Source organism: Paenibacillus sp. FSL H7-0714 (assembly GCF_038003765.1).
GTDB lineage: Bacteria > Bacillota > Bacilli > Paenibacillales > Paenibacillaceae > Paenibacillus_AQ.
The window spans coordinates 6,918,726-7,034,068 of the sequence record NZ_JBBOPT010000001.1 but is presented as its reverse complement, the minus strand read 5'-3'; the positions used below and the strand labels follow the sequence as shown (position 1 = coordinate 7,034,068).

Annotated in this window: 100 protein-coding genes, 3 pseudogenes and 1 riboswitch (2 of these 104 cut by a window edge); of the genes and pseudogenes, 67 read left to right on the top strand and 36 right to left on the bottom strand. The window is 43.1% G+C overall.

Annotation, left to right across the window (positions count from 1 at the left end; translation table 11 throughout):
- The 10 genes from NST34_RS31640 to NST34_RS31595 form a co-directional block, all read left to right on the top strand.
- Positions 1-234: the 3' end of a helix-turn-helix transcriptional regulator gene (locus NST34_RS31640; protein WP_341129475.1), read on the top strand. The gene continues 2,037 nt to the left of window position 1, outside the view; 234 of the gene's 2,271 nt are visible here — the last part of the coding sequence; its start codon lies off the left edge, out of view; the stop codon is at positions 232-234.
- A gap of 144 nt (positions 235-378) precedes the next feature.
- Positions 379-3,141: a glycoside hydrolase family 3 N-terminal domain-containing protein gene (locus NST34_RS31635; protein ID WP_076298084.1), complete on the top strand. Its 2,763-nt coding sequence runs from the start codon at positions 379-381 to the stop codon at positions 3,139-3,141.
- Positions 3,142-3,192: 51 nt separating this feature from the next.
- Positions 3,193-5,505 carry a beta-glucosidase gene (locus NST34_RS31630; RefSeq protein WP_341129474.1) on the top strand — a complete coding sequence of 771 codons (2,313 nt, stop codon included), beginning with the start codon at positions 3,193-3,195 and terminating at the stop codon, positions 5,503-5,505.
- Between the two features lie 74 nt (positions 5,506-5,579).
- Positions 5,580-6,197 (top strand): hypothetical protein, encoded by a 618-nt coding sequence (locus tag NST34_RS31625; protein ID WP_042193008.1) that lies wholly within the window; start codon positions 5,580-5,582, stop codon positions 6,195-6,197.
- Positions 6,198-6,389: 192 nt separating this feature from the next.
- The gene (locus NST34_RS31620; RefSeq protein WP_341129473.1) at positions 6,390-7,430 is read left to right on the top strand and encodes a zinc-dependent alcohol dehydrogenase; all 1,041 of its coding nucleotides are present in this window, start codon (positions 6,390-6,392) and stop codon (positions 7,428-7,430) included.
- Positions 7,431-7,465: 35 nt separating this feature from the next.
- Positions 7,466-9,406 (top strand): alpha-amylase, encoded by a 1,941-nt coding sequence (locus NST34_RS31615; RefSeq protein ID WP_341129472.1) that lies wholly within the window; start codon positions 7,466-7,468, stop codon positions 9,404-9,406.
- A gap of 15 nt (positions 9,407-9,421) precedes the next feature.
- The gene (locus NST34_RS31610) at positions 9,422-10,558 is read left to right on the top strand and encodes a sugar ABC transporter substrate-binding protein (RefSeq protein ID WP_341129471.1); all 1,137 of its coding nucleotides are present in this window, start codon (positions 9,422-9,424) and stop codon (positions 10,556-10,558) included.
- Positions 10,559-10,579: 21 nt separating this feature from the next.
- Entirely contained in the window at positions 10,580-11,239 is a 660-nt protein-coding gene (locus NST34_RS31605; RefSeq protein WP_076285029.1) for a dihydrofolate reductase family protein, read from the top strand.
- Between the two features lie 74 nt (positions 11,240-11,313).
- Entirely contained in the window at positions 11,314-12,678 is a 1,365-nt protein-coding gene (locus NST34_RS31600; protein WP_076298081.1) for an MATE family efflux transporter, read from the top strand.
- A 125-nt stretch (positions 12,679-12,803) separates the two neighbouring features.
- Positions 12,804-13,412 (top strand): hypothetical protein, encoded by a 609-nt coding sequence (locus tag NST34_RS31595; RefSeq protein WP_076285027.1) that lies wholly within the window; start codon positions 12,804-12,806, stop codon positions 13,410-13,412.
- A gap of 12 nt (positions 13,413-13,424) precedes the next feature.
- Here the strand turns inward: NST34_RS31595 and NST34_RS31590 are convergent, their stop codons facing one another.
- The 4 genes and pseudogenes from NST34_RS31590 to NST34_RS32215 all read right to left on the bottom strand — a co-directional run.
- Positions 13,425-14,849, bottom strand: coding sequence for a HAMP domain-containing sensor histidine kinase (locus NST34_RS31590; protein WP_341059135.1), 1,425 nt, complete (start codon positions 14,847-14,849; stop codon positions 13,425-13,427).
- Positions 14,846-15,148 (bottom strand): winged helix-turn-helix domain-containing protein, encoded by a 303-nt coding sequence (locus NST34_RS32225; protein WP_445667704.1) that lies wholly within the window; start codon positions 15,146-15,148, stop codon positions 14,846-14,848. Before NST34_RS32225 ends, NST34_RS31590 begins: the two co-directional genes overlap by 4 nt.
- A 29-nt stretch (positions 15,149-15,177) precedes the next feature.
- A pseudogene (locus NST34_RS32220) lies at positions 15,178-15,277 on the bottom strand (DNA-binding response regulator); the annotation flags it as partial.
- Positions 15,254-15,535, bottom strand: a pseudogene (locus NST34_RS32215) (response regulator); the annotation flags it as partial. The pseudogenes NST34_RS32215 and NST34_RS32220, both read right to left, overlap by 24 nt.
- Before the next feature lie 199 nt (positions 15,536-15,734).
- On the opposite strand from NST34_RS32215, the gene NST34_RS31580 reads away from it, so the two are divergent.
- Positions 15,735-16,937: a macrolide family glycosyltransferase gene (locus tag NST34_RS31580; RefSeq protein WP_341129469.1), complete on the top strand. Its 1,203-nt coding sequence runs from the start codon at positions 15,735-15,737 to the stop codon at positions 16,935-16,937.
- 55 nt (positions 16,938-16,992) lie between these two features.
- On the opposite strand, the gene NST34_RS31575 is transcribed toward NST34_RS31580, so the two are convergent.
- Entirely contained in the window at positions 16,993-17,751 is a 759-nt protein-coding gene (locus NST34_RS31575; RefSeq protein ID WP_076298076.1) for an SDR family NAD(P)-dependent oxidoreductase, read from the bottom strand.
- A gap of 138 nt (positions 17,752-17,889) precedes the next feature.
- Here NST34_RS31575 and NST34_RS31570 point away from each other — a divergent pair, with 138 nt between their 5' ends.
- Positions 17,890-18,276 carry a MerR family transcriptional regulator gene (locus NST34_RS31570; protein ID WP_341129468.1) on the top strand — a complete coding sequence of 129 codons (387 nt, stop codon included), beginning with the start codon at positions 17,890-17,892 and terminating at the stop codon, positions 18,274-18,276.
- A gap of 103 nt (positions 18,277-18,379) precedes the next feature.
- Here the strand turns inward: NST34_RS31570 and NST34_RS31565 are convergent, their stop codons facing one another.
- The 3 genes from NST34_RS31565 to NST34_RS31555 are packed head-to-tail and all read right to left on the bottom strand — an operon-like array spanning position 18,380 to position 20,998.
- Positions 18,380-19,285, bottom strand: coding sequence for a DUF5643 domain-containing protein (locus NST34_RS31565; protein WP_076285021.1), 906 nt, complete (start codon positions 19,283-19,285; stop codon positions 18,380-18,382).
- A gap of 20 nt (positions 19,286-19,305) precedes the next feature.
- On the bottom strand, positions 19,306-20,463 hold the full coding sequence (locus NST34_RS31560; RefSeq protein WP_076285020.1) for a DUF4179 domain-containing protein: 1,158 nt from the start codon (positions 20,461-20,463) through the stop codon (positions 19,306-19,308).
- Entirely contained in the window at positions 20,456-20,998 is a 543-nt protein-coding gene (locus NST34_RS31555) for a sigma-70 family RNA polymerase sigma factor (RefSeq protein ID WP_231573368.1), read from the bottom strand. The genes NST34_RS31560 and NST34_RS31555 overlap by 8 nt, the downstream gene beginning before the upstream one ends.
- 352 nt (positions 20,999-21,350) lie before the next feature.
- Between NST34_RS31555 and NST34_RS31550 the strand changes: the two genes are divergently transcribed.
- Together NST34_RS31550 and helD are read left to right on the top strand one after the other, a co-directional pair.
- Positions 21,351-25,409: a glycosyl hydrolase 53 family protein gene (locus NST34_RS31550; protein WP_341129623.1), complete on the top strand. Its 4,059-nt coding sequence runs from the start codon at positions 21,351-21,353 to the stop codon at positions 25,407-25,409.
- Between the two features lie 308 nt (positions 25,410-25,717).
- A complete protein-coding gene (helD, locus tag NST34_RS31545; RefSeq protein WP_341129622.1) occupies positions 25,718-28,141 on the top strand; it encodes an RNA polymerase recycling motor HelD in 2,424 nt (807 codons plus the stop codon).
- Here the strand turns inward: helD and NST34_RS31540 are convergent.
- A complete protein-coding gene (locus NST34_RS31540) occupies positions 28,105-28,587 on the bottom strand; it encodes a VOC family protein (RefSeq protein ID WP_076298072.1) in 483 nt (160 codons plus the stop codon). The genes helD and NST34_RS31540 overlap by 37 nt on opposite strands.
- A 158-nt stretch (positions 28,588-28,745) precedes the next feature.
- Here NST34_RS31540 and NST34_RS31535 point away from each other — a divergent pair, with 158 nt between their 5' ends.
- The 7 genes from NST34_RS31535 (at position 28,746) to NST34_RS31505 (ending at position 37,086) form a co-directional block, all read left to right on the top strand.
- Positions 28,746-29,180 (top strand): Lrp/AsnC family transcriptional regulator, encoded by a 435-nt coding sequence (locus NST34_RS31535; protein ID WP_076285015.1) that lies wholly within the window; start codon positions 28,746-28,748, stop codon positions 29,178-29,180.
- A gap of 100 nt (positions 29,181-29,280) precedes the next feature.
- Positions 29,281-31,017 (top strand): sensor histidine kinase, encoded by a 1,737-nt coding sequence (locus tag NST34_RS31530; RefSeq protein ID WP_149645521.1) that lies wholly within the window; start codon positions 29,281-29,283, stop codon positions 31,015-31,017.
- Positions 31,018-31,022: 5 nt separating this feature from the next.
- Complete coding sequence (locus NST34_RS31525) at positions 31,023-32,603, top strand: response regulator (protein WP_341129467.1); 1,581 nt, start codon at positions 31,023-31,025, stop codon at positions 32,601-32,603.
- Between the two features lie 169 nt (positions 32,604-32,772).
- Positions 32,773-33,693, top strand: a complete 921-nt coding sequence (locus tag NST34_RS31520; protein ID WP_042192982.1) for an ABC transporter permease — start codon at positions 32,773-32,775, stop codon at positions 33,691-33,693.
- Between the two features lie 39 nt (positions 33,694-33,732).
- Positions 33,733-34,614 carry a carbohydrate ABC transporter permease gene (locus tag NST34_RS31515; RefSeq protein WP_076285013.1) on the top strand — a complete coding sequence of 294 codons (882 nt, stop codon included), beginning with the start codon at positions 33,733-33,735 and terminating at the stop codon, positions 34,612-34,614.
- 53 nt (positions 34,615-34,667) lie between these two features.
- Entirely contained in the window at positions 34,668-36,263 is a 1,596-nt protein-coding gene (locus NST34_RS31510) for an ABC transporter substrate-binding protein (RefSeq protein ID WP_341129466.1), read from the top strand.
- A 238-nt stretch (positions 36,264-36,501) separates the two neighbouring features.
- Positions 36,502-37,086, top strand: a complete 585-nt coding sequence (locus NST34_RS31505) for a Crp/Fnr family transcriptional regulator (RefSeq protein ID WP_042192976.1) — start codon at positions 36,502-36,504, stop codon at positions 37,084-37,086.
- A gap of 8 nt (positions 37,087-37,094) precedes the next feature.
- On the opposite strand, the gene NST34_RS31500 is transcribed toward NST34_RS31505, so the two are convergent.
- The 3 genes from NST34_RS31500 to NST34_RS31490 form a co-directional block, all read right to left on the bottom strand.
- Positions 37,095-37,814, bottom strand: a complete 720-nt coding sequence (locus tag NST34_RS31500) for a DUF4386 domain-containing protein (RefSeq protein WP_341129465.1) — start codon at positions 37,812-37,814, stop codon at positions 37,095-37,097.
- Between the two features lie 106 nt (positions 37,815-37,920).
- Positions 37,921-38,883 (bottom strand): GDP-mannose pyrophosphatase NudK, encoded by a 963-nt coding sequence (gene nudK, locus NST34_RS31495; RefSeq protein WP_341129464.1) that lies wholly within the window; start codon positions 38,881-38,883, stop codon positions 37,921-37,923.
- Position 38,884: 1 nt separating this feature from the next.
- Positions 38,885-40,150, bottom strand: a complete 1,266-nt coding sequence (locus NST34_RS31490; RefSeq protein ID WP_341129463.1) for a MerR family transcriptional regulator — start codon at positions 40,148-40,150, stop codon at positions 38,885-38,887.
- Positions 40,151-40,295: 145 nt separating this feature from the next.
- Between NST34_RS31490 and NST34_RS31485 the strand changes: the two genes are divergently transcribed.
- The 4 genes and pseudogenes from NST34_RS31485 to NST34_RS31470 all read left to right on the top strand — a co-directional run bounded on the left by NST34_RS31485 (position 40,296) and on the right by NST34_RS31470 (position 41,863).
- Positions 40,296-40,580 carry an alpha/beta-type small acid-soluble spore protein gene (locus NST34_RS31485; protein WP_076285007.1) on the top strand — a complete coding sequence of 95 codons (285 nt, stop codon included), beginning with the start codon at positions 40,296-40,298 and terminating at the stop codon, positions 40,578-40,580.
- Positions 40,581-40,771: 191 nt separating this feature from the next.
- Positions 40,772-40,954: pseudogene (locus tag NST34_RS31480) on the top strand (YiaA/YiaB family inner membrane protein); the annotation flags it as partial.
- Between the two features lie 57 nt (positions 40,955-41,011).
- Positions 41,012-41,248 (top strand): YiaA/YiaB family inner membrane protein, encoded by a 237-nt coding sequence (locus NST34_RS31475; RefSeq protein ID WP_305953467.1) that lies wholly within the window; start codon positions 41,012-41,014, stop codon positions 41,246-41,248.
- Between the two features lie 27 nt (positions 41,249-41,275).
- Positions 41,276-41,863 carry a DUF1349 domain-containing protein gene (locus NST34_RS31470; RefSeq protein ID WP_076298065.1) on the top strand — a complete coding sequence of 196 codons (588 nt, stop codon included), beginning with the start codon at positions 41,276-41,278 and terminating at the stop codon, positions 41,861-41,863.
- A gap of 98 nt (positions 41,864-41,961) precedes the next feature.
- Here the strand turns inward: NST34_RS31470 and NST34_RS31465 are convergent, their stop codons facing one another.
- Positions 41,962-42,570 carry a TetR/AcrR family transcriptional regulator gene (locus NST34_RS31465; protein ID WP_341129462.1) on the bottom strand — a complete coding sequence of 203 codons (609 nt, stop codon included), beginning with the start codon at positions 42,568-42,570 and terminating at the stop codon, positions 41,962-41,964.
- Positions 42,571-42,699: 129 nt separating this feature from the next.
- Between NST34_RS31465 and NST34_RS31460 the strand changes: the two genes are divergently transcribed.
- The 3 genes from NST34_RS31460 (at position 42,700) to NST34_RS31450 (ending at position 46,133) form a co-directional block, all read left to right on the top strand.
- The gene (locus NST34_RS31460) at positions 42,700-43,962 is read left to right on the top strand and encodes an MFS transporter (RefSeq protein WP_341129461.1); all 1,263 of its coding nucleotides are present in this window, start codon (positions 42,700-42,702) and stop codon (positions 43,960-43,962) included.
- 130 nt (positions 43,963-44,092) lie between these two features.
- On the top strand, positions 44,093-44,680 hold the full coding sequence (locus tag NST34_RS31455) for a spore coat protein (RefSeq protein WP_341129621.1): 588 nt from the start codon (positions 44,093-44,095) through the stop codon (positions 44,678-44,680).
- A 142-nt stretch (positions 44,681-44,822) separates the two neighbouring features.
- Positions 44,823-46,133, top strand: coding sequence for an amino acid permease (locus tag NST34_RS31450; RefSeq protein WP_341129460.1), 1,311 nt, complete (start codon positions 44,823-44,825; stop codon positions 46,131-46,133).
- Positions 46,134-46,137: 4 nt separating this feature from the next.
- On the opposite strand, the gene NST34_RS31445 is transcribed toward NST34_RS31450, so the two are convergent.
- The 5 genes from NST34_RS31445 to NST34_RS31425 form a co-directional block, all read right to left on the bottom strand.
- Entirely contained in the window at positions 46,138-46,911 is a 774-nt protein-coding gene (locus NST34_RS31445; RefSeq protein WP_341129459.1) for a YqcI/YcgG family protein, read from the bottom strand.
- A gap of 92 nt (positions 46,912-47,003) precedes the next feature.
- Positions 47,004-47,630: a LysE family transporter gene (locus tag NST34_RS31440; protein ID WP_076285001.1), complete on the bottom strand. Its 627-nt coding sequence runs from the start codon at positions 47,628-47,630 to the stop codon at positions 47,004-47,006.
- A gap of 106 nt (positions 47,631-47,736) precedes the next feature.
- Positions 47,737-48,327, bottom strand: a complete 591-nt coding sequence (locus NST34_RS31435; RefSeq protein ID WP_076298061.1) for a DUF1989 domain-containing protein — start codon at positions 48,325-48,327, stop codon at positions 47,737-47,739.
- Between the two features lie 148 nt (positions 48,328-48,475).
- Positions 48,476-49,864 carry a sensor histidine kinase gene (locus NST34_RS31430; protein ID WP_341129458.1) on the bottom strand — a complete coding sequence of 463 codons (1,389 nt, stop codon included), beginning with the start codon at positions 49,862-49,864 and terminating at the stop codon, positions 48,476-48,478.
- Position 49,865: 1 nt separating this feature from the next.
- Entirely contained in the window at positions 49,866-50,576 is a 711-nt protein-coding gene (locus tag NST34_RS31425; RefSeq protein ID WP_076284998.1) for a response regulator transcription factor, read from the bottom strand.
- A 146-nt stretch (positions 50,577-50,722) separates the two neighbouring features.
- On the opposite strand from NST34_RS31425, the gene NST34_RS31420 reads away from it, so the two are divergent.
- From NST34_RS31420 to NST34_RS31395, 6 genes are all read left to right on the top strand, one after another.
- A complete protein-coding gene (locus NST34_RS31420; protein WP_445667682.1) occupies positions 50,723-51,619 on the top strand; it encodes a carbohydrate ABC transporter permease in 897 nt (298 codons plus the stop codon).
- Between the two features lie 14 nt (positions 51,620-51,633).
- On the top strand, positions 51,634-52,491 hold the full coding sequence (locus tag NST34_RS31415; RefSeq protein WP_042192943.1) for a carbohydrate ABC transporter permease: 858 nt from the start codon (positions 51,634-51,636) through the stop codon (positions 52,489-52,491).
- A 10-nt stretch (positions 52,492-52,501) separates the two neighbouring features.
- Positions 52,502-53,611, top strand: coding sequence for an efflux RND transporter periplasmic adaptor subunit (locus tag NST34_RS31410; RefSeq protein WP_341129456.1), 1,110 nt, complete (start codon positions 52,502-52,504; stop codon positions 53,609-53,611).
- Positions 53,612-53,626: 15 nt separating this feature from the next.
- Positions 53,627-54,985, top strand: coding sequence for an ABC transporter substrate-binding protein (locus NST34_RS31405; RefSeq protein ID WP_339267934.1), 1,359 nt, complete (start codon positions 53,627-53,629; stop codon positions 54,983-54,985).
- A 147-nt stretch (positions 54,986-55,132) separates the two neighbouring features.
- Entirely contained in the window at positions 55,133-56,044 is a 912-nt protein-coding gene (hprK, locus tag NST34_RS31400) for an HPr(Ser) kinase/phosphatase (protein WP_076298055.1), read from the top strand.
- A gap of 164 nt (positions 56,045-56,208) precedes the next feature.
- The gene (locus NST34_RS31395; protein WP_341129620.1) at positions 56,209-57,090 is read left to right on the top strand and encodes an SMI1/KNR4 family protein; all 882 of its coding nucleotides are present in this window, start codon (positions 56,209-56,211) and stop codon (positions 57,088-57,090) included.
- A 114-nt stretch (positions 57,091-57,204) separates the two neighbouring features.
- Here NST34_RS31395 and NST34_RS31390 read toward each other — a convergent pair whose 3' ends face one another.
- Positions 57,205-57,642, bottom strand: a complete 438-nt coding sequence (locus NST34_RS31390; protein WP_042192933.1) for a MarR family winged helix-turn-helix transcriptional regulator — start codon at positions 57,640-57,642, stop codon at positions 57,205-57,207.
- 121 nt (positions 57,643-57,763) lie between these two features.
- Between NST34_RS31390 and NST34_RS31385 the strand changes: the two genes are divergently transcribed.
- Complete coding sequence (locus NST34_RS31385; protein ID WP_149645498.1) at positions 57,764-58,351, top strand: NAD(P)H-dependent oxidoreductase; 588 nt, start codon at positions 57,764-57,766, stop codon at positions 58,349-58,351.
- Between the two features lie 25 nt (positions 58,352-58,376).
- On the opposite strand, the gene NST34_RS31380 is transcribed toward NST34_RS31385, so the two are convergent.
- From NST34_RS31380 to NST34_RS31365, 4 genes are all read right to left on the bottom strand, one after another.
- Positions 58,377-58,889 (bottom strand): DinB family protein, encoded by a 513-nt coding sequence (locus NST34_RS31380; protein WP_341129455.1) that lies wholly within the window; start codon positions 58,887-58,889, stop codon positions 58,377-58,379.
- Between the two features lie 164 nt (positions 58,890-59,053).
- Positions 59,054-60,160, bottom strand: a complete 1,107-nt coding sequence (locus NST34_RS31375; protein ID WP_341129454.1) for an undecaprenyldiphospho-muramoylpentapeptide beta-N-acetylglucosaminyltransferase — start codon at positions 60,158-60,160, stop codon at positions 59,054-59,056.
- Positions 60,157-61,143 (bottom strand): SDR family NAD(P)-dependent oxidoreductase, encoded by a 987-nt coding sequence (locus NST34_RS31370; protein ID WP_042192925.1) that lies wholly within the window; start codon positions 61,141-61,143, stop codon positions 60,157-60,159. Before NST34_RS31370 ends, NST34_RS31375 begins: the two co-directional genes overlap by 4 nt.
- 140 nt (positions 61,144-61,283) lie before the next feature.
- Positions 61,284-62,849, bottom strand: a complete 1,566-nt coding sequence (locus tag NST34_RS31365) for a catalase (protein ID WP_341129453.1) — start codon at positions 62,847-62,849, stop codon at positions 61,284-61,286.
- 199 nt (positions 62,850-63,048) lie between these two features.
- On the opposite strand from NST34_RS31365, the gene NST34_RS31360 reads away from it, so the two are divergent.
- Entirely contained in the window at positions 63,049-64,461 is a 1,413-nt protein-coding gene (locus NST34_RS31360; RefSeq protein WP_076284987.1) for an alanine/glycine:cation symporter family protein, read from the top strand.
- Between the two features lie 126 nt (positions 64,462-64,587).
- On the opposite strand, the gene NST34_RS31355 is transcribed toward NST34_RS31360, so the two are convergent.
- Complete coding sequence (locus NST34_RS31355; protein ID WP_076298049.1) at positions 64,588-64,989, bottom strand: RidA family protein; 402 nt, start codon at positions 64,987-64,989, stop codon at positions 64,588-64,590.
- Between the two features lie 413 nt (positions 64,990-65,402).
- On the opposite strand from NST34_RS31355, the gene NST34_RS31350 reads away from it, so the two are divergent.
- The 3 genes from NST34_RS31350 (at position 65,403) to NST34_RS31340 (ending at position 67,923) form a co-directional block, all read left to right on the top strand.
- A complete protein-coding gene (locus NST34_RS31350; RefSeq protein ID WP_076284985.1) occupies positions 65,403-65,969 on the top strand; it encodes a TetR/AcrR family transcriptional regulator in 567 nt (188 codons plus the stop codon).
- The gene (locus NST34_RS31345; RefSeq protein ID WP_076284984.1) at positions 65,966-66,502 is read left to right on the top strand and encodes a DUF2798 domain-containing protein; all 537 of its coding nucleotides are present in this window, start codon (positions 65,966-65,968) and stop codon (positions 66,500-66,502) included. Before NST34_RS31350 ends, NST34_RS31345 begins: the two co-directional genes overlap by 4 nt.
- 239 nt (positions 66,503-66,741) lie before the next feature.
- Entirely contained in the window at positions 66,742-67,923 is a 1,182-nt protein-coding gene (locus tag NST34_RS31340; protein ID WP_341129452.1) for a multidrug effflux MFS transporter, read from the top strand.
- Positions 67,924-68,025: 102 nt separating this feature from the next.
- Here NST34_RS31340 and NST34_RS31335 read toward each other — a convergent pair whose 3' ends face one another.
- The 3 genes from NST34_RS31335 to NST34_RS31325 all read right to left on the bottom strand — a co-directional run bounded on the left by NST34_RS31335 (position 68,026) and on the right by NST34_RS31325 (position 70,894).
- Positions 68,026-68,916, bottom strand: a complete 891-nt coding sequence (locus NST34_RS31335; RefSeq protein ID WP_076120369.1) for a diacylglycerol/lipid kinase family protein — start codon at positions 68,914-68,916, stop codon at positions 68,026-68,028.
- Positions 68,917-69,051: 135 nt separating this feature from the next.
- Entirely contained in the window at positions 69,052-70,035 is a 984-nt protein-coding gene (gene guaC / locus NST34_RS31330) for a GMP reductase (protein ID WP_042192907.1), read from the bottom strand.
- 244 nt (positions 70,036-70,279) lie between these two features.
- Complete coding sequence (locus NST34_RS31325; protein WP_341129451.1) at positions 70,280-70,894, bottom strand: LysE/ArgO family amino acid transporter; 615 nt, start codon at positions 70,892-70,894, stop codon at positions 70,280-70,282.
- A gap of 320 nt (positions 70,895-71,214) precedes the next feature.
- Here NST34_RS31325 and NST34_RS31320 point away from each other — a divergent pair, with 320 nt between their 5' ends.
- From NST34_RS31320 to NST34_RS31285, 8 genes are all read left to right on the top strand, one after another.
- On the top strand, positions 71,215-72,393 hold the full coding sequence (locus NST34_RS31320) for a hypothetical protein (protein ID WP_341129450.1): 1,179 nt from the start codon (positions 71,215-71,217) through the stop codon (positions 72,391-72,393).
- 187 nt (positions 72,394-72,580) lie between these two features.
- Positions 72,581-74,368 carry a hybrid sensor histidine kinase/response regulator transcription factor gene (locus NST34_RS31315; RefSeq protein WP_341129449.1) on the top strand — a complete coding sequence of 596 codons (1,788 nt, stop codon included), beginning with the start codon at positions 72,581-72,583 and terminating at the stop codon, positions 74,366-74,368.
- Between the two features lie 196 nt (positions 74,369-74,564).
- Entirely contained in the window at positions 74,565-75,161 is a 597-nt protein-coding gene (locus tag NST34_RS31310; RefSeq protein ID WP_076284978.1) for a sensor domain-containing protein, read from the top strand.
- A 26-nt stretch (positions 75,162-75,187) separates the two neighbouring features.
- Positions 75,188-75,790 (top strand): YkoP family protein, encoded by a 603-nt coding sequence (locus NST34_RS31305; protein WP_042192898.1) that lies wholly within the window; start codon positions 75,188-75,190, stop codon positions 75,788-75,790.
- The gene (locus tag NST34_RS31300; RefSeq protein ID WP_341129448.1) at positions 75,790-76,554 is read left to right on the top strand and encodes a polysaccharide deacetylase family protein; all 765 of its coding nucleotides are present in this window, start codon (positions 75,790-75,792) and stop codon (positions 76,552-76,554) included. The genes NST34_RS31305 and NST34_RS31300 overlap by 1 nt, the downstream gene beginning before the upstream one ends.
- Positions 76,555-76,598: 44 nt before the next feature.
- Complete coding sequence (locus tag NST34_RS31295; RefSeq protein ID WP_341129447.1) at positions 76,599-78,236, top strand: methyl-accepting chemotaxis protein; 1,638 nt, start codon at positions 76,599-76,601, stop codon at positions 78,234-78,236.
- A gap of 110 nt (positions 78,237-78,346) precedes the next feature.
- A complete protein-coding gene (locus NST34_RS31290) occupies positions 78,347-79,570 on the top strand; it encodes an amidohydrolase (protein ID WP_341129619.1) in 1,224 nt (407 codons plus the stop codon).
- Between the two features lie 20 nt (positions 79,571-79,590).
- Positions 79,591-80,337, top strand: coding sequence for a uracil-DNA glycosylase family protein (locus tag NST34_RS31285; RefSeq protein ID WP_341129618.1), 747 nt, complete (start codon positions 79,591-79,593; stop codon positions 80,335-80,337).
- Between the two features lie 117 nt (positions 80,338-80,454).
- Here the strand turns inward: NST34_RS31285 and NST34_RS31280 are convergent, their stop codons facing one another.
- The gene (locus tag NST34_RS31280) at positions 80,455-81,369 is read right to left on the bottom strand and encodes a phosphatidate cytidylyltransferase (RefSeq protein WP_341129617.1); all 915 of its coding nucleotides are present in this window, start codon (positions 81,367-81,369) and stop codon (positions 80,455-80,457) included.
- 95 nt (positions 81,370-81,464) lie between these two features.
- Here NST34_RS31280 and NST34_RS31275 point away from each other — a divergent pair, with 95 nt between their 5' ends.
- Positions 81,465-82,007, top strand: a complete 543-nt coding sequence (locus tag NST34_RS31275; RefSeq protein WP_341129446.1) for a hypothetical protein — start codon at positions 81,465-81,467, stop codon at positions 82,005-82,007.
- 14 nt (positions 82,008-82,021) lie between these two features.
- The gene (locus tag NST34_RS31270; RefSeq protein WP_076298036.1) at positions 82,022-82,777 is read left to right on the top strand and encodes a class I SAM-dependent methyltransferase; all 756 of its coding nucleotides are present in this window, start codon (positions 82,022-82,024) and stop codon (positions 82,775-82,777) included.
- 208 nt (positions 82,778-82,985) lie between these two features.
- On the opposite strand, the gene NST34_RS31265 is transcribed toward NST34_RS31270, so the two are convergent.
- Complete coding sequence (locus NST34_RS31265; RefSeq protein ID WP_341129445.1) at positions 82,986-83,552, bottom strand: TetR/AcrR family transcriptional regulator; 567 nt, start codon at positions 83,550-83,552, stop codon at positions 82,986-82,988.
- 266 nt (positions 83,553-83,818) lie between these two features.
- Between NST34_RS31265 and NST34_RS31260 the strand changes: the two genes are divergently transcribed.
- The 3 genes from NST34_RS31260 (at position 83,819) to NST34_RS31250 (ending at position 86,525) form a co-directional block, all read left to right on the top strand.
- Positions 83,819-84,580: an SDR family oxidoreductase gene (locus NST34_RS31260; protein ID WP_042131593.1), complete on the top strand. Its 762-nt coding sequence runs from the start codon at positions 83,819-83,821 to the stop codon at positions 84,578-84,580.
- Positions 84,581-84,700: 120 nt separating this feature from the next.
- Entirely contained in the window at positions 84,701-85,495 is a 795-nt protein-coding gene (locus tag NST34_RS31255) for an alpha/beta fold hydrolase (protein ID WP_341051146.1), read from the top strand.
- Positions 85,496-85,535: 40 nt separating this feature from the next.
- Positions 85,536-86,525 (top strand): sensor domain-containing diguanylate cyclase, encoded by a 990-nt coding sequence (locus NST34_RS31250; protein ID WP_341129444.1) that lies wholly within the window; start codon positions 85,536-85,538, stop codon positions 86,523-86,525.
- Positions 86,526-86,540: 15 nt separating this feature from the next.
- On the opposite strand, the gene NST34_RS31245 is transcribed toward NST34_RS31250, so the two are convergent.
- On the bottom strand, positions 86,541-87,239 hold the full coding sequence (locus NST34_RS31245; protein ID WP_341129443.1) for a leucine-rich repeat domain-containing protein: 699 nt from the start codon (positions 87,237-87,239) through the stop codon (positions 86,541-86,543).
- A complete protein-coding gene (locus tag NST34_RS31240; RefSeq protein WP_341129442.1) occupies positions 87,229-87,390 on the bottom strand; it encodes a hypothetical protein in 162 nt (53 codons plus the stop codon). The genes NST34_RS31245 and NST34_RS31240 overlap by 11 nt, the downstream gene beginning before the upstream one ends.
- Positions 87,391-87,525: 135 nt before the next feature.
- Between NST34_RS31240 and NST34_RS31235 the strand changes: the two genes are divergently transcribed.
- From NST34_RS31235 to NST34_RS31210, 6 genes are all read left to right on the top strand, one after another.
- The gene (locus tag NST34_RS31235; protein ID WP_341129441.1) at positions 87,526-88,209 is read left to right on the top strand and encodes a Crp/Fnr family transcriptional regulator; all 684 of its coding nucleotides are present in this window, start codon (positions 87,526-87,528) and stop codon (positions 88,207-88,209) included.
- Positions 88,210-88,258: 49 nt separating this feature from the next.
- Positions 88,259-89,248 carry an EAL domain-containing protein gene (locus tag NST34_RS31230; protein ID WP_341129440.1) on the top strand — a complete coding sequence of 330 codons (990 nt, stop codon included), beginning with the start codon at positions 88,259-88,261 and terminating at the stop codon, positions 89,246-89,248.
- Positions 89,249-89,357: 109 nt separating this feature from the next.
- Entirely contained in the window at positions 89,358-89,930 is a 573-nt protein-coding gene (locus NST34_RS31225; protein WP_341051154.1) for a hypothetical protein, read from the top strand.
- Between the two features lie 157 nt (positions 89,931-90,087).
- Positions 90,088-90,174: riboswitch (cyclic di-GMP riboswitch) on the top strand.
- Positions 90,175-90,328: 154 nt separating this feature from the next.
- On the top strand, positions 90,329-96,142 hold the full coding sequence (locus tag NST34_RS31220) for an NPCBM/NEW2 domain-containing protein (RefSeq protein WP_341129439.1): 5,814 nt from the start codon (positions 90,329-90,331) through the stop codon (positions 96,140-96,142).
- Between the two features lie 215 nt (positions 96,143-96,357).
- Complete coding sequence (locus tag NST34_RS31215; RefSeq protein ID WP_341129438.1) at positions 96,358-96,639, top strand: LemA family protein; 282 nt, start codon at positions 96,358-96,360, stop codon at positions 96,637-96,639.
- Between the two features lie 55 nt (positions 96,640-96,694).
- Positions 96,695-97,330, top strand: coding sequence for a response regulator transcription factor (locus tag NST34_RS31210; RefSeq protein WP_341129437.1), 636 nt, complete (start codon positions 96,695-96,697; stop codon positions 97,328-97,330).
- 98 nt (positions 97,331-97,428) lie between these two features.
- Here NST34_RS31210 and NST34_RS31205 read toward each other — a convergent pair whose 3' ends face one another.
- Entirely contained in the window at positions 97,429-99,261 is a 1,833-nt protein-coding gene (locus NST34_RS31205; protein ID WP_341129436.1) for a patatin-like phospholipase family protein, read from the bottom strand.
- A gap of 230 nt (positions 99,262-99,491) precedes the next feature.
- On the opposite strand from NST34_RS31205, the gene NST34_RS31200 reads away from it, so the two are divergent.
- The gene (locus NST34_RS31200) at positions 99,492-104,570 is read left to right on the top strand and encodes an AAA family ATPase (RefSeq protein WP_341129435.1); all 5,079 of its coding nucleotides are present in this window, start codon (positions 99,492-99,494) and stop codon (positions 104,568-104,570) included.
- Positions 104,567-105,220, top strand: a complete 654-nt coding sequence (locus NST34_RS31195) for a response regulator (protein WP_042192856.1) — start codon at positions 104,567-104,569, stop codon at positions 105,218-105,220. Before NST34_RS31200 ends, NST34_RS31195 begins: the two co-directional genes overlap by 4 nt.
- Positions 105,221-105,232: 12 nt before the next feature.
- On the opposite strand, the gene NST34_RS31190 is transcribed toward NST34_RS31195, so the two are convergent.
- Both NST34_RS31190 and NST34_RS31185 read right to left on the bottom strand, forming a co-directional pair.
- The gene (locus NST34_RS31190; RefSeq protein WP_256716193.1) at positions 105,233-105,538 is read right to left on the bottom strand and encodes a DUF2752 domain-containing protein; all 306 of its coding nucleotides are present in this window, start codon (positions 105,536-105,538) and stop codon (positions 105,233-105,235) included.
- Between the two features lie 85 nt (positions 105,539-105,623).
- The gene (locus tag NST34_RS31185; protein ID WP_052404459.1) at positions 105,624-105,962 is read right to left on the bottom strand and encodes a DUF4234 domain-containing protein; all 339 of its coding nucleotides are present in this window, start codon (positions 105,960-105,962) and stop codon (positions 105,624-105,626) included.
- Positions 105,963-106,181: 219 nt separating this feature from the next.
- Between NST34_RS31185 and NST34_RS31180 the strand changes: the two genes are divergently transcribed.
- Positions 106,182-106,523, top strand: coding sequence for a zinc ribbon domain-containing protein YjdM (locus tag NST34_RS31180; RefSeq protein ID WP_042131582.1), 342 nt, complete (start codon positions 106,182-106,184; stop codon positions 106,521-106,523).
- Between the two features lie 73 nt (positions 106,524-106,596).
- On the opposite strand, the gene NST34_RS31175 is transcribed toward NST34_RS31180, so the two are convergent.
- On the bottom strand, positions 106,597-108,252 hold the full coding sequence (locus NST34_RS31175) for a histidine kinase N-terminal 7TM domain-containing diguanylate cyclase (RefSeq protein ID WP_081382695.1): 1,656 nt from the start codon (positions 108,250-108,252) through the stop codon (positions 106,597-106,599).
- A gap of 48 nt (positions 108,253-108,300) precedes the next feature.
- A complete protein-coding gene (locus tag NST34_RS31170; RefSeq protein WP_339267860.1) occupies positions 108,301-109,728 on the bottom strand; it encodes a putative bifunctional diguanylate cyclase/phosphodiesterase in 1,428 nt (475 codons plus the stop codon).
- A 522-nt stretch (positions 109,729-110,250) separates the two neighbouring features.
- Between NST34_RS31170 and NST34_RS31165 the strand changes: the two genes are divergently transcribed.
- The 6 genes from NST34_RS31165 to NST34_RS31140 form a co-directional block, all read left to right on the top strand.
- Entirely contained in the window at positions 110,251-111,309 is a 1,059-nt protein-coding gene (locus NST34_RS31165) for an LLM class flavin-dependent oxidoreductase (RefSeq protein WP_076298026.1), read from the top strand.
- A gap of 76 nt (positions 111,310-111,385) precedes the next feature.
- Entirely contained in the window at positions 111,386-111,841 is a 456-nt protein-coding gene (locus NST34_RS31160) for a RidA family protein (RefSeq protein ID WP_256716184.1), read from the top strand.
- A gap of 153 nt (positions 111,842-111,994) precedes the next feature.
- On the top strand, positions 111,995-113,029 hold the full coding sequence (locus NST34_RS31155; RefSeq protein ID WP_076298025.1) for a C40 family peptidase: 1,035 nt from the start codon (positions 111,995-111,997) through the stop codon (positions 113,027-113,029).
- A gap of 67 nt (positions 113,030-113,096) precedes the next feature.
- Positions 113,097-113,777, top strand: a complete 681-nt coding sequence (locus NST34_RS31150; protein ID WP_341129616.1) for a YdeI/OmpD-associated family protein — start codon at positions 113,097-113,099, stop codon at positions 113,775-113,777.
- Positions 113,778-113,878: 101 nt separating this feature from the next.
- Positions 113,879-114,886 (top strand): sigma-70 family RNA polymerase sigma factor, encoded by a 1,008-nt coding sequence (locus NST34_RS31145; protein ID WP_341129434.1) that lies wholly within the window; start codon positions 113,879-113,881, stop codon positions 114,884-114,886.
- A gap of 126 nt (positions 114,887-115,012) precedes the next feature.
- Positions 115,013-115,343: the 5' end (the start) of a response regulator transcription factor gene (locus NST34_RS31140; protein ID WP_042192843.1), read on the top strand. The gene runs 365 nt beyond the window's last position; 331 of the gene's 696 nt are visible here — the first part of the coding sequence; the start codon lies at positions 115,013-115,015; its stop codon lies beyond the right edge, outside the window.

Here is a 115,343-nt window from a genome sequence, read left to right as displayed (position 1 = left end):
ACATACCGATTGATCAAGCAACGATTAACAACTGAGCAGATAGATCAGCGATTAGACCTTGCTGATTTAAGAAAATGTAAAAAGTTGTCCTTCGAAGATATTGCGTATTGGAATGCGATTAATCGACCTTCGAGAAGCGTAGAGCAACTGAAAATAAAGGGAAATCATACACTTGAGTTCGAAGTCCCGATATTCGGAATCTTTATGATCGACCTAGAAAAGACTAATGATTAATGCTAAATATTGCTCACTCGATTTCTTGATAAATCGAATGAACGCAATATTTAGCTTTTTTTTCGACAAGATCCTCATAGTTAAAATGTAAGCGCTATATTATGATTGTGAAAAAGAAAGACGATACCGGAGGGGGTCGCCGTGGTGGACAATTTTAATACTAAACGCGTTAAAAAAAGTGAAATCGTGCAAAAGGTGAAGGAAGATAAAGCTAAGCTGCGAGCGCGAAAGCAAGAAATTAAAGCGCTACCGGAAGCAGAACGAACAGCAGCGATTGAACAGGACAAACAATTAAGAAAAGAGCAAAAGCAACAAACAAAAATGGAGTTGAAAGCTCTAAGTCGCAAAGATCGTAGAGCGATGAAAAAAGAAGCGAAACGCTACAAGAAAATTAAAAATAGACCAAGACGTTTCACCGGCTGGTCGATCGTAGCGCTTGTTGTCATATTGTTGTTCGTACAATTCGGTGCAACCGCTTCTAGCATCATCGATGCGCTGACAGGAAAACACATTACAGCCGTAACCGATTCCCCTGAGGCGCTTGCAGCACGTGAACAAGGTGGAAAAATAGCTGAAGAAATTGCGAATGAAGGCATTGTTCTATTGAAGAATGATGATAAACAGCTACCTTTGAAAGATAAAAAGGTTAACGTCTTCGGATTAGCTGCATTAGAGCTACGTTATGGCGGCGGAGGATCGGGTGCGGGGGATACTTCCCGTGCGGTTAATTTATTTAAAGGTCTAGAAAATGCAGGTATTTCATACAATACCGAGCTTCATGACTTGTATCAAGAGGTTGGTGCAAAAGCAGGAGTGGGCAGCAAGGCGAGTACCGGAGTCATTCAAGTTGTAAAAGGCATGTTAGGCGGAAACTCTAGCGATGAACCTAAAATCGATTATTTATCGGACGAAGCCATAGCACAAGCGAAATCCTATTCGGAAAATGCAATTATTGTCATTGCTAGTGAGAGTACAGAAGCTAGTGATGCGACCGCTGAACAGTTGAAATTGACAGCAAATAAACGCGCTTTGATTGAAAAGGTTGCACAGTCATTTGAAAATGTCACAATCGTTGTAAATGCGGGGAATGCCTTAGAGCTTGGTTTCGTAAATGAATTTAAATCCATTAAATCTGTCTTGTGGATAGGAACACCTGGCCCTTACGGTGCCAACGCATTAGGAAATATTCTTGCAGGAAATATCAACCCATCAGGCCGTATCACGGATACGTACGTGTATGACAATTCATCGGCTCCAGCAAGTGAGAACTTTGGAGACTACAAATACGATAATTTGAAGTATTCATTCCTCAATTATCAAGAAGGGATCTATGTCGGCTACCGTTTCTATGAAACCTTCTTTTTAAATGATGAAGCAGGCTATCGAGATACCGTGTTATATCCTTACGGACATGGATTAAGCTACACCGATTTCGAGTGGAAGGTTCTGAATCAGTCATTGTCGGAAGACAAGATTGAACTACAAGTCGAAGTGAAAAATGTTGGCGACAGAGCCGGAAAAGATGTTGTTCAAGTATATTATTCAGCTCCGTATATTGCAGGCGGCATTGAAAAATCGGCGATCGAACTGGCCACTTATGCAAAGACGTCTCTGCTGGAAGCAGGTCAATCCGAGGTGCTTACCCTTTCGTTTGCTACCGAAGAGATGTCTTCTTATGATATGAACGTAGAAGAAGCGTATGTACTAGACCAGGGCACCTATTCAATTAAAGTGGCTCGCAATGTCCATGATATCGTGGCAAGCTATGACCTTGAGTTGGCTGACAAGAAGGTTTTCAAACAAGATAAGGATACCGGAACACCTTACGAGAATCGCTTTGAATTAGCAAAAGGTGAAGTTACGTATTTGTCCCGGAATGATTGGGAGAAGACTTACCCTTCAGATGAAAATATTAGTCATAAAGCACCGCAAAATGTGGTCGACGCATTCTCAAAAGAGCCGGAAGCTTCAACGATGGAAATGCCAACGGTTGGCGCTAATAATGGCTTAGTACTGGAGGATTTGAAAGGTTTAGCCTTTGATGATCCGAAATGGAATGAATTCATGGATCAGTTTACATTGGACGAAATGATTGATTATGTAGCAAACGGCGCCTATAGAACGATGGCAGTAGAGCGTTTGGGTGTTCCTAAAACGTTGTTGATGGACGGACCGGCTGGATTTAGTTACTTCTTTAAGCCAATCGAAGCAGCGTCATATCCGTCTGAAATCGTCATTGCAGCAACATGGAATAATGATCTAGCCTATCAAATGGGAGAAGCGGTTGGTAAAGAAGCGCGTGCGTATGGCATTCAAGGCTGGTATGCACCGGGGATGAATATTCACCGTACAGCACAAGGCGGCCGTAACTTCGAATACTTCTCAGAAGATCCTGTGCTTTCAGGAAAAATGGCGGCATCTATGATAAACGGCGCAGAAGACCAAGGCATTATTGCCTTTATGAAGCACTTCGCGTTAAACGATCAAGAAACCAATGCTCGTTCAGGAAATCTGATCTGGGCCAACGAGCAAGCGATTCGCGAAATCTACTTGAAGCCGTTTGAGATTACGGTTAAAGAAAGCAGCCCTCTAGGCGCAATGTCTAGCTTTTCGATCATCGGGACAAAGTGGGCAGGAGCGAATTCCGTCTTGTTAAATGATGTTCTGCGTAAGGAATGGGGCTTTGATGGATTTGTTTCCAGCGATGCAGTCTTTGGGTTTATGAAAGCGCCGGATGCGGTTGTAGCTGGCAATGACCTCATGCTTGATATTATGACACCAAGTAAAAACGAGAAATTATTAAAACAAGCATACAAGAAGGATCCTGCAGGAATCACAAACGGGGTTCGCACAAGTGTTCAGCATGTGTTGTACACGATCCTGCAAACCTACTTATTCGAAAAATAGGCGTAAGCATGCGGGGTGAAGAGATTGAAGTATAGAGCATTAATCGAAAGTATGACCGTAGAAGAAAAGGCATCTTTAATGTCTGGCGCAAACTTTTGGAATACAAAAGCAATCGACCGGGTGAAGATTCCCAGCATTATGCTGACAGATGGACCGCATGGATTGAGGAAGCAAGGCGGAAAGGCAGACCACTTAGGCTTAAATAAAAGTCTGCCTGCCACTTGTTTTCCGACGGCGGCAACCTTGGCTAATAGCTGGGACAGACAATTGATCTATGAGGTTGGACAAACGATTGGAAAAGAAGCAGCTAGCGAAAAAGTGAGTGTGTTGCTTGGTCCTGGATTGAACATCAAGCGGAATCCGTTATGCGGACGAAATTTTGAGTATTTTTCCGAGGACCCTTATTTAACGGGAGAATTAGCGAGTGAGATGGTCAAAGGCATTCAGGTGAACGGCATCTCTGCATGTCCTAAACACTTTGCGGTCAATAGCCAAGAACATATGCGAATGACGATTGACGAAGTCGTGGATGAACGCTCGTTAAGAGAATTGTATTTAGAAGGATTTAGACGTGTAGTTGAGAAGGGTCAACCGAAAACCATCATGACCTCTTACAACAAAGTCAACGGCACGTTCGCCAATGAAAATAACGATTTGTTACAGGATATTCTGTACGGTGAATGGGATTTTAATGGCGTAGTCGTTACGGATTGGGGCGGTAATAATGACCGTGTTGCAGGGTTGAAAGCAGGCAATCAATTGGAAATGCCTTCAACCAATGGAATTACGGATCAAGAAATCGTGCAAGCCATTAAAAACAATGAGCTAGACGAAGAAGTGCTGGATGACGCCGTCGATCGTCTGCTCGGATTAGTCTTTACTACCCAGCTCCATGATCAAGATACATCGCGTATCGATTATGAGGAGCACCACAATAAAGCGATAGAAGCTGCCAAACGTTCGATTGTGTTATTGAAAAATGACGATAAGATATTACCGCTTAAACACGGCAATAAAGTTGCGATTATTGGTGATTTCGCCAGTAATCCTCGCTACCAGGGTGCTGGAAGTTCGCTTATTAATCCTGCCAAGCTATCCAATGCCTGCGATGTGCTCGGTCAATCTGGCTTATCGATTGTGGGATATGCGAAAGGCTTCAAGCGAATGGGTGGAAAAAATGACCGTCTGTTAAAGGAAGCTGTTACGTTAGCTCAGAAAGCAGATACCATTTTGCTGTTTTTGGGGCTGGACGAAGGCAGCGAAGCCGAAGGTGTTGACCGCGTAAACCTTAGCTTACGTGATAACCAGCTCGAACTGCTTCGTTCATTAACAGAAGTCAATTCCAATATTGTGGTGATTCTCGCTGGCGGTGGTGCCATTGAAATGCCGTTTATAAAGAATGTCAAAGCTATCGTTCATACCTATTTATCTGGACAAGGAAGCGCTGAAGCGTTAAAGAGTGTTTTACTTGGAGAGTACAACCCAAGTGGTAAGCTCAGCGAGACATTCCCGATTAAGTATAGTGATGTCTCTTCTGCTCCTTATTATCCAGGTAAGGAGGCAACCGCAGAGCATATCGAAGGCATTTTTATCGGTTACCGTTATTTTGATACCGTGAATAAACCTGTGTTATTTCCGTTTGGTTATGGGCTGTCCTATACAACCTTTGCATATACGGATTTAACGGTTAATCAGCATCAGGTTTCATTTACCATCACCAATACAGGGGCAGTCGCAGGGGAAGAGGTTGCGCAGCTCTACATCCAGAAACAAGATTCATCGATATTTAGAGCCAAACGAGAATTAAAAGGTTTTGAAAAGGTGAGCTTAGAGCCGGGTGAAAGCAAACGTGTCACAATGATTCTGGAGGAACGTGATTTTTCGTATTATAATCCGACGATTCACGATTGGGCGGTCGAGCCTGGCGCTTACGACATTCAAATCGGAAGTTCAATCCAGTCTATTCTTTTGAAGGAACATGTTATGCTTACGGGCGATTCGGTTTCTTGTGAATATACAAAGGATCAATTCCCACATTATTTTAGCGGACATGTTCATGAAGTAACGGCAGCGGAATATAAGGGGCTCTTGGGTTATGAACCTCCTTCTCCTTATTGGGATCCAAAGCAGGACTTGGGGTTAAACGACACCATTGCTCAAGCTAAATATAAGAACGCACTTGGAAAAACAATCTATCATATTGTCCTTTTCTTTAACAAGTTTTTTGAAGCAGTCAATAAACCTCTGCTAGCGAATAATGTCTACTTTGTTCTGAATATGCCTTTTCGTCAAATCGACCGTTTTACTGGCGGGAAAATTAGTCGAAAGCAAATCTTGAAGGTGTTGAAATGGATAAATCGATAGGAAAATAGCAAGCGAGGAAAAGGGGATACTACGGTATCTCCTTTTTCTAGGCTTCAAAGGAGAAATAGAAGAGTATGAGCGAAGTAAATATCGAGAAAAATACAGGAATGATGGGTGTTTGGAATAAATTCAAGGGACAACATCCGAATATTGCACAATTCATAGTATTTTTTATACTGAGTGCTGGAATGACGGTATTACAACTTGTTCTAATGCCTTTATTTAAACTCATATTTGCACAGACATCATTACTATCTACAAGCTTTCAAGTTTTTCAGTTAGGACATAACTTTGATGGAAGTGCTTATTATATATTCGATTATGCGGCTGGTTCGCTTACATCAGGAGGTGGAGGAGGACTTGGCTATTTTCTTGCCGTTCAAATTACGCTCGGCATTGCACAGATCATTAACTTTTTCGCACAGAGAAGTATTACATTTAAATCAAACAGTAACGTTTGGAAGGCTGCTTTCTGGTATGTATTAGCGTATATTCTTATAACCGTTGGTGCTGCCGCGGCGCAAGGATTTTACAAGGCTCCTATCTATAACTTATTAATTAACACATGGGGAATGGGTTCAATGGGGGAGACAACAGCGGATATTATTACAATGATTATCAATAGTACAATTTCGTTCTTGATATTCTACCCTATCTTTAAAATCATTTTTAAACAGGAGCCTGCAAAATAGGCTTAGTAAAGGTACACCTTTCCTGATTTATGGGGGAGGTGGTTTTTTTATTTAAAGCGTTTATTTATCTGAGAGCTTTATAAAAATGTAAACAATAACATTTTACGACAATATTCACCTTACTTTTACATGGGAGGTATGATATATTCTGGTGGAATATGGATAATAGGAAAAACGAAAGGGAGAATGCGTATGGAAGCGCTGGTGTGGACATCCAATGATAAGCTAGAGCTCTGCGAATGGGAAGAGCCACAGATTGTAACCCAGGATGAAGTTAAGATTCGGATTGAGATGACAGGCATTTGTGGAACAGATCTAGCGGTCATAACCGGTAAAGAGGAAGGAGTTCCAGGAATCATTCGTGGTCATGAGGCTGTGGGGACCGTAATTGAAATTGGCAGTAATGTTGACCGTGTTAAGGTGGGGGACCGAGTAGTTATCGATCCGAATCAAAGCTGCAATGAATGTTATTTTTGCTTGAAAGAACAGCCGCACTTATGTATAGGCTCCGATGGAAATGGGATGCCTATTGCTGGTTTGAATCGAAATGGGACATTCACTTTTTTTTTCTCAACTGTACAAACGTTTGCGCACCTTTTACCTGATCATATGAGCTGGGAGACGGGGGTATTAATTGAGCCGCTTGCCTGTGTGCTGCACAATTTCAAAGAAGCTAATGTCACGGCTGACGATAAGGTGCTCATTCTTGGATCGGGTCCAATGGGGCTGTTAAGTCAAATGGTGAGTAAATCAAAAGCTGCGCTCACGGTAGCGACGGAAATTAATCCTTATCGGTTGGCATTTGCCAGAGAAATCTCGGATTTTGCTCTAACACCATCCCAATTAAATCAAGCTACCGTAGATGAAATCTGCGCGGGACATAAGTTTGATGTGATTATCGATACGGTGGGCACTCAGCTCGAAGTAGCGGATGAATGGATTGAGCGAGGAGGGCGCATTGTTCCTTTTGGAATTAATGCAAAGTATCGGTACACCTTTTCCCCTACCAGATTCGTACAGCATGCAATCAAAATTATCGCAGCAGGCGAATACCGCTACATGTTCGAGGAAGCTTTGCGGTTTGCCGCTGAGACACCTGAACTGGAGAAATTGGTGACCAGAAAAGTTAAGCTCAATCAGCACGAGGCAGCAATAAACGAGTTGATCGGCTATGAATTGAACTCTTTGAAGGTGGTTGGGAGTGACACCGTAAAGACGGTTTTTGTTCCCTAAACGTAGAACTGCATCAACGAGAGGTGGATCTGTTAATGAGCAAAGAAAGCAAATTTAGACTTGTTCAGGATTACTTGTCTACACACAAAGATAAAGACGTCGCGCCAATTTGGATTCCTGCTGTGTGGAATGAGTGCAAATATGAGCGTGTTCTTTTCGAAAAAGACGGTGAAATTTGTGTACATCCGTATGATTTTTTGACAGAGCATTTGAAGTATGTAGACAAGCTTTCGTGGAGATATTCGCTCAAGGAACGCACGAATTTAGACGACAGCGCGATCTATTCTTCATTAATTCGTTATTCGACGGCTTGGGATTACAACCATGATGGAACAATTGAATCCGGCACTTTTTTAAGATTCCTTATTCTTCTGCCGCTGTTAAAAAAAATGGGCATCAATATTCTGTATATGCTTCCAGTGAACCAGTACAGCAAGTTGAATCTGAAAGGAGATATCGGGTCACCTTACGCTGTGCAATCGTTATTCCACTTGGATCAGAACCTACACGACAGCCTGCTGGATGGTATGGAGGAGTTTACGATCCACGATGAGCTCAGCGCTTTGGTAGAAGCTTGTCATTTGCTTGATATTAAGACTGTTGTTGATTTCATTCCCCGTGTAACGGCGAAAAACAGTGCGTTCATTACCGACCATCCCGAATGGGTGTATTGGATCAAAATGCAGGAATTAGAAGGCTTTGCACCGCCATCGATTCCTGAGCTTGGATTCTTTGAGGAGTGTACGCCTGACAAATTGGAGACGGTCTACCACAGCCAGGAAACCGCAGCATTTCTGCGGAAGTTTTCGCCGCCGCCCAATGAACTTCATCCAATCCTTTGGCAGCAGTTAAAAGAGAAGGCTGCTAAAACTGAAGATGAGCTATTAACTTTGGTGGAGCAAGAGATGGGGATAACGACTGCTCCCGCGCATTCGGATTGGATTAACGATGTGCAGCCGATTTGGACAGACATTACATTCTTGCGCCTCTACAAGGACTTTTCTCCGCAAGTGAGACATCTTATAAGTTCGGATCAGGCACCATATGTTCTTTTTGATACGATTAAATGCAATGACTACCCGGGTGAGGAGCCGAATCTGGAGCTATGGGATGTGCTGGAGGAGGCCGTACGGTTTAATCTCGAAAAGTATGGGATTGATGGCTTCCGCATCGATATCGGACATGTACTTCCTATTCCGCTGTTGACTCGTATTTTTGACACGATTAAAGAGTTGAATCCGAATGCAATCTTGATCAGCGAAGATTTGTTCAATCGTAATCACAAGAAGGCGGCGAGCACCGGCTACAACATTATGCTTGGCAGCGGATGGAATGTCATGACGCAAATCAATAAGGACAATCTCGTTTCATTCTTAGAGGAGCTGCCTGAGTTAAACATTCATGTGTTCGCCTGTGCTGAAACAGCAGATACGCCTCGGATCACGAGCCGTGGCGGTGTTGAGGTGGCTCGGATGATTGCAGTATTTAATCAATTTCTTCCGAATGCAATTCCATACGTGACGACTGGCTATGAAATGAATGAGGAGCAGCCCCTCAACTGTGGTCTTGGCGACAACACGAACGGAGAGGAGATTTCCCGCGCTTTTTTTAACGTCATGCAAATTAATTGGACTAATCCTGCACCGATGCTGCCGCTGCTGACGGAGCTGAGTGAATTCAAGAAAGATTGGCCTCAGCTAGTGAAGCCAGAAAACTTTTTCGTGGCTCAATCACCGGAAGGTACAGTTCTGTACGGGTATATGCATGGCGAACAGACGCTGCTCTGCTGCTTTAACTTGAGTGCTGATGCTTCCTGCCAAGTTGATTTGAAGGCTGCGGTACCTGGGCGGTGCCCAATGACCGTGACACTGGATAGTTCCTTAACGGGCAGCATCGCAGGTCAGACGTTAGACAGCTTACTGCTTGCACCAAATCAGGCTTTAGTGCTCGTAAACAATCATAGACAAGTTAGTTAAGGGAGAGAGGCAGCGATGGAAAAGAAGAACAAAGAAATTGTGTTATGGCATGAGTTTGACGGTCCGGGAGATACCTCGATTGAGGTGTTGGAGGGAATTTGCAAGCTGTATACAGAGCGCTTCGGCGTACAAATTACGCCACAAGTGATGAACATTACGGAGTTGACTGCGCGCCTGAACCAAATTAAGGACACCCATCAAGGTCCGCATCTGGCGATGGTTCCTGCGGATATGTCCTCCTACGTTGAGAATGGCCTTTACTCTGAAGTACCGGGCTGGCTATTCGATGATGCACTCACTGAAGGGGCACTTTCAACGATGCAACTGGATGGTGTTCAGTATGGTATCCCGGTATTACGGGGCAATCATCTGGTTGTGTATTACAATCCGGAGATTTACGCCAGTGCGCCGACGACATGGGAAGTGTTCGAAGAGGCAGCAGAGAGGTTGTCCGCTCAAGGCATCATACCGATTGGAGCAGATTTACAGCAGGGTTATTGGTTTATTCCGTTTCTTACAGCTTTCGGTGGTTGGCCTGTTCAGGATGGAAAGCCGAATATCGTAACCCCTGAAATGAAGCGAGCACTTGAGTTCATCCATGACAAGATGGATCAAGGCGTGCTCGTCAGTCTCGACGGTTCCACAGGACTGTTAGAGCAGTTTATTGACGGTAAGATTGGCGCCATTATTTGTGGAGAGTGGATTTATAACCATCTGGACAAGCAGATGAACAACAGGCTTGCGGTCTGCCAGCTTCCGGTCATAGAAGGCCAGCAATCGCTATCCATGTCTTCTTCTATCGGCTTGATTTACCCGAATCATTCGTTAACGTCGGAGGAACGGGAAGATATCTTATCGTTCACGCATTTTATGCTGAGTGATGAATGCCAGACCATGTGGACGCTCGGTGTGCAGCGGATTCCGGCTCAGGAAGAGGTGCTGAACCGTCTAGCTGCCTCTGCTACGCCTAACAAAAAGATGATTATATCGCTGTTGGAGCACGCACGGCCGATGCCGACGTACCCCTTCATGATTCATGTATGGGAGGCGCTAAATGCGGGTCTAACCGAGCTGGCCTTAAGCAATTCTGAACATGCATTGAAAAAAATTGAACAGACCATCCAAGCATTCTGGGGCGCATATAAAAGCTAAAAAGAGACGGGGAGAAGACAAATGAAAACAACGATATTCAGCCAAATTTCGATTGACGGTAAGCTCACTATGGGAGCTGGTAATTCGAGTAAGGAGCTTTTTTCTTTGTTTTCCAGTGAGGATATGGAATTCATTCATCTATTCCGGGGGAATGTGCAGGGCATTATGGTCGGCAAAAATACAATTCTTACGGACAATCCCTTTCTTACTAATCGGTATGAGGAGAACAAAAATCCAATCCGGATCATTCCGACGTCCACCTTGGATATTCCGCTGGATAGCAATGTGCTCTCGGATGAGGGGAGGACGATTATTGTCACAACCGAGAAAGGACGGGATGAATATAAAATCAAGCAGATCCGGGAAAGAGGGAAGGAGTGCCTCATCTGCGGTGAGGATAAAGTCGATTTCGTGGAGCTTGAACGTCAGTTGGAAGACAACTTCGGGATTACCAGCTTGATGGTCGAGGGCGGCGGCTTTTTGAACTGGCATATCTTCGATCAGGACATCGTCGATGAAATTATTCTGATGCAGCTTCCGATCATCATAGGGGGTTCCACGAACATTACTTTAGTGGATGGAGACGGATATCAGCAATTGTGCTTTGCGAAAAAGTTCAAGGTTGTAGAAATTCAGCCAAAAGATAATTATACGCTCATGCGCTACAAAAAAGTGATATAACCTCACACGCAGTCATAGACTGCGAATGGCTATGGACGCGGTAAAATCGAGAATATGGGGGTTGTGAATGATCCATGTCAGAGAAAGAGAACTTCTACAAAAGTGTGTATAAAATCGCTGTACCTGTTACGCTTCAAAGCTTACTGATGGCATTGCTCAATTTGACGGATCAGTTGATGGTCGGGCAGCTTGGAGATGTGGCGATTGCCTCGGTGGGAATGTCCACCAAAATATATGGGATCATCGCGGTTGTCTTGGCTGGTCTATCGACGGGTGTGTCTATTTATGCAGCCCAGTTTTGGGGGAACAAAGATTCCAAAAGCGTCTCCCAGGTGCTGGGCCTTGGACTGATCGTCGGCTTCGCGTTCTCGTTCTTATTTTCTGCGGCTGTCTTCATCGATTCGCCGCTTTTCCTGAGCATGTTCACGACAGATGCGAATGTAATAGATAATGGGTATATTTTTCTGCAGATCATGTCGATCGGCTTTGTACCTGTCATGCTCACGATGATGTATTCCGCCATTTTGCGTAGTACGGGCCATGCCAAATGGCCGATGTATGTAAGCTTAATTGCTGTTGTGTTGAATATTATACTGAATTACGTACTTATTTACGGGAACTTCGGCGCTCCAGCGCTTGGTCTGAAGGGCGCAGCTATTGCAACCCTTATTTCCAGGGTAATAGAATGTTTGTTGATCATTGGTGCCGTGTACCGATATCGTTTACCAGGCGCTGTTGGGTTAAAGAACTTGTTCATCATTCCTAAACCGCTCATCCGCAAGTTTTTTGGAACGACGTATCCGCTGCTGCTGACTGAATTGATCTGGGTATTGGGTGAAACGGCATATGCGATCATCTATAGCCGCATGGGGACGATGGAGATGACGGCGATGACCATTACCTTCCCATTGCAAGGGCTTTGCATCGGCTTATTGTCCGGTCTGGCTAGTGCAGCTGGGGTTTTGGTTGGCAACCGTTTGGGCGCGAACGAAACGGATATCGCACTCGATCATGCGAAAAAGTTCATTCGTCTTGGCATTATCATCTCTCTAATTGTCGGGGTTATCATTGCGGCAGGCTCGAAGCTGTATGTCTCCGCATTCAATATCTCCGAGGATGCTAAACAGATGAGCATATATATCGTTATCGTATTCGCTGGATTTCTTTGGGCCAAAGTTTCCAATATGATTATAGCAGGCGGCATTCTAAACAGTGGGGGAGACAGCAAGTTCGTGTTCAGCATGGAATCGACCGCGACATGGCTGATAGGTGTCCCCTCCGGACTGTTGCTGTCATACGTCTGGAAGCAGCCAGTCTACCTTGTATATCTCGTCATATCACTTGAGGAGGTTGTCCGTTTTGGCTTCGGCTACGCCCGGATTTACTCCCGGAAGTGGATGAGAAATTTAGTTAACGATTTGGCTGAAAAAGCGATGTAAGGGCTGATTGGATCGCTCAAGGCTCCCGTGTATTTCCGCTTAAGGGAATGTCACGGGAGTCTTTTTATAACTAATGATATGATTGTCGTATGGGGTGGCTTTGAACGGGTGATAATTAATTAAACATGTCTAGTCAGAAAGGAACTGCTATGCAAGAAACTTCTAGAAACCATAGGTTCAATTATTTTTTTGAAATGATTCTCTACCTCATTTGCGGAGTATCAATTGTTTATTTTGGCCTGAATGGAAATGATGATAAAACATTTCAAGCGGCCCTTATCATTCTAGTCCTGTTACTCTTTAAGGGCTTAATCACAAGGACCAACAGCGAACTGCCTCCCGCACTTCAATTTTCGGTGCTGGTCTTTATCACAATCACGATGATGCTCGCCAATTTATTCAATTTGTATGGTGTCATCCCTTATTTAGATAAGATTGAACATCTGCTGTCTGGAATTATTTTATTCTTCGTAGGACGATTCATCTTGATCAAGATGGCTAAGCGTAAAGGGCTGGGCGGTCTGCCTTCCAACATCATCATTTGGTTCGCGTTCCTGTTTGCTGTTGCAATGGCTGGAATGTGGGAGATTTATGAGTTTACGGTGGATCATCTCTTTGAGCTTCATTCGCAAAATGGTAGTTTGACCGACACGATGATGGATATGATTTGCGGAACATTGGGCGCTCTCGTCGCCTCCTTCTATTTATTCGTAGAAGTACGCAGAAAAACGTAGCTTTGATCAACGTTAATTTTCATGTTCACTAGGAGACTTCTTAGGAATTCTAATCTGAAAAATGGTTTCCGTCACGGCTTCGTCCAGCAAACGCACGCTGCCATGGTGCAATTCCGCGATTTCCTTGACGATCGAGAGCCCGATGCCAAGTCCCTCGCCTTTTCTTCCACCGTCAGCGCGGTAGAAACGCTCGAAGATACGCTCGCGATCCTCTCGTGCGATCCCTTTACCCCGGTTTTTGACCGTGAGAACCACTTCCTCTTGTTCCTCCGTCAATCCAATTCCCAGATAGTGTCCTTCTTCACCGTAACGAACGGCATTGTCCAGCAAGTTGCGCAAAGCACGTTCGATCAGCGGTGCGTCGATCATAACCTCGATATCCGTATCTTGGATGTCTGCCTCCAACACGATGTTCTTATCGTCCAGGAATAAGAGGTAATCGGCTGCGATCTTTCGCATTAATTCCGACAGGTTATGCGGAGCAAGCTGAAGCCGAAGTAAATGCTCTTCTTGACGGGTAATGTCGAGTAACTGATCAAGCAGCTTATCCATGTAGCGAGAACGCTGCAGGATGATTTTGGCCCCGGACTGAAGCTCGTTCTCATTCTTGTACGCACCGGTACGGATCATCTCGGCATAACCCAAAATCATAGTTAACGGCGTTCGCAAATCGTGGGACAGGTCCGATAAGAGCAGTCTTCGCCGATGTTCTAACTGTTCAATTTGGGCAGACTGGCTCTGGATACGCATTGCCATTGAATTGTAGTGTTGGGTCAGCTGAGCGATCTCGTCCCTCGACGTATCTTCCAGCACGATGACATCGCTTCGGATTCCGACTTGGTTCAGCGCGTTGTTCAGTTTTGTAATGCGACGATCGGTGGAAGAGAAGAACCATAAGGAAAGGAGATAGGGAAGCAACAACGCCAGTAACAGAGGTAAAATAAATGTTAGTAAAGCTTTATACGTTCGGAGAAAAAAATATATTTGTCCAGATGTCATGTCTTCGCTGGATAAACTCAATAACATGTAATAGGATCGATGATCATGGGCAACGGAATAAGTAAGAGTGATCGGAGTATTTTCACCCCAAAGATTATTTGGCATATGGTCAACACGGTCGGCTAATTTGCGGAAGTCGTAGGAATTATTCTCGCCGGCGGAATCATACAGCGTCGAACCGTCCTCAGCCAGCCACTCTAGGCGGATCTTGGAATGCGGGCGTAGTACTTCTTCCAGAATGGGTTGAACCTCTGGTCCCGAGTAGGCGTCTTGCCGTTCTATAGCCGTAAGTGCTTCTTGTGCGATGGCGTTTAACGTCTTCAGATCATATCCCGGGGTCCAAGTCTTCCCGGTCATTAGGGTAATCGTAATAAACAAGACAATGCTTCCTGCGGCACTGGATAGCATCATCAGCCATAGCTTAGTTCGTCTCTTCATCGTCCGTCACCTGAGAGGCGGTAGCCGATGCCGCGAATGGTATGAAGATTAGATTGGGACCCGGATGCGCTTTCAAGTATTTTTCGGATGCGGCTGATGAAGACGCTGAGGTTGTTGGCGTCATAGTTTTCATGCTGCCAGACTTGTTTGTAGATTTCTCCTTTTGTTAGTACGCGATCAGGATTGAGCATGAACACTTGCAGTAGATGGCATTCGACTGGAGTCAGTCCATGTTGTTGCCCATCATTATGTAGTACATAATTGTCGATATCCAGAATAAGTTTATTCAATTGAATCACATGGGGCCGGTTGGAGGTCTCAGGATGGTGCCTGCGGAAGTGGGCCTGTATCCGCGCCAGCAGCTCCATTGGACTGAAAGGCTTGGTCATGTAATCGTCGGCTCCCAGTCCAAGTGCGTCGATTCTGTCTTCCACTTCTCTTCTCGCACTAAGCGCAATGACCAGCGTTTCCGGACGATGTTCCCGCAAGTAGCGTAGAACTTCGAAACCGTTACCGTCGTCCATCATGATGTCCAGAACGATCAGTGAGAAAGGCTGCGCTTGTAGCTGTAAGATCGCCTGCCGCCCAGACCCCGCTTCGGCGATGTCCCATCCGGCGCGTTCCAGATGTAAGCGAATAAGCTCGCGAATGTCGGGTTCATCATCGACGATCAGAATCCGGTCCATGTTTTCATCACTCTCCATTTTTTGCTAACTATGATTTCGTTATTATAGAAAAATTAGGTAAAATTAGGATCGGAATATCGGATGGGGATTTTGATAAGTAGAAGTCGGTTCTTAGATAAACGTATAATGGTTCATTGAAAAGGACAAAAGAGGGAGCTACATACATCGTAACTTAGGTCATAACTGAGGAGTGGTAGGCATGGCACGTGTCTTATTTATTAATGCTGGATCAGAGGGACATATCAATCCAACGATTGGCGTTGTACAGGAGCTCATTTCTCGTGGAGAAGAGGTAGTGTACTTCACTATAGAAGCTTTTCGGGAGCGTATGGAGGAGACAGGTGCTATAGTACGGACATTGGACGCTCAACAATTTATAAAAGCCTTTATTTCAGGTGGGAGAGATTATCTGCTTGAAAGAGTCAATGGGCTTTTACTTACGGCGGATATCGTTATACCAAGCGTTCTTGAACAGATTAAGGGGGAGCATTTCGATTACATCATCCATGATTCGATGTTTGGTTGTGGACGTTTACTGGCTCAAATTCTTAATCTTCCTGCAATCAACTCTTGTACTTCTTTTGCACAGACAAAGGAATCATTTGATCAAGTCATGGAACGATTCTACACAGAAGCCCCTGCAGAAATAGTAAAAGCTGTAGACGATAGATTTCAAAGTCTGACCATAAAAATAAAGGAACAATATGGTGTGCAGATTCACTCTCCTTACGAAGTGTTCTGTAAGCCTGCACCACTTACAATCGTGTATACGACAAGGGAGTTTCAACCTTATGGAGAAGCCTTCGACCCATCGTATAAATTCGTTGGTCCTTCCATCTCTTCACGATTAACGCCAGATCATTTTGATTTTTCTGCAATTAAGGGAAAGGACCTAATTTACATTTCAATGGGTACGGTCTTCAACCAAGCAAGTGATTTCTATAAGCTTTGTTTTGAGGCATTCGGGAATACGGATTATACGATTGTTATGTCCATTGGGAACAAAGTGCAAATCTATGATTTGGGAGAAATTCCTCCCAACTTCATAGTTAAAAACTATGTTCCACAGACGGATATATTACAGTACACAAAAATATTCATTACACATGGTGGAATGAATAGTGCGCATGAGGGTCTCTACTATGGGGTTCCGCTAATTGTAATCCCACTAAGTGCGGATCAGCCGATCATTGCGGAGCAAGTCGTCAATATTGGAGCGGGCATTAAATTACAAATGCAAGGATTAACTGCAACTGAACTGCGTGAAGCTGTAGAGCGTGTGCTCACCCTTCCGTCATTCCAAAAAGCTGTTGCAACGACTAAAGATTCCTTTCGAACATCCGGTGGATCTCATCAAGCTGTTGATGAGATTTTCAAATGGAAGTGTCAATATCTTGGTTAGTGTGCATGACCATCCGTTGAAGGATGGCCATATTTGTTTAACTTTCGAGACAAGCCTATCGCGTACTCTCCACATAATTAAAAATAGCATCTCTCAACTCAAACTCGTACGTCAAACCATTCACAAGTCCCACCACATGATTGCTGTCATACAGATCAAGCATGAAGCCAGCCATTTCCTTCGCGGTATGGAATTTCCGCACAGCGCCGTGATATTCGAAATTCGTGATATCGAAAGCACGTTTCGCGAATTCTGTTTCTGTTGCGGCAGGTGCCAACACTTTAACCTGCATAGGTGCACCTTGACTCTTCAACTCATGAGATAGTCCTTCAGTAAATGCACTTACATAAAACTTGCTCGCACAGTACGTTATAGCATTGCCCACAATCGTATAACCGCCACCAGATGAAACGTTAATTAATTGCGTGCCTTCAATAGTGGAGTAGTCTCGAACGAATAAAGAGGAGAGTATAGTCAACGCTTCTATGTTCAGATGTAGCATTGTAGTTATTTTATTTAAATCTTGCTCGGCCACTGAAGCAAAGTTCCCAAATCCGGCATTGTTGATCCAGGTTTCGATGGAATATCCTTGCAGGCTTTCATACAATGTATAAGCATTCTCGATAACGGATAAGTCAATCGTTTGAATGACAACCTCTACATTAGGATGAATACCAGCGATTTTAGACTGTAATTCCTCTAGCTGTTCCTTTCTGCGGGCCACAAGGATTAAGTTTTTTCCACGAGAAGCAAAAGCTAGGGCAGTTTCATAACCTATCCCTGAACTAGCGCCGGTAATTACAGTGTACTTCATGTGAGTTCCTCCTATTTTTTCTACGAGAATGTAATTCGATCTTACAGCGATTTGATTATATAGGTTAGAGTTTACTCTAAGGCAAATGTTTTTTATAATCAGGGTGACTTTCAAAATAAAATAGATTAGAGGATTTGCATGTACACGATTAGCGAGGTATCCAAGTTATTGGAGATAACCACATATACACTGAGATATTATGAAAAAGAAGGGATCGTTGCTCCGATACGCAATGCGAATGGAGAAAGGGTATATGATGATACTCATCTTGCTTGGCTGCGATTTGTACTGAGGTTGAAACAAACCCAAATGCCCATCTCACAAATCCGGCAATATGCCCAGTTATATTTAGAAGGAGAACATACAAGCCAAGCCCGCTTGAATCTTCTGGAAAATCATAGAAGCTCAGTTCAGGATCAAATCAGACATTTAACAGAGACAGAGAAGATGCTGAACGACAAAATTGCTAATTACAAGGTCTTCATTAGTAAAGGGAATACACTGGATTTGTCTATGGATGATTAGTTGTAAAATTACGCTTCATCCATGAAAAAGGGGATTACCTCAGGCCTCACGGCCAACAGGTAATCCCCTTTTCCTCATACATATGGATCTGTTGCAGCGTTTATTATTTCAGAGGAATTTTGATCTCTAGTTGCTTGTTGTAATTTTTAACTACATTACCTTTGGCATCTACTTTATAAGCCCCTGCAGTGCCTTTTTCAAACACCGCTTGATAAGGTCTGATAATGAGATATTCTGCGGCCGGGCGAAGCGCCTCGAACAATAAATCTTCAGAAACAGTATTATGGGTTGTTGCAACAGATTCCCGTGCAATATATTCTAATTCGTTTCCCAGATTATCATAAATATCATATCCTAAAGCCTGTGCTTGGGTAGCAACCCCTTTAACTGCTAAAGCAATGCGCACAGAAGTCTCTCCCACAGCAACACGATTAGTTTTGATTTCAAATTGGTTGTCTTTCTTTAAAGCTGGTAGCTGAATGTTACGCGCTACTCCTGCTTGCTTAAGAGAAAACTTTAGTACATACGGATCTTCGATTCCGTTAAGCTTCACATGGATGCTCAATTCAGAGGAAGCCAGGCTTGCCTTTTGCTGCTCAGTTAGCCATCCGGTCTGCAATACAACAACCGCCTTGTTGGCGTCACCATCACTGATCCAGCGTGGTGATTTAAAATCAATTCCACCTGAATTAGTGAGCTTGGCGTCTACTGCCATAATGGTTCCTTCTGCAAGGTAAGGCTCACCTTTATCGTTCAAGGTTACACCTGCGAGCATTCCTGAGAACAGGGATCCCTCACGGCTCAGATCGATCTTAATATAATTACCGTCAAACTGTGCACTGCCCTTTAAAGTAAGCTGATCGTGTGAATCGGCGACTTTTGTTGTATTCAGGGAAGCTTCAGCGGCGGTTTGAACACTGGCTGCTTGGGTTAAAGCCGGCATTCCCAACGCTCCAAGGCATACAGCAGCACTTAAAATTACAGACAATTTCGTTGTCATTTTCTTCATGATATCATTCTCCTTAGTGTTTATTTAACTAGCACGTTTATTTCCAGACCATCGATATAATGCTTCACAGGATTTCCGGAGCTGTCTGTTTTGAATGCGCCACTCTTACTTTTTGGATCCTCGAACTCATAAAGATAGCCACGGATTGTGAGCATATTGGGATGTTTCTCGAACGGCTCTACAAGCAGATTCAGATCCTGTGATCTATTGGATGAAAGGAGTGCTTTTTGCGATATATTTTCCAATACCAGTCCCTGTTCATCCGTCACTTCAAAGCCCAATGTATTAAAATCTGCGTAATCCCCGTCAGTCTCTTGTTCAATGTTGAGTAACAGGCGCGTGGTTAATGGGCTATATTCCAGCTTTTGCAGCGTCAGACTCCATCCCTCTGCTTGTGCGCGCATATCAGGTACGACAATACTATTTTCTGTAACCTTACGTGCAGGAATCTCCAGAATGTATGGTGTATCTATACCGTTTAAAAGAAGGGTTACAGTCAGTTCAAATTGATCAGGGAAAGGCTTGGTGATCCCCAAATTCGAAGAATCCACCAGTTGAAAAATAGCTGTACTCTGCTCCTTGCCTTCCATCCAGGTTAGAAAAGGAACAGCTTCCCAATGACCATCTGAGAATTCCTCCATTGAAACCCCATCGATCAAAACTTCTGCGGACATTATTGAACCTTTGCCTAGAAAAGGCTTCCCATCCGCTCCAATCGTCACGCCGGTGAGCTTCCCGTCCAGCCCTTCTCCCTCGCGCTTCACTGAGAATGCCAATCGGTTGCCATCAAATACAGCCTCTTCGGCAGACAAGGTGATTCCATCATGCGTATCACTACTATTCGGTCGGGTAATCAGACCCAGACGCTGAGCAGCTTGCAATCCTATATCATCTGCCCGTTCAAAAATTCCGCCTATCCATGGAAGCTGCTTGAGTGCATTGGCCAACGTTGGCGGATAGACGGCCGTTAGCATAACACTTAGCACTATCGCTGCAGATACAGCAGCTGCGATTTTTGGATATATCCGTTTTTTCTTTTCCTTTTCCACAGGATCCTGGACAATTGTGGCGAGTGATGCATAAATCGAATCCTGCCGCGACCGCAGTAAAGGTGGAAGCTCCTGTATATTAGCCTTTCCTAGCTCCCTGATCTGCTTTTCTAAATTGTTATTATTCATTAGCAAGACCCTCCTCCCGCACAGGATGTATCTGTTTGGACAACAATCTCCGTGCGCGATGAAGTCGTGCCCTGACCGCTCCTTCGGAGATGTCGAGCACATCTGCAATCTGCTTAATGGATAAATCGTCATAATAAAAAAGCACGATAGCAAGCCGCAGGGATTCGTCCAACTGATTAATGAAGCTTTGCAGGTCTACGTTGCCTGAATCTTCAAAATGCACATAGGAATCGACCGGTTCTTCGGGAATTTCCGCCACAGCTATAGTTCGCTCTCGCATACGAAGTAACTGATTGCATTCATTAATCAGGATGCGTATAACCCAGGTTTTAAAAAACTTAGGCTGTTTAAGGTTGGCCAACCCTTTATACACCTTCAGTGTCGTCTCCTGAAGAGCATCCGCGCAATCTTCATCTTTTAGCAGAATGGTTTTGGCTAATCTGTACAACTGGGATTCCAGTTGCCTGAAAAGACGGGTAAACGCCTCGTGGTCGCCTTTCTGCGCTTTTTTGATATCCAGTTCGTTTTCCAGCAAATGATTTTTCCTCCTTGAGGGCCCTCTGTATGATTAGATGGAGAAGGCATACAAAAAGTTATATTTGGATAAAAAAATCTGAAATCTATTTAATATCATCTATTCCAGAATAATGGAAAACGAAGATTAAAGCCTATAAAGCTTGCTTAAGCATACAAAATGTTATCTTTTCATCCGTTACTAAATATTTTAACTATTGGTATATTGATTTGTAAGTGCTTACATAACTTGGGACGCACACATATGCATCTGAAAATTTAGAATGGAAGGTGATCAGAACGTGAGAGTTAATCAAAAGGGTATCTCTGCATTTTTAGCAGTGTTGTTGCTGCTAAGTTCATTCTCATTCAACATGAGGAGTGCTTTGGCTGCAGATTCGAACAGTTCTTTAATAGTAAATGGCGGTTTCGAGGACAATTTCTGGGATGATGGATCATGGAGTGTCGATACGGCAGATTGGAATCATGTAGAAATTAAGCATTTTGCATATGCCGATGATACTTGGCTAAATCCAGATGAAGGAGCTCATGCTTTCAAATATTGGATTAACAAAGTCGCTACTGGAAACCAGACCATCTCGCTTAAGCAGACTATAACGAACCTCCCTGCGGGAAGTTATGAGCTCTCAGTCAAGTCGATGGGCGGTACTGACAATGAGACGGGGAATGTTGAATTGTTTGCGGGTGACGAGAAGGCATCCGCTGTTGCTACCACTGGCTATAATGCTTGGGGAACGCTCACCCTGAAATTTATCTTGAAGCAGGATACCCCGAGTCTTGAGGTTGGTGCGAACATAAGCGGCGCTCCAAGCGCATATGGATTTCTGGACAGCTTTGAGTTGAAACAGTTGAGTACGGATACGACCCAGCCGGTGCCGGCGGATATTTTTGTAAAGAAGGTGGAAGGACTCCAGCCTGATTTTATTAAGGGCGTGGATATCTCCAGTATTATTTCTTTAGAGAATAGCGGAGTCGAGTTTTACAATGAAAACGGAGAAGTGCAGGATATTTTTACAACCGTACATGAAGCGGGGGTTAATTACGTTCGGGTACGGATATGGAATGATCCTTTTGATACAGCTGGAAAAGGTTATGGTGGTGGCAATAATGATCTGGCCACCGCGATTGAAATTGGGAAAAGGGCGACCGCAAACGGCATGAAGTTGCTAGTGGATTTTCATTATTCTGACTTTTGGGCCGATCCGGCCAAGCAGCATACGCCTAAGGCATGGGCAAATTTGAGTTTTGAAGATAAGAAGACAGCGCTTTACGAATATACCAAAGTAAGTCTGCAAGCTCTGCTTGATGCAGGTATTGATATTGGTATGGTTCAAGTAGGCAATGAAACGAATGGACAATTCGTTGGTGAATCTAATTGGACGAAGATGAGCCAATTGTTTAATGAGGGAAGCAAAGCCATTCGGGAGATCAATCCTGATATTCTGGTTGCTCTGCATTTTACAAATCCGGAGTCAGCAAGCAGATATGCCACTATAGCGAAGAATTTGCAAGATAACAATGTGGACTATGATGTGTTTGCAAGTTCTTATTATCCATTCTGGCATGGTACATTAAGCAATTTGACATCCGTGTTGAAGCAAGTAGCTGATACTTATGGTAAAAAAGTAATGGTAGCCGAAACCTCTTACGCGTATACCGCAGAAGACGGGGATGGACACGGAAATACAGCGCCGCAAAGCTCAGGTCAAACTTTAAACTACCCTATCAGCGTTCAAGGTCAGGCTAACTCAGTTAGAGACGTGATCGAAGCGGTTGCGAATGTGGGTAAAGCGGGAATTGGCGTGTTTTATTGGGAGCCTGCTTGGCTTCCGGTAGGTCCGAAAGACAATCTGGAGCAGAATAAGTTGATTTGGGAACAGTATGGTTCCGGTTGGGCATCCAGCTACGCGAAGGAATATGACCCTGATGATGCAGGGGAATGGTATGGCGGAAGTGCCGTTGATAACCAGGCTTTGTTTGATTTTAACGGACATCCGCTTGCCTCGCTGAATGTGTTCAAATATGTGAATACAGGCGCAGTGGCCCCTATTGCTGTAGATGAAATTAAGGATGTTTCGATAACGGCGATTGCTGGGGAGCCAATCCATCTGCCAACAGACGTAAGTGTTACTTACAATGATGGAAGTTCCGGCAAGATGTCAGTGGTTTGGGATCAACTTGCGCTTGAGCAAGCCATTAGCAAGGGCGCGGGCAGCTATGTGATCGGTGGAACGGTGGAAGGCGGTCAGGTGGTAAAGGCTCTTCTAGTTATTAAAAAAGAGAACTTTATCGTCAACGCAGGCTTTGAAAATAGCGATAGAAGCATGTGGAAAATCACCTATGCTGACGTTAATGCTCCACATACAGACTACCAAAATAAAGTTACAGATGCCAAAACAGGCAACTATTCACTACATTTCTACTCTGCGAAAGCAGTGGATTTTAGAGTAGAGCAGACTATTTCTGGTCTGAAGCCGGGATATTATAATCTTTCGATGTTTATTCAAGGGGGAGATGCTGCCAACCCCAATATGAATCTGTTTGCTGTAACGGATGGTAAGGAAGTAAAAGTAAACACCGGTGTGAAAGGATGGGCACAGTGGAATAATCCTGAGATCCAGGATATTCTCGTTACCGATGGAACCCTTACAATCGGAGCTAATATCAAAGCAGACGGCGGCGCATGGGGATCGATTGATGATTTCTATCTAAGCTTTGTCAAAGGTATTGAGGAACCTGCTATTGTTGATACGGATGCAGAAGTACAAAATATCACTTCTATGACAGCTACGGTTGGAGGAAATATCACTTCGGACGGTGGCGCTAAGGTTACAGAGCGAGGAATCGTATATTCTACTAGTGCCAATCCGACAATTGAGGATGGTAAAGTTATAGCTGAATCAGGTGGAACAGGTGCCTTTTCAGTAAGTCTTGCAGGACTTCAATCTGGATCTATCTATCATGTACGTGCCTATGCAGTGAATGCAACCGGAGTAAGCTATGGACAAGAGATTACGTTTACAACATTAAGTTCTAGTGCAAGCTTGAATAGCTTGAATTTGAGCGGCATAACATTGGATCAAACAGTGAGCGGAAGTGTATACGACTATACAGCGAGTGTACCGTATTCTTTATCTAACTTCACAGTGACGGCAACGGCCAGCGATGCTGTTTATGGTACCTTGACAGTGAGTATGTACAATAGTGCCAATACACTTGTGGCCGGTCCGATAAGTTTGGCAAGTGGGGCAACAAGCATAGAGCTTCCCCTTGAAGTAGGTAGTAACCGATTGGAGTTATTCGTAATTGCCCAAGATGGCACAGGTACGAGATACACAGCAACAATAACGAGAGCTGCGCAAGATAACGGTTCTGATGGTAATGGAAACGGTGGTAATGATGGTGGTAGTACCTCTAATGTCGTACTTCCGGTTATCTCCTCCAATGGGAAACTGACGCTTCCTGCAGGTCAAGCGGGTGAAGTCAGATTGGATAATGGGCTTGTGATTTCAATTCCAGCTAATGCTTCAGGCAAGCAGTTGGTATTAACGATTGAGAAAGTGCTTGATTCGCAGAATCTTCTCAGCAATCATGAGATTTTCGTAAGCCCGATCTATGAAGTTCTAAAAAATTTCGCGGAGAACTTTAGTAAACCAGTCGCGCTAACCTTTGTGTTCGATTCAGGACAAGTGAAGAGCGGCCAAACTGTAGCGATCTTTTATTATGATGAAGTGAAGAAGAGCTGGGTGAAAGTTAATGACGGCAAAATAGATGGAAATCGCATTGCTGCAGATGTGGATCACTTTACGAAGTTTGCTGTACTCGTAGTGGATCAAGCGACTGGATTACCGGTAACCAATGTATCTACTGAACCGACGACAGAGGTTCAATTTAGCGATATCTCGGGACATTGGGCACAGGCTAATATTAAGAAAGCGGTGAGCGAAGGGATCGTCAAGGGTTATGCCGACGGAACGTTCAAACCGAATGGTGCGGTGACACGCGCTGAATTTGCGGTGATGCTGATGAATGCGCTGAAGCCAACTGGAAACGGTGTGGAATTGGGCTTCACAGATACAATCCCTGCTTGGGCTGAGAAGTCCATTGCACAAGCCTTAGAGGCGAAGATTATACGCGGCTATGAGGATGTTACCTTCCGTCCGGCAGCGAGCATAACACGTTCGGAGCTAGCAGTTATGATCGCTAGAGCAGCAGGGGTAGATTTAACAACGGCGGCATCAACAGGCTTTGCTGATGATAGCCAAATTCCTGCATGGGCAAAGGATGCGGTTGCAGCCGTGAAGAAATCAGGCATTGTGAGCGGACGTAACGGCAATGTATTTGCACCAAATGAGACCGCAACAAGAGCAGAGGCAGTAACCATCATTATGAATCTGCTGCAAACTAAATAGTAAACCTACTGTAGTAAGAAAAAAGACCGTCCTTAGGACGGTCTTTTTGTCTATTCTCTATGTGCGCCCAAGCTTGGCATTCAAAAAAAGAAGAACCAGCAGAGTCTGCTGGTTCTTCTTACTTATATAAATAATTTGCATGCAAAGAAAGATCGTGATATTATAAAATAATCACTGTTGATTTCACGAATTTACACATAAGTGTAACATCTTATCTACACTATTATAATACCATGTGGATTAACAGTTTGTCAAATTTTAATTTTTGCTTCTTTATAACAAGAATGAAAAGGAGCGTGTTCGTGAAGATGGTAAACGTAATGGATTGGCAGCAAGAACAAGATCGGCTTGATTTGGTTACGGAAAAGCTGCAATCAAGAATCGCAGAACTAGAACCAGAAGTGACTGGGCTACGTGATCAAGTGGTGGACATTCGCAAGCGGTTTTGGGAAGAAGTCACGGTCAATACGAGCACAGACGAAGATTTCGAAGAGACCTTCTACAGTATAAAGCAGCAAGAAGCATTGTTGTCCGAGCGGGAGCGCAGTCACCGGCAGCGGGTGCAGCGTTTTAAGAATATGAAACGGCTACTGCCGTCTCCCTATTTTGGGCGAATGGATTTTCAAGAAGATGGTTTGGGCTTGAGTGAGAAAATTTATATCGGAGTGGCTTCTTTCGTTGATGCAGACGGTGTGGACTTTCTGGTGTATGACTGGCGAACGCCTATTGCAAGCATGTACTATGATCATTCCCCAGGGCCATCTACTTACGAAACGCCGGGAGGACAGATTACAGGTGAGATGATGCTGAAGCGGCAATATCAGATCCGTTACGGTCAGCTCCAGAACGTGTTCGATACGAGCTTAACGATCGGGGACGAATTGCTTCAGCAGGTGCTTGGCAAAGGCGCAGATTCACAAATGAAGAGCATTGTGGCGACCATCCAGAAGGAACAGAACGCCATCATCCGCAATGACAAAAGCCGTATGCTTATTGTGCAAGGAGCGGCTGGCAGCGGAAAAACGTCCGCAGCGCTGCAACGGGTAGCGTATTTATTATACAAACACCGCGATAGGCTCAAGGCAGATCAGATCGTTCTTTTTTCGCCAAATCCGATGTTTAACAGTTATGTATCGACGGTGCTCCCTGAGCTCGGCGAAGAGAATATGCAGCAAACGACCTTTCAGGAGTATCTTGCCTATTGGCTCGGATCCACGATGAATTTGGAGGACCCCTTCGAGCAGATTGAATATGTACTGACATCACAATCCTCACAGGGGTATGAGGCACGGTTAACGGGGATGCAATATAAGGCTTCTGAGGCTTTCCTGCATGCTCTTCAAAGCTACGCGTTATGGTTAGGCAAAGAAGGTATGCTGTTCCACAGTATCCGTTTCCGGGACCGCGAGTTGATTACTGCGCAGCAAATGAAATCGCAATTTTACAGCTACGACAGCTCTATACGATTGGCTAATCGCGTTGCTTTACTACGTGAATGGCTGCTGCGTGAGCTGACTAAGCTAGAGCGTCAGGAAATGGAAGCGCCCTGGGTTCAAGATGAAGTCGATTACCTCGACAACGATCAATATGCCGAAGCTTACAGTGAGGTGCTTAAGAAGTACCGGCGAGAGGAAGCAGTCTTCGATTTTACAGAGCAGTATCTTGAAATCTATGGTGATTTTCGTACTCAGAAGGACGGGGAAGAGAATGTCTTTGACTTTAGTTCGCAGGAAGATGAGTTGCTGCGTCGTATGATCGTGAAGGAGCATTTCAAACCGATAAGACGGGATGCCAAACGGTTGAAATTCATAGATACGATTGGATTATACGAGCAGTTATTTAGGGATGAAGCCACTTATCAGAAAATGACGGGTGAGACCGAAGTACCTGATCAATGGCCAGAAATCTGTATGCAAACGAAGGAAAAGTTGAGCCTTATCGAACTGTTTTATGAAGATGAGACCCCATTCTTGTATTTAAAAGAGCTTATCGAGGGTTCTCGTACGAATACAATGGTGCGGCATTTATTTATTGATGAAGGACAGGATTATTCGCCGTTCCAATTCGCGTTCCTCAAGCAATTGTTTCCCCGCGCCAGCATGACAGTACTCGGCGATTTCAGTCAAGCGATTTTCCCGCAAGCGACGAATCTGCAAGAGGTGGATTCTCCTTTGATCCGGCTTTATGGTGAAGAGGAAACGAACCTATTTCGTTTAATCCGAAGCTATCGTTCGACTCGCGAGATTGTGGAGTTTACGAAGGCGCTGCTAACTAATGAAGAGATCGTGCCTTTTGATAGGGGCGGCAAGAAGCCGCACCTATTGAAGGCTAGCAATGAGGTGGAGCGGGCGGTGCGGATAAAAGAGGATCTTGCGGCGCTTATGGCCGAAGGTCTCGACTCCATCGCCGTTATTACTAAGACTGCTGCGGAAAGCCGCGAAGCCTATGAAGCACTGCTTGCACAGGGGGGCGAGAATCTAAGGCTTATTACGAAGGAGACGCTCACCTTTGAGAAGGGAACGCTAATTATTCCTGCGTATCTTGCTAAGGGCGTAGAATTCGACGCCGTGCTAATTTACGATGCTTCTACGCAGACTTATCATCGGGAGAGCGAACGTAAACTCTTTTATACAGCTTGTACGCGCGCGATGCATCGACTTCTGCTGTACACGACAGGCGATTGGTCGGGCTTTATTCAAGCCTTGGATGCATCTTTATATGAAGTAGTGTAATTAGACATATCAAAATCAACCTCTTCAAGAAATTCGATAACTTCCCCATTGGGGCTGTGAACGATCGCGTTCTTGATCAGAAGAGGCGGTTCACCAAGAGAAATAGAATCTGGTGCTATAAAAGCCTTTGCTCCATGAGCAAGGGCTTTTTGGTACATTTCATCGACATTATCGACGTAGAAGGCGAAATGTAAGAGTGCTCCGTGAGCTATATCCTCTTCAGACAAGGCTTTTTTCCCTTGGGCGGCAATGACTGCATCGTTATCAAAAATCTCTATGCAAGTTCTTTGATCAGGTGAAATAAGCATCGAAGCTTCTTTGATTTGAAAGGAGGGCAGACTCCAATGATGACCTAACTTAAATCCTAAGACGTCAATGTAAAATGAAATTGTTGCTTTATAATCTTTGGCTTGAATCGCTATATGTGCAAGACCTTTTACGCTCATTATTAATCACTCCTATATCTAATGTACTATTTATTATAGTTGGATTAAAATAGGAGATACATATATAAGATAAGTGTTTTATCCTGACATGGTTATTGAATATAAGGTATTTTAGTTGAATGGGTTTATTTATTAAAAAGAGCTAGGAGGCGCTTGATATGGAACATCTTATGGATGATATTGATAAAAAGATTATGCAATTATTGCAGTACAATGCTCGAATGCCCATTTCACAAATCAGCAAAGAGGTTTCGATGTCACAACCATCCGTTAAAGAAAGAATCATTAAGTTGGAGGAAAGGAACATCATATCGGGGTATCATACAGCTTTTAATTTGCGGGATCTGAACCGGGGTACGACTACTTTTATTCTAATCAAAACAGAACATTGCCAAGAGCTCACCGATTTTTGCAACGATGCTATGGAAGTTACCGATTTGTTCCGCATTAGTGGAGAATATAATTATCTCATTAAGGTACAGACCTCAACGATTGAGGCGCTTGCTGAATTTCAAGATCACCTTATAAAGTTCGGACCTTCCAAATCGCATATCAGCTTGAAAAATATTTTGGAGAACAGAGTGCTACTCTAAAGCGAAGTTTCCAAATACAAGATATAGTAACCGCTTTCTTTTCATTGTAAAATGGGTCAAAATAGCAGTCGTATGGATACGTATATAAGGGAGCATGCGCATGGAGAGGAAACTGTCTAGTAAAAAGTATATTCCATTCACATACAAGATGATGATTCCGTATCTCATTCTTGTATTGCTGACAGATGTGCTGGTTGGCTATATAGCCTATACAATGCTCGTAGAGTCCAGGACTGAAATGGCCGAAACGAATGTCCGGACCGCATTAAAGCAGACGAGGAACAACATCGAATACCAGACAGATGAAATCAAACGTATGACCAACTCGCTGTTTCTAAATACGAATTTTCAGAATGCCCTTCAGTTCAGGGGAGATCCTTTGGAAAATATGCTCAAAATGAGAGATGATATCGTTCCTTATATGAAGGCCCCTCTGCAACTGTATGGGAACAAGCTGAGACTTGCGCTTTTTACGGTCAATGAGACGATGCTTGAAATTACTGGTGATGATATGTCGACACCTATCGGTCGAAGTGATTATTATGTTCTTTCTGATCAGGTGATTGAGAATACGGAGTGGTTTAAGTCGATTGTTGCGAATAATCAAGACAGTTTGTGGCTTCAAGCGGATACCGACCGTGAGCTAGGTAATATTTCATATTTCCGTAAGCTCGTTTCTTCCAAGGCAGCACCTGCGATTATCGGATATATTCGCGTTACGGCGAGGATTGATGAGCTATTTGGTAATTTTGATACTTTTCCGATTGAACAGGGGATTGAACTTCGTCTGTTGGATAGGGCTACAGGAATGACTTTGTATGAACAAGGTGTTGCTGCTGAAGATACGAAACAAGATGATTATTTAATTATTAGTGAAGATATTCCGGTATCAAGCTATGTCATTGAGGCGCGCGTACCTCACTCTTATTTGAACAAAGATGCTAGTAGAATGCGGAAGGTGATTAGTACCGTTTGTTCCATCAGTTTTTTGGTGATGGCTATTATCGGTTTTCTAGTTGCACGTATATCTGGCAAGAAGATCAAGCGGATTGTGTATTTGGTTCGATCGTTTCAGGAGGGTAATTTTTATAAAAGAATCGGATTTCCAGGGAACGATGAATTTGTCTATATCGCTAATAGCTTCAACCAAATGGCGACCAGCATTCAGGAACTCATCCGGAACGTCTATGTGCAGGGCATTCAGAAAAAGCAAGCGGAGCTGGATGTGCTTCAAGCCCAGATCAGTCCGCATTTCTTGTACAATACGCTGTCGACCATCGGCAGTTTGGCCAATTTGGGGGAAGTGGAGAAGGTTACGCAGATGGTACAAGGTCTCTCCAAATTTTATCGACTCACACTAAACGATGGGCATGTATATATCTCCCTTGAAAATGAGCTGGAGCAGGTGAGGATGTATCTGGAAATTCAGAGAGTGAAGTATGCGGACGCCTTTGAGGTTTATTATGATGTCGATCCGGAAATTTTACAGGTGCCTATTATTAAGCTGATTTTACAGCCGTTTGTGGAGAATATATTCAAGCATGCCTGGTTCGGGGAGACTATTGCGATTCGTATTACTGGAAAGCGGCTGGGTGACCGCATCGAACTCAAGGTCATTGATAACGGGATCGGCATGCGGCCGGAGACTCTTCAAAACATGCGATCAAGTGCATATCAACCAGGCAGCTACGGTCTGAGAAACGTGGAAGAACGAATTAAACTGCGATACGGGAGCGATTTCGGCATTCAAATCGGTAGCTATTTTGGAGCGGGAACGACAGTTCAAATTATTTTACCGGTGGAAAATGCAGAAATCAGGGAAGTGATGGGGGAGTGAGGAGTATGGCGATGGAAATCAATGTTCTGCTGGTGGATGATGAAGTAATCGATTTGGAATGGCTTAGACGGCGTGTAGCCGGCAGTGATCATTTGCCTTTGCATAGCGTGAGAACGGCAACAAGCGGGTTTGCCGCTCTGAAAATGATGGAGCAGCACCCTGTAGATATCATTCTCTCTGATATCGGTATGCCGATTATGTCAGGCGTGGAATTTGCACGGAAAGCGAAGGAGATTAACCCAGAGGTCCATATTTTATTTATTAGCGGACATCAGGATTTCAATTATGCCAAGGAAGCGATTCAATTGAACGCATACAGTTATTTGCTTAAGCCTGTGGATGATGACGAGCTGAACGAGACGCTGACCGAACTCTGCACAAAGATTGAGAAAGAGAGGACGCAGCGTACTTCCTTGTCGGAAACGCTGACGCTTGTTAATCAGGAGCTACTGCTGCGTTGGTTTAACGAGGCTGCACCGGGACAGGTTGAAACGCACATTCACAACGTTCTCACGCCATACTTACAAGGTGCATCAGCGGTTGCCATCATTGAGATCGACGACATGGCGCGAAAAATCCAAACCTGGACGGAAGAAGAGCGGAGTTTGTGGAGCAGCACTGCCAATCAGTTTATCCGAAAGTTTGCTCAGGATCAAAATTTGGGCATGGTGATTACGACTTATGACTATCACTTTGTGATCCTTGCTGCGGTTCAGGAACAATATTTTACAGCTTTACTGGAAGAGTTGATTCGGGTGTTCTATCAGGAGTTCTCCTGTTCGATTACGATCGGAAGAGGAATGTACACAACCGACCCGGTCAAGCTACATGATTCCTATCGGCAGGCGCAGGCCGCGCTAAGCATTAAATGGATCGTAGGGAAGAATAGGTTGATCCAAGATGCCTCGGAATGGTCTCCAAAGGAAAAGATGGCTTCGGACTTAGAGGTTATTGTGGATCGTATGCTTAAAGCTATGCTCGACTACGACCTTACCACTATTGATGATTGCTTGCTTCAGCTATTTGCCGGAGACAGCCCGATCTCCCAGAAAAACGACATCTACGATATCATTATCCGGATTACCTCTAAGCTTCATGCTGATCTGCAGCAAATGAATGAGCATTTGTACGAGATTTTGAATTGGGATTCTCATCATCCTTTTGTGCTGTTTCAGTTTGAAACGGTGCATGATATCCTTTCGTGGCTGAGAAGAAGATTCTTTGAACTGTCGGAGCTGCTTTATTTGAAACGCCAAAGGCAAAAGCGCAAGTTAATTGATGAAATTACGGAGTATGTGAAAGAAAGATTAGATCAAAAAATAACGCTAAACGAGGTCGCCGCACATTTCGACTTTACCCCTAACTATCTGGGGCATCTGTTCAAGGTCGAGACCAATAGTCTCTTCAGCGATTTTCTAAGTGAATTGCGTATGAAGCGGGTATGCGAGCTGCTCGAGGATCCTACGAAGAAAGTATATGAGATTGCGGAACAAGCCGGATATAAAAATATTATTTATTTCAATAGGCAGTTCAAGCAATATATGGGCATGTCGCCCGGCGAGTACCGGAAGAAAAATAAAATCTGAATCGATTACTTATTGAGGAGGCTCATGTTCTATATGGAACAGGGGCTTCTTTTTTATCGAAATTGTTTATGAATCGTTGAATTAGTATTATGTTTAGTTGTTTCGCTGAATTATCTCACCGCCGCCTTCCTTTTATAATGAGAGATATAGAGAAGAAAGGGGTGCAAAGATGAAAGGGCATACATTTTGGAGCGATTTAAAAAACTATAGGGTTCTGTTGCTGATGCTGGCTCCGGCGGTTGCTTTTTTTCTTTTGTTTGCCTATGTCCCAATGGCGGGCATTATTATTGCCTTCAAGCATTATGATTACGCGGGCGGTATTTTTGGAAGTGCCTGGAACGGGCTCGATAACTTCCGCTTTTTCTTTGAATCAGGAGATGCCTGGCGGGTAACACGGAATACAGCGTTATACAATATTGCATTCATCGTTGTAAATAACTCTTTGCAAATTTTTGCAGCGATTATGTTGTTTGAGGTCGGTGGCAAATGGTTCCGCAAAATTACGCAATCGGCGTTGTTTCTTCCCTACTTTATTTCTTGGGTAGTTGTCGGCGCGATTGCCTATAACCTGCTCAATTATGATATTGGTACTGTGAACGCACTCCTTAGAGGACTCGGGCTAGAACCTATTGATATTTACAATACGCCTGCCTACTGGCCGTATATCCTAGTTCTCGTTTCCGCCTGGAAAGGCCTTGGATACGGAACGGTAATGTACTTGGCCGCGATTACGGGCATAGATACTGAACAGTATGAGGCAGCTGAAATCGATGGCGCCAATATTTTTCAGCGGATCCGGAAAGTGACGATTCCAAATCTTTACCCGACGATTATTATTTTGGTGCTGCTGGCGGTCGGGAATATTTTCCGCGGTGATTTCGGGATGTTTTATAACATGATCGGCAATAACGGTTTGTTGTTCTCTTCGACGGACGTTATCGATACTTTCGTGTTCAGATCGCTGATTACTTCGAATGATATCGGCATGTCGGCTGCGGCTGGCGTTTTCCAGTCCGTTCTTGGCTTCGCAACGATCATGACTGTGAACTATGCTGTTCGTAAATACGATAAAGACCGCGCCTTATTCTAACCGCATCAGAGGTACAGTTTTCATAATGGAGGTAACGATATGAAGCAGCTCGATCGTAAAATATTCTCGGGTATTGGTTATGTATCCCTAATCTTTCTCGCAATTTTATGTATATTCCCGTTTATACTTGTCGTATCTTCATCGCTGACGGAAGAGTCAAAAATATTAACAGATGGCTATCAATTTATACCTACGGCCTTCTCAACAGAAGCCTACAGCATTTTGTTTAAGTATCCCGACCAGATGATTCAAGCCTATATGGTGACCATAGGCGTTACTATAATAGGCACACTGTTTGGTTTGTTTCTGACTTCAATGACGGCTTATGCGCTATCCAGAAAAGATTTTAAATGGCGTAATAAATTTTCATTCTTCTTTTTCTTTACAACTTTATTTAACGGCGGTCTGGTTCCTTGGTATCTGCTTATGGTCAATTACCTCCATATCAAAGATACATTGCTGGCTTTAGTGATTCCGATGATGCTCAACGTCTTCTACATCATTGTTATGAAGTCGTTTATGGGCAGCATTCCGGAAGCAATCGTAGAATCGGCTAAAATTGACGGTGCAGGCGATTTTAAGATCTACGCTCGTCTAATTCTGCCTCTCTCCAAGCCGGCGCTAGCGACTATTGGTTTGTTTCTGGCTCTTGCCTATTGGAACGACTGGTACAATGCCCTTCTATTTATTTCCGATGAGAAGCTGATGCCGCTTCAATATTATTTGTACAAAATGCTTGGCAATATGGATGGCATGCGAAAAGCCATGATGGGTGCAGGAGCAGTCGTAACCACATCGATCCCAAGCGAGAGCTTGAAGATGGCAATGACGGTTGTAGCTACAGGTCCGATTCTACTCGCTTATCCATTCGTCCAGAGATATTTCGTTCAAGGCTTGACGATTGGCGCTGTAAAAGGATGAACCCGGGGAAATCCGGTTTATCAATATAATTAATACAAGGGGGAAGGCTTGAAATGCTGAGAAAAAATAGATTCATTATGCTCGCACTCGTTTTAACCTTCGTAATGATTTTGAGCGCATGTGGTGGTGGCAACAACAACGCCAATACACCCGCTAAGGCTACCAATAATGCCGCTGAGGTAACAAGTGAGCCTACAGAAACAGCGAGTGCAACGAATGTAGCCGAAACTTCAGATAACATAGACACCTCTAAAGAAGTAAAGTTGAAAATGATCTTCGTTGGGCCTAAACCGATAGACTATGATAGTGTTTTTGCTGAAATTAATAAGAAACTGAAAGAAAAAATTAATGCGACCCTTGAGGGCGAGTTCTTGGACTGGTCTGACTGGGCTCAAAAATATCCACTGAAGCTGGCAGCTAATGAAGATTTTGACCTCATCTATTCGGCAAACTGGGCCGGTTATAATGATCAGGCACTGAAAGGCGGATTTCTAGAATTAACCGATGAGCTAATTACCAAATATATGCCAAAAACTAAGGAAGCTATGTCAGATGTGAGCTGGGATCAGGCAAAAGTAAACGGCAAACTGTACATGGTTCCACAAAACAGAGGGGAATCTGTTGAAAAGCTGATTCTCTATCGTGAAGATTTGCGTAAGAAATACAATCTTCCCGAAATCAACAGCCCGGAAGCATATGCTACTTATTTGAAGACGATAGCAGAAAAGGAAAAAGGAATTACACCGTTCACTCCGGAAACGGGAGACTGGAAGTATCATAACTTGGACCGTGTATTATTGAAGCAGCAAAACGAATGGAATATGTTTGATCTAGATCTTCCGTTTGCCTTCAAATTGACCGATGAAACAGGCAAAGTCTTTAACGTCTATGAAACGCAAGAGTTCAAGGATCTACTCGTGTATTACAAAGATCTCGCTGATAACAATGCCTGGTCGAAAAACGTTCTGAACAGCAAAAATGATCATCAGGCGGATTTTAAAGCAGGCAAAACGGCCTCGATTACGCATAATAACGGAACACTTGGAGCACTCATGGCTTTAATGCGCCAAGAAAATTCTCCTTATGAAGTAGCGTTGGCTGATATTAACCAAGGGAAGAAAAAATCAGTGGCGATTTCTACACAAAACGGTACGTCGATTCATGCGACTTCCAAAAATGTAGAACGTTCCTTGATGCTGATCGATCTGCTGCAAAACGATAAAGAACTGCACGACCTGATGATGTACGGAATTAGTGGCGTGCACTATGAACCGGTTGGCGACACCAAATATAAAGCACTCGACAAAAATCCGAACTTTACCGGCTTCTCTAATTGGAACTTCAACTCGCCACTTAACCTTGACAATGAAGCATTCCCTCAAGAAGCTAACGATCTGGCTAAGGGCTGGGAAGCTAACGTCTACCACTATGCCCTTGAAACCTTTGTATTCGACAATAGCAAAGTGAAGACGGAAATTGCCAATGTGGGCAATGTAATGCTCCGCTATGCCATTCCGCTTGAGTACGGCGTAATTAAAGATATCGACAAAGGCCTTGCAGATTTGAACAAACAGCTGAAATCAGCTGGCATTGATAAAATCCAAGCTGAGCTGCAAGCGCAAATCGATGCTTTCTTAGCGAACAAGTAATATACAGGATAAGGGAGGCCCGACAGTCATGAAATGGCTGTTGGGCCTCCCTGTTTTTTGAGATCGATTGTATATGAAGGCGCTATCGGACGCAGCCGAGCGGCGTATGAAGAGTTCTGAGGTTGCATTTGTTTTAGTATGAGCTAGTATAATAAGGCAAGAAGCTCCCTCTCGGGAGCCTAAATAGCTTCAAGGGCATCATAAGCGGGCCATTAACTTCGGAAGATTGGAGAGAGAGATGAAAAATATATTGTATAAGTATATGAGTAAATTTACATCTCTTAACGAAGAGGATCAGCAGGATATTGTTGAGGGTATCCTTATAGAGGAATTTAAAAAGGGGACAGTGCTCCTTAGACAAGGAGATGTTCCCACAAAATGTTTTTTCGTGCTAAAAGGTTGTGTTAGGCAGTACTCGATAGATGAATCGGGAAAAGAAGTCACATCTAATTTCTACACAGAAGAGCAAGCGGCTTCGATTTTTAATCGGCATCAAGAAAGTAAGCCCTCTGCGTACACCTTAACCTGTCTAGAAGATAGCACATTGGTGGTTGGTGAACTTAATGCGGAACAAGACATGCTTCACAAACACTCGCAATTGGAAACGATGATCCGCAAAATGGTAGAGGAAAACTTAGGTGAGGTACAGGACGAATTAACTTCATTTATCGCTTCCAATCCTGAAGAACGTTACAAAGCTTTGTTGCGAAAAAGACCTCACTTACTCACTCGCGTACCTCAGCATCAATTGGCCAGCTATCTGGGGATGACACCAGAGTCATTAAGTAGAATTAAGAAGCGGGTTCATTCCAGTGATAACTAAAAAGAAAGTCATACAGTTTTGTGGAGTTTTCCTCCTCTAAGCAGCAGCCATATCCCAAAGCCTAGTTCTCCTACAATCATAGGAATAGTGAAAACGTAATTTAATATTGTAATGACCCCTTCGTATTGTGGGAGAAATATTTTGCTTAGATGAATGATCATGTAACCTATTGAAGCAAGCAGCAATAAGATGCCGATTACTTTAGGGATGATGCCAGATTTTAAAGCCACATAGCCCACAATTAACAGATGCCCGCCAAAAACGACCAATCCCAAAGACCAAATCAATTGAAATGCATCCAGAAATAACATCATAAATGCTTGAGTCTGTTCGATTTTTAATGAGGAAAAGTCGATTGTATTTCCCGTGAGCAGCAGCACAACTATCAAGTTAAGTATAGAGACTCCCAATATAGCGGAATAGGTTAGACGAAGCCAGGCGCCGAGCAATGATAGCTTTTGGTTAATCGGTTCTAGAAACACATAAAACGCCCAGGCGACCAGGATGTCAGTAATCATAATGATGATCCAACCCAAAATTTCACCTTTGAAAAGGTTAGTGGATGACACAAGGTTATTGAATGTGACGCTGGCATCGCCCTGAGCAACAAGATTCCCATGGACAAAGCCATACGAAAAAAATGAGGCAAGGGTCATGATAATAAGTGAGATTCCAGCAGTTAAAGCGGACTTTCGCTGATTCGATAGATTTTTTTCTGAGATAGCCATAGATAGCCTCCTAAAGGACTTTTTATTTTCATTGTAATTAGGAGTAGTATGGCGGGCATTGACTTAAATCAAGAGTGCATCATCAGACAGAAAAAAATGCTTATTATCACAATAACGGAAGTTCATCCAGCCGTTCGTAAATCAACAATCCTTTCTCTTGCGCAACCTGTACCATTTCATCGGCACCCTGAGATGATCCTCCAACTCGAAGCACGGCATCACAGTAATTAAGCAGGCGAATGGAAGACGGATGGAAAATCCGGTTGAAAACGTCGTCTCCTAGATTAGTGGAACCGGCTGTAGCAATAAGAGGCAAAGCATACCACTCCCCCAGCACTGGCATATGCCCAGCCTCGTAAACTTGAAGAGCAATTTTATTCATGTATTTGACATTTTCCTCGATTAATACTGGATCATCATTGGTTCCAGAACGATACGGGCCAGCGATAAGGATATGCAGCGGTTTTGATTTTACCTTCAAGAGACCTTGGATCTGAGCGTATTGGAGCAGCATTACCGTCTTAGCATCACGAATCTCGCCGCTTTGGACCATGTCAAGCGCTTGAGCAAACGGAAGTTCCACTACTTCAATATTTTCCTGTTCCTCCTCAAGTCCCCCACCAGGACCAGTTGTCATGACGTCACTATACTCAGCTACAAAGAAGTGCAGGGTTTCGGTAACGGATCCTGGTGACATATAGACCTCGCCAATTTTCTGCACTCGGTCGATACGGTACCCCGTCTCTTCCTCCGTTTCCCTCAGAATACTTTCTTCTGGTGTTTCTTTATCGAGTAGCCCCGCGCAGGTTTCGATAAGCATTCCAGTCACATTGCCGTTTAGATAAGTAGGCATTCGGAATTGTCTCGTAAGTACGATGGTTTGTTTGTGTCGATTATAGAGTAGAATGGTCGCTCCGTTGCCTCGGTCATACACTTCACGGGATTGTGTCTCCCATTGTCCATTTTCTTTTTCATACTTGAATGTGATCTTCTTTAAGATGTACCAGTTATCCGATAGAAGTTCCTCTTTTACGATCCGTACTCTTGGGTTGTAATGCTGTGCCTTCATCTCATTTCCTCCCTAGGAAAATCCCATTTTCTTTAGTCATTTCGAGGGCTCCATTCTCCTGTAGAAGCCGATTGACGTGTTTTCGAAATTCCTCTATAGCCGCACCGACAAGTCGCTCTTTTGCGTTCATCGGGGTCGATATCATATATTCAATCAGGGGTTCAGCTTCGTCGACTAACAGACGGTCGTCGTAACGTAGTAACCGAAGATCGGAGAAGCAAGAAGACAGCAGGTCTCCTCCGTTACCCAGATTAAATCGTTTAATAGCTTGATCCAATACATGAAGATCGGGGTCGAACGAGACTGCCAAGTGTTCAATCTCTTGTAGGTGTTGAGTGCTCATTGTAGAGGTGCATATTATACCCCCTCGCTTTAGGACGCGGTGTATCTCGTGGATCGCTTTAGGGATGTCCGGCACGTGATACAGCATGTTGTTAGCGATAACCACATCGAAATGCTCATCGTGGAAGGGGATTTGTTGCGCGTCAACAGATAAGAGCTTAAACTGTGAACTTTTACTTCCTAAGCGGCAACGTGCTTCTTCTACCATCCCGCTCGAAATATCAGTAAGTGTGATGCGCCAGCTGCTTGGAATTCGTTCGGCGTTTCTTATCCAAAAGGTCCCATCGCCGCCGCCTAACTCTAGAATGTGGGCTCCAGGGTGCACCTCCAGTTGTTCAAACACCCAATTATGCCAGCCTTGCGGATTTGTACTGAACTTGTCATAAAGGTGTATCCGCGATTGCAGGCGACTCGCCGTCCGATACTGTTCCCCCCAATCTTGCTTACTCTGCAAGGTTTGAATAACATTTGCTAAGTGGTTCCAATCAGACCGATTGACCGACATTTGCATAGCATCTCGTATTGCATGAACTACATGCTCCGTATGAGTGATTTTTCTCTGTAGAACATCGAGCTGTGCTTGTAACGAATGTCTGATCTCCCCTATGGATAGCGACTCTGCATCTAAGATGTCTTTTATTTCCTGAAGGGATAGCCCTAAATATTTCAACGTTTGAATTTGCTGCAATTTTTCTAGGTCTTTCATGTTATAAGATCTTATCGATCCCGCGTGATGATCTTCTGGAATTAGAAGCCCAATCTGATCGTAATATCGCAATGTCCTGACCGTTATTCCTGTACGCTTTGCAAGCTGCCCTGTCGTTAAATAGTTCTCATTGTACATCCTTTCCTCACATCCAATCGATTGCTCCAGCGTGTTGTTCTCAGTTAGTATAGCAGGTGACGTAACGTCACCTTCAAGCAAAATTTATGCATAAGAAACAGAGGGCAAGCACCCTGACAGCGTTGGCCTTTCAGCGCCCTCTTGGAAATAATCGGAGCAAATCAACAGGGGTGGATATTTCGTTTTCCGGGCATGTTACTTAAAACATGTTAGGAGGGGATAAGGGATGTCCAGAAGAAACAGGAAATATGCAGTGCCGGGAGTCAATCGCGGGATGCAAACGTTTAAGGCCGAGGTGATGCGGCGCGAGGGTTATGATGTAGATCCGGAGCGGCCTGATGATGTGAAATATGAAGTCGCAAAAGAACTTGGTATCCCATTGGAACACGGTGAGAATGGACATTTGAGCACAGAATCAGTGGGTCAGATTGGTGGAAAAATTGGTGGATCGATGGTCCGCGAGATGATTCGTCTCGCACAGCAGCAATTGGTGGATCAGGAAAGGGAGTAGCATTTTTTCTAAATCATAAAGTTGCAGAAAATGTAGGAGGCGGCTTTAGTCCTGAATTGCCTGGGACTGAGACCGTTTTCTTTGTGTTTCCCAAAACAACCTAATTAATGGTAGAATTTTACCGATGTTCCACGGTATAGTGAAGAAGGCTATAACACCATTCAATTCTGTATTGGGAGAGGAATCGTCGGATGAATCAGAGGTATCGTAAACGCAACACAGCTGCTTTCACAGGGGTATCGTATTTTGCATTGGCTGCAGGTCTTTTTCTATTCTGTTTGGGGGTGTACAACGACGATTGGGAATTGAACGTGAAAGGGTATTATTTGCTTTGCATGGTGTTAATTACGATTAGCTGTATCGTTGTGCAAAAGGTCGTTAGAGACAACTCAGAGGATAAAGAAATTAAGCTAGAAAATCCGAAACACAGGATGAGAAATACAGGGGCTTTCACAATTATGGCTTTTGCAGGCTTGGTTATTGGGTATGTAATGTTCTTTATTGGTCTGTACAATGCTCCATTTCAATTGAATGTAAAGGGGTATTATATAGCTGTTATTCTGTTGATTTCATATAGCGCCGTTGGCGTTCAGAAAGTGACGAGAGATAACGCGGAGGACAATGAGATTCTCGCCGAGCAAGATGCCAGGAGGGACATTCAAGGGTAAAGAGGGACCTAGATAAGGAGTAGTGAGATGAAATTTTTAAAAGAAAATCTTTTTTGGCAGTATCCAGTAAGCACTTTTTCTATTACAGATGAGAAGATTGAAATTGTAACTGAGCCTAATACTGATTTTTGGCAACGTACCTATTATGGATTCAGAAATGATACTGCACCTGCGCTGCTAATGAGGACTGACGAGAAATACTTTTCTTTAATAGTGAAAACTGATTTTGACAGCGCTCATAGATTTGACCAGTGTGGAGTCATTATTTATCAGGACAGTGACAATTGGTTCAAGGCATCGATTGAATATGAGAATGAAGAATATCAAAGATTGGGTAGTGTAGTTACGAATCACGGATATTCGGATTGGGCAACCACAGATCTCGACGCAACAATAAAAACAATGCATTACAGATTAAGTCGGCGTGAGAGTGACTTCTGTGTTGAAAATTCTCTTGATGGGATTACATTTAAGCAGATGCGTATTTTTCATTTGTTTGAAGGGAGTGAGCATATCAACTTTGGTTTATATGCTTGTAGCCCAGAGGATTCGTCATTTAAAGCAACATTTACAGAAATAGAAATCACAGAATGTCAGTGGTTGGAACATAAATAAAGTTAAGGAACTAAGAATAAGCTAAAGGAGCCTCGTGAGTAGTGACGAAGCTCCTTTTTATTTTAAAATCTTTGTATGTTAAAAAAGTTTTGAATGAACTAACTAGGTTGGCGTAGGCACTCTTTTTTTAAATAAGCAGCAAAGCTCTTGATATTCATCCGTATATGCCGATTATTGCCCTCGAGCTTACTCATCATGATGCCGCCTTCCATGATGGAAAGGGAGAAGGTAGCTAGTGCCTCAATATCGAGATCAGGTTTGAATTCACCACTTTGTACACCTTCAGAAATGATTTTCTTTTTGAATTCCAGTGTGCCTATTAGGGCTTGCTGGGCTTTTTCACGTAAGCCTGGATGACTGTCGTCGCTTTCAATAGCCGTGTTGAGCAGCGGGCACCCCCCAATAAAGGGTGGCGCTTCAACTACTTTCTCGTACACATGTAAATAAGCTAATAGCTTGCCAGAGGCCGTTTCTTGCTGACTAATGGCATGAGCTAGTTGGGCCCCCACAATACTACCCGCATAGCTAAAGGCTTCATATGCAATCTCATCCTTACTGGAAAAATGACGATAAATGCCACCTTTCTTAATGCCTGTCAATTCTGTTATATCAGATAAGGATGAGCCCGAATATCCTTTCTGGTTAAACAGTTCAGCGGCTTTAGCTATGATGTAATTGCGAGTCTTCTCACCCTTTTCCATTGTCATCCTCCGTTCTTGATTGTATATGTACACGTAGTATATCAAATGAAATTATTCTGTTGCAAAAAAAGCATCTATGCTATTATAAAAGATACCGATCGGTATCTTTTATAATAGACAGGGGTGGAAACCATAATGGAAACTACATGGTTTAAGGAATCCAAGTATGCATGGATTGGATTAGGATCTCTCTGGGTTATTGGATTTATTGGTGCATTGACTCGCTTCAGCTTGTCTTTTTTTCAGGTGCAAATATCGACGGATTTACAGATTAGCAGGGGATTCATCTCAATGGCATGGTCCACCAATTTATTCATCGTAGCCGTATGCGCGCCTTTGGGGGGCTGGCTCGTGGATCGTTATGGCACAAAGAAGATACTAATGTTAAGTGCAATCATGAGTACTTTGGGTACTGGTATTGTCGTGTTAGGCCACCATCCTATTGTCTTTTTTATTGGATACGGTGTTATCTCTGGTTTGGCAGGTATTGGGGCGACGACAAATTATATATTGATGTTTGAATGGTTTCGGCATCATCGGGCTAAAGCAATGGCCTTGCTGGCGAGTGCCTCTTCTGTAGGATTAGCGATTATTACACCCATTTTCGTATCCATGGACTGGCTGACTTGGAAAAACGCTTTTATGGCTTCTTTTATCCTAGGTGTTTGTGTAACACTTCCCGTAATTTGGTTAGGAATTAATAGTTCACAACAGAAAAATACGGAGAGAGCTCCTTCGGATCGTTCAATAGAAGTCGAAGGTCAAGATACATCACCTAGAGTAACTCCACCGTCGAAGAAATTTATTTCTCTTCCTATCTTTGTCGTAGTCGCGATTGCGCTGTTCACCTGCGGTATCAATATGGGATCCGTCGAGATGAATTTGGTAGCCATACATCAGTTGGCAGATGTATCACCAAGCATGATCGCCTTATCTATGAGCATCCTTGGTATTATGGAAATCACGGGGGCACTCATTTGCGGCTATTTTCTGGACCGATACAATAAATTAATGATGATGTCTCTATTGTATGGCATTCGCATTATAGGTTTTGCTTTCCTCTTTATGCACTTGGGAAGTTCACCTATTCTTTTTGCTATAGCGTTCGGAATTACCTACTTAAGTGCATTACCAGGTGGAATGCTTGTCATTAATGAGTTTGCAAAGGGTAAAGGAAAACATACCGGTGTTCTACTTCTCATGCACCAGGGCGGCGGTATAGTAGGTGTATTAATCGGAGGTCTATCCTTCGATTATTTTGGGAATTATCAGAACTTAATTGTAGTTGATGTTATAATCTGTATCCTCGTAACGCTAGGGTACTTCGGATTATTCACGACACATAGAAGGAATCTTCGGATTCAAAATAAGAAGGTTGCAGTAAGTGAGGCACTTTGACTTAGATATGGAGGGATGTAAATATAACTGCGTGCATAATTGGCTATCTTGTCCTTCATATTATAGAGGGTACTCATCTAAGAACAAAGGAGAATATAATTTGCAGCAGCAACCACAGTTAGGAAGTATAATGATGGGCGGACAGCAGCTAGGTCATGGCGCTCACGAAATGTTCGATGTGCACGAGGTATTGTCCTGCCAGATCAATTTACTGGACCAGTTCATGATGTTCAGAACCTTTGTACAGGATCAAGAACTACTGTCTATCTTGGATCGGCAGTACAATTTCATGCTGGATCAGTACAACTTGACCTGCCAATGTTTTAAGACAGGGCAAAAGCCAAGCCAGGAAACGGCTACCTATCTTATCCCGAATATGACACAGCCGGTTTACGGTCTCCAACCGGCCCCGCCCAAGAAGCCTAACTCGTCACTGGCGGATGTGAAAGATGCGGGCGTCAGCGGGTATATGCTGGGTCTAATCAAATCCCATGCCTCACTGCTGGCCATGTCTTCACCGGAAGTGACGAACCCAGCGTTGCGTCGGGTGCTGGCTTCACAGGTGCAGCATTTTATTGAAATGGGATATGAGTTGTTCCTTTATCAGAACAAACATGCCTATTATCAGGTTCCGCAGCTTCAGGTTTCAGTAATACAGCAGATGCTGGATGCCTATGTTCCCGCTGCCGGATCTCCTCAGATGCCCGTAAATAACTAGGGCGCTGACCATTCTAACTGTAGAAGACCCGACTCGCTTGTTGTTGAACAGGAAGTCGGGTCTTCTTTTGCCTGCCTAAGCCTATATCAGAATAAAATAACACCCGATAACGCATAGTAACACCAGACGGAGGGATATACATATGGGTACTCCAACTGGCAAGCTACCTTGGTGGCAGCTTACTTTATTTGGTGTAGGCTGCACGATTGGCACGGGATTCTTTCTTGGTTCCAGCATCGCTATCCGTAAGAGCGGATTATTGGTGTTGGTTATTTTTGTGTTGGCGGCTGTGGCAACTCTGTTCGTCTATGAGGCGCTGGCCCAAATGACTATACAAAATCCTCAAAAGGGCTCTTTTCGTAGTTATGCCAAAGAGGCTTTTGGCCGCTGGGCCGGGTTTGGCATGGGCTGGATCTATTGGTGCTCAGAAATTCTAATACTCGGCAGCACCTTGACTGCTTTGGGTCTGTTCTCGCGGGTCTGGTTTCCGAGTTGGCCGCTTTGGGTTTTTACCGCAATTTATGCTGTACTGGGTCTGCTGGTCATTATTCTAGGTAGCCAGGGGATTAACAAAGCGGAAAATCTATTCGCCATGATCAAAATCGCCGCGGTACTGATGTTCATCGTGGTCGCCGTGGTTGCCCTTTTGAGGGGAAGGGGGAATTGGGATACGGTTCACAGTTCGGCAGCATGGTTGAATAAAGGATGGATGGGTGCTTGGAAAGGGTTACTTTATGCGTTCTATGCTTTTGGGGGTATTGAGGTAATGGGCTTTATGGCGATGGACCTACGCGACTCAAAAGAAGCTCCAAAAGCAGGCAGGTTTATGCTGCTGGGCGTGACCCTGCTCTATGTACTGTCGATAGGACTCGCCCTATTATTCGTGAGCCCTGAGAAAGTGAGATCTGATCAAAGCTCAATTATTGCTGCACTTGAAGCGATGGGACTACCTATTCTTGTATATGTACTGAACGGGGTAATGATCGTGGCCGGGTTCTCTATTTTAGTGGCTTCATTGTATGCGGTCTCGACTATGCTGGTAACCTTGGCCGAGGATAAAGATGCTCCTTCTTGGCTGGCGGTGACCAAAGGAAAAAGAAAGATGCCGCTCTACGCGCTTGGTATCAATATGCTGGGCCTGTGTGTGACAATTGTACTGAGCTTGTTTCTGCCAAAGCAAATTTTTGAGCATATCACCACGGCGGCCGGTCTAGTTATTTTGTACACATGGCTATTTATCCTTGCCTCTTTCCTTAAGTTATTGAGACCAAAGATGGGCGGTTGGATTAGATCCATGGTCGCTATGGCGCTGATCATTACTGCCGTGGCAGGTACACTTTTTGAAAAAGGGGGCCGTCCCGGCTTCTGGTCCAGCCTTCTGATCATCTGTGTCATTGCGTTGATTACCTGGTTTAGGGAGCACCTCTTGAAAAAACGCGGACAAATCTCATAAGCGCTTAAGAGTGAAATTTAATTCCTATTGCTTTGAACTTGTTCTTCATATAAGTATATGGACATTTAGACGGCGCACTTTCGTCATCTCGCAGAAAATATTGCTTCCATTCCAGGCTATCCTCCTGCCCATACCATTGAAGGGAGGGATGTGCGGGAACACTGTCGTAGTCAGCAAGCTTCTTGCGGATCTGCTTCTTCATATTGCGGCCAAATGCGGTAGAATCATTAATATTCTCGAACACCCAACGCGGCTGAAAAGCAATGACAAAATAAGGGGTATGGCGGCTTCTCCGCAGCTCATGTGCCGGGGTTGCGCAGAACGCGAAATACGGGTGCCCATCAAAGCAGAACTCCCACGAAGGATGGGAGGGATCTGTAGAAATTTCATCCGGCCAGGGCACCGTGTCCACCGCACTGACGCGGCCCAGAATGGACCAGAACAAATTCTCATATTCCTCAATGGAGAAACCTTCCGCCAAATCTTCCGGAGTTTCAAAAAATAAAACAAGGGAAGCATATTTGCCGGTATCCCGCGAGCATTCCCCATATTGACGAAGTAATTGAGCGACCTCTATTGCAGACTCTTCACTTCGTGGATCAGCTACGAAGCCAAAACGCAAATGATTGGACAGAAACCCCTGACGTCCCGGAATACAGGGATATTTGCCTTCGGGATCTGCAATCATAGATGTAAATTGACGAAAAGCATCCTGCTGCCAGTACGGCAGCTCAGCCAGATGTTCATCCAGCCAGACCTTTGTGTTCAAATGGGCCATCCAAAAACACCCTCCTCGTTAAGTTCAAAACATCCTATGCGAAGGGAGGGAGATGGGTGAAGGCCTAGGAAAGCTCTTGCTGGTTGAACCTATTAGCCAAACAACTGTATAAATGCCTGAGAACCGAAGTAGATGCCAAAACCAAGAAGGCAAATCCCCGCGGCAAGGGAAATGAACCGGAGCATAGAAGGGCCGGTGAACCGATGAAAGAAGCTAGACAGCATCGCCATCACCACATCCCAGAGTAGGATGCCGACAAAAATACCCATGCTGTTCCACAGCACCTGATCGAAATGTTGATTTTCTATGCTTTTGGCCAGAATGGAGCCGTAGATACCTAACCAGAACAGAATGCTGAGTGGGTTCATTAGTGCCATCAAAAAGCCTGAACGGAAGGCGCTAGTGCCGGTCTGTGCACCTCGTGAGGCGGATCCAGGCACGGCATTGATATTTTTTAAGGTGTCAATTCCGGTATAAAGGAGAACGAAGCTGCCGAATGTCCACAGGAAGGTTTTCATAAACGGGGTATTCAGAAAGTGGGCTAGTCCAAAGTAAATGAGTAGCATATACACTAAATCCGCACACATAGCCCCCAGTCCGATCATCCAGGATTGGAAAAATCCCATCCGCGCTCCCCGGTCGAGCTGGGCTGCATTGATGGGACCAATCGGTGCAGATAACGATATTCCGAGTACGATATAGGTTAAAAAGCTATTCATGGTCATCGCTCCTTGAATGAGATGTTAACTTGTACAAGTCATTCTATTCAAGAAGTAGGTAAGTTAGAAGACGAGCCATTTGGCACGAACCTCTTTGCGACATACTCTAAAGGATCTCCACGGCAATCGGTGTACATTTATACCCGTTGCAGACACTTTCGGAGCAGGGACAAGCCGATATGGCAATGATCAGATCCATCTCAGCCCGCAACTCAATATAATCCCCAGCTTTAGAAAGCGGTCGCTCCACGCTGACTTTTCCAGAAGGATCAATGACAGTATTCATAAAAAGATTAAACGGATAATGCTGATCGGGAGCGGGCAGGCCAAACTCCTCCAGCGCCTCATTCAGGTTATTGTAGCAGCTGTCGTGTTCCTTTTTGTTATACAGCACCTCATACATCTCGGGACGGCAGGCAGAGTTAATGAAATCATGGCGGCCCACAGTATCCTTAATAATCGTAAGCAGTGGTCTGTATTGGTTGGAATAGAGGATGTCCCCCGGAAGCACATTCATCTTGCCTAGAGCATCTATCGTCACACCAGGGTCAATTCGCTCATTAGGGCGAACGGCGTTATAAGCAGCGAAATCTGCTACCTGCTCTCCTTCTACATCGGTTACCCGGACGATCTGCCCTTTGTCCAACTTGAAGCCCAATCCCTTGGTTGCTGGAATCAGCCATTGTTGTTCGCTCATCAGTACTCTCCTTCGGGATAGTCATAGTCTGTGAGGGTTAGTATGGCTCTTTGCCAAAAAAGTCATACAAAGTATAGAGCTGTCTGGCGGCATCATAGAAAGAGTTCGTATTCGATTCGATGACAGTCTTTGAGGATCAGAATGACATTTATTTTGAAGGAAAACTCATTCGAAAGATAGCTCCACCATGCTCTCCGTTATGAGCGGATATAGTACCGTCGCACCGTTCAACAATTGCACGTGAAATGGCGAGTCCAAGTCCCGTTTCTCCATTCTTACCTTTAATAAAACGCTGAAATAGCTGAGGCAGTAATTGATCAGGAATACCTTGACCATCATCTATGACATCGATCTGCACTTGTCCATTCTGCTCCGAAATTTCTATATCCACGGCTTGTGATGCATGCCTGATCGCATTGCTCATAATATTTAGTACTGCTTGTAATAGTTTTTCCGAATCTCCATGAATATGAAGTTTTCTCGGGTTATCCACTTCGTACTTTACTTTGATGTCAACTCTCTCATTTATAGCTAATGGACGTATTCGATCGGCGGTTTTATCGATTAATTGTTCTACTGACACTTCTTCTTGATCAAAAATACCATCTTCACTTTCAAGCTTGGCTAACAAGATCATCTCTGTAACAATTCCCTTAAGTCGTTCACATTCACTTGAGATGACATCAAGACCATTGTCAGCACGATCCCCGGTGAAAATACCATCTCGTATTCCCTCTGCATAACCTTGAATCGTCATTAGTGGGGTCTTAAGTTCATGAGAAGCATTCTGGAAAAATTGTCTTTGAGCATGATGGTATTGTTTAAGTTCTCCTGCGAGATGATGGACACTTTGGGCTACCTCACCAATTTCCCCGCCAGTTTGAATGAGCTGCACCTCATCGAATTGGCGTTTTTCAACTTTTTTGAGCTCAAGCTTTAATTTCTCAAGAGGAGTAACGAGACGTTTGGTAATAAATAAACTTAGGCCAAAGGCAATAGTGCCCCCAATCACCATAATGAACATCATTCTTGTAAAAAGCTCTGATTGATATGATTTTACTTTGCTTAGCGGTGTAGACAAGACAAGGGTGGCTGCGGTTACAGCACTAGTTGGATCAAGATTCTGTGGATTAGAAGTTAAGGTCTCAACAATATATTTCTCCTGTCCATTTTCCCATAAATCCTGCTGATTGTGACTTGAGTGCTGTTCAATGAGCGGTAGCCATGTCTGTGTCTGCGCTTCAGTCATTGTACTAAATAATATATTACGATTCGGCTCTATGAGTAACGCATCGACGGATCTATTAATTTCTTGAGCCGGCTGTACGATAGCTGCTGCTGACTGAGAAGGTGTTAGGTCTTGAACAGGTAACGAATTGACCAACTCCATCATTGCACTGCCTTGTGATCTTAGCTCTTCTCTTTGATTATTGATTAGTGTGTCCATTAGTAGAGGATAAACGAATGTAGCTGTAAGCACGAGTACGCATACCAGTAATATTCCAAATGATAAATGAAGCTTATAGATTAGTTTCATGTTATGTCTTCACTCCATCCACGCGCATTCGATAACCATAGCCCCAAACGGTTTCAAGAGGCAGGTCTTCCATTTTACGACGAAGTCTTTTGACTAAATCGTCAATTGCCCGATCGCTACCGAAATAGTCATCCCCCCACACTAATGTTAACAACTCATTGCGAGAAAAAGCTCGATTCGGTTGCGCTGCTAAGGTATGAAGCAATGAAAATTCCTTCACCGTCATTTCAATTTCTTTAGACCTCCAGTAAACCAGACGACTATCTAATACTAGACGAAGCTCATCGATGATGAGGTCGTTTGATTTAGAAGAGACTATACTCTGTTCTGATCTTTCTGTAAGGCAGTTAAGCCGATGGAATAAACGATTTACTCGTGCGACCAGCTCACGTGGGCTGAAAGGCTTAGTTAAATAATCATCGCTTCCAAGCTCAAGTCCAAGTATCTTATCTACTTCCTCATCACGAGCAGAGATCATAATAATAGGAACTTCGGCTTCCTTACGAATTTGTTTGCAGAATTCATAGCCATTCATACCTGGAAGCATGATGTCTAGAATCCACATATCCGGGCGCTCTGTGTTCCATAACATGAGCGCTTCTTCTGCTGAACCTAACGATAGGGTGCTATAGCCTTCCTTCTGTAAATAATTCTCAACGATATCTCTTATATGACAATCATCTTCAACGATTGCGATTTGATAGTTCTTCATCAACAGACCTCCTGACCAATACATCTATTATTCTAACAAACTTGTCCTTTCAAGCGGGCTTTTCCATACTTTTTCCACAATTGCTCCAAATTAATACCGAAGCTGATCTATAGAATAGTTATTTGTACGGTAAACATGTTGCTTGTATGGAACAAGCTCGAAAGGAGGTTGAGGCTGTGAGAATTTCATATTTGGCTCGCAAGGAGATTCTTGTGGCGTTCTGCTTTCTTGCTCCGAGTTTGATCGGGTTTGCGCTATTTTATTTGATTCCGTTTGGTCAAAGTGTTGTATTTTCATTTGAGAATCCAAGTGGTGAGGCAGGGTTATCGTTTGCCAATTATCAGAGCCTATTAGCTAGCTCGTCCTTTCAAAAGGCGGCAGGGAATACATTCTGGTTCACAATAATTGGTGTTCCGATCCTTATTCTGTTGTCACTTGCTCTTGCCATGCTGCTTAACAAACGAGTCTACCTTCGGAATTGGCTGCGTACCTCTTATGTACTGCCACTGGTTGTTCCAGTAGCGTCAATTGTGCTCGTATGGCAGATCCTATTCGACTGGAATGGTTTTTTCAATCATGCATTAGAGTGGATTGGAATTGAGCGGATCGATTGGATGAAATCAGAGTGGGCGCAAGGGGTCATTATTTTTATCTATGTATGGAAAAACATTGGCTATAATGTGGTTCTATTCTTGGCTGGACTGCAAAATATCCCAGATCAATATTATGAGATAGCAAACCTGGAAGGTGCAAGCTGGGCTCGTAAGCACCAGATCACCTTGATTTATTTAATACCGACAGGATTTTTAGTGATGCTGATGTCGATTCTGAACTCATTCAAGGTATTTCGGGAAATTTATTTAGTTGCGGGTGACTATCCTCATGACAGTATCTATATGCTTCAGCACTATATGAACAATATGTTCTTATCGCTCGATATTCAGAAGCTGTCGGCTGCAGCTTTCTTAATGGTGTTCTGCATTTTAGTCATTGTGTTGATGCTCTTCCGAGTTGAACATAAGTTCCGTTCATTTATGGAGTAAAGGGAGGGGTGTAGATGAACAAGAAACAGATAAGAACACTGCTACTTACTATTATCTTAGCCGTAATCGCGCTGGTAATGCTATTTCCGGTTGTGCTCACAATGGTAAGCTCCTTGATGACGGAGAAGGAAATTATGCTGAATTACGGCATGTTAGGTAATACACAGATGAACGATTTTGTGAATTTGAAGCTGATTCCAGATTGGGTTTCGCTGGAGCAATTTTATAAGGTGCTTATTTCAACCTCGCAATTTCTTCGTATGTTCTGGAACTCTGTATTTATGGTGTTTCCAATCATTATAGGTCAGGTCGTGGTGGCAACATTAGCGGCATTTGCATTTGCTAAGCTGCGATTTCCTGGCAGAGAGCCCTTATTTATTGTGTATCTGATCACGATGCTCATGCCGTTCCAGGTCACGCTTGTGCCGAACTATATCATGTCCGATCGGCTAGGGCTGATTAATAGTCCAAGCTCCATTATTTTACCAGGGATATTTGCGGCGTTTGGTGTGTTCCTGCTCAGACAATTTATGCTCCAAATTCCAACGGCATATATGGAAGCAGCCCAAATGGATGGGGCAGGTTACTTCCGATCCTTTATCAGGATTGTCTTGCCTATGGTGAAACCCGGCATGGCAGCGCTAATTGTTCTGCTGTTTGCAGATTACTGGAATATGGTGGAGCAGCCACTGATCTTTCTGCAGGATGCCAATTTACAGCCCTTGTCCATTTTTCTATCTCGCCTGCAGGAAGATGCGCTTGGGGTATCCTTTGCGGCTGCGGTCTTGTATATGATGCCTATGATTCTCTTGTTTCTTTTGGCGGAACGGTATTTTATTGAGGGCATAGAGCTTTCTGGAATTAAAGGATAGGGGAAATGAGATGACAAGCACATCTAAGCGACAACGATTAACGGCTGCTTTGTTTGTATTATTCTTTGCGATATTGGCTGGTTTGACTTTCTTTAGCAGCACACTCGAAACGATGACGCTGCCCAAAGTAGTTACGGAGAAACTTACCTCGAAATCATTAGTTCATCAGGTTAAAGGGAGTGGAGTCTTAACACCTCGGAAGCAGGTGGATTTGTTGAATGAGACTGGCTCTAAAATTGTGAAGGTACATGTAAAAGATAATGATGAGGTTAAGAAGGGGCAAAAGCTCGTTACATTTGATAGCTCTGATCTGGATGAGCAGATTTATCAAGAGGAAACGGCGCTTAAGAAACAAAAGCTAAATCGGGAGATTCTTGAGGAGGATATGCTCAATGCATTGATAGGTGGTGATGAGCAAGTGATTGCCAAGGCTGAGCGAGCTCTTGAGCTGGATAATATGGATCTTGAACTGGCGCAAAAAAAATTGAATAAGCTGCGTAAAGAAAAAGTGGATAAACAAACGCTGATAGCCCCTTTTGATGGCAAAATCACAAAGATTACAGCAGAGGATAGCATGGCTGCCTCACAAGGGGGGACAATCCTGACCTTACTGGATAGTGGCAAGGGCTTCGAATTTTCATTTGCTATCGAGTCGGATAATACGGCATTATTCGAGATTGGATCTAAGGTTTCTGTTCGATTGGCGAAAGACAATACACTGGTTAACGGTGTAATTGAAGAGATTAAAGCTGCATCCCAAGAGAGCAGTGAAGAAGATTCATCCGATAAATCCAGTTATCAGGTTGTCGTTTCTGTCTCCGATGATGGTATTAAAGGCGGCGAACAAGTCAGTCTAGATATAAAGAAGGAGTCAAATGAAAAAGGTTATGTGTTACCAAAGAAATGGGTTCATAAAGATACAACAGGGAGCTATGTCTTTGTAATTGAGGAGAAGAAAAGCTCACTCGGCAATACGTTTAATGCACGCAAGGCTTATATTGTAACGGGTGATTCAACCGAGGATGAGGTTGTAGCTGTGAGCGGGTTAAGTCCTGATGATGAGATCATTATTGAATCAAGTGAACCATTACAAGAAGGTAATAGAATCCGAGTATATTGAAGGGGATGAATGAATTTGAATAGAAGATGGGTATTGGCCTTATTAGCAATGATAGTCGTATTATCGGGATGCTCTAGCAGCAGCGTGGGATCAGGTACAGAAGGAACATCTAATGAACAATCAGGTCAGGATGGCAAGAAGATTGAGATTGCGACTATGGCGGTAACTCCTTATTTAGAGGAGGCGGTTAAGCAATACAAAAAAATTCGTCCAGATATACAAATTGATATCAAAGAGTATCTAGCTAGACCCCAAACGAATGAAGATGGAATGAGTCAATCAGGAGAAGCATTCTCAAAGGGCGATGTTGAGAAGTATATACAAACAGTGAGCACACAGATGATGTCTGGCAAAGGGGCGGACATGATCGTAATGAACGATCTACCACAGGACAAATATGTCGCCAAGAACATGCTGACTAATTTCTATGATCTGATGGATAAGGATGCTGACTTTGATCGAAATCAGTACTATCAGAATATTTTTGAGGGCTCCCAAGATGGTAATGGTTTGTATGCAATGCCATTCTCATTTGTCATCGACGCGCTAACTGGGAATACAGAGTTGTTAGAACAAGCTAACATTAAAATCGATGATCAGACATGGACATGGGATGAGTTTAAAGATATTTCCAAGAAGCTTAAGGGAAAAGTTGGTGAGGATTATTTCGCATTTGTTAATCTATTCCCGATTCAAATGTTAGCGGAGTATATAGAAGCTAATTATGATAAGCTCATTGATCAAGGTCAAGCGAATTTCGATTCCGATCTGTTTCGAGATATGATGAAGCAAATCAAATCGATGTATGATGAGGGCGTACTTAGTAATGATTTTACGTACGACTATACCAAAACCTTGTTCAACAATGCTAACCTTTTCGATCCAATAGGAGGCCTGTCCCAAGTCCTTGATCCAAAGCTTAAAATATATCAAAAGCCAACAGTAAATGGAAAATATAGTGGAACTTCATTTAAGTCATATTTCACTTTAGGTATTAACAGCAAATCTAAGGTTCAAGATGAAGCTTGGAACTTTATTAAGTTCATGCTTTCCGAGGAAATGCAATCTTCATCAGTCGTACAAGGGTTTGCGATGCATAAGGGAGCTGTGGAGAAACAGCTTAATGATGCTAAGCAGCAGGCAGTAGCGGGAACACTACCTCTTCTAGAACAGAAGTTTGATACTGAGACTGTAGAAAGCAAAATCCAAGAATTACATCAGCTTCTAGATGGTGCAAGCAGGAATTTATCTAGTGATCATAAGGTTGTTTCAATTGCAATTGAAGAGTTTGATTCATATATGAGTGGTCAGAAATCCGCTGAAGACGTCAGCAAGCTGATTCAAAACCGAGTCAACACTTACATTAACGAGTAAATAGGTCCTATTCGTAAGGCGTTTAATCATTTAACGGTGATTGAACGTCTTTTGTTTATTTTGCAGGAATCATCCCATTTGTCGTTGAATATATCCCGGTAACCGTATTGCGTATTCAAGATACGCAGCCACAGGAGGAGAACAACCTTGAAATCGACTACCGTTCAAAGCCTTACGGAAACGTTTAAGCTGGAAGTGCTCGCAGGTGCTAGCTGCATGGATCGTGAAATCACTCGTTCAAAGACGCATAGACCTGGACTGGAGTTCGTGGGTTACTTTGATTTTTTCCCAACGAAGCGGGTACAAATATTGGGCTGCAAGGAAATCAACTATCTGTTAACCCTAAGCGTTGAAGAGCGTAAGTTACATATTGGTAATATCGTCAAATATCATCCACCATGTTTTATTGTGACGACAGGTCAGCAGGAGATTCCCTATTTAACTCTTTTCTGCGAAGAAGAAGGTATCCCGCTGCTTCGGACGCAGGAAACGACGACAGAGATTATCGCAAAGATTGACACTTATCTGATGAAGGCGCTGGCGCCAGAGCTTTCAATTCATGGGGTATGTGTAAACGTGTCCGGCATAGGCGTTCTACTCAGGGGCAAGTCGGGGATTGGTAAAAGCGAAACCGCGCATACGCTCATTAGAAGAGGCCATCGGTTTGTAGCAGATGATATCGTGGTGCTGAAGAAGCTGGGACCAGCAACTCTTCTCGGCACACATAACGAGACGACCCGCGAGTTCCTAGCGCTGCGCAGTATTGGTCTGATTAACGTTGTGCGCCAGTACGGGCGTAGAGCCTTTCAGGATGAGACGCGAATTGTGCTCGACATCGAGTTGTCTCCTTGGCGAGAGAATTCCTTGAATAATGAGCTCGAACTTGAACCGAAGTTCACAGACTATCTTGGCGTCCAAATTCCGCATATTGAAATCCAGCTTCAGCCCGGCCGCGACGTAGCCGGCCTGATCGAGGCTGCCGCCAACAACTGGTATCTGAAGCAGCTTGGCTATAGCGCCGTTGAAGAGTTCATGCAGAGGATTGAAAACAAGCAATGAAGGGTGCTCATGAATTTGTGTATACGTAACAGACCGCAGAAGAGCTATGTGGTCTGTTTTTTTAACTGAATTTCGCCTTTAATGCGTGATTGGCTGGGCATAGGCTATAAATGGTATAATTTCTAATAGGTATTTTGAGTGATCGTTACTAGGAGGTATTAATGATGAGTGATGAGCTATTGGAAAAATTGGATACTTGGCATGAAGAGGATGAATTTCAAGAAATCGTGGATGCAATAACGGAAATTCCTGAAGAGGAAAGAGATTATGTTCTAACTAGTCATTTGGGCAGAGCGCTTAATAATCTCGGGCAATATGAAGAAGCTTTAGAGCAGTATTTGAGCATTGAAGAAGAGGGTGAAGGTGACCCGCTTTGGCATTACCGTATCGGAGTTTCCTATTATTATCTGAAGCGGTACGACGAAGCTTTAAAAGCATTTACAATTGCAGACGAGCTAGAGCCTGATGATGAGGACACCTTGGAGTTTTTGGGATGGATCAAACGAAAATTGGCTAAGAAAGCTACGAAAAAGCCTGTGAATAAACCTGCAAAGAAGCCTGTAGTAGCGATCGACACCACCAACTTTTGGGATGACAGCGAGTATACGTTCTCAGAATATATCTCTGAATCGCCTACAGATGCAATGATTGCTTCAGTAGAAGAAGAGCTGGTTTTTAAGCTGCCAAAATACTACGTTGAAATGATGAAGCTACATAATGGGGGAATTCCTCATAACACTCGGTACCCAATTCCGGGAACAGAAGAATTTATTACGATTTCAGGGATCCTTGGAATTGGACGAGATAAGAATAAGTCGCTGTGTGGAGCTTCAGGCAGCCGGACTGTGATTGAAAATGGACGTTATCCTGAGGTTGGTGTGGTGATTTGTGATTGTCTTTCTGAGAATGAAGTAATCATGCTGGATTACCGCGAGTTTGGAAATGATGGCGAACCCGAGGTTATCCATGTAGATCGAGATAACAAATACAAGATCACACGCTTAGCTGACAATTTTGAGTCCTTTATCGGTGGACTGGTGAAATAGTGGATTCGGCGATTTAGCTGAATGTGGAGCTGATAAATCAGCCAAATAAACGATCGAAAAAACAGAGCAGCGGTTCTCCTATAATGGAGGCAGCTGCTCTGTTTTTTAATCTGCTCAATTGTCGCTATTAAACACCTTGGACTGAAGCACATCGAGTGCTCGGTTGATTTCTTCCAGTTCTTCAGTAGAAGAATCCTTGATCCGGTCCAGGAAACGTTCGCCGATCTGTTCAAAAGCTTTGTTCATCATCGCTTGTCCAGCGTCAGACAACCGAATCATTTGCTTACGCCGATCTTCTGCGACATCCAGCTTTTCACAAAGATTCTTTTCTGTTAATTTCTTGAGCTCACGGCTCGTGTTCGGCATAGAGATATTCTTACAATCACTAATTTGACTGAGGGTAACAGGCTGGCTGACCGCAATATACTCCAGAATACTATATTGAACGGGCGTAATACCTTCCGGTCTAACATCTTTGGTTAAATCGAATGTTACTTCATGGACTGCCGTCGTAAAGGTCACTAATTTATGAAAAAACGCTTCTTTGTCCATAACGATCACCTCTTAGTGTAAACTTTAACAAAATAATTATCATAATACAATTATCATTTGACAACTAAATAAAGATTGTGATACGATTTTGTTATCAAATGATAATTAAAGAGGTGGAGCAATGAACGTTTTAGTCATCTATACTCATCCGAATCATAAAAGTTTAAGTTATGCTTTTCTCAATAAAGTCATTCAAGGAAGTAATGAAAATCGAAAGATCACGAACATCGAGGTGCTTGATCTATATGAAGAGCAATTTGATCCGGTGCTAGTCTTTAACGAAAATAAACGTAGAAGAGACATGCATATCGATCCCAAGTTTGAGAAGTATCGTGAGCAGATTCGTCAGGCAGACAAAATTGTGTTTGTGTATCCGATCTGGTGGGGCCGGCCTCCAGCCATGCTGCTCGGGTATATTGATCAAATGTTTGCCTCTAATTTTGCTTATAGAGAAAAGGGCGGCCTTATCCCCGAAGGGCTGCTGAAAGGGAAGTCCGTGGTTTGTATTTCCAGCATGAAGGGGCCAACCCTTTATCCTTTATATTGGTTAAACAATTCCCATAAGGTGCTGATGAGAAAAGCATTATTTCAATATTGCGGTATGAAAAAAGTGAAGTTTTTCGAGTTTGGGAATATGGAGAGTCCAAAAGGTAAACATGACAAAAAGCTAAATCAGGTCTACCAATATTTTAAATCTGTAGCTAATTGATGCCTCAAAGATAATAGCTCGATGATCATTTGGACTCGTTATAAAGATAGGCGACATAATCCTGCAGCACTGAGGTGTGGTCCATTTGTCGCAGCATAGTCCCGATATTCCCACGGTGATAGCTGCCATGGTTTACGATGTGGAAGATAGCACCGGAAATGGATGTCTCAAGTGATCCCATAGTTGGATGATCTAACACAACAGTGGGGTCCTTATCTATTTGACTAGCCAACACCATTTTATTTTTGCTGGTTAGCTCACGATAGAGGACATCCATTTCTTCAATATCTTTTATTGCTAACAAGGGCTCTAATTGGGCAGCTGATGCTTTAGCTTCATTCCTAGTTCGCCCTGAAATCAAGTCAAACCAAATATTCTCCACGACATAAATATGCGTCACAACCTTTGCTACTGAAGAAAAACCACTCTGGATATCCTTATGATAAATGTCTTTAGGCAACTCCTTTAAGCGATGGATGATCGTTTGATTAGCCCATACATTGTAGTCATACATTTCTAACGTCGGATGTTTCTCCATGAGTTTCTCCCCCTAAGATTATAGATGCTTTAATTATACCCATTCGAAAAATGTTCGGTACAATTTAGAGATGTTTATTATAGGACCCTTTGTCCAAAATAAACCAAAATACAGACGACAGCGATAAAGCAGAGGAGCAACCAATTCGCTAGCTTCATTCCCATCTAAACCGTACCTGCCTTGATCATTGTTAAGTCCTCGCCGCTTACTTGTTTGATTAAATTCATTACCTTATAGGCTCCTCTGCCGTTCTCATAAGGCTTCATCTTATCTTTGTAAGTAGAGCGGTTCTCGTATAGCGTCATAATCGAATGAACAAAGGTTTGATTAGTCATCTCTTCTTCAAGTAACATTTCAGCGAGTCCAGTTTGTTGAAAATACTGCGCTTGGGCAAGTTGACCAGAGCGGCTGCCACCATTCGTGTGAGGAATTAATAACATTGGATTTTGCATAGAAAGAAGCTCCATCATAGAATTTGAGCCTGCACGGGATACGACAACATCCGCCATAGCTAATAAATGCGGCAGCTCACAGCTTGTAATGAATTCATACGATTTGTAGCCTGACATCGAGAGGTGATAATCAACTTTTCCCTCCCCGCAAATATGAACCACTTGAAATTTGTCTATCAACTCAGCGAGTACATTGTTCACCATTTGGTTAATGCTGTGTGAACCTTGGCTTCCTCCCATAATAAGAAGAACAGGCTTAGCAGAGGTGAATCCGCAAAAGGCTAAACCACGTTGTTTATCAGCTAATTTGAATTGCTCCTTCAAGAGCGGTCCCGCATGAACGGCCTTGAGAGAAGCAGATTTGGTTACAGTATCCAGAAAATTTGTACACAGATGAGTGGCAAACGGAAGTGATATTTTGTTAGCTAGTCCAAGATTTAAGTCTGGTTCATAAATAATGATGGGCACTTTGTTAAGTTTGGCTCCAATCACGACCGGTACAGAAACAAATCCACCTTTAGAAAAAATCACACTTGGTTTGATGGTTCGTAGGAGTCGGTAAGATTGAAAGATGCCCTTCATGATTTTGAATACATCGGTCACATTCTTCCAATCGAAATAGCGTCTCAATTTCCCTGTGGGAATGGGATGGTAGGTCACTTCCTCCTTGTAGTCAGACAAAAGCTTACGCTCAATTCCTTGTTCGGAGCCTATATAATGGACGTCCCAATCCTCTGCTAAACACTTAGGGATCAACACGAGGTTGCCGGATACATGTCCAGCGGAGCCTCCACCTGTAAATACGATCGAGGTACTCATGCTAGAAACCCACCTTGTTGTAACATTTCTTTTATCGCAGGTTTGCTCATCAACACATGATTCGAATCATAGCTCTGGAAGTCCACAGGCGGGCAAGAGGCATAGGCTTCTTGTAAACCTTCTATAGGAAAAGGGGGGAGAATCACATAATAGTGATCATCCAGATGAATAGAAGAAGCACTCTCAAATTCCGATATCAGGGCCTCACTTAAGCTTTCACCGGGACGTATCCCCGTTTCCTTGATTTGGATCGTGCTAGTTGATAAGTCGTCAATTAAGACCTGGGCAAGATCCTTAATGCTGCAAGCAGGCATTTTGGTCACAAAGACTTCTCCGCCTCTGCTTTCTTCTGTTGCTTTAAGGAGTAGGGTAATTGCATCATCTATGGTTAAGAAAAAACGAGTCATTCTAGCATCTGTAAGGGAAATGTCTACTCCATCCACAATACTTTGTTTGAAAATAGGCACCACGCTACCCGTTGAGCCAAGTACATTGCCACTTCTCACACATACAAACTGAGTTTTGGTTTGTCTGAGATTGGCATGGACCATTAGCTTTTCACCGAGTGATTTTGTCATTCCGTAGGTGCTCGATGGTTGCGCTGCTTTATCGGTTGAAACATAAACTACTTTTTTTACGCCGTGTTTAATAGCGGCTTGAATCACATGCTGAGTTCCGAGTACGTTAGTCTTCATCGCACTGTCTGGTTGTTGTTCGCAGATCGGGACATGCTTCAAGGCCGCTAAATGATAGATATAATCTACCTGATGGCAAGCTTGCATCAGTTCTTGCTTATCACGTATATCACCGATGATGAACGTTAGTTTGGGATTATGATGATATTCCTGTTGTAGTTCTACTTGAAGTGACTCATTGCGGGAAAATATTCTGATTTCTTTTGGGTCTCTTTCCAATAACCGTTTCACGAGTTGTCGTCCCCAAGATCCGGTTCCACCGGTAATTAATATGGTTGTATTTTGCACGGTTTGTTCCTCCTATGATCTTAGCTACACAATAATCATAGTGTTCATATGTTACGTGAATATGGCAAAGCGAAAGCTCTTAAAATCAAAAAAAGGTTAAAGAACCCTTATAACAGGTCCCTTAACCCTTCATTTAACTTCTAATAGCCATCGGTTTGTTTACCGGATTGCTCCGCAATTTCCGCGCCGTCTCGATTCTCTGAAGTACCTAGATGCTTGTGGTCAGCTTTGGCTTGAGCAAGACCTTCAGCCACTCGGCGACCGTAGTCTGGATCAGCTTTTGTAAAATGTTCAATCATATTGGTTTGAATCACAGGCGCACATATTTTTAGGGCATCGACCAGGTTATGAATCAATTCATCCCGTTCCCAATCCTCGAACTTGCGATAGGTATCACCAGCTTGCCCGAAGTCATTTGTCCGACTAATTTTGTCGCGAACTAGTCGATCATTATACATCGGTTGATGATCTTTGCCAGAAGGAGCTGCCTCCTTTAACCCGCCAAGCGAGGAAGGTTCGTAATTTACATGTGGGTTTTGCTCAGGCGCCTTATCCACATGATAAGTCATTTGCCCATCCCGCTGATTCGTCGCTACCCTTGTCTTTGGAGCATTGATCGGTAATTGAATGTAGTTGGCGCCCACCCGGTGCCGCTGAGTATCCGAATAGGAGAACGTCCGGCCTTGCAGCAGCTTGTCATCCGAGAAATCCAGACCGTCTACTAGAACTCCAGTCCCGAAAGCGACCTGTTCGACCTCGGCAAAATAATTGTCTGGGTTTCGATCCAGAACCATCTTCCCTACAGATAAAAATGGAAAACGTTCATGATCCCAAAGCTTAGTAGGATCGAGTGGATCAAAATCGAGCTCAGGATGCTCATCGTCACTTAGGATTTGCACACAAAGCTCCCATTCAGGGTAATCCTTACGCGCAATAGCCTCATATAGATCCTGCGTAGCATGGCTGACGTTTTTGGCTTGTATATCCTCAGCGGCTTGCTGAGTTAGATTCTTAATGCCATGTTTCAGCGGCTCCCAATGGTATTTGATTAAGACGGCTTCGCCGTTTTCATTCACCCATTTATAGGTATTAACTCCAGACCCCTGCATCTGCCGATAGTTGGCTGGAATCCCCCAAGGAGAGAACAGGAATGTAATCATATGAGTAGCTTCAGGAGAGTTCGATACGAAATCAAACATCCGCTCTGGGTTTTGCAGATTGGTCACGGGATCTGGCTTGAAAGCATGCACCATGTCAGGAAATTTCAGCGGATCACGGATAAAGAAAATCTTCAGATTGTTGCCGACCAAGTCCCAGTTGCCATCATCTGTATAGAACTTTGTGGCGAAGCCACGTGGATCACGAAAGGTCTCCGGAGAGTACACGCCATGAACCACTGTTGAAAACCTTACGAATACAGGTGTTTTTTTGCCTGCTTCTTGAAAAAGCTTAGCACGCGTATATTTCGAGACGGGTTCATCGCCTACTTTTCCATAAGCTTCAAAATACCCGTGGGCTCCTGCACCCCTAGCATGCACAACACGTTCCGGAATACGCTCTCGATCAAAATGAGATATTTTCTCGATAAAGTGGTAGTTTTCGAGCGTCGATGGCCCCCGATTTCCTACCGTTCGTATATTTTGATTATCTGTAATTGGATGACCTTGTCGATCCGTTAAAATCATATCTTCTTTTTCCTTATCCATATGGCAAAGCTCCACCTCTTTTCAGATATGAATAGTATTTTCTACCAGAATTCTGAAAAGTATGCGAAACCCACTGACAAGAGATGTTATGAAAGTTACAATTTTTATTGGCATTTGAAATAATGACTGTTATATTTGAAAATACTATGTGTTATAAGCTTAGCAACTTGGTATCGACAGAATGGAGAGGCGGAATTACATGCAACAATTTTTAGATAGTATGATTAGCGTAACAAATGATTTTTTGTGGTCGAAAATATTGGTGATCCTTCTTATTGCTTGTGGACTTTATTTCACCGTAAGATCGAAATTTGTACAGTTTGGTATGTTCAAAGAAATGTTTCGGGTTCTTAAAGGATCCAATGAAAGGTCAAAAGATAGTATTTCATCCTTCCAGGCCTTCTGCATTAGTATGGCGGCGAGGGTAGGGACAGGTAATATAACGGGAATCGCAATTGCTATTGCCATAGGTGGTCCAGGGGCTATTTTCTGGATGTGGGTGATTGCCATTATTGGATCAGCGTCCGGTTTTATAGAAAGCACTTTGGCACAGGTATATAAAGTGAAGGATAAGACCGGATTTCGCGGTGGGCCTGCCTATTATATGGAGAAAGGCCTGAACAAGCGCTGGATGGGTGCGATATTCGCGGTTCTGATTACATTATCCTTCGGGCTTGTATTTAACGCGGTCCAATCGAATACGGTCACAGTGGCCTTTGAGAATTCATTTGGCACCAATCGGGCCATTCTCGGGCTTGTAATGGCTGCTGCCTTTGCGCTGGTTATCTTTGGCGGTGTTAAGCGTATCGCAAGAATGTCCGAATATATTGTAGTGGTAATGGCAGGAATCTACATTGGGGCTGCTCTTATTATTATGCTGATTAATATTACAGAACTCCCAGGAGTTTTCGCACTCATTGTGAAAAGTGCCTTCGGATTTGAACAAGTCGCTGGTGGCTCTCTTGGTGCAGTAATTCTACAGGGCGTGAAGCGTGGTTTGTTCTCTAACGAAGCGGGTATGGGTAGTGCGCCTAATGCTGCGGCAACGGCAACTACGAGTCATCCGGTGAAGCAAGGGCTAATGCAAGCGCTAGGCGTACTCACAGATACGTTACTTATTTGTTCGAGTACGGCGTTCATTATCTTGTTGTCTGATGCCTATAAGCAGCCAGGGCTGGATGGAATCAAGCTGACACAAGCCGCATTAAGCGAGCATATTGGTTCGTGGGCATCCGGATCACTAGCGATTATGATTTTTTTGTTTGCTTTCAGCACGTTAATTGGAAATTATTATTACGGTGAGACCAATATAGAATTTTTGAATTCCAACAAAAAGGTATTACTATTCTATAGATACAGTGTTTTGGCGATGATTATTTTTGGTTCCGTAGCAAAGGTTCAATTGGTATGGGATTTGGCCGACTTATTTATGGGCTTCATGGTTATCGTGAATTTGATTGCCATCCTGCTATTATCTAAAGTGGCCTTTGCCGCCTTGAAGGATTATAAAAAGCAGAAACGTGAAGGGAAGGATCCTGTTTTCTATAAAGACAGCATTCCGGGGCTCGAGAACGTTGAAGGTTGGGACAATTCTTCAGATATAAAAAGATAGAAATGTATTTGAAGGGCTCAGGAGACTGAGCTCTTTTTGCTGTCAGATTACAAAAACGAGCCTTTAGAATTGCTTCTAAGGCTCGTTTTGCGTACAGTATTTTAAATTAGTCCTGCTTAATATAGTTTATCCTGCAGCCCAAACATCTAATTCAATTTTCAATTCAGGTAAACCTAATCCTTTAACATAAGCAATGGTCATTGAAGGAGGCGTCATCCCGAATACTTTATTCCAAATTCCATAGAAATGATCCCAATCGATTTCTTCTGTGGCCCAAATGTTGATTTTGATTACGTTATCGGGAGTCAGCTTTTGAGAAGAGAGGACTTCTACAATATTACTCATCGTATTTGTTACTTGTTGATTAAAATCTGTAGGGATATTACTGTTTTGATCGATTCCAATTTGACCAGAAAATACATACATTTCAGCGTTTCTGCTTATTTTTGTTACATGACTGTAGTTACCAACGGGTTTCGCAATATTTTCTGGATTATATCTTGTGATCACATGATTATTTAAGTTCATTTTTATGAAGTCTCCTTTAAATAGAAGATACATAACGATAGCTAGGTTATATATCTCCACTGTTTTTTAGTTTTAATTTTTGACAGACTTATCCTATCAATCATTAATTCTAGAAAAAAACAGCAGTAGAATACCCAATACCAAAAGATAAATATTTTAGGGATCTCTTTTTCATCAGGTATTCCTCCTTCATAGTTAAAGTAAAATAACTTCATCAGAATGATAACATTAATCCATGTGCGACGGCAACTTTGCCTCCTCCGGCACAACATGATTAGGGTCTTTTTTTGCTGTATTTCATGAAAACTTCAATGCTTTTTTTGAAAAAAAGCAAAAAACACTTACATTAACGGATATTATATTGTTATAATTACAAACAGACCGGTTGGTATGTTAGGGGGAAATACGTAATTATGGATACAAAATCACTAATGATTGAGAAGGCGACACTCCTTTTTCAACAAAAAGGTTATAAGAGTGTAGGCGTTAGTGAAATTTTAAAAGCTTGTGATGTTACCAAAGGAGCGCTCTATCATCATTTTCCAAATGGAAAAGAAGAGCTATTAATTGCTTGTCTAAAAAGCCTAAAGGAAGCAATAACAATAGATATGGAGGACATTTTCAAAAAGCATTCTTCTACACAAGAGGCCACACAATTCATGCTTAATAAGTTAATTCACAACTTGGAAACCGAGGGCAAGCTTACAGGCTATACATTTAGCAGTATTGTCAGTGAAATGGCTACGGTCAGTGAGCCTGTCCGCCAAGCATGTAACTCACTTTATGAGAACATTCAGACTATTTACTACACGAAGCTTGCAACTGAAGGTTTCTCGAATGAACTAGCTTCTGATATTGCTTTATTGATGACAACCTCGATTGAGGGTGCGATCATGCTGTGTCAAACTCAGCGATCTACCGCACCTTTAAAGACTATTGCGAAACTATTACCGACAATTTTGAAAGGAAGAACATCATGAATCTAGAAACAAGATTACCGAGAAACGGCAAAGAGGGGGCATTATACGGTGCAATTATTTGTACACTAACCGTTCTGTTTATGTCTTCATTAAATATCATTTTAGCGGTTGGAGAATTTAATGGGGAAGTTGCTTTATCGATCCTTAAGGTGTTTCCGATCATTTGGGTCATTGTTATGATTATAGAGCCTGTTGTTATTGGGCGTATCGCAGAAAAGCTGACAGCTAAATTCACACAACCTAGCGATAGCTTCAACGCCAAAATTCTATTTCGTATTCTTTTCACCGTACTAGGAATGTCATTTGTGATGACCTTTATTGGAGACATCATCGGAAACGGGTTGAGTTCTGAAACGTTCAATCACTTCTTAGCGAATTGGCCAAGAAATTTCCTAATTGTACTGATCGCTGAAAGTATAGTGATCCAACCTTTTGCACGATTTGTGATGGTAAAGCTACATGCTTCTCAGGATAAAAAGAAGTCCAGCGCCGCTGGTATAACTGTAAATGGATTATCGGAACAAAACTCATAACATAAATATGCTCTCAGGCGATGCGTTTCGTTTGAGAGCTTTTCTATTACCGTATATAATGATATTTTAGTTGAATCATTGAAACCCTCCTATATAACAAAGAAAACTTAACAATGAAAGGTAATATCGAACATGATGATCTATAGTCGTCTTGCCATAATGATGCCCCCATTTCCCTAGCTAGGCTCATATTCTTGTTGTTGTTCGAGGATATAAGCTTGTAGGAGGGCGAATTTAATATGAAAAAATATGCAGCACCATCTTTACTGCTAATGATTGTTCTTGTGGCTTTTCCGCAAATTAGTGAGACGATCTACACTCCATCGTTGCCGGATATTGCGGTAGCACTTGGGGTCTCTAATAGTTCTGTACAGTTAACATTAAGTATATATTTCATCGGATTTGCTTTAGGTGTTTTGTGTTGGGGTTGGCTCTCTGATTTCATCGGACGGAGACCTGCCATGCTGGGTGGCCTCATTGTATATGGTATTGGAAGCTTGATGTGTTTTTACTCGGAATCCATTACTCTACTTCTGGTCAGCCGTTTCATTCAAGCATTTGGAGCAGCAACTGGCTCTATCATTACGCAAACCATTCTTCGGGAGAGTGTATCCGGAAATAAGCGGCATGCCATGTTTGCCCAGATCTCGGCGGTGATCGCTTTTACTCCAGCAGTAGGGCCGCTTATTGGCGGATGGGTGGATCAAGCTTTTGGTTTTCGAGCGGTTTTCTTTACATTAGTGATGATGAGTGTGTTGTTATTTGTGTATGCTTTTTGGAAGCTGCCAGAAACGACTGATGTTTCCGCGAGAAAAAAGGTGGCTATTCTACCTATCGTTAAAAGAATGCTCTCATTGCCACGTGTACTAGTGTTTGGGTTACTGATCGGGGGCATCAATGGAGTTTTATTTAGCTACTATGCGGAAGCACCCTTTATATTTATTGAACACTTTAACATTTCACCGGGAGTATATGGTTTTCTAGGCATTGTTGTGGCTTTGGCATCGATAGTGGGAGCAATGATGTCCAAGAGATTATTGAGTCTCTATGCCGCAGAAAAAATAATTCACATCGGCTGTTTAGTGATGACCAGCGGGGCTTTGCTATTAACAATCGTAAGCAGCCTTGCCTCGTTGCCGAATATGATGTTGATGGTATGCATTCTAATAACCCTTTTTGTCATGTTAATGGGGGCCGGTATCGCTTTACCTAATTGTCTAAGTCTTGCGCTTGTCAATTTTCAGGATGTTGTGGGAACAGCAGGTGCGATCTTCAGTTTGGGATATTACTTATTAGTTAGTTTGGCGACATGGGGAATGAGCGCCCTGCATAATGGTTCATTACTGACGATGCCCATCTATTTCTTAGGGATTAGCGGCGGAATGTGGTTATTAAGTAAAAAGTTTATTGTATCGGAATAGAATTTACTTCTTAGTTATTTGATTAGAAGGAGATATGGAACGGGGTATCCATAAATGAATGGCAGTCTGGAACTTTTTGAGTTCCGGACTGCTTTTTATTTGTTAGTCTACTTCCGGCACAATGACTTGGATATGACGAGGGAGAACACTTAGCGTAATTGGTAAAATCGGACCTTCTTCACCATCCACATTGGTTCTTACGGCTTCTGGAGAGCTCACAGTCACATTTTGGGCCGTGAAATAGACAACGTCTTTATGATCCTTAAGGCTGCCAAGTAGTAAAGAAATACTGGCTGTAATGGTATTGAGTATACTGAGGTCTTGAATAATAAAACAGTGAAGCAGACCATCGTCAACCGCAGCATCAGGTATCAGATTCTCGAATCCGCCAACGGAGTTGGTTAACACGGCGAGAAAAAGCGGGGAATCGCCTTGCCATGTCTTCTCGTCATAATGAATGACAAGAGGGTGGGGGGAAGTGCTTGTAAGTTGTTTTAGGCCTTCTTTCAAATATGCCAAAGAGCCGAGCTTGGTTTTCTCTTCGATTGAAACGGAGGATAAAGATCCGGCGATTGAACCTACAGCAACAACATTTCCGAATAAGCGGTCATTCAAGCAACCAATATCTACTGTCTTTACGTTAGAGGAAGCAAGGGTTTGAATGGCTATTTCGGGATTCAATGGAATCTGTAACGCGCGGGCAAAATCATTAACCGTTCCTAAAGGGACTACACCTAACTTTGGGTGTTGTTTCTGATTCATAAGACCATTAATGGTCTCGTGAAGCGTGCCATCCCCGCCAATGGAGACGACTAGATCGTAACACTCCTCACAGGCAGTGATACAATAACGAGTTGCATCTAGTTCTTTTGCCGTCTCCTTAATCGTAACCAAGTAGCCTTGATCAGCTAGAACTCTTTCTGCATATCTGACATATTCGCCAGCTTCTTCTTTACCAGATGAGGGGTTAATAATAATCATAGCTTGCCGCATAGGGATTATCCTCTCTTGTTCAATCTAATAGCCTATTAGATGATTACCCCAAAGTGGTATAGCAGAAATCATAACAACCTAAAAAAAGGTGAGCAAGAACGACCTAAGTCGTCTTACTCACCTCTTTTATGTTTGTTAATAGACCTTGTCACCATTAAAAATGGAATTCTTAACGATAACATAATCTACTTTACGAATAGCTTCTAATTTATTGCCTCCAGCATAAGAAATCGAGGACTGAAGATCTTGCTCCATCTCTCTCAAGGTTTCTGCTAAAGCACCTTTGTGCTCGACAACTATTTTTTTGCCCTCAACATTCTTCTTTTCACCTTTTTGGTATTCAGAAGCGGAGCCGAAGTACTCTTTATACAGCTTTCCATCGATCTCGATGGTATCACCAGGAGATTCTTCATGCCCAGCAAATAGGGAACCGATCATGACCATGGAAGCACCAAATCTAATGGACTTGGCGATATCACCGTGTGTCCGAATACCTCCGTCAGCGATAATAGGCTTACTTGCAGCCTTGGCACACAAGCGCAGTGCGGCTAATTGCCAGCCACCTGTTCCGAATCCTGTCTTAATCTTCGTGATACATACTTTCCCTGGTCCAATTCCCACTTTAGTAGCGTCGGCCCCAGCGTTCTCTAATTCTCTAACGCCTTCAGGAGTTCCCACGTTTCCAGCAATAACGAAACTAGCAGGTAGATATTGTTTAATATGTTTGATCATTCGAATGACAGCCTCGGAATGACCATGTGCAATATCGATCGTAATGAATTCCGGAATCAACTGTTCGTTAGCTAATTGTTCAACGAAATCGTATTCTTCTTCTTTGACTCCGACACTAATGGATGCGATTAATCCGCGGGTGTGCATGTCCTTGATGAAAGACGTACGCTTCTCCGGTTCAAAACGATGCATAATGTAGAAGTAGCCATTTTGGGCTAAGAAGCTGGCGATCTTCTCATCTATGATGGTTTGCATATTTGCAGGTACCACAGGTAATTTAAAAGTATGACCACCTAAGGTGACTGTTGTATCACACTCAGAACGGCTATTTACGATACATTTTGCAGGAATTAACTGAATATCTTCATAATCGAATACTTTTTTCATTATATACACCTCTAAATGCGAACATTATAGTATTTTGGTTTGATTATTGTTCGTCCACTTTGTAATGTACAGCATTCCGAACAAGAAGTCAAAATTCTAGTACATTATGGTGTAAATTGGACTTAATTATACGACGATTTGGTGTACGGGTAATGATTCATATAGTGAACTGAATATAGGGACAAGAATATGTATAGATATTAACAAAAGGCCATCCCTATAGGGATGGCCTTTCTTTCTTCTATTACATCTGAAAAAGCTTGTAAGCAATATATGCTGCAACGACCCAAATGATAATCGCAGAGATCTTATTAATGATCAGCATGATTTTGCCGCTTGAATCTATTTGTCCTACGGTCTTTCCTGCTACAGCAAGCCCAAAGAACCAAATCCAAGAACCAAGGATAGTCGAAACGGCGAATGTAACTTTGTCTATGCCAGTGTAACTAAGGGAGCTGGTGCCGATAACCCCAATCGTATCCATGATCGCGTGTGGATTTAATAAAGAAACGGACATCGCAAACAAAATTTGTTTTTTTGAAGATAGAGGTGCTGTGTCTTGGGATGAAGAGGTAGGTGTGCTTCTCCAGATGGACCATCCCATATACAAAAGAAATACAAGTCCTACTGCAAATAAAGCGGTCTGCAGAACAGGGATGGCAAACACAAGAACGGAAACACCTAACACGGCTAATAAAATAAGAAGGGTGTCACATAAAGCGGCCGTAATAATAACTGGGATGGCTTTTTTAAACTGTGGCTGTGAGGCACCTTGGTTAAATACAAAAACATTTTGTGCGCCAAGCGGAAGAATTAATCCAAAGGCTAAGGCGATCCCGTGAAGTAGTGCGGCTAACATAGTTGTGTCCTCCGGTGATGAGTAATGCGTTATAAAATTTGCCTTTGAATATGGTGCTCCATATGTTCTAGATAGTCTTGAATTCCTGCGGTAATTTAATCACCCATTCGTTTAATGAATCGATTACGTGCTGTAGGCTGTTCTCCTCACTCATCTTATATCCCAACTCCTTTATCTGTAATATCTGGCTAAATAATATGTACTATCATACAATGAGGGCTTTCATTTAAAAAGATGATTAATATAATCTTGTTGTCCCTTAAAAAAGGTAGTAAAGTAACATGATACATACTATTTATGGAAAGAAAGGTTGATATTTTTTGAAAAAAGGAATATTTACAGGTCTTCTTGCGCTCTTGCTGATTACCGCCAGTATGCTATCTTTTAATGTTGTAGAGGCCGCTGGAACAGTAACGAAATTACCTAGCCAACAATGGAGTCAGCTGAATGCTGTGGGAGCATTAGAAAGCATAGAAGGGGGTCCCGTGGAACTTCCATCATTAAATACAGTGTATCTCCACACTAAGGAAGAGCATGCTACCCAAACTAAGGTATGGTTGGTTGATACGCTGAAATCTTATGATACACAGACAGGGAAGCTAAAGTGGTCAGTTAATTTTGCAGACCCTGGCACAGCGATGTTTCGTGAATCGAAAGATTATTTAGTGGCGCCGGATGGAACGGTATACATAACCTTTACAGATAATCTTTCACCTGACGCAACTCAGATCTATGCGGTGGGACCAGACGGAAAACGGAAATGGAAAGTGAATTTGTCTCAGACAGAGGGATACTTATATAGACTTGATAACGGGAGTTTAGTCTTTGCATCCCAAGGTAACTTTGATAACAATGGGAATTATACCGGGTCACTAACTTTAATTAATAAAAGTGGTACCAAAGTAAAAAATATTTCTTATAAAGGAACGGTATTGGCGCAAGGAAATCGTGTCTTAATTCAAACGAATTACGGTGGTGGGAAAGGCTCACGCATCCAGGCACTCGATTCTTCCTTAAATTCAGTGTTTACATATCAAATGCCAGCCGATTCGTACACTGAAGTGTCTTACAATCACGTACTTTCTGATGGAACAGTATTAGTCCGTGCCAATATACCAAAAACAGGAAATCGATTGTTCGGATTTAGCTCTAAAGGTAATCTACTGTGGGGGAGAGATATCGCAGGTGATGCTGTCGTATCCTCACTTGGTGATGTTTATGGGGTTTATGCCAATGGCAAGCTGTCTCTATATAATGTCAAAGGATTGGTTAAGTCGGTAGCTCTTAAAGATGTGACAGAATTTTTTATATCGTTGGACCGATTACAGGATGGTAATATTGAGCTTGGCTTCCCAGGTTCCGCCACATATGTTTTAAATCCTAAAACGCTCGCAGTAGATTATACTTTTAAGCTGAAGGATGATTTTAATTTCAACTATGTAGGCAATGGCGTGGGGTATGTAATGACAGACAATGGATTTTCACGAATTAAGTTTTAATTCCAGAAATCGATTAGGATTGATCAAGGGATGCTGCCCCTAAAGGGATGGTATCTTTTTTTCTATTCTGTAATTACACCCCTAGCATAAATGTCATCCCATCTCATGACCTTTTGTAACTAGTAAGGCCTCAGGGGGTTACACTATAATAAGGGTCTAGTCAGCAGAATTTATAGGGGGAAATGTCTTGTTTAATCTGGTCAAACAGTGGTTCTGGTACGATTGGCTCGTCCTCCTGATTCGGATTTGTTTTTCTACTTCTTTATTGATCACCATGTGTTATCTTTCGGACGATTTTACGATTCCTTTCTGGATCGCGTTTGTTTGGGGTCTGATCGCTTTTTCAGTACCTTGGTTTTGTTTGCAGCTGCATTATAAATATTATCTGATTGCAGAGATCCTTATTTCGGGTGGTCTATGCTTATATTTGGCTGCGCTATTTCCGGAATCCTATGTAACTTTTTTACCTACTGCTTTTATGATTGCCAGCAATAGTGCACAGAAGTCTTATCGTTGGTCAGCACCGATTACGGTTATTTTGATTCCAATTCTGTTGTCTAGGTTGTCGCAGCAAGTGGATGCTGTATCGATGATCTTGAACATTGGTTTGGTGTATACACTTGGCTTCGCCTTTCATTTACTAATGGTCAATCACAAGCAGAGCGGAATCATTAAGGATCAGAATGCGGTCTTGGAGCAGTATATCTCACAAGTCGAGCGTATGACACTTCTGGAAGAACGAGATCGGTTGTCCAAAGATCTGCATGATACGGTGGGGCATTCTTATACATCCATTCTTATGGGGTTAGAGACTTTACGTACGGAGGTGAACACTTCGGACGGGGCGCAAAAGATAGATGCCTTGTTAAAACTAACTCGCAATGGCCTAGATGACGTTCGTCGATATTTGCACCATGTGGGCTCTTCGCAGGATTCGTTGACGCTTATGCAGTCCCTGCAGAAATTAGTGGATGATTTTCAGACCTTCTCGAAGGTTAAGGTTCGCCTAAAAACGTTCGGAGAGGCCTATACAGTATCCAAGCAGGTCCAAATGACATTATACAGATGTCTCCAAGAGTCAATAACCAACGCTGTACGTCATGGTCAAGCCAGTGAAATTGTCATTAGTCTACATTACGAAGAGAAGTTGATCCGGCTGGATGTGCAGGATAATGGATTAGGCGCAGAGGATTTAACAGCAGGATTTGGTCTGAACGCGATGAAGGAACGAGCTTCTAACCTGCAAGGGCAAGTGTATGTTTATTCAAAGCCAGGAGAAGGGACCTTAGTGACCTGTAGTTTGCCGAGGCTTGAAGAGATACAGGAGGAAACGGTTCGCTTACTACTGGTAGATGATCAACCTTATATCCGGGATAGTCTGCGAATTATTTTAGAGCAGGAACCCGATTTTGAGATCATAGGTTTAGCAGAGAATGGTGAGCAAGCAGTAAGCTTCTGCGAACAGGATCAACCTCATGTGGTGCTAATGGACTTAAATATGCCAGACATGGACGGTGCGGAAGCAACGAAGCTTATTAAGCAAAAGTGGCCAGGGGTACGAGTGCTGATCCTGACTACTTTTCAAGAACCGGATTTGGCAGTCGAAGCACTGCAAAACGGGGCAGATGGCTACTTGTTAAAGTCTACTGAACCGCAGGAGCTATTCGAAGGGATACGTCTCGTACATCGGGGTGTGAAGATGATAACACCAGCTATTACGAATGTATTAATTGATCATTATGAGATGCATCCAACTTCTGAAGCGCAGACTGAGCAGAGTAATGAGTATGGGCTGACCCCGCGCGAGCTGGAAATTCTAGAATGCCTGTCAAAGGGCATGCGTTATAAATCCATTGCAGCTAAATTGTATTTGTCTGATGGAACGGTGAGAAATTACGCTTCTACCATCTATGCTAAGCTGGGTGTACGGAATCGCGAAGAGGCTGTTGAGAAAGCCTTTGGCACTTTGGAATAACTAAAACCGAATGATATGAAATTATAGAGCGAGCATCTTGTTGTCTATTTTCCCTTGTGGGAGTAGGCGAAAGGTGCTTTTTTGTATGAAATAACTGTCATATGACATTATGGCACTGGTCGATTTTACATCAGGAGCTCTAACATAGGATTTACAAAGATGAACAAATTTTTAGTGCAGAGAGGAAGAGGAGAATATGAGTCAAATGATCCGGAAGCATGTGAGGAATTTCTGTTTCTTATTAATTACTTTTGCCACAGGGCTATTTTACTTTTGCTTTTATTTGGTAGGCATCACTTTTGGGGTCGCGATGTCCTTCACCATAGTAGGGATTCCGATCCTTTATTATGTTTTGCGTTCTACGGAGACTTTTTTACAGCATGAGCGAATTCGAACGAAAGTCTATACGGATATCTCCGTTCGGACGCTTCCAACTCGATCTCAAGAACAAGGAAACATATGGGAAAAGGTTAAGGCGGAGTTGTCCGATGAGCATAACTGGAGAGCAATTATAGGGTTGATGCTGCAATTTGGAATTGGAATGCTCAGTCTCATATGTGCAACTCTTTTTTATTTGTCCCCTATTATTCTCTTGTTGTCACCTATCTTGTATTTCATCGATATCTCTTCTATATCGTTATTCGGGATTGAAAATAAAACACTCAACACCTCACTTCTGTTCATGCTGTTAGGCGCGGTATCTCTTTGGATAGGTGCTTATCTTGGCAACAGTTTAGTAAAGATGATCGGCAGGTATACGCGGCGTTTAGTGAAAGATTTTGCTAGAAGATAAACTTTTACACGAAAGAAGGAAGATTAATGGTAGCCTCAGTTTCATTTATAAAATTATTCTCGCAATCTCTTTGGATGATGTGGGAGAACCTATTTGCTATTGTCACCAAATTCCGTAGCCAGTCCGTGTGGAGATACGGGATATGTAAATTGGTCGTGTTAAAGTATCACGGTGAAAGTATAGTCTGCCAAGATGGACATCAGATTCTTCCCGGAGATTGGGTGGGTGAACTTCATCTGGATAATCGTCAGGTAGTGCAGCTTACGCGTACCCTGGGCGCTGATCGGGCCGGAATTCGAACTGCACGTATGCTTCGCGAGGCCATGAAGGAGATTAGTCGTGAACTAGATAGCAATCCAGAACTAAGCAAAGTGCAGGCGCTAACGGGGATTACGCTACTTCACCGCGGGATCATTCATGGAATAGGGTTTGAGCAACATCCTATCAAGTCCAAATGGCAGCGGCGATGGTTCGGAATCTATCTTCGGTTCTTACTTCGGATGCTGCATCCGGAGGGGAAACATCGCGTTGAGGACAGCACGGAGAAGTTGTCTCCTAAGATGCTCGTGCTTAGTAAGCAGTCTTTGAAAGCGCGGTTTGCTCCTCGAAGGAAAGAGGCGGTTTCCTAATGTGGACGCTCCTTGTTTTAGCTATAGATGCGATTATTCTTTATATGATTGTTCCGTTTGTGATTACTCGAATATTGGGATGGGGTGTTGTATCCAGAGGAAATGCCGCGAAGGAAGTTGCCTTTACTTTCGATGACGGACCAGATCCATGCTATACCCCTGAATTATTGGACTTGCTGCATGAACATGACGTTAAAGCAACTTTTTTCGTATTAGGCAAAAGGGCTGAGCAATTCCCGGATTTAATCCAGCGAATGCACCGTGAAGGACATCAGATCGGCATTCATAATTATACACATACGCCTAACTGGATTTACTCTCCATGGACGAATAGACGGAAGCAAGTAGATCGAACAGCTGATATTGTCGAGCGGATTACAGGAGAGCGGCCTATCTTGTATCGACCACCATGGGGGCTCCTTAATTTAGGCGATCTTGTCTTTCTTAGACGTTCTTATCGGGTAGTGTTGTGGTCTGTAATGGTGGGAGACTGGAAGGCGTCTGTTAGCGCAGCCCAAATAAAGCATGACTTATTGAAAAAGATAAAACCCGGTTCTATCATCGTTCTGCACGACAATGGTGATACACCGGGGGCAGATCGAGAAGCACCGCTGAACATGATCACCGGACTGGAAGAGGTCTTAAAGGAGATTTCTAGAAGGGGGCTGAAGAGCCAGCGAGTGGATGAGCTACTGAACAAGGAAGCTAGTCGCATTGGAGAAGCTAGGTCCAGCGTCAAACATCACGGTCAGATTAATCTGTAGCTATGGATGACATGATGTCACTAGATTGGAAGGGAATTCAGACATTGAAGAAGAAAACCGTTCGAACCATCGTTATGACCGTTTCTGTAGTATACATGGTGTTGATTTTTGCAGGTCTATGTATGTACACATTTTCTAAGTTTAATGAAATTCTCAGTCATGAAGTTGAAGAAAAGCTTAACTATAAGGTGGAGCTTACTTCTACTAAACTGAATAGTCGATTGTCGAATGATTTTCAGAAGAGCTTGGCTGAAATGAGTGAGGAGGATGCAGGTTATTATTTTGTCATAGATAAAGCTGGTCGATATGTAGCAAGCCAGAACCCTAAGCAAGATATAGGTAAAGCTATATTTGATGAACCGGACATACAGTTGCAGAAGGTTGGTCAGGTCATAGCACAATCTACGGGAACTAGTGGTACGGAAGACTCGAAGAATGTTTATGCTTTTACAAGGATCGGCGATACAGATTACAAGCTAGTGCTGGTGACGCCTGTAGAACAGATCTTGGAGCCAATGATGAACAACCAATATTTAATTATTGGCGGTTTTGTTATCGCTTTGATTATTTTTATTGTCTTACTCTTCATTATCTTAACCCGACTTATTGTACGACCGCTGCGAAGAATCAATGAGCATGTAATGGAACTTGTTGAACACGGAGGCGATCTGACTAAGAAGCTGGACATGAAGCGTAATGATGAGATTGGGATGTTGGCGTATTCCATGAATCAGTTTCTGGATAACATTCGGGCCATCGTCGGGAATGTTACTTCACAGGCCAATCATCTGAATGAAAATGCAGAAATACTTCAAGTTTCAGCAGAGCAGACAAATGAGACATCCAAGCAAATTACCACGATTATTACGGATATGGCTGTGAGGTCGACGGAGCAAGCAGAACATGTGCGGCAAGTACTCACGATGATGGAACGGACAGGGGAAATCTCTGAGGAAATTATGCAGGAAACGGTAAAGACAGTTAGCGATTCCAATCATTTAATAAAAGCGGTGCAAACTGGCCAGCGTGCAAACCGGGCATCTGTAGATCACTTGGAAACTATGGTTAGTTCCATTGAGCGCTCAACAGAAACCATTGCACAGCTGAACAGCCGATCCAGCCAAATCGGTGAGATCATTAACGTGATTTCCGAATTGGCTAGTCAGACGAATCTACTCGCGCTAAATGCAGCCATTGAAGCGGCCCGCGCTGGAGAGCAAGGGAAAGGTTTTGCAGTAGTTGCAGGAGAGATCCGTAAGCTTGCTGAAGGTTCCGAAAGAGCAGCCGAGCAGATTGCCGAGCTTGTTGGCGCAATTCAAGCGGATACGAATGCAGCGGTTAAAACGATGGAATCGAGTCAACAAGTGGTCAATCAACAGAATGATTTAGTATTACAAGGGCAACAATCTCTGGAGGAAATCGTTCAGAAGGTTGATCTAACAACCCAAAGCACGCTGCGAATTCAAGGCATATTTGGTGAGTTGTCTACAATGTCACATCAATCATTGAAGGCTCTAGTGCAATCTTCGCAACTCATTGATCAGTCGGCATCGTCCTCACAGGAAGTAGCGGCTTCCACGGAGGAGCAACTTGCGACTATCGATGAGATGACGACCAAACTTAGAGAACTCAGCGAGTTATCTGTATTTTTAAAGTTAGAAGTTGGGATATTTACGATATAGTCTTATGCTAAAAACCTTTCAAACATTTTTTATATAGGAAGGGCTATGGTACCATTTAGGATAAAGTGGTTCGCACCTATATTAAATCGTTGAGAAAAGGATGGGGTAGCATGTTGAATGCTTCTTACTGGTTAACCAATATAAGATTAGAGCAGGGTTATGTTATTGAGGATGGACAAGTGGTTGGTACAGATACGAAGGTTTGTCATATCCGAATTGACGGGGATAACATTTCAGAAGTGGTTGGAGCGGACGTAGAGCTTCGGAGTCATCTACCTAAATATGACTGCAAGGGGTTATTGATGCTTCCTTCCTTTGAGGAGGCACATATCCATTTAGATAAAACATATTTCGCTGGACCATGGAAAGCGGTAAAGCCTGCTGCCGGTGTCTTTGAACGCATTGAGGAAGAGAAGGTATTATTGCCTAAGCTGCTGCCTATGGCGAGACAACAAGCGGAGAGCATCTTGACGCTTATACAGCGTTTCGGTGCCACATATGTGCGTAGTCATTGTAATATTGAGCCTGTCAGCGGTCTGAAGCGTTTACAGGCAACCCTGCAAGCATTGGATACCTTCTCCGGCACAATTTCATCTGAAATTGTAGCCTTTCCGCAGCATGGTCTGCTTCGCTCTAATTCTGTTGAATTAGTAAAGCAATCCCTGGCAGAGGGAGCAACCTATGTAGGTGGTGTCGATCCATACTCAGTGGATGGAGATATCGAGAAGTCACTCCAGACCATGGTCGAGCTAGCGGTAATGAGTAATGCTGGCATTGATCTTCACTTACATGATGGAAAAGAAGCAGGAAAGCAGACGTTGTCGCGTTTGGCTGATCTCACAGAAGAAGCTGGCTTGCAGGGCAAAGTGACCGTTAGCCACGCATTCTGGTTCGCAGGTGCATCGCAGCAGGAAGCAGAAGAAATGGCTGCACGGATGGCATCACTTGGTATGGGGATTGCATCCACAGTACCTATTGGCAGAATGATGATGCCACTACCAATGCTGCACAGCCAAGGTGTACAAGTGAAACTGGCAACAGATAGCCTTACGGATCACTGGTCACCTTTTGGAAATGGGGATCAATTGGAGAAGGTAGGACGTTACGCAGAGTTATATGGGTGTAGTGATGAACGGTCATTATCGCAATCCCTAGGATTCATAACAGGAGGGATAACGCCACTTAGTCTAAAAGGTGAACAGGTGTGGCCAAAGGTAGGAGACACTGCAAGCTTTGTGCTGCTGCATGCCAGTTGTTCGGCTGAAGCTGTAGCACGAAGAGCGGAGCGTCAAGCCGTATGGTTCGAAGGGCGTCTCGTGAGTGGATCAATATAGGGATATGAGAGGTGGATGACATGCTCATCTCTAACCATTTACAACAGTATAAAACAGCGCTGCTCTCTCTTCCGAAGGGGGCCGCGCTATCGAAAGACGATCTGCAGGTGGATGAGCTTCTAATGAAGCGAAGCGGGAAGCTTGAAATGTACTATGCACCGCACAATGAATACATTAATCCATCTGCAAAGGTGATTATTATCGGACTAACACCCGGTTTTACACAAATGAGAATAGCCATACAAGAAGCAGTCATAGGCTTGGAAGCCGGACTTTCAGATGATGAGGTATGCAGAAAAGCAAAAGAAGCGGCGAGATTCGCAGGCTCCATGCGGGATACCTTAATTCATATGCTGGATACGCTTCAACTTCAGCAATATTTGAACCTTACCTCTTGTGACGAATTGTTTCAGGAGCAGCAAACTAACCTGCATACCACCTCTTTATTACGTTTTCCCGTGTTCGTAGGGAAGAAAAATTATAGCGGAGCACACCCTAAGCTACTTTCAGATCCGTTCCTTAGAGAATGTGCTTTATTGTCATTAGAGCTGGAGCTGGGCATCCTGAGCCAAGCTTTAATTATTCCTCTAGGAAAAACTGTGGAGGGAATGCTCCAGCTTTTGGTTTCTGAGGGTAAGCTCGATCATCGGCGCTGTTTATGGGGATTTCCTCATCCATCTGGGGCGAACGGACATAGATTTAAGCAGTTTGCCAGCCATCAAGAGGACATGACAAAGACGCTCCAAGATCATTTATGGAACGCCTGAACGGCTATCTATTGCAACATTTTTCCTGAACCTCACGTTAAGATACGATTAATTCTAAGGAGCAAGGTAGTGGAGAACCTATCGGCCAAGCGACCAAAATGGTTGTAGAAAACTAATTTACATGAAATCGAAGAAATAACGGATGACATGGAAAAAGACCGGCGAGGTGTAGGTCAAGCTATCCACACGGCTTAAATAGCTTTCTTTTAAAGCTACGAATTTATCGCCATCACCGATGAGCAAATCTCGCTTCAGCACGGAAACCGTTAAGCTACCCAAGAAGCCGCTCAAACTGATTAGCATGCCAGACAAGAAACCGAAGATCGGGGTGAGCGGCGTCAGGTAGGGATAGATCAAATAGGAAACTCCGGTTGTTACGACAAATGCACAGGCAAAACCTTCCCAGGTCAAAAACGGGTTGGCGGTTGGAACCACTTTGCGCTTTCCCAGATAGAGGGATGCCAGATAGTGGATCACGTCATTCAGCTGTGTCAGCACTACTAGGAATAATACAAGCCCCGCCCCATACTCCGGTGTAGCAAATTGAAAATAGGCTAAGTGACTAAGTCCGAAAACCATTAGCATAAGTCCCCATTGCGTTGAACTAACGCTGCGTAGAAAACCGACTGTTCCTTTATTGATCAATCTAGGGAGCGGTAGGAGTAAGAATACATAGACCGGAATAAACACAATAAACATCCCGTACCACTCGATATAAATCCAGTAGAACTGTAGAGGAATGGATAAGTACGCCCACAGAAATAATCTGCGGTCGGATTTTCGTGACTTTATCATGGAGAAATATTCTTTAAGTGCGAAGAAGGTCAGCACCATGAGTGCCAATAGTGAGACGACTGGATTAAAGAGAGTAGCCAAACAAAAGATAAAAAGCATTCCCCACCAGGTTTTGATGCGGAAGCCGATCCCTGTATAGTCTTTACTGGGCTGTAATTTGCCTATAACTACATACATCAAGTGAATGGCCGATAAGGCCGCAAAAATCAGGATTACTGTTAATAGAGAGCGGTCGATAGCTAATCACCAACTTGTCGTAGAGTAGATTCCATTAATGGGTTCATATGTTATTATGAAGGAAACGTTCAATCTTGATAAGGGGAAAATTGTAAATGGCAGATGATCTATCGGTCTTTATCTTGCTTACGAATACCGGAACGCTCTTTACGAAGCTTATTCAAGGCTACACGAGAGCTCCTTATAATCATGCCTCGATCTCCTTTAATCGGGAGCTTTCCGAGTTATATAGCTTTGGCAGAAAGCACCCGAGCAACCCTCTAAACGGAGGATTCGTGAAGGAAGATATTAAGACAGGCACATTCAGCAAATATCCAAATACGACGTGTGTTCTATATGAACTTCAAGTTACAGCCCGTGAAGTGGAGAAAATGGAGCGGGTACTCAAAGTTTTTATCCGAAGCCGGCAAAAGTATCTCTATAATATTCTCGGCGTGATTGGTATCGCTCTGAAGGAACCTGTTGAATTCAGCAACTCTTATTTCTGCTCACAATTTGTAGCGGAAATTCTGGAGAGGTCCGGCATTAAGCTATGGAACAAGCTGCCTGCGCTCGTAACGCCGGATGATTTTCGGCAAAGCGATCGGCTGAAGCTGATCTATCAAGGCAAATTAAGTGAGTACGAACCTAAAAGCTAAGGGAGAGTATTTGGATGAATAACAAAGAACGGTTCTCAAATCGGGTAGATTCGTATGTGAAATATCGCCCGAGTTATCCTAAAGAAGCCATTGATTATTTATACAATACGATTGGGCTAAAATCGAATTGTGATATTGCGGATATTGGCGCAGGAACAGGAATATTCTCAGCACTGCTTCTGGAGCGCGGGTGTCGCGTGACTGCCGTTGAACCAAATCCGGAAATGCGTACAGCTGCGGAGGAGAAGTTCGCAAAGGATAACCATTTCCGCGCATTGCCTGGGTCTGCCGAGAAGACAGAATTGCCAGACCAGTCTGTAGACTTTATCGTGTGTGCCCAGGCGTTTCACTGGTTTGATAGGGATGCAGCGCAATTGGAATTCAAGCGGATTCTTAAACCGGGTGGAAAGGCAGTTCTGATATGGAATTCTCGGCGTACTTACGGTACCCCATTTCTGGAGGAATATGAGCAGCTCGTGCAAACCTTCGGCACCGACTACACTCAAGTTAATCATAAGAATATTACCCCTGAAATCCTCAGCTCCTTTTTTAAGGCAGGGCAGATGCAAGTAGCGCACTTTAGCAATCAGCAGGTGTTTGATTTCGAGGGATTAAGCGGACGGGCGAGATCATCTTCCTACATTCCGGCCCCCGGAGATCCACGTTACGAGAATATGATGACGGAGCTGAGGAACCTATTTGAACGAAATAAACAGGATGATAAAGTGTTTTTTGAATATGAGACCGAGGTCTATTGGGGCGAAGTATAGTCAATGAAATCAGCATATTAAAAAGACTCAAATCCTAGTGATAACAGGGATTGAGTCTTTTTTTACTTTTAGTTACGAAAGATGAACGTAAAAGGTGGTGGATTCGCCCACCGTGCTTTTGGCGTAAATTTTTCCTCTATGAGGTTCAACGCTGTATCTATCTTCAGCATAAATGAGACTGACCGTTCTGGAGGTTGTTAGAAGTAATCTAGTTTCTATTCACTGGGGTGGAACCCAACTCAATCGGTTTATTAGAAGTGTTGATAACTACATTGTGTGAATTAAAAGACAGAATTTGAATCAGCTGCTCTGCCATATGGTTCGCAGTATATTTGAACCCTCCCTTTACCCATTCCATGATTAATCCAAATAGAGCATAGGCCGTATAGCTAGAAAATAATTCGATATTTATATTGTTATTAGTATTATTAACCGCGACTAAGTCCTGCTTGGTTAGCTCCTTTAAGATGTCACAAATCTTATTTTGAAACCCGGGCAGAACATTGGAATTTACAATGATGGTATAAAAATTAGAGTAGGAAACGACATGCTCAAAAATTTTGATGCTAGAGGTAGTAAGCTCACTCAACATGAATTTATCTGTATGGAGATAGGGATCTTTATAAGCCTTAACTAAATCCTTCAGCACATCATCAATCAGCTCATTCAGAAGTTCTTCTTTGGTTTGATAATGCTTATAGAAGGTTCCACGGTTTAAATCGGCTAGGGTAACAATATCGGTTATCGTAATGGTGCGGAAATTCTTTTTTTCCATGAGTAATATCAATGCATTTTTTAGTTCTTTCTTCGATTTACTCGTTCTTCGATTTTTAAGCAACAGAAGACCACCTAACTGTCTATTTTCTATTCCTATTTCAACACAATTCCAAGTTATATATATTTATGAACATTTGATGTCTCATTTGTATATTGATAGTTAAATTGCAGAAGATTAAACTTGAGTAGAATAAATTTTAAATGATTTAGAGATTTTATAAATTAATACTTACATTATAGATAAACGTAAAGGAGACTTCCAACATGAAACTTCAAGACAGAGTTGCAGTTGTTACCGGAGCAGCCTCGGGTATGGGGAAATCTATCGCAGAGTTGTACGCTAAAGAAGGTGCTAAAGTAATAGTAGCCGATCTTAACCTCGAAGGTGCGGAACAAGTTGCAGCAGGAATCGTTAGTAATGGTGGAGTAGCTAAGGCGTTGAAAGTAAATGTTGCTCTAGTCGAAGATATCAATAACATGATTGATACCGCAGTAAATGAATATGGAACGCTAGATATACTAGTGAATAATGCGGGTATTATGGACGGCTTTGAGCCAGTTGGTGATATTAATGATGAGAGATGGGATCTTATCTTTGACATCAATACCAAAAGTGTAATGCGGTCTACACGTAAAGCGCTACCTATTTTCCTCGAAAAAGGAAAGGGCGTTATTGTGAATACCGCTTCTACCGGTGGCGTAAGTGGTGCTCATGCTGGAGCAACTTATACTGCCTCCAAACATGCAGTAGTAGGCTTGACGAAAAATACAGCTTTTATGTATGCCAACAAAGGCATTCGTTGTAATGCCATCGCACCAGGAGCTACTGCCACTAACATTAGTGCTTCTATGAAAAATATTAATGAGTTCGGCATGAGCCGCACTCAACTAACACAGGCTGTAATTCCTCGTGTAGGTTCACCTGAAGAAATCGCACAAGTTGCGTTATTCCTGGCTTCAGATGATTCCAGCTTTGTAAACGGAGCAGTCCTCGCTGCCGATGCGGGATGGACTTCAGCATTCTAAAATTAGATATCATAAAAACTCCGCTAGAGATTACTCTAGCGGAGTTTTTTATGCTCTTGATATTTCCAGGTTAACCCTTCAAAATAGAGAGAATGCTAACTATAGAGGGAGTTATATGAAATGAACGATGTTAAGGCGCGGAATCATGTAAAAGTGATTGGAGAAGGAGAAAGAACCATCCTTTTTGCACATGGATTTGGGTGTGACCAGAGCATGTGGCAGTTTATCACGCCTTCTTTTGAGAAGAAATATCGAATCGTTCTATTTGATTATGTAGGTTCAGGTAACTCAGATTTAAGTGCATATACAACAGATAAATATCATACGCTCCACGGCTATGTACAGGATGTATTGGATGTCATCGAAACGTTGGAACTCAAAGATATTATTTTTATAGGTCATTCGATTAGTTCTATGATCGGGATGCTTGCTTCGATTGAGCGGCCGGATTATTTTGATAAAATGATTATGATTGGTCCTTCTTCATGTTATTTAAATGAGGGGGATACTTATTTCGGAGGCTTCGAGAAGAGCGATATTACCGAGCTTCTGGAGATGATGGAGATGAATTTTGCTGGCTGGGCTAGCTTTATGGCACCTCTTGCTATGAACAACCCTGACCCGATGTTAACGAAAGAGCTGGAGCGCAGCTTTATCTCGGCAGATCCTGTTATTGCAAGGGAATTTGCAGAAGTTACGTTCTTTTCAGATCATAGGGAAGATCTACCTAAGGCTACAATCCCTACACTTATTCTACAATGCTCGGATGACAGTATCGTACCTATAGCGGCTGGAGAATATCTACATAAACACTTGAATAATAGCACCTTCCGGTTAATGGAGGCTAAAGGGCATTACCCGCATATAAGCCATCCTGAGGAGACCATCACTTTAATTAATGAATATCTTACGTAAGCTAGATGAGATTATGCTGTGTTGAAAGGATATTTAGATCATGGATGACCGATTAAGATATGCGCCTTGTGGCTATGTTTCTATTACCCATGAAGGAATAATCAAGGATGTAAATCAGACGTTCTTGGACCGTATGGGATATAAGCAGGTTGATTTGGTGCATAAGCATTTTGAATCTATCATGTCTACGGCAAACAAGCTTATTTTTCATTCATACTTCTATCCTTTTATTAATCTAAATGGACATGTAGAAGAGCTATTTATCAATTTGAAGGACAGCAAGGGACAAGCCGTCCCTTACTTGTTAAATGGCAGACGCCTTGAGTGTGAAGGTGTAGAGGTCATTGATTGTATTTTAGTACAGATGGGCAAACGTATTGATTATGAGCTAGAGTTACGATCTGCGAAGAAGCAAATAGAAGAGGCTTATTGGGAAAAAGATCAGGCGCTGGCAAAGCTCAAACAAATTCACCTGGAAATCGAGCAAAAGCAAGCTGAATTGCTGGAGATGAATGCCGTTTTAGTAGAATTATCTAATACAGATAAGCTGACTGGGCTGAAGAATAGAAGGTTTCTTCAAGAGAAGCTGGAAGAGCAGATTGCAGGGTATGGCCAAGCTCAAGCAGCATTTTCGCTGTGTATTATAGATATTGATCATTTTAAAAAAGTGAACGACACTTATGGGCATCAGACAGGTGACTATGTGCTGGAGAAAATGGCGAGTATCTTGAAACTGCAATCTCGTAAAGAGGATATGGCGGTTAGATATGGCGGTGAGGAATTCATACTTCTTTTACCTAATACAGACATCTCGGAGTCAAAGACTATAGCTGAGAATTTACGGCAATCTATCGCGTATTCAACTTGGGAAATGGGCCGGATTACGGTGAGTATTGGTATAGCTACATTTATTCCAGCTGATTCAGAAACCACCCTTCTGCAAAAAGCTGATCAAGCGCTCTATGCCTCTAAAGAACAGGGGAGAAACCGCGTCACGCATAGCATAGATTTGAATGAAAAGCTTCTTTAACAGGAGGCTTTTTTGTTATTTATATACGATACATCCTCTATGCTCTAATTGCTCTAAAATATCTGTTCCCTTCAAGCTGTGATTCCATCTTAGATCCAGTTTCTCTAATCGTTCAAGCTGTAAAAGGGAATTCGGGATTTCTTGCAGGTTATTATCTCTTAAATCAAGCTCAACAAGGCTGCTCAATTGACCTATCTCCTCAGGCAGCTTATTCAGTTTATTTTTTCGAAGGTTAAGTCTTCTTAACTTGCTTAGTTTACCGATGGATGAGGGCAGTTCAGTGATTCGATTATCACTCATATCGAGTATCCGCAGTTCTTCTAAAGCACCCAAATGCTCTGGCAATACGACCAGTTGATTACCGTAAAGATGAATCTCTCTTAACCCTTTTATTTGTGTGATCGAATCAGGTAGACGTTCTAGCTGATTATAATAAAGCCGCAATTCAATTAGACTGCTCATTTCGCCTATACGGGTAGGCAATTGCTTGAGATGATTATCTGTTACGTTCAGATACTTGAGTTTCTGGAGATTACAAAGCTGCTCCGGCAGTTGTTCGAACTGATTATTGCTTAGGTATAGAAAAGAATCTAACCCCTGTAGTCCGCCAATTGTCTCCGGCAACACCTTTAGTCGATTATGGCCTAAATCCAACATTCTTAGGTGAACTAAGCGACCGATGTTCTCGGATAACTGTTCGATTTCATTCCGCATAATTAAGTACCTCTAATTCGTCATGAAGGAAGAGCTGGTCAGGGATTTCTTTAAGATGGTTGTTGTACATGCTCAGTTCTAGTAGAGGATTGCTCTCAAACACGACTTCTGGCGTTTCGGTAAGCCCTTTTCCGTCAAAATTATATCTCATCAATGGATCTCCTTTTTAATTCGTATTGGCATCGAGCCTATGTGACAACGTTACGATAGAATATAACAGGATGATGATTTATTATCAGTATGTTGGCATACAAAACTATGGAATGTGTTAGAAAGGAATAATGAGATGGAAGCTTCTTTTTGGACTGGCACTCGCTTTTTTCAGGGTTTACCCTCGGAGAAGACCGAGGCGGTCTCAGGATTATTCACTTATAAGGCATATTCTAAGGGGACCCTGGTGTTTGCAGAATCAGATCCGGGGGATCATGCCTACATTATCTATTCGGGGATTATAAGGGTGTACGCTACCACGAAAGGGAAAGAGCATACCGTAGATCTTTTTGGAAAAGGCGATTTCTTTGGCGATCTGGAAGTGATCCATCCCTCCAATATAAGAGTGCTGTCTGCGGTGGCTATGAATGATACAGTATTATTTGAGATTAAACGTGAGCCTTTTGAGCAGATGCTTGCCGATTACCCGTTGATTAAGGAGCAATTGATGCTGCTGCAAATGGACCGTTTATTTTTATCGAATCGGTTATTACATGAAATGAAATTTCATGATGCGAGAGCGCGTGCGATATTTACACTAAGAAGACTATACCAAAGATTCGGAGTAGAGGAGCAAGGCAAACAGAGGATTGATCTTCGATTGACCCATCAGCAGTTCGCGGATATGATCGGAACGTTAAGGGAGACGGCTACCCTTGTGCTTAAAGATCTGCAAGAGCAAAAGATTATTGATATTCAACATCAGCAGATCACCGTGTTAGACCCGACGTATTTACTAGAGTATACGGATTTCGATTGAGAAGAGCAGTTCCGGGATCTTTTTCAGAGAATTGATTATTAAAGGGGTTATGAATGTGGCATGTAATCATTGTGTAGTAAGAGAGTTGAATTTTGAAATCAAGGCTCATGGTGAGCTTAATCTAAGGATTTTACCTGAGGTTATTCATCACTTGAGTAGAAGTAATACGATACATAAGGTAGAAGGAAATGTGATTACGATTAAGGAGGCTGGGGTGCGGGATTTTCTAGATTTCTGTAATGACCATATGGAGTCGGAGCAGTTTGAATTCCGTATAGATGACCAAACATGGAGACCTCTATCCGAATTACCCACTGTACTTGATATGGAGTGGATTGATGAGGTTATAACTAAGGGCTTAGTTACTTGTCACTTCCAACCGATTGTGAACGTACGGGAAGAGATTTTTGCATACGAGCTCCTATCCAGATTTAAAAAAGAAGATGGGTCCCTTATCTATCCTAATGAGATTTTTGCGGCGGCACGGAATCGTGGGCGTTTATATGCTTTAGACCGGTTATGTAGAATGACTGCTGTAAAATATGCTGCACCCTTAAATAAAAAAACGTTTATTAATTTTATCCCAACGTCGATCTACGCTCCAGAGTTCTGCTTAAGATCAACCGTTGAACTGGCCAATCAATTAGGCGTCGACCCCTCTCTTTTTGTTTTTGAAGTTGTTGAGACGGAGAAAGTGGATGATCTCGCTCATTTGAAAGCTATTTTGACATATTACAAGGATCGGGGATTTGAATACGCTTTAGATGATGTTGGCGAGGGCTTCAGCACGATCGAGATGTTATTGGAGCTTAAACCCCATTACATGAAGCTGGATATGAAATATGTTCAGGGTGTGTCCAGCGATCTGAACAAACAGAAAATAGCTAAACAATTTTTAGAAAAAGCTTTAGAAATCCAATCCGTTCCTTTAGCAGAAGGTGTGGAGTTTAGAGAGGACTTTGAATGGCTTAAGCAGAGTGGTTATCAGTTGTTTCAGGGATATTTATTTGGAAAGCCTGATCCTATTCCCAAACAGTGATCCTAATGAGTATAACTCCGTCTAGAGGATGAGATGAATTTCAGGTCAGAGTCTGAGTACAGCCAACCCCCGGGGTTGTATAATTAAGGTAATTGAGAAGGGGGACGGGATGGATATGAAATGGCATAAGTACATCACACGCTGGGCGGATTCTAGAGGGTTAGGTGGACGAGAAATTGATTATCAATGGCCGTCTCCATCATTTCCGGTGGTAAGTATTCGCAGCAATTTGGGTCGATACTCAGGTCAGGGGTATGGTCACGGAAGCAAGCCACAAGTGAAGACAGCTGTTGGATTAATTGCCATTGGAGATATAGCTGTTGGCCTGATTTCCATAGGTGCGATAAGCGTAGGGGTTCTATCCGTGGGTGCAATATCACTAGGAATGTGGTTAGCCCTTGGAGCGATAGCAATTAGCTGGCTTGGCTTCGCAGCTGGGGCGATTGCCATTGCAGGAGTGGCTGTAGGAGCGATCGCGATAGCCGAAAAAGCGTTGGGAGCTGTCGCCATAGGTGATACGGCATTTGGGGCGGTAGCCATAGGACGGATTGCTGGGGGAGCAGTAGCTATTGGCCAATGGGCATATGGTCTAATCGCAGTTGGCGAGCATGGCTTCGGGTTAATTCCCATCACGGGCGATGTGTGGAATTGGTTCCGGCGTTTGTTTGGTGCGGGGAGTTAAGTAGACCTCCAGTCCTAAAGGTTCCTCTCTCTTCCGGGATAGTCGATAAAGAATATCTATCACGATAGAAAAAGTAATTGCAATTACCTATTCGGATTTCATACCAATTAATCATGCGATCAGATGTAGCGTTATGTTACTCTTTGTAATGTATTCGAAACTTCATAGGCAAACCTATGGAAATGTAGGGACGCAAAGCTATAGGGACTAAGGTTATCATAACTATTGTCAGCCAGCTGCCAAAGAGTGTATTACGCTTTTTGTTAAAGTTTAATAAAAATTAAGTCTTAGTTTTTATGCGACTTTATACGCAATCAAGCTACTCTTTTGGGGTAGTTTTTTTTGTGCCTATTTTTAGGCACGGAAGAGATTCATATTACATCTGGGGGGTAGAAAAGATGAAAAAAATGATTGCGATCGCTACATCGGCAGCCATGTTAGCTAGTTTTTCGAGTGAGGCAGGTTATGCTTTAGCAAGTGATGTAAGCAAGGTAAGTCTAGTAAACACTGTAGTACAAAGCAAGGCTGACCTATTAAGCAATGCGTCAGTTATTCCGTTTGATCTGTACGGCAAGGCTATCCTAGGCGCTTATAATGATGTTTTTAGAATGAATCCTGCGAATATTAAATCCATTACCAATAACGGTGGTAACTACTCAGGTTCACCTATAGCTAAGGCTATGGATGGCGATATGAGTACGCATTGGGAAACGGGCAAACCGAATAGTTCAACGTTCACGAATGAGGTTGTCTTTGTTTTCAATGAGTCCACTGAATTAAATAGAATCGTATATGCTGCAAGACAATCCAGTGCAAAGGGGAAGGGGTTTGCTCAGGAATTTGATATTTATGGTTCAACTACGGATGCAGGCGATTATACGCTAGTATCCTCTGGAGAATATAAAGGCGGAGTAGGTGACGTAGTAGAGATTCAGTTTGCACCCACAGCCTTCAAGAGACTTAAATTTGTCTTCAAAAAAGCTAACCAAGATTGGGCGAGTGCGGCTGAGTTTTCTTTTTACAAAGAAGATACCGTATCCGCTAAAATGAAAAATTTATTTACAGATGATACCTTGAGTCAAGTTAGCACAGCATTTAATACGGTGGAGAAATTAACGGCTTTAGAACAAGAAGTACAGACACATCCACTGTACGCGCAGTTTCAAGCAGATATAGAGAATGCAAAAGTACTTCTGGAGAATCATCAAATAGAGGCAACAGCGGCTAAGGTTTCGAAGCTAAAAGGCTATGGTACAGCATACGAAAATGCCTATAGCGAAGCTTATAGAATGCCCAACTCTAATGTATCAAAAGTAACGGTGAACGGTGGGAGCTATCCAGGTACGAAACCGGAATACATGCTCGATGACCAGCCGAATACACACTGGGAAACGAACAAAAACAATGATGACAGCTTCACGAATGAAGTTGTGTTTGAGTTAGCGCAAGCGAAAATACTAGATAGAGTGGCTTTCCTGGCTAGAGATAACCGCAAAGGCTTCCCAGAGGCTTTTGAAATTTATGCATCAGAAACAAGTAAGGGAGAGACCTTCCAGCTCGTATCTAGCGGAACCGCGACTAGTACGAATGACTTTCTGGAGTTTAAATTCGAACCTACGAAGTTTAAAAGATTGAAATTCAAGTTCACAAAGGCCAATATCAACAGACCCTTTGCAGCTGAATTTAGATTTTATACAGAGGATAAAGTAAGCGAAGCTGTAAATGGTATTTTCACAGATGGCACGATGAGTGCGGTTGTTCCTGCTTATAATAGCGTCGAATCAATCAATGAATTAGAAGAAGCGGCAAAAGTACATCCGCTCTATCCAATCCTGAAAGATTCTTTGGATTTAGCTAAGAAGCTAGTGAATGGTGAAGTTCAAACCGAAGGCACCATCATTGAGGCGGAACAACGTGGAGATATGAAAAAGCATGCGCAGGAAAACCTGAGAATTGGTTTCGGTACGAACAACCAGCCTACAGGTCTCGTTGCAATGCCTGGAGATACAATCAACGTTTATGTGGACGCAGCTTCGAGCGATAAACTACCTTCTTTAGTCTTTTCTCAACAAGAGGCGGCTTGGAATGTTTGGGCTAGAGGTGTGCAATTGCGTCCAGGTAAGAACATTATAACCGTTCCTGAATTTGCTACGAATAGTTATTATGCACATGAAGTGACTAAAGGCGGTACAGTGTATATCGTCAATCCATATACAGCAGAGGAACAAGGTAAAGCACCTATGATCCGGTTCGAGGGGCTTACCAAGATCCCTATGATGACCAAGACTACAGATCCTGAACAATTTAAAGCCTTCTTAACCACCTATAAACAAAAATTAGATGAAGATAAGGCAGCGCATCCGAATGTTCAAGATCGCGAGCTCATCGATGTGGTGGAAATGGTCAGCGATCATGTTATTTTCACAGGAACTGCGACAGAAGCTTATAACAAGTTTATTACGCAAGAAAATGATCCGCTGGGTACCGTCACCGGCTATGATACTTGGATGAAGACGATCTTTGACTTCTATGGCTTGGATGGCAGTAGTGTGATTCATGATGCGAAGCTAATTCGTGAGAACATCCGATTGATGCAGCCTTATGGTGCGATGTATGCAGCGGGAGATCATACAGGGATACAAATTGGGACCGTAGGGACGATGTTAGGTGATTTTAACAAAGTCTATCCAGGCTGGGGATTGAATCATGAAATAGGGCATCGCTTGGCGATGGGTGAACGAGAATATGGTGAAGTAACCAATAATATGGTGTCTATGCTGATGTCAGTCTATGCGGACTCGATGGATACTCGTATTCCTTTTGAAAGTGATATTTATAAATATGTAATCGAAGAAAATAAAGTGGTTATGAATCAGCAGGGCTTATTTGCACAGCTCGGTGCCTATTGGCAGTTAGAATTGGCGCATCCGGGTTACTGGACAGAACTGACCAAGCTGTACCGCGAGCGGAAGGTCTCCCTTCCGAACGGCGACAATTCCAAGCAGCAGTATTTGGTGGAGTTCTCCTCTGAAGTGCTGGGGTTAGACTTAAGTAGCTATTTTGCCAGACATGGCTTCACTGTGAATCCTGAAACGAAAGAGAAGTTAGCTAAATACCCAGCACCGAAAAAGCTCTGGTATTTAAACAATTCAGTGGTTCATTATGAGGGAACAGGAATAGCAGATAAGAATGTTGCGATAAAGGTTAATATCACGCCTAACACTACTGCTAAATCGAACACCTTAAGCTTCAGTATGGATAAGGATCTTAAGAAAGATTTCTTAGGTTATGAGGTGTATAGAGACGATAAGTTAGTAGGGTTTACTGGGACTGACCAGTTCGTGGACACGAATGTAGATAGCAGCATCAATTATACGTACAAGATCGTTGGTTATGATAAGAAGCTGAGCCCACTGAAGCCGGTACAGGTTAAAGCCTTCAAGCCAGCGTTATCTGTTGAAGATCAAATCACGTTAAAGCTTAATCAAGCTTTTGATCCGATGAGCTATGTAAAAGCGACTAACTATCAAGGAAACGATATTACTGCTAATGTCACCCTGAAAGAAAATACCGTTAATGTAACGCAAAAAGGCGACTACGAAGTGGTATATGAAGTGAAGAACGAAGGGGTTACAGAAACCAAAACTACACTGGTTACGGTAACGAGTGACTATGCTTATCTTTCGGATCTTAATGCCAAGTCAGTCGTTGTTGGTTGGGGTGAATTAAAGAAAGACAAAGCCGTTTCTGGTGGAATCATCACCCTTGTTCGACAAGGGTTAGCTGCGACCTATACCAAGGGAATCGGTGTACATGCGAACTCTGAAGTTGTTTATGATATTGAGGGTAAAGGTTATGACTTCTTTGAAAGCTACATCGGGATCGATCAAGCGATGAAAGGAAAGCCATCCTCTGCAACCTTTGAAGTATATGTAGATGGAGAGAAGAAATTCGGGAGCGATGTTTTCCGGGCAGGGACAGAGCATGAATTTGTGAAAATACCTGTGACAGGCGCGCGCGAAGTGACGCTGGTTACCACAGATGCTACAGACGGCAATGCTTCAGATCATACGGTATGGGCGGATGCGAAGTTTACGAATACTTCAAGCAAGCCTACTATCACAGTACCTGAAGAGACAACGTTTATTAAGCTGAACAGTGAATTTGATGTTTTGACCGATGTTACAGCCGTTGATAAGGAAGATGGTAACTTGATTGGAGCCGTTGAGGTAAGTCCGAATGGTTTCACTTCAAGCAAAACAGGCACTTACAACGTCGAACTGTCAGTTACAGACCGGGATGGGAATACAGCTGTGCAGACCAGAACAATCGTTGTGTATAGCGCTAGTAAATACTTGAGTGATACAGCTTGGCAGTCGGCAAGAACGGATTATAATGTTGTTCGTAAGGATAAGGCAAGTTCTAACAATCCGATTAAACTACTTGTAAATGGCGTAACCAAAGAGTTCGCTAAGGGTTTAGGAACGCATGCTAACTCCGAGATCGTGTATAATCTGGCGGGTGCTAATTTCGAATATTTTGAAACATATGTAGGGGTTGACCGAAATATCCCGGAGCAAAACAATTCTAGTGTGATCTTCAAAATCTTCGCCGATGGGGTAGAAGTGTATAACAGCGGACTGATGAAATTTGGCACGGAAGCCAAACTAGCTCGAATCCCTGTGAAGGGTGTAAGTGAATTGAAATTGGTATTAGACAATGCAGGTAACGGAAATGCATCAGATCACAGTGATTTCGCTGATGCGAAGTTTATAATTCTGAACAGTACCCCGGAGCTTACCATAGCTAAATCAGTATCTACCAAAGTGGGCCAAGCGATAGCAGTAGGTGCAGACTATTCGGCAACAGATTCAGAAGATGGTGACTTGACGGCACAAGTAAGGGTTACGGGTGAAGATCAAGTTAAATTTAACAGAGCTGGAAAGTATCCGATCACGTACACTGTAACCGATAGTGATGGGAATATGACGACAAAGACTAGAACGATTGCCGTGGTCGATATGACAGACTTTACGTATCTAACGGATTACGACTGGAATTCTACTCAGAACAGCTATACCGCACCTTTGAAGGATAAATCTATTAGTGCCAATACGCTGAGATTAACCGATGAGAGCAATCAAGTAGTGTCCTACGAGAGAGGGATTGGAGCACACTCTAACTCGACGATTGTATACGTTCTTAGCGATAAAAACGCGGACTACTTCACTTCCTATGTGGGTGTAGATCGACAAATGTATGGTACGGTCGGTTCGGTGAGCTTTGAAGTGTTTGTCGATGGAGAGAAGAAATTCGATAGTGGGGTTATGGGCTCCAGAGATCCGCAGAAGTTTATCGAATTGGATATTAACGGAGCTAAAGAGCTGAAATTAGTCGTTACAGACGGCGGAAATGGCAACGGATCTGACCATGCTACATGGGGAGGAACCAAACTACATTTTGCGAATGGAGATCACCTATTCACTGGAGATCTGGAGCAAGCCATTGCGGCGGCAAAAGCAATTTCTCTAGAAGGCTTCACGGCTGAGAGTATTGCGGCATTTACGGCAAGCCTTTCGAGTGCAGAAGCGGCTTTGACTAATCCTTCTGTCACACAAAGTGAAATAGATGCAGCCTCAGCAGCGTTACAACAAGCAACAGAAGGTCTGACCGAAATAGACCTTATGCAAGTCATTACCATTGCGGACAAATATTTAAGTGCTTCGATCAAGACTACGTTAGGCGTAACTGGAGAACTAACGCTAGGGGATATGTATAACCTTACAACGTTAACGAGCGAGACCGGAAGAGCTAGATCCTTGGAAGGTCTACAGTATGCTAAGAACCTAGAGACACTTGATATTACTGGAAATGAAATCACTGATTTCTCCCCACTACAAGGGTTAACTAAACTAACGAGCTTATTGGCTGACCCTCAAGTGGTAGAGGTGGGAGGATTAAAGGGACCTGTGGTTGAATGGACCAATCCGGTGAAAGGGCTCGATGGCAGTAAAGTGGTCCCTAATTCAGCAGGGGTCAGAAACACTGGAACATCTAAAGAAATCATGTTTGATATGAATGAATGGGCAGCTAATCCTGATGTGTTCACCATAGACCTATCGAACGAGGAGAAGGGAACTTATATGCTGGGGTTAACTTACCAAGTCGCAGGTAATCTCGTGCAATTAATTTCTTTTATTGATAACAATTAAATCCCATAGGCAGAAAAAAACAGGCGAATTGTGTTGTATTCAACCATGATTCGCCTGTTTTTATATTGGGCTTACGTAATATGAGGCTCGTATTATGTAAAAAACATCCATTTTGTAATATGACAGAAGTGATGACAACGCTCACTATAACCAGACAATTCTATTAATTATAATGAATCAGATGGTTCAACTCTTCCAGCCTACGAATGTTCAGCATGAGTAATCGTGTGAGAGAATCTTTTGCTAATGTTCAGGCAGACTATTATCCAGAGTTTAAGGCCAGCGATCCGTATATCAAATTGCAACAAAGGATCAATATTTTAGAGGGAAATCTATCTGCTAGCAGACGTATCTATAACGAAAATGTGACAAGCTATAATATGATGATAAGTACTTTTCCTAATCTTTTATTTGCAGAGGCTATTGGGTTTAAGTCGGAATTCCTGCTCAAGATCGAAGGGGCCAAACGGGCAGACGTTGATTGGACGGTATCCTAAGTGGACTTGATATAGAGAATTAAGATTGTCATGAGATTTAGAGGGAGGCTTTTCTATGAAAATCGTTATTGTGGATGATCATCCTTTAGTTAGAAGAGGGCTGGCATCTGTCATTTCAATGCAGCCAGGTGTGCAATTCGCTGGTGAAGCTACGAATGGTCAAGAAGCATTTGATGTGATTGAAGCGACAAAGCCAGATATTGTTCTCATTGATCTTAAGCTTGTTGATGAATCGGGCTTGGATGTCATTAAGACAGCACGTGCTCGCGGCATGGTTAGTAAGTTCATTCTGTTGACTTCCTCTGCGAGCAGAGAGGATTTTTTGAGGGCTGAAAAAGTACTAGTAGATGGATATGTCCTAAAAGAGGCACTGCCGGAGGAGTTACTTTTTGCTATCCAGTTGGTGCATAAAGGGAGAAAGTACTATGATCCTGGTCTAATGGAAGAAAAGATGCGTATTAGCGGCAGCAGTCCGACGGATGAATTAACACCGAAAGAGAAGGAAGTACTGATTGAACTTGGACAAGGTGCTTGCAACAGAACGATTGCTACACGTCTATATATCAGTGAATTTACGGTGAAGAAGCATGTCAGCCAGATTTTAGCGAAGCTGCAGGTTAATGATCGGACACAGGCAGCATTGTACGCAAACGCGATAGGGCTAACGAAATATGAAATGTGTTATGAGTAAAAATATAACATTAGCATTAAATACGAGGAGGTGTCTCAGTAGCAGTTCATAGCTCTTGGGACACCTCCTGAATTTTTCTTTTTTTGTATGCAATGTATTTAGGAAGCGGCTATTTTTTGGCGGATTTGGGTAATCGCTTCTCTTGTTACCACTTCTCCGGCGGCTATGTAATCGTCCACATCCTTAAAGCTGATTTGATTGAAGCCAAGATCGGGACGCAAGATTACATCCGCTAATTGCAGCTCTTCCTTTATCAGCTTTGCGCTCATGATGTCAATCGTATTCATTAAGGAATCTATTAGATGTCTGGCTGCTCCCTTCGTGAAGGATTCAGGGCAAACGTTAACTGCTATCACAATATCAGCTCCCATGCTCCTTACTAGCGCAGCTGGCACAGGATGAACAATGGCTCCATCGGCTAAGTGCTTTCCTTGATAGTTAACAGGTCGCATGGCTACGGGAACGGCTGTACTTGCGGCAATGGCATGTGCAAGCGAACCCGTCCTCATGATATGAGCCTCACCGGTGGAGACGTCTGAGGCTATCGCGCCAAAGGGTATCGGCAGCTCCTCAATTAGACGCTTACCGACATGCTTTTCGATAAAGCTGATAATGGGCGCGTTATGAACAAGGGACCGCATAGGGAAGGTTGGACGCACCAGTTGTCCCCAACTGATCGTAGAAAGAACCTTCATACATTCTTTTACAGACATTCCGGCTGCATAGGCTCCTCCGACCATAGATCCGACGCTTGTTCCTGCGATCATGTCTATGGGAATGCCCTCCTGCTCCAGAATGTTTAACACCCCAAGGTGAGCCATGCCTCTGGCTGCACCGCTTCCTAACGCCAGACCAATAACGGGGCGGTCTCCTACTTTACGGACTCGGCCGAAGCGGAGATGGTGACTGTAGATCATACGTCCTTCGCTCCGAATATAGGCTTCCCTCACGATATTTCTTAATTCCTCTACATTATTGTCGAGGTAAGGGAACAGGGACAGCATGCTCAGGGCATCTTGAGAGAGGATTTCTTGCGCATTGCCCGCTCCTTCTTTCTCTAGAAAGTATTGCGCAAGCAGCGGTATATCTTCAGTTCGCTCACGAAGAGGAGGCACAGGCAAGACCGCTAAGTGGGAAACAATCTTCAAGGGACAAGTGCTAGTCAGGATGATTCGAATCTGTGCAGCTGCCTCCAGCAGCTGTAGTAGCTTCTCAGAAGGACAGCATTCTGCTTCCTCGATGACAATGGTTCCTCCTTTTGCCGCAATAACCTTGGTCTCCCAATCAACGAGGCTCATGTCTGCTACATTTAACACCAGTAGCGGGTATTGTCCGTTCGTTGCTCGGTAATGAAGTGCTCTTGCTGCATTTACCTTCCCTGTACCGGATTCACCTATCACGACAACATGGACCCGCTCCGTCGACAGATGTTCAATCGACCTGAGAAGTGTGCGCATTTCGGCGCTTTCTCCGATCAGTTCACCATAACGCTCTTGTTCCTCGGATTCATGAAGCTTCATGATGATCTGACTTTTCGAGTGCTCTTCCAGTACACGTTCGTTGGAATTTTGGATTCTCTTGATCATGGATTGGATGATCTGGCTCCGGAACTCGCGATTTTTGTCCATCAACAGCAGCATGCCACTTCTGGATACGGATATTACATGAACGTTATCGATCGCTTCTACATGTGCACTGATGGGGTCTCCGGTAAGACAGGACATTTCCCCGAAGAACTGGCCTTTCGAGAGTATAGCCAATTCTACCTTTATTTCCGTACTAATAAATACTTGTACCTGACCGGATACCAAAATATAAACCCGCTGGCTGACCTCGCCCTTTTGCATGATAAGCTTGCCGGGTTCATAATGCTCTTCTTGCATTTTTGGAGCTAACTGCTGTAATTCTTCAACGGACAGGTGCTCAAGCATAGGGTAGTCTATGTAGGAAAGATGCAATTTGAATCCTCCTTATGTGGAGATGATTGAGTATTTTTTCCTATATTATCACAATGCAATTTTATAGATGTCATATGACAAAATAGATGACAAAGTTAATTACAACATAGGATTCTATGGCGAGATCAGATGATATAATGAGTATAATTGCTTTGCGAGATTGCTTATTCTGTCTACCTAATTGTAACTAGGGAGTGCTGTTCATGTTTGAGTTGCAAGGATACCAAACTTTAGATCTGATAGAGACTACCTCAGATATCAGGCTGTACAGACTCCTACGTCAAGAAGATGGCCTTAGGGTTATTGCCAAGACAACTACAGGCGAGTACCCGGGATCTACTATGGTTGATGCTTTTCGTCATGAGTATGACATGCTTAAGCGACTTAGCGGTCGTGGAGCAATCGAGGCATATAGCCTGGAAATCACGCCGGATCGGCCAGTCCTTCTCCTAAAAGATATAGAGGGGAGTACGCTGGATCAGATACTGCGTACACCTGATTCACTGGAGCTTCCAGTGCTGCTTCGGATCGCCATCGCTGTTGCTGATTGCCTTATGCAAATTCATCGTGAAAAAATAACACTAAATGAACTGACCCCCGCTCATCTAATCGTCAATCCAATTACTTTTGAAGTGAAATTTATTGATATACGAATGTGCTCCGCTGAAAATGATACCAGTCCATTGTCACCTTTAAGCGGGCGGCCGGATGCCTTGCTTCCTTATATATCGCCAGAGCAAACGGGTCGAACTGGGTTGAACCCGGACTATCGTTCTGACTTTTATTCGCTTGGAGTCATTATGTATGAATGTCTCTCAGGCAGTCGCCCCTTTGAGCTTCATGATGTTGTTGATATTGTATATCGTCATCTTGCAGATACACCTGAGCCTTTACATCGCAGGTTTCCCGCTATCCCTCTATCTGTCTCTGACATTGTTGCTAAATGCATGGAGAAAATGCCTGATGCGAGATATGCCAGCGCCTTTGGAATCAAGTCGGATCTTGAGGAATGTCTATCTCACCTACAACAATACGGGTACATCGAGCCCTTCCTATTAGGAAGCTGGGATATTCCGGAACGCTGGATGGTATCGGAACGATTCTACGGAAGACATTTTGAGAAACTAAGCTTACGAGAAGCACTGAAACGAGCATCACAAGGTGCTGTAAAGACGGTCTGGCTTAGTGGTGAGAGTGGTATCGGCAAAACAACCTTTTTAAAAGAAACGCTTAGAAATTCGATTTCTTTGGATGGTTTTTTCGCCAGAGGCAAATTCGAATCTCTACATACCTCACTCCCTTATGGCATCTGGCATCAAGTTATAGAAGAATTGGTCAGTCAACTGCTGATGGAAACGAAGCTGCAGGTGGAGGTTTGGAAGCTGCGTATTTTACAGGCAGTGGACAGTTACGGGCAATTATTGATCGAACTTGTCCCTAAGCTTGAGCTCTTGATTGGCCCCCAACCTTCCGTGCCTCCGTTGCCGCCGCTGGAAGCTCAGCATCGATTTCAATTAATTATGAGCCGATTTATTCAACTCTTTCCCCATGAAGATCATCCTTTGATCTTGATATTGGACAATCTGCAATGGGCGGATGAAACATCGCTGCAATATCTCACTTCGCTTATAGAGGACACGGCCACGAGTCATCTGCTAATCGTTCTTTCCTATCGTGATCGGGAAATCACGAGGCTGCACCCACTCAGTAGGCTGGAAAAGCATTTGATAGACCGTAACGTAGTGATGAGTAGAATATCTCTACAAGCGCTTGAACTCAGCGATTTAAAACAACTGCTACTGGATGTTATGCGTTACGAGGCTGCTGACTTGGACGAGTTAGCGCGGGTACTTCTGCATAAGACAGATGGGAATCCACTATTTATTAAGCAATTCCTTCAGGATTTGATTGATGATCAGCGAGTGGAATTTGACGAGGATCTTCGAAGCTGGAAATGGGACCTCCAGCGCATTACTGAATTGAATGTTCCTGATAATGCAGCAGCCTATCTTTCAAGTAAATTACAGCAATTTCCTGATCAGACGGTGTATGCACTTAGTAGAGCTGCATTACTGGGCAGCATATTTGATCTGGGTACGCTTGCCGAAATTACGGAGATTCCGTTAGAGACATTGACCGAAGCGTTGGAAGTCGCTGTAAATGGACGTGTGCTACAACCTGTTAACGGGGAGGAATATACGCATTTTAAGTTCCAGCACAACCGCATTCATCGGGCGGCTTATGCTCTTGTTCCCGAAGAGGTGCGCCCAGAGCTACATTGGAGGATTGGCATGCTATTGCTAGGCCGCAGCTCTCTTAGTGAAGGAACGACTCTATTTGAAGCGGTCCATCATTTCAATCAGGCGCTTACATGGATAGATCGCCCCGAACAGAGGCTTCAACTGGTAGAGCTGAACTTACAGGCAGGGATAAAAGCGAAGCAAACGACTGCACATGAGACAGCCTTACAATATATGCTTCAGGCAACAGCGATACTAGAGGAGCAGAGCTGGGAGGAGCATTATGGGCTAACCTTCCGGGTATTTCGTGAGAGGGCCGAGCTCGAATACTTATGTTCACATTTTGATAAGGCCAATGAATTATTTCATCTGTTAATCCATAAGGCTGCGACAAATACGGATAAGGCTTACATCTACGCGATGAAGGTTCAATTGGAAGCAAGTAATGATAACCATGAAGAGGTTATCTCCTTAGGTCGGCATACATTATCGCTATTGAAAGTGAGCCATCAATTTGATCCTAGCTATGTTCAATTGACGCTTCAATGGTTAAGATTGCGGCGCAGACTACAGAAGGTTTCACTCGAATCGCTTAATCTTTTACCGCCGATGACCGACGAGGCTCGTAGAGTCGCAATGACCACTTTAGATCATACGAGCAATGCCTGCTTCTATGTCAACCGAGATGGGTGGCTCGCTTCTTCCTTCACCATGATTGAATTGACGCTCGATTATGGGATGACTCCGGAGGCTTCCATTGGATTCATAGGCTATGCAATGTTTCAATACTATTACTTCCGTAATGATGAAGAAACATTTAAATGGGCCATGTTGGCGTGCAGCTTATCGGAACCCTATCCGAAAGTGCATATGACAACCTTAGCTGCGTTCGCAATGTGCTACGATAGCTGGCGGCATTATGATCCAACTATGCTCCGTATGTTTACCGAGAAAGCAGGTAAAGTGGGACTGGAATCAGGTGACTTATGGAAAGGCAACCAGAGTGTGCTAATCAACTGTGCCTCCCTTTTGCAATTTGGCCATCCGTTAGGCGATATCTATGATCGGTTAATTGCTCATTCCGGTGATTTGCTGCGCCATAACAACAGTCTTCACTGTAAGCAGGCTATCATAGCTGCAGCTACTCTAGTTCGATTGACAGGTTATCGCTCACTAGATGATCCATTTAACATCGCAGAGATTAGCGAACCTGATTTTGCACAGTCGGTTCATGGAGATACCTTTAATTTTATACAAGAAATGGTCTGGATACACCGATATTTGACAGGTTATGTATTTGGGGAGTACCGCGAAGCCAGTGAGGCATTAGCGAAATCAGCTGCCATTATAAAATCACGTGAAGATGGCTTAGACAGTCCTATGCAGACCGTGTATGAATGTTTAGTCTGGGCTCAGTTGTATGAGGAATATAACGCTGAAGAGCAACGTGTATACCGGGTAAAAATGCACAGTCGGCTGAAGAAAATGAAAAAGTTTGCTAAGCGTTGCCCGGAAAATTATGAGCATAAATATTTGTTGATGAAGGCTGAGCTGACTCGCCTATCGCGAGATCCACGACAAGCTGAAGCCTTGTATGAGCAGTCTATTGAGGCTGCTCGTATCAACGGCCATATTCACGATCTAGCGATGGCGGCGGAATGCTACGGCAAATATGGACTTCGTCATGGCAAATTACATCTAGCAAGAATCTATATGACTGAGGCCTACGAGGCTTATCTGCAATGGGGCGCAAAGGCTAAAGCGGCTGACCTTGAGCAGCAGCATAGCCATTTGCTGCATATTAAACGGGAGCCCGGGCTCGATCGAGTCGATTCCCTTTCTGTAGTTATGTCTGCTCAAGCTTTATCGGGCGAGATGGAGATGAGTCGATTATTGGCCACGCTGATGCGGATCATGCTCCACAATGCTGGGGCCGAATATGGGGCAGTTATTTTTGATCATGATGGCAAATGGATGGTTGAAGCTTATGGTACCTCAGAAGCTCAGCATATCGAATCTGTTCCTCTCGGGGAAGAGTCAGATCTTGTTCCGGCAGCGATTATAGCCTATGCAGCAAGAACACAGGAGCAGGTTGTATTACATGATGCGCTCAGTGAGGGGATATTTACGCGTAACGTTTACGTTAGGAATAATAGACTGAAATCAGTTCTTTGTCTTCCTATCATGAATCAGAATAAATTGGTTTGCTTGCTCTATTTGGAGAATAACCTATCCCCAGGTGTATTTACGCCAAGTAGACTCGATGTGCTCAAGCTGCTTGGTTCACAATGCGCAATCTCAATCGCTAACGCCAAGCTGTATTCGGGAATCCAATATCTTAAAAAAAATCTAGAGGACCAAGTTGTAGAAAGAACTCGTAGTCTGGAGCGTTCGATGCGAGAAACATCTGCGGCTTTGGCCGAAGCTACCGTCTTTGAAGAACGCAATCGTATTGCCCAAGAGATTCATGATATTGTTGGGCATACACTTACATCGACGATTCTGCAGATTGAAGCTGGCAAGCGGCTGCTTCAGAAAAAAGATATAGATAGTGGTTTTCAGCGACTGGTTGAAGCACAGGATCTTGTTCGGCATAGCTTGAATGAAATCCGCGGCTCTGTCCATATGCTGAAGGAGGACAAGTATTCGGACCTCACGGTCATGTTGAAGCAACTGATACGCGATACTGAACGTAATGCGGGCGTTGTCGTCCATGCCATTATTTATGATCTGCCGGAGGCCATGTCAACAGCCTATAAAAAGGCCATCTATCATGCTTTGCAGGAGGGCCTAACGAACGGAATCAGACACGGTAAGAGTACGGAGTTTCATTTTAGTCTGGAGTCTGTCGGAGCAAATTTACAGTTTAGGCTCAAAGATCGTGGGTCAGGAGATAGTCATATAGTGATGGGTTTTGGACTCAGGACGATGAAAGAACGGGTGGAGCAACTGGGAGGTAGCTTATCCATCGATTCAGAAATGAATGAGGGCTGTCTACTGGAAATCGATCTGCCAATGCGAAGGGTTGGGAATAGAAAATGAGTAAGATAAAGATTGTAATTGCCGATGATCAATTGTTGACGCGTGAAGGACTTCGTACCATTCTGGATCTGGAGGATGATATGGAAGTGGTTGGCGCTGCCAAGAACGGGGAAGAGGCCTGCGAGATGGTGGAAGCATTCCAACCCGATCTGGTACTGCTTGATGTTCAAATGCCGATCATGAATGGGATCAGTGCACTAAAACGAATCAAGCAGATTCGTCCGGATATATTCATTCTGATTTTAACCACTTTTATAGAGACCGATTATATTGTTGAGGGTATGGCATTTGGAGCAAGCGGCTATATGCTGAAGGATATGGATGCTGATAAAATGATTTCTTCGATCCGTGATACGATATCCGGGCAATTTATTCTGCCAGCTCCGGTAGCAGCCAAATTGGCGACGAGGATGAATAGATTGACGGAGGAGTACGAACATTGGCAAAGATCCAATGTAGATCGTATGAGTCTGACAGAACGGGAAGAGGAGCTGGCGCAGCTCATTATCCGGGGACTTAACAATCGCGAAATTGCCGATACACTGCATATTGCGGAGGGGACAGCCCGTAACTATATTAGTAATCTTTATAGCAAATTAGAGGTGGTTGACCGGGCTCAAGCGATTGTGCGCCTTCAAGCTATTATGTAACCATAGTTGATGCTAACGAATTACTGTAGGGGCCAAGTAATCAAACATTGGAAAATTTCTCAGTACTCCAAATGTAACGGTTAGGATCAACATCACAGCCATAATTCCATGGCTAAGTGGTTGGATACGTTTCTTTTCAGTAATTAAGTACAACATATACAGAGGCGCTAGAATAAATAGCAACGGGTTAAATCTAAACGCCTGAACGAAGTCGAACTTTAACAAGGATAGAATAACTCTTGTGACTCCACATCCCGGACAATAAAATCCAGTCCATTCATGAAATAGACAAGGTATACCTAGATTGGTTAAAGGCATCCATACAGTGAAATACAGTAAGCCAAGGAGACTTAAGGACACACTCCAAAATAGTTTAGGGTGTGTCCTTCTATGAATCGTAAAATTATACCAATTTGTTAACATCAGATTGCACCAAAGCGTATGTGACAATACCAAAACTAAAGATTGTGAGGATCACGTACAGAGCTGAATTATCGGATACGAGATAGCCGCGTTGTCTTTGAGCTTCTGCAACATGTTTACCGATCTGGTAGGCCCAAACCAGACTCCATATCCCGCAAGTAATCAATGTTAGAAGAAAATGCTTTCCTCCTGTGAATGTGTAGTCTCCACTTAGCTTTCCAACGTCATTCGTTAGAACAATAAACCAAAATATTCCGTATATTCCACATGTAATTAATGACAGTATAATGGAAAATGCGACACTCCTTTGACTAATCATTGTTCACTCTCCTATGTATTTATATGAAAATTTTACATTATTATCATAGACAATTGTGAAAATATATACAAGATAATATTTAGTAGTTTGTTTTTTTAAGAAACGTGGAACAAGCTTACTATCTGGATATAGTGGATTCCTTCATGAATATGAAATATACTTTTAAAGATTAGCCGCAAGACAGCTAGAATTTGAACTACGATTGGAGAAAATGAAACAATGTCTAATTTACCGAACTGCCCGAAATGTAATTCTGAGTACACTTATGAAGATGGAAGTCTACTAGTCTGCCCGGAATGTGCACACGAGTGGACATTAGAATCAGAGTCTGAGAATAGTGAAGATCAAAAGGTTATCAAAGATGCCAATGGCAATGTATTAAACGACGGCGACTCAGTAACTGTAATCAAAGACCTTAAGGTAAAAGGAAGCTCATCTGTTCTGAAGATAGGTACCAAAGTCAAAAACATCCGTTTAGTGGACGGAGATCATGATATTGATTGCAAAATTGATGGGTTTGGGGCTATGAAATTAAAATCCGAATTTGTTAAAAAGATATAAAAGAAAGAATCAGCTTACCTTCGATAGAAGTAGGGCTGATTCTTTCTTTTTTTAGGTGATATTTAAAGGCGTGTCATCTTATGATTTCAACAATTTGGTTTCGTCCTGCATTTTTGGCTTGATATAAAGCTTTGTCCACAGATTCGAATAAATCATTTAGTTGATTGGTCGGGCTTTCTGCATACTGCTCTGCAAAATTATTAATGGACAGTAGTCCCATGCTTACAGTGATGGATACAGAATGAGCAACCTCATCCACATGTACTTTATTGGCCTCTATCATGAATTTGATATGCTCTGCCCAGAGGTTTGCTTGTGTGTGGTTCGTATTTGGTAAATAGACGATAAACTCTTCCCCGCCATAGCGTGCCAGAATATCCGTCTCCCTTAGCGATTGCTTAATGACCTCTACCGTGCTGCAAATTACAACATCGCCCACTAAATGGCCGTAATTGTCATTCACCGTTTTGAAAAAGTCGATATCCAGTAGAATGATGGCAAAAGGCTGCTTCAATATCATATTTTCTATAATCTCTTGTTCTAAGTACTGTGTTAAGTAATGACGGTTATAACAACCTGTTAAGCTGTCGGTTATGGCCATCTGCTTGAGTTTTTGGTTGGTCTGAGAAAGCTCATTCTGGATTTCAATTAATGCCAGATTACGCTCTTGCAGGATCTCGTTCTGCTGATTAGTCTCAGCAATGAGGCGATGCAGCTCGCTTCTATCCTGAAAGGTGAGAATCCGTCCAACCATGATCTCGCCTACGACAATGGGTTCCGCTGTAATATTGATGTATGCTTGGAGTGAGGTGTAGAATACTTCAACTTCGGTTCTCTCCATGGGCTGTTTAAGATATGTATGTTGAAACAATCGGAAAGCGCTGGCAGTCTGCTCCAGGGGGGTTAGCGCCGATAAGTCGAAGCGATCACCGATCTGTAGGTTGATTTTTGGCAAAAGCGATCGATTGATCTCTACCACAGTCTCGTTATCATCCAGTACAAGAATACCTAGTGTGAGTGTGTCAATGATATCCTGATGAGCGATGGTTACGAGATCAAATATTTTATCGCGATGGATGGCAATGACGAAAAAGATGGCAGAGATTAGTATCCCCAGAGAGGTCATCCCCGGAATCACCGGCTGAGATTTAAACAGTACCACATTAAGAAAGACATCCAGTAATACAAATACAGTCAGCACCAGCACACCTTTGAGTACATGAGTAACCTGTTTTTTGATCCGCTGTGTGGCGTTCGATATAAGCGCTGAATAGATGATATACAGAGAAATAATAATAGTGCAGATCAAGAAGAGAATAAACAGCCAAAAAAGCGGACCATAAGATCTTTCAACATATCCACCATGCATTGGCAGTACAAAGCTTTGCTTTGGATTGACGATCACTCCAATTAAGATCAATGCTGCGACAATGTATAGGATCAGCGTTTTCTTTTTTCGGAGGAGATATGATTTTCCAGTGAGAAATATCGTAAAAAGAAGCCATCCAATCGTTAACAGTATCGAGTCAATAAAAGCGAGCTTCACATAAAACAATTGAACATCGGGATCCGCTGTAGTTTTGAGAGCAAATTGACAGAAGGGCCATAACATCATCGTGAAATGGAAAGTCAAGTAAACCTTATGTAAGTTAGTGATTGTTACAGTAACAAATATGTAGATGAATAGAACGAAAAGAACGAAGAATAATGATAAGTCAATCCATGTCATGACATTCAATTCGGTAACACCTTCTTATATAAAAAAATAGGTTCATCTTTATTCATTTAAGCTCGAAACCTTCTCCCACTCGGTTAGCAGCTCTTTTACGCTCTGTGCGGACTGTGGCTTACTGAACAAGTAACCTTGAATTTTATCGCAGCCTTGCTCCTGTAGGTAATCGAGTTGTACAGTTCGCTCCACACCTTCTGCAATAACACACATATTCATGCGTTTACCAATCATAATAATTTGTTCGACAAGAACGGCTTGATGTGTCCCTGTTCGAATGGAATCAATGAAGGACTTGTCTATTTTTAAAGTCGAGATCGGCATATGAGTAAGATAGCTTAAGGAGGAATAACCGGTACCAAAGTCATCCAAGGCAATTTTGATGTTGTGAGCTCTGAGTTCAGTCAGTTTACTGCTCACATATTCGTAAGATTCAACCAGAACACTCTCTGTAATCTCTAGCTCTAAGTATTCAGGATCTAGTCCGGAGGCTTGCAAGGTGTCTAGAACTAACTCATTGAAGTCGCTTTGCAGTAGCTGAAGCATTGAAATATTAACAGACATCGTCAGATGTGATAATCCTTGCTCATGAAGACTTTTTAAAAAGGCACAGGCTGTTCTGAGCACCCACGCCCCGAGAGGAATAATGAGGTGGGAATCTTCTGCTATTTTGATAAACTTATCCGGAGGGACCATGCCTAGTATGGGGTTGTTCCAGCGCATAAGAGCCTCTAGTCCCGTCACTCTGTTCTGAGTCAGATCAATCTGGGGTTGATAGAATACCTCTAGCTCATTTTTCTCTAAAGCATTATACAACTGCTTCTCAATGTTCATTCGCTCAGTAAAGGTATCATTGAGCGGTTGATCAAAGACAATAATTTGACCCTTGCCAGCGTCTTTGGCTTTATACATAGCGATGTCTGCGCATTTAAGGAGTTCCATAATATTACTTCCATGTTCGGGGTGAGCACTGATTCCGATGCTTAGGCTAACATGTAGCAGACTGTCATCCATCTCAATCGCATCTTTAAAACCGGCAATAATGTGAGAGGCTACACTAGTTATACACTGACTGTTCTCAATAGAATATAAAAGAACGATGAACTCATCCCCGGCGAAACGATACACTTCCCCACTACTCCCAACCAGGGACACCAATCTCTCACTAACCTTAACAATTAGCCGGTCACCAAATTCATGGCCCATCGTATCATTTACATATTTGAAGTAATCAATGTCGATGAACATTAAGGCTGCAATGTTATTCAGTTCCAAAATGTGAGGCCCATTCTCATAAAAAGCTAATTTGTTGGGCAAGCCGGTTAATAGATCATGATACGCCAGGTAATGCATCCTTTCTTCATTCATGGCTAGCTTCTCTTGATTCTCAATGAGCTGATCATATTGCTGTCTGAGTTCTTCTTCCGTAGCTGTGATTTCCTCATAGGCGGCCTCTAGATTTTCGTGGGCGCTCACCCTATCCCTATAGGCAAGATCCAGTTTCTTCTCGATCCTTTTAATCCGTTTCAGAGTACCTAGAATTAATGCAAAGATAAGCAAAGCTGTTATGAGGATAAAGAACCAGCCTTTAATTATATTAATAAGTCTTATCCACTCCGGATCTCGTGTAAAAGTGGAAACGGCCTTATCTGTTAAAGGGATCCATAAGCACCCAACAATAAAATATATTACGGCGATTTTTAAGGAGCCCCGCACAGGATTGAAGGTTTGTTTGGATATGGAATTTTTGTGTTTATTTCTTTGAAGCATATGTCCCTCCTATATCAAGCATGAGATGCATGAGAGCTACTTGTTTTAGATCATTTCAACATATTTCATCAAAATCCTCTATTTGTCAGTGATGTTCTGCAAATTTTAAAAATGAGTTTTTGGACAAGTTAGAGCTAGGCATTAATGCCTAGCTCTGCTTGAACGTAAATTGTGTTATAATCAAACAAACAACTCGAAGAGAAAATTATAGTTAAGGGGGAATCGTAAGTGGAAATAGGTATCAGTACGTTCGTAGAAACAACACCGGATGTTCAATCGGGGGAGTTAATAAGTCATGCACAGCGATTGCGCGAGGTAGTAGAGGAGATTGTTCTTGCAGATAAGGTGGGCTTAGATATATTCGGTGTGGGTGAGCATCATCGAAAGGATTATGCCGCATCTTCTCCAGCAGTTTTGCTGGCTGCGGCTGCCTCACAGACGACACGAATTCGGCTGACCAGTGCGGTAACCGTGCTGTCCTCTGCTGATCCAGTACGTGTATTTCAGGATTTTGCAACACTTGATGGAATCTCAAATGGGCGGGCAGAAATCATGGCAGGCCGGGGTTCTTTTATCGAATCTTTCCCGCTCTTTGGATACGATTTAAATGACTACGATGAGTTATTCGATGAGAAGCTGGACCTGTTGTTAAAAATAACGGCATCTGAAAAAGTAACCTGGAGTGGAAATCACCGACCAGCCATTAATAATCTGGGGATTTATCCGCGCCCCGTTCAGAATCCTTTGCCCGTATGGATTGGCAGTGGAGGCAATACGGAATCTGTGATTCGTGCTGGCCTGCTCGGGCTACCACTTGTGCTCGCGATTATTGGCGGAAGTCCGTTGCAATTTGCTCCACTGGTGAAGCTCTATAAGAAAGCGGCGGCCCAAGCAGGACATGATGTGTCGAAGCTTCCGGTTGCCTCACACTCGCACGGCTTTATTGCAGAGGATAATCAGCTTGCGGCCGATATGTTCTTCCCCTCTACACAGGCTAGCATGAATGTGATTGGTCGTGAGCGTGGCTGGGGTCATTATAGTCGTGCGAGCTTTGATGCGGCACGTAGATTTGAAGGTGCCTTGTATGTAGGAGATCCAGACACTGTTGCTGAGAAGATTATTCACCTACGCAAACACGTAGGAATTACACGCTTTATGCTGCATGTACCGCTAGGTACGATGCCTCATAAGGATGTAATGAGAGCTATTGAGCTATTGGGTACTGAAGTAGCGCCAATTGTTCGAGCTGAGATATCGAGATGGGAAGCAGAGGTCGAACCAAAATAGGATTGACCCTTTCTGGATTAATCAGTATAATCTTACCAATTTATTGAGGTTGTACTGATTGGGGGAGGGAACTGAAGTGGCGGATCGAATCATAGCGGATAGACTTGAGGAATTAGGTATTGTCCTACCTAGTGCTAGTGAACCGGCGGCAAAATATGCTAACTACGTTATTGTTAATGGATTATGTTTTGTATCGGGAAAAGGACCTGCCGGGCATCCCAAAGGCAAGCTGGGACAAGACTTCACCACCGAAGAAGGCTATCATTTTTCACGTCAGACTGGTATAGAGATCCTTGCCGTCCTTGAGTCTGCTTTAGGCTCCTTGGATAAAGTGAAGAGAGTGGTCAAAATTCAAGGATTTGTGAATGCAGATCCCTTATTCGAAGAACATCATAAAGTGCTCAATGGCTGTTCGGATTTAATGCTGGAGGTATTCGGGGACAAGGGCAGTCATGCTCGTTCGGTATTGGGCGCTGTTTCTGTAAGGGATAATCTTCCGATCATTATCGATTCTATTTTTGAAGTGGATTAAAAAGAGGGCTGTGGCACCGAAGGGTGACCGCAGTCCTCTTTTTTATATGGTTTGACCTGTAGCTAGACAGCAACCCCAATAATTGTAACAAAACTAATTACCCTTTTTTTAGTAATAACAATTGAACATATTAATCAACGAGGTGACGACATCATGAGGATTCATAAGAAAGCCACACTACTTGTACTACTTACATCTATACTCTATACAGCTCCAGCCCATGCGGCGGTGATGCCTCAGAATCAGGTTACAGGCGTTTTTCTGGATGATCGGCAGCTTGTATTAGAGGTTCAGCCCTTGCTCATAAACGGTACAACGCTTATTCCCATGCGCAAGCTGTTTGAAGAACAGGGAGCAAAGATTTCATGGAACAACGATACCAAAACAGTGAAGGCCACTAAGGGAACGCTGGTGCTGACTTATCAAATAGGAGATTTAACCGCGAACAAAAATGGACAAGCCTTAAGCTTAACCGTTCCGGGTCAGGTTGTCGGTGGTAATACGATGATGCCGCTGCGTTTTGTCAGCGAGGCTCTAGGCAGCACCGTGAAGTGGGAGGCTAACACTCGGACCGTCCGCATCTATTCAGCGCTGAATTACGATACAACGATTCGTTATGGGGTTAACCTGCGCAGTTCGCCGAATTCATCGGATCAATCAGGTGTCCAGCAAATGTTGTCCGTAGGCGATAAAGTCCATATCGTTAGAGAAGTGGATGCTTTGTGGTTAGAAGTGCGAACGCAAGACAACAAGACGGGGTACATATCTGCTAAACCGAAATATAGCGATTATACTAGTGAGTCGCTCGCTGAGAAGCAGGGAAGCGCGTTGCTTGCTTACGGAGAAAAGTATCTGGGAACCCCTTATGAATTCGGTGCTGCAACGAACCAGACGTCTACCTTTGACTGTTCTTCTTTCGTAGGGCATTTATTTGAAAACGTGTTGTCGGTGGATCTGCCACGCGCCTCTTATAATCAAGCCAAAGAAGGGAAGGAAGTTGGGATCAACGAACTGCGTAAAGGAGATCTACTGTTCTTTAGTGCACGTGGTCTCGACATTGGTCATGTTGCTATGTATGCGGGAAATAATCAGATATTGCATACGTATTCTAAGGAGCAAGGCGTCCATTATGAAGCCCTGAGTGAGAAGTGGAAGAAGCGTTTTGTGACGGCCCGTAGAATGTTTTAGATTGGGTAGCGATTAGGCTATAATGATCACGATGAAGAAGCATCCGAATACATTTGGGGGATGAAGCATAGTGACTAAAACCATCGTAGAAAAGCTGAACTTACAAAAATACAACCAAGTAGCGATATTGAGTAAACCAGAAGGCTCCGATTATTTAGCGGAATTGACGGATTATGATACTTCGCTAAATGGGGCGTATGATCTTATATTTGCCTTTGTACTAGACATGGCGTCGTTACAGGAACTAGTGAACCGTGTGATTGAGCAACAGCATCTTCATAAGAATGGCTATCTCTTTGTGGCGTATCCTAAAAAGGGAAACAAAGTGTATCCGACCTTTATTCATCGTGACGACTTACTAGAGGGTCTGGGCAGTGATGAGAATGGCTACATCGGGACAAGCAATATTAAATTTGCACGCATGGTAGGTTTGGATGATGTCTTTACAGTTGTGGGGTTAAAAGAGGACGCTAAGGGGAAAGGTCAGCTTTCCAATACCCCAAGTCAATCTGTGGATGACTATATTTCTTTCATTCCAAATGTGGAAGAAGATCTGAAAGATACACCGGAGCTTCTAGCCATCTATCAATCGCTTACCCCGGGATACCGCAAAGATTGGGCTCGATATGTCTATAGTGCCAAACAAGAGGCAACAAGAGCTAAGCGTAAAGAGGAAATGAAGAAGATTCTACAGGCTGGTTATAAGAGTCGTGAGCTGTATCGGCAAGCCAGTAGTACTGAACTCTAACTAGACCTTTCTTCATCAAAAAGATTATTTGCAGACATAAAGACGGTTTTTGAACTCCTTTTCCGTCTATGTTATGAACTTGATTGTTAAGGAGGCAGATAGTGACTTGTACGGATGCAGAACTGGTAGATAAGGTGTGTAAAGGGGATATGGATGCATTCAGTGGGCTTATCGGCAAATATTCCAATGCAGTATACGGAGTAGCTTACGGTAAATTGGGTGATTTCCACACCGCGCAAGATATTACACAAGAGGTTTTTGTTAAGACCTATCGTAATTTACCCAACTTAAAAGAGCCAGAGAAACTCACCAGTTGGTTATATGCAGTTACTTCACGGGAATGTATGGATTGGTTTAGGGCGAATAAGAAGAAAGCTGCATATGAATTCATGGAGCAAATCGAGGTTTCTCAGCTGGAGACCACTGAAGATCAGCTCCTCCGAAAAGAACTCCAGCAAGATGTGTGGAAGGCATTAAACACCTTATCCGAAGCTAACCGTATAGTCACCATTCTATTCTATATCGACAACTACAAGGTTAGGGAGATCGCTGATTTCCTTGATTTATCTATTGAAGCTGTCGAGAGTAGACTCCGCAGATCAAGAACGATCTTAAAAAGGGAGATGTTGAGTACAGTGAATAACAATCTAAGTGAAAACAAATTGCAGGACGAATTTAAAAAGAAAGTTTTTCAGGATGAAAGAATGCCTGAAACCAACTTTCGTCGTGTGGCCATGGGCCAAAGTGAATTCGATGATATTGATATGCCTAAGACGAACTTTTCTAATGTAAATATGGCGGGTACCAAGTTTGACAATATTAATATGAGCAGTACTACTTTTAACGATATCAATATGCATCTTGTTAAGTTTAATGAAGTCGGATTGTGGGAAATCGAGGTTAGCAATAGTGAATTAGGAGAAGCCTATTTCCATGATATTCACTTGTATGGTAAAGGCAATAAGTTTGAACGATGCCAGCTTAACGGCACATCTTTTGTAGAGTGTGATCTTTCGAATGTAGAGATAAAAGATTGCAATCTTTCAGGCGTCACAGTTAATGGCATTTCATTAGAGGCCCTGCTAGAGAGTTATCATAAAAATAAATAATATTACAACAGTTCTATTTATTCATCATAGATTTCATCAAAACCACTTCATCCTAGGAGTGGTTTTTAAGTTTGGGGTATAATGGATGTAGATCATATAGCACAAACCTACAGGGGTGAAATATAGATGAAGCGCATTACGATTTTAATTGCGGATGATGAGGCGGAGATTGCTGATCTGGTGGCTTTGCATTTGCAAAAAGAAGGGTATCATATCATTAAAGTATCCGATGGGCGGGCAGCGGTACAAGCTATTGAGTCACAAACGATAGATTTGGCGATTCTGGATATTATGATGCCAGGGCTGGATGGCTATGAGGTAACCCGTCACATTCGGGAGCAGCATCATCTGCCGATTATTTTTTTAAGCGCGAAGACTTCTGATCTGGATAAGATCACGGGACTTGTCATGGGCGCAGATGATTATATGACCAAACCGTTCAATCCAATGGAATTAG

Coding starts and splice junctions, on each gene's coding strand:
- NST34_RS31630 (WP_341129474.1), top strand. CDS start 3,193: ATGACCGTAGAAGAAAAGGCATCTTTAATGTCTGGCGCAAACTTTTGG.
- NST34_RS31625 (WP_042193008.1), top strand. CDS start 5,580: ATGAGCGAAGTAAATATCGAGAAAAATACAGGAATGATGGGTGTTTGG.
- NST34_RS31620 (WP_341129473.1), top strand. CDS start 6,390: ATGGAAGCGCTGGTGTGGACATCCAATGATAAGCTAGAGCTCTGCGAA.
- NST34_RS31615 (WP_341129472.1), top strand. CDS start 7,466: ATGAGCAAAGAAAGCAAATTTAGACTTGTTCAGGATTACTTGTCTACA.
- NST34_RS31610 (WP_341129471.1), top strand. CDS start 9,422: ATGGAAAAGAAGAACAAAGAAATTGTGTTATGGCATGAGTTTGACGGT.
- NST34_RS31605 (WP_076285029.1), top strand. CDS start 10,580: ATGAAAACAACGATATTCAGCCAAATTTCGATTGACGGTAAGCTCACT.
- NST34_RS31600 (WP_076298081.1), top strand. CDS start 11,314: ATGTCAGAGAAAGAGAACTTCTACAAAAGTGTGTATAAAATCGCTGTA.
- NST34_RS31595 (WP_076285027.1), top strand. CDS start 12,804: ATGTCTAGTCAGAAAGGAACTGCTATGCAAGAAACTTCTAGAAACCAT.
- NST34_RS31590 (WP_341059135.1), bottom strand. CDS start 14,849: ATGAAGAGACGAACTAAGCTATGGCTGATGATGCTATCCAGTGCCGCA.
- NST34_RS31580 (WP_341129469.1), top strand. CDS start 15,735: ATGGCACGTGTCTTATTTATTAATGCTGGATCAGAGGGACATATCAAT.
- NST34_RS31575 (WP_076298076.1), bottom strand. CDS start 17,751: ATGAAGTACACTGTAATTACCGGCGCTAGTTCAGGGATAGGTTATGAA.
- NST34_RS31570 (WP_341129468.1), top strand. CDS start 17,890: ATGTACACGATTAGCGAGGTATCCAAGTTATTGGAGATAACCACATAT.
- NST34_RS31565 (WP_076285021.1), bottom strand. CDS start 19,285: ATGAAGAAAATGACAACGAAATTGTCTGTAATTTTAAGTGCTGCTGTA.
- NST34_RS31560 (WP_076285020.1), bottom strand. CDS start 20,463: ATGAATAATAACAATTTAGAAAAGCAGATCAGGGAGCTAGGAAAGGCT.
- NST34_RS31550 (WP_341129623.1), top strand. CDS start 21,351: ATGAGGAGTGCTTTGGCTGCAGATTCGAACAGTTCTTTAATAGTAAAT.
- helD (WP_341129622.1), top strand. CDS start 25,718: ATGGTAAACGTAATGGATTGGCAGCAAGAACAAGATCGGCTTGATTTG.
- NST34_RS31540 (WP_076298072.1), bottom strand. CDS start 28,587: ATGAGCGTAAAAGGTCTTGCACATATAGCGATTCAAGCCAAAGATTAT.
- NST34_RS31535 (WP_076285015.1), top strand. CDS start 28,746: ATGGAACATCTTATGGATGATATTGATAAAAAGATTATGCAATTATTG.
- NST34_RS31530 (WP_149645521.1), top strand. CDS start 29,281: ATGGAGAGGAAACTGTCTAGTAAAAAGTATATTCCATTCACATACAAG.
- NST34_RS31525 (WP_341129467.1), top strand. CDS start 31,023: ATGGCGATGGAAATCAATGTTCTGCTGGTGGATGATGAAGTAATCGAT.
- NST34_RS31520 (WP_042192982.1), top strand. CDS start 32,773: ATGAAAGGGCATACATTTTGGAGCGATTTAAAAAACTATAGGGTTCTG.
- NST34_RS31515 (WP_076285013.1), top strand. CDS start 33,733: ATGAAGCAGCTCGATCGTAAAATATTCTCGGGTATTGGTTATGTATCC.
- NST34_RS31510 (WP_341129466.1), top strand. CDS start 34,668: ATGCTGAGAAAAAATAGATTCATTATGCTCGCACTCGTTTTAACCTTC.
- NST34_RS31505 (WP_042192976.1), top strand. CDS start 36,502: ATGAAAAATATATTGTATAAGTATATGAGTAAATTTACATCTCTTAAC.
- NST34_RS31500 (WP_341129465.1), bottom strand. CDS start 37,814: ATGGCTATCTCAGAAAAAAATCTATCGAATCAGCGAAAGTCCGCTTTA.
- nudK (WP_341129464.1), bottom strand. CDS start 38,883: ATGAAGGCACAGCATTACAACCCAAGAGTACGGATCGTAAAAGAGGAA.
- NST34_RS31485 (WP_076285007.1), top strand. CDS start 40,296: ATGTCCAGAAGAAACAGGAAATATGCAGTGCCGGGAGTCAATCGCGGG.
- NST34_RS31475 (WP_305953467.1), top strand. CDS start 41,012: ATGAGAAATACAGGGGCTTTCACAATTATGGCTTTTGCAGGCTTGGTT.
- NST34_RS31470 (WP_076298065.1), top strand. CDS start 41,276: ATGAAATTTTTAAAAGAAAATCTTTTTTGGCAGTATCCAGTAAGCACT.
- NST34_RS31465 (WP_341129462.1), bottom strand. CDS start 42,570: ATGACAATGGAAAAGGGTGAGAAGACTCGCAATTACATCATAGCTAAA.
- NST34_RS31460 (WP_341129461.1), top strand. CDS start 42,700: ATGGAAACTACATGGTTTAAGGAATCCAAGTATGCATGGATTGGATTA.
- NST34_RS31455 (WP_341129621.1), top strand. CDS start 44,093: ATGATGGGCGGACAGCAGCTAGGTCATGGCGCTCACGAAATGTTCGAT.
- NST34_RS31450 (WP_341129460.1), top strand. CDS start 44,823: ATGGGTACTCCAACTGGCAAGCTACCTTGGTGGCAGCTTACTTTATTT.
- NST34_RS31445 (WP_341129459.1), bottom strand. CDS start 46,911: ATGGCCCATTTGAACACAAAGGTCTGGCTGGATGAACATCTGGCTGAG.
- NST34_RS31440 (WP_076285001.1), bottom strand. CDS start 47,630: ATGAATAGCTTTTTAACCTATATCGTACTCGGAATATCGTTATCTGCA.
- NST34_RS31435 (WP_076298061.1), bottom strand. CDS start 48,327: ATGAGCGAACAACAATGGCTGATTCCAGCAACCAAGGGATTGGGCTTC.
- NST34_RS31430 (WP_341129458.1), bottom strand. CDS start 49,864: ATGAAACTAATCTATAAGCTTCATTTATCATTTGGAATATTACTGGTA.
- NST34_RS31425 (WP_076284998.1), bottom strand. CDS start 50,576: ATGAAGAACTATCAAATCGCAATCGTTGAAGATGATTGTCATATAAGA.
- NST34_RS31420 (WP_445667682.1), top strand. CDS start 50,723: ATGGAACAAGCTCGAAAGGAGGTTGAGGCTGTGAGAATTTCATATTTG.
- NST34_RS31415 (WP_042192943.1), top strand. CDS start 51,634: ATGAACAAGAAACAGATAAGAACACTGCTACTTACTATTATCTTAGCC.
- NST34_RS31410 (WP_341129456.1), top strand. CDS start 52,502: ATGACAAGCACATCTAAGCGACAACGATTAACGGCTGCTTTGTTTGTA.
- NST34_RS31395 (WP_341129620.1), top strand. CDS start 56,209: ATGAGTGATGAGCTATTGGAAAAATTGGATACTTGGCATGAAGAGGAT.
- NST34_RS31390 (WP_042192933.1), bottom strand. CDS start 57,642: ATGGACAAAGAAGCGTTTTTTCATAAATTAGTGACCTTTACGACGGCA.
- NST34_RS31385 (WP_149645498.1), top strand. CDS start 57,764: ATGAACGTTTTAGTCATCTATACTCATCCGAATCATAAAAGTTTAAGT.
- NST34_RS31380 (WP_341129455.1), bottom strand. CDS start 58,889: ATGGAGAAACATCCGACGTTAGAAATGTATGACTACAATGTATGGGCT.
- NST34_RS31375 (WP_341129454.1), bottom strand. CDS start 60,160: ATGAGTACCTCGATCGTATTTACAGGTGGAGGCTCCGCTGGACATGTA.
- NST34_RS31365 (WP_341129453.1), bottom strand. CDS start 62,849: ATGGATAAGGAAAAAGAAGATATGATTTTAACGGATCGACAAGGTCAT.
- NST34_RS31360 (WP_076284987.1), top strand. CDS start 63,049: ATGCAACAATTTTTAGATAGTATGATTAGCGTAACAAATGATTTTTTG.
- NST34_RS31355 (WP_076298049.1), bottom strand. CDS start 64,989: ATGAACTTAAATAATCATGTGATCACAAGATATAATCCAGAAAATATT.
- NST34_RS31350 (WP_076284985.1), top strand. CDS start 65,403: ATGGATACAAAATCACTAATGATTGAGAAGGCGACACTCCTTTTTCAA.
- NST34_RS31345 (WP_076284984.1), top strand. CDS start 65,966: ATGAATCTAGAAACAAGATTACCGAGAAACGGCAAAGAGGGGGCATTA.
- NST34_RS31340 (WP_341129452.1), top strand. CDS start 66,742: ATGAAAAAATATGCAGCACCATCTTTACTGCTAATGATTGTTCTTGTG.
- NST34_RS31335 (WP_076120369.1), bottom strand. CDS start 68,916: ATGCGGCAAGCTATGATTATTATTAACCCCTCATCTGGTAAAGAAGAA.
- guaC (WP_042192907.1), bottom strand. CDS start 70,035: ATGAAAAAAGTATTCGATTATGAAGATATTCAGTTAATTCCTGCAAAA.
- NST34_RS31325 (WP_341129451.1), bottom strand. CDS start 70,894: ATGTTAGCCGCACTACTTCACGGGATCGCCTTAGCCTTTGGATTAATT.
- NST34_RS31310 (WP_076284978.1), top strand. CDS start 74,565: ATGAGTCAAATGATCCGGAAGCATGTGAGGAATTTCTGTTTCTTATTA.
- NST34_RS31305 (WP_042192898.1), top strand. CDS start 75,188: ATGGTAGCCTCAGTTTCATTTATAAAATTATTCTCGCAATCTCTTTGG.
- NST34_RS31300 (WP_341129448.1), top strand. CDS start 75,790: ATGTGGACGCTCCTTGTTTTAGCTATAGATGCGATTATTCTTTATATG.
- NST34_RS31290 (WP_341129619.1), top strand. CDS start 78,347: ATGTTGAATGCTTCTTACTGGTTAACCAATATAAGATTAGAGCAGGGT.
- NST34_RS31285 (WP_341129618.1), top strand. CDS start 79,591: ATGCTCATCTCTAACCATTTACAACAGTATAAAACAGCGCTGCTCTCT.
- NST34_RS31275 (WP_341129446.1), top strand. CDS start 81,465: ATGGCAGATGATCTATCGGTCTTTATCTTGCTTACGAATACCGGAACG.
- NST34_RS31270 (WP_076298036.1), top strand. CDS start 82,022: ATGAATAACAAAGAACGGTTCTCAAATCGGGTAGATTCGTATGTGAAA.
- NST34_RS31265 (WP_341129445.1), bottom strand. CDS start 83,552: ATGGAAAAAAAGAATTTCCGCACCATTACGATAACCGATATTGTTACC.
- NST34_RS31260 (WP_042131593.1), top strand. CDS start 83,819: ATGAAACTTCAAGACAGAGTTGCAGTTGTTACCGGAGCAGCCTCGGGT.
- NST34_RS31255 (WP_341051146.1), top strand. CDS start 84,701: ATGAACGATGTTAAGGCGCGGAATCATGTAAAAGTGATTGGAGAAGGA.
- NST34_RS31250 (WP_341129444.1), top strand. CDS start 85,536: ATGGATGACCGATTAAGATATGCGCCTTGTGGCTATGTTTCTATTACC.
- NST34_RS31245 (WP_341129443.1), bottom strand. CDS start 87,239: ATGCGGAATGAAATCGAACAGTTATCCGAGAACATCGGTCGCTTAGTT.
- NST34_RS31240 (WP_341129442.1), bottom strand. CDS start 87,390: ATGAGATATAATTTTGACGGAAAAGGGCTTACCGAAACGCCAGAAGTC.
- NST34_RS31235 (WP_341129441.1), top strand. CDS start 87,526: ATGGAAGCTTCTTTTTGGACTGGCACTCGCTTTTTTCAGGGTTTACCC.
- NST34_RS31230 (WP_341129440.1), top strand. CDS start 88,259: ATGAATGTGGCATGTAATCATTGTGTAGTAAGAGAGTTGAATTTTGAA.
- NST34_RS31225 (WP_341051154.1), top strand. CDS start 89,358: ATGGATATGAAATGGCATAAGTACATCACACGCTGGGCGGATTCTAGA.
- NST34_RS31220 (WP_341129439.1), top strand. CDS start 90,329: ATGAAAAAAATGATTGCGATCGCTACATCGGCAGCCATGTTAGCTAGT.
- NST34_RS31215 (WP_341129438.1), top strand. CDS start 96,358: ATGAGTAATCGTGTGAGAGAATCTTTTGCTAATGTTCAGGCAGACTAT.
- NST34_RS31210 (WP_341129437.1), top strand. CDS start 96,695: ATGAAAATCGTTATTGTGGATGATCATCCTTTAGTTAGAAGAGGGCTG.
- NST34_RS31205 (WP_341129436.1), bottom strand. CDS start 99,261: ATGCTTGAGCACCTGTCCGTTGAAGAATTACAGCAGTTAGCTCCAAAA.
- NST34_RS31200 (WP_341129435.1), top strand. CDS start 99,492: ATGTTTGAGTTGCAAGGATACCAAACTTTAGATCTGATAGAGACTACC.
- NST34_RS31195 (WP_042192856.1), top strand. CDS start 104,567: ATGAGTAAGATAAAGATTGTAATTGCCGATGATCAATTGTTGACGCGT.
- NST34_RS31190 (WP_256716193.1), bottom strand. CDS start 105,538: ATGCCTTTAACCAATCTAGGTATACCTTGTCTATTTCATGAATGGACT.
- NST34_RS31185 (WP_052404459.1), bottom strand. CDS start 105,962: ATGATTAGTCAAAGGAGTGTCGCATTTTCCATTATACTGTCATTAATT.
- NST34_RS31180 (WP_042131582.1), top strand. CDS start 106,182: ATGTCTAATTTACCGAACTGCCCGAAATGTAATTCTGAGTACACTTAT.
- NST34_RS31175 (WP_081382695.1), bottom strand. CDS start 108,252: ATGACATGGATTGACTTATCATTATTCTTCGTTCTTTTCGTTCTATTC.
- NST34_RS31155 (WP_076298025.1), top strand. CDS start 111,995: ATGAGGATTCATAAGAAAGCCACACTACTTGTACTACTTACATCTATA.